The organism is Undibacterium umbellatum, assembly GCF_014284125.1.
Lineage (GTDB): Bacteria > Pseudomonadota > Gammaproteobacteria > Burkholderiales > Burkholderiaceae_D > Undibacterium > Undibacterium umbellatum.
This window is the reverse complement of sequence record NZ_JACOFX010000001.1, coordinates 514,332-629,674: the sequence shown is the minus strand read 5'-3', so window position 1 is coordinate 629,674 and position 115,343 is coordinate 514,332. Positions and strand designations below refer to the sequence as shown.

General features: G+C 49.0%; 96 protein-coding genes, 1 tRNA gene, 1 other RNA gene and 1 pseudogene (1 of these 99 only partly in view). 56 read left to right on the top strand and 43 right to left on the bottom strand.

The features are described 5' to 3' along the window. Nucleotides 1-73 precede the first annotated feature (73 nt). The 3 genes from carA (at nucleotide 74) to greA (ending at nucleotide 5,057) form a co-directional block, all read left to right on the top strand. Nucleotides 74-1,228: a glutamine-hydrolyzing carbamoyl-phosphate synthase small subunit gene (gene carA, locus H8L47_RS02915; protein ID WP_186952016.1), complete on the top strand. Its 1,155-nt coding sequence runs from the start codon at nucleotides 74-76 to the stop codon at nucleotides 1,226-1,228. Nucleotides 1,229-1,232: 4 nt separating this feature from the next. After that, entirely contained in the window at nucleotides 1,233-4,451 is a 3,219-nt protein-coding gene (gene carB / locus H8L47_RS02910) for a carbamoyl-phosphate synthase large subunit (protein ID WP_186951721.1), read from the top strand. 129 nt (nucleotides 4,452-4,580) lie between these two features. After that, a complete protein-coding gene (gene greA, locus H8L47_RS02905) occupies nucleotides 4,581-5,057 on the top strand; it encodes a transcription elongation factor GreA (protein ID WP_186951720.1) in 477 nt (158 codons plus the stop codon). 101 nt (nucleotides 5,058-5,158) lie between these two features. Here the strand turns inward: greA and H8L47_RS02900 are convergent, their stop codons facing one another. Beyond that, complete coding sequence (locus H8L47_RS02900) at nucleotides 5,159-5,635, bottom strand: YhbY family RNA-binding protein (RefSeq protein ID WP_110253841.1); 477 nt, start codon at nucleotides 5,633-5,635, stop codon at nucleotides 5,159-5,161. 32 nt (nucleotides 5,636-5,667) lie between these two features. Between H8L47_RS02900 and H8L47_RS02895 the strand changes: the two genes are divergently transcribed. The 5 genes from H8L47_RS02895 to H8L47_RS02875 all read left to right on the top strand — a co-directional run bounded on the left by H8L47_RS02895 (nucleotide 5,668) and on the right by H8L47_RS02875 (nucleotide 10,810). Further along, nucleotides 5,668-6,312: an RlmE family RNA methyltransferase gene (locus H8L47_RS02895; RefSeq protein ID WP_186951719.1), complete on the top strand. Its 645-nt coding sequence runs from the start codon at nucleotides 5,668-5,670 to the stop codon at nucleotides 6,310-6,312. Between the two features lie 123 nt (nucleotides 6,313-6,435). Further along, nucleotides 6,436-8,325, top strand: coding sequence for an ATP-dependent zinc metalloprotease FtsH (gene ftsH, locus H8L47_RS02890; protein ID WP_329605414.1), 1,890 nt, complete (start codon nucleotides 6,436-6,438; stop codon nucleotides 8,323-8,325). Between the two features lie 95 nt (nucleotides 8,326-8,420). Further along, nucleotides 8,421-9,260 (top strand): dihydropteroate synthase, encoded by an 840-nt coding sequence (gene folP / locus H8L47_RS02885; RefSeq protein ID WP_186951718.1) that lies wholly within the window; start codon nucleotides 8,421-8,423, stop codon nucleotides 9,258-9,260. A gap of 14 nt (nucleotides 9,261-9,274) precedes the next feature. Then, on the top strand, nucleotides 9,275-10,621 hold the full coding sequence (gene glmM / locus H8L47_RS02880; protein ID WP_186951717.1) for a phosphoglucosamine mutase: 1,347 nt from the start codon (nucleotides 9,275-9,277) through the stop codon (nucleotides 10,619-10,621). Nucleotides 10,622-10,733: 112 nt separating this feature from the next. After that, nucleotides 10,734-10,810, top strand: a tRNA-Arg gene (locus H8L47_RS02875). Between the two features lie 52 nt (nucleotides 10,811-10,862). Here the strand turns inward: H8L47_RS02875 and H8L47_RS02870 are convergent. Beyond that, nucleotides 10,863-11,771 carry a WYL domain-containing protein gene (locus tag H8L47_RS02870; protein WP_186951716.1) on the bottom strand — a complete coding sequence of 303 codons (909 nt, stop codon included), beginning with the start codon at nucleotides 11,769-11,771 and terminating at the stop codon, nucleotides 10,863-10,865. 134 nt (nucleotides 11,772-11,905) lie between these two features. On the opposite strand from H8L47_RS02870, the gene H8L47_RS02865 reads away from it, so the two are divergent. Next, nucleotides 11,906-12,988, top strand: a complete 1,083-nt coding sequence (locus tag H8L47_RS02865) for a metallophosphoesterase (protein WP_186951715.1) — start codon at nucleotides 11,906-11,908, stop codon at nucleotides 12,986-12,988. Between the two features lie 359 nt (nucleotides 12,989-13,347). Next, entirely contained in the window at nucleotides 13,348-14,964 is a 1,617-nt protein-coding gene (locus H8L47_RS30175; RefSeq protein WP_186951714.1) for a methyl-accepting chemotaxis protein, read from the top strand. A 42-nt stretch (nucleotides 14,965-15,006) separates the two neighbouring features. On the opposite strand, the gene H8L47_RS02855 is transcribed toward H8L47_RS30175, so the two are convergent. Genes H8L47_RS02855 through wrbA form a run of 3 tightly spaced genes read right to left on the bottom strand, consistent with a single transcriptional unit; the run spans nucleotide 15,007 to nucleotide 17,449 of the window. Further along, complete coding sequence (locus tag H8L47_RS02855) at nucleotides 15,007-16,416, bottom strand: FAD-binding oxidoreductase (protein WP_186951713.1); 1,410 nt, start codon at nucleotides 16,414-16,416, stop codon at nucleotides 15,007-15,009. Nucleotides 16,417-16,439: 23 nt separating this feature from the next. Continuing rightward, nucleotides 16,440-16,841 (bottom strand): DUF2069 domain-containing protein, encoded by a 402-nt coding sequence (locus H8L47_RS02850; protein WP_186951712.1) that lies wholly within the window; start codon nucleotides 16,839-16,841, stop codon nucleotides 16,440-16,442. Beyond that, entirely contained in the window at nucleotides 16,838-17,449 is a 612-nt protein-coding gene (wrbA, locus tag H8L47_RS02845; protein WP_186951711.1) for an NAD(P)H:quinone oxidoreductase, read from the bottom strand. The genes H8L47_RS02850 and wrbA overlap by 4 nt, the downstream gene beginning before the upstream one ends. 74 nt (nucleotides 17,450-17,523) lie before the next feature. Here wrbA and H8L47_RS02840 point away from each other — a divergent pair, with 74 nt between their 5' ends. Both H8L47_RS02840 and H8L47_RS02835 read left to right on the top strand, forming a co-directional pair. Then, nucleotides 17,524-18,777: a YihY family inner membrane protein gene (locus tag H8L47_RS02840; protein ID WP_186951710.1), complete on the top strand. Its 1,254-nt coding sequence runs from the start codon at nucleotides 17,524-17,526 to the stop codon at nucleotides 18,775-18,777. Further along, nucleotides 18,778-19,842, top strand: a complete 1,065-nt coding sequence (locus tag H8L47_RS02835; RefSeq protein ID WP_186951709.1) for a GNAT family N-acetyltransferase — start codon at nucleotides 18,778-18,780, stop codon at nucleotides 19,840-19,842. A gap of 7 nt (nucleotides 19,843-19,849) precedes the next feature. Here the strand turns inward: H8L47_RS02835 and H8L47_RS02830 are convergent, their stop codons facing one another. Together H8L47_RS02830 and H8L47_RS02825 are read right to left on the bottom strand one after the other, a co-directional pair. Continuing rightward, a complete protein-coding gene (locus H8L47_RS02830; RefSeq protein WP_186951708.1) occupies nucleotides 19,850-21,271 on the bottom strand; it encodes an undecaprenyl-phosphate glucose phosphotransferase in 1,422 nt (473 codons plus the stop codon). Between the two features lie 43 nt (nucleotides 21,272-21,314). Next, the gene (locus H8L47_RS02825; protein WP_186951707.1) at nucleotides 21,315-22,241 is read right to left on the bottom strand and encodes a glycosyltransferase; all 927 of its coding nucleotides are present in this window, start codon (nucleotides 22,239-22,241) and stop codon (nucleotides 21,315-21,317) included. 206 nt (nucleotides 22,242-22,447) lie between these two features. Here H8L47_RS02825 and H8L47_RS02820 point away from each other — a divergent pair, with 206 nt between their 5' ends. The 4 genes from H8L47_RS02820 to H8L47_RS02805 are packed head-to-tail and all read left to right on the top strand — an operon-like array spanning nucleotide 22,448 to nucleotide 26,749. Beyond that, nucleotides 22,448-23,422, top strand: a complete 975-nt coding sequence (locus tag H8L47_RS02820; RefSeq protein ID WP_186951706.1) for a polysaccharide biosynthesis/export family protein — start codon at nucleotides 22,448-22,450, stop codon at nucleotides 23,420-23,422. A 5-nt stretch (nucleotides 23,423-23,427) separates the two neighbouring features. After that, nucleotides 23,428-24,858 carry a Wzz/FepE/Etk N-terminal domain-containing protein gene (locus H8L47_RS02815; protein WP_186951705.1) on the top strand — a complete coding sequence of 477 codons (1,431 nt, stop codon included), beginning with the start codon at nucleotides 23,428-23,430 and terminating at the stop codon, nucleotides 24,856-24,858. 4 nt (nucleotides 24,859-24,862) lie between these two features. Beyond that, nucleotides 24,863-25,783, top strand: coding sequence for a polysaccharide biosynthesis tyrosine autokinase (locus H8L47_RS02810; protein ID WP_186951704.1), 921 nt, complete (start codon nucleotides 24,863-24,865; stop codon nucleotides 25,781-25,783). Between the two features lie 6 nt (nucleotides 25,784-25,789). Further along, complete coding sequence (locus tag H8L47_RS02805) at nucleotides 25,790-26,749, top strand: glycosyltransferase family 2 protein (RefSeq protein WP_186951703.1); 960 nt, start codon at nucleotides 25,790-25,792, stop codon at nucleotides 26,747-26,749. A 43-nt stretch (nucleotides 26,750-26,792) separates the two neighbouring features. Here the strand turns inward: H8L47_RS02805 and H8L47_RS02800 are convergent, their stop codons facing one another. Next, nucleotides 26,793-28,133, bottom strand: coding sequence for an O-antigen ligase family protein (locus H8L47_RS02800; protein WP_186951702.1), 1,341 nt, complete (start codon nucleotides 28,131-28,133; stop codon nucleotides 26,793-26,795). A gap of 68 nt (nucleotides 28,134-28,201) precedes the next feature. Here H8L47_RS02800 and H8L47_RS02795 point away from each other — a divergent pair, with 68 nt between their 5' ends. Together H8L47_RS02795 and aceA are read left to right on the top strand one after the other, a co-directional pair. Further along, entirely contained in the window at nucleotides 28,202-30,595 is a 2,394-nt protein-coding gene (locus tag H8L47_RS02795; protein WP_186951701.1) for a cellulase family glycosylhydrolase, read from the top strand. 365 nt (nucleotides 30,596-30,960) lie between these two features. Beyond that, nucleotides 30,961-32,259 carry an isocitrate lyase gene (gene aceA / locus H8L47_RS02790; RefSeq protein WP_186951700.1) on the top strand — a complete coding sequence of 433 codons (1,299 nt, stop codon included), beginning with the start codon at nucleotides 30,961-30,963 and terminating at the stop codon, nucleotides 32,257-32,259. Nucleotides 32,260-32,373: 114 nt separating this feature from the next. Here the strand turns inward: aceA and H8L47_RS02785 are convergent, their stop codons facing one another. Beyond that, on the bottom strand, nucleotides 32,374-33,165 hold the full coding sequence (locus H8L47_RS02785) for a WecB/TagA/CpsF family glycosyltransferase (protein WP_186951699.1): 792 nt from the start codon (nucleotides 33,163-33,165) through the stop codon (nucleotides 32,374-32,376). A gap of 112 nt (nucleotides 33,166-33,277) precedes the next feature. Between H8L47_RS02785 and H8L47_RS02780 the strand changes: the two are divergent. From H8L47_RS02780 to bamC, 18 genes and pseudogenes are all read left to right on the top strand, one after another. Beyond that, nucleotides 33,278-33,955: pseudogene (locus H8L47_RS02780) on the top strand (phosphoribosylanthranilate isomerase); the annotation flags it as partial. 61 nt (nucleotides 33,956-34,016) lie between these two features. Beyond that, on the top strand, nucleotides 34,017-35,285 hold the full coding sequence (gene trpB / locus H8L47_RS02775; RefSeq protein WP_186951697.1) for a tryptophan synthase subunit beta: 1,269 nt from the start codon (nucleotides 34,017-34,019) through the stop codon (nucleotides 35,283-35,285). Nucleotides 35,286-35,406: 121 nt separating this feature from the next. Further along, a complete protein-coding gene (gene trpA / locus H8L47_RS02770) occupies nucleotides 35,407-36,204 on the top strand; it encodes a tryptophan synthase subunit alpha (protein ID WP_186951696.1) in 798 nt (265 codons plus the stop codon). An 85-nt stretch (nucleotides 36,205-36,289) separates the two neighbouring features. Further along, nucleotides 36,290-37,165, top strand: a complete 876-nt coding sequence (accD, locus tag H8L47_RS02765; protein ID WP_186951695.1) for an acetyl-CoA carboxylase, carboxyltransferase subunit beta — start codon at nucleotides 36,290-36,292, stop codon at nucleotides 37,163-37,165. Between the two features lie 55 nt (nucleotides 37,166-37,220). Then, nucleotides 37,221-38,510: a bifunctional tetrahydrofolate synthase/dihydrofolate synthase gene (gene folC / locus H8L47_RS02760; protein ID WP_186951694.1), complete on the top strand. Its 1,290-nt coding sequence runs from the start codon at nucleotides 37,221-37,223 to the stop codon at nucleotides 38,508-38,510. Between the two features lie 61 nt (nucleotides 38,511-38,571). Further along, nucleotides 38,572-39,591, top strand: a complete 1,020-nt coding sequence (locus H8L47_RS02755; protein ID WP_186951693.1) for an SPOR domain-containing protein — start codon at nucleotides 38,572-38,574, stop codon at nucleotides 39,589-39,591. A gap of 20 nt (nucleotides 39,592-39,611) precedes the next feature. Beyond that, nucleotides 39,612-40,100 (top strand): CvpA family protein, encoded by a 489-nt coding sequence (locus tag H8L47_RS02750; RefSeq protein ID WP_186951692.1) that lies wholly within the window; start codon nucleotides 39,612-39,614, stop codon nucleotides 40,098-40,100. Nucleotides 40,101-40,122: 22 nt separating this feature from the next. Then, nucleotides 40,123-41,640, top strand: a complete 1,518-nt coding sequence (gene purF, locus H8L47_RS02745) for an amidophosphoribosyltransferase (protein WP_186951691.1) — start codon at nucleotides 40,123-40,125, stop codon at nucleotides 41,638-41,640. 243 nt (nucleotides 41,641-41,883) lie between these two features. Further along, nucleotides 41,884-42,831 (top strand): ABC transporter ATP-binding protein, encoded by a 948-nt coding sequence (locus tag H8L47_RS02740; protein WP_186951690.1) that lies wholly within the window; start codon nucleotides 41,884-41,886, stop codon nucleotides 42,829-42,831. A 53-nt stretch (nucleotides 42,832-42,884) separates the two neighbouring features. Then, a complete protein-coding gene (locus H8L47_RS02735; RefSeq protein ID WP_186951689.1) occupies nucleotides 42,885-44,195 on the top strand; it encodes an ABC transporter permease in 1,311 nt (436 codons plus the stop codon). Between the two features lie 177 nt (nucleotides 44,196-44,372). After that, nucleotides 44,373-46,688, top strand: a complete 2,316-nt coding sequence (locus tag H8L47_RS02730) for a TonB-dependent receptor plug domain-containing protein (protein WP_186951688.1) — start codon at nucleotides 44,373-44,375, stop codon at nucleotides 46,686-46,688. Between the two features lie 123 nt (nucleotides 46,689-46,811). Beyond that, on the top strand, nucleotides 46,812-47,702 hold the full coding sequence (locus H8L47_RS02725; RefSeq protein ID WP_230413549.1) for a 3',5'-nucleoside bisphosphate phosphatase: 891 nt from the start codon (nucleotides 46,812-46,814) through the stop codon (nucleotides 47,700-47,702). 74 nt (nucleotides 47,703-47,776) lie between these two features. Beyond that, a complete protein-coding gene (gene htpX, locus H8L47_RS02720) occupies nucleotides 47,777-48,652 on the top strand; it encodes a protease HtpX (RefSeq protein WP_186951687.1) in 876 nt (291 codons plus the stop codon). A 53-nt stretch (nucleotides 48,653-48,705) separates the two neighbouring features. After that, nucleotides 48,706-49,329 carry an L-threonylcarbamoyladenylate synthase gene (locus tag H8L47_RS02715; RefSeq protein ID WP_186951686.1) on the top strand — a complete coding sequence of 208 codons (624 nt, stop codon included), beginning with the start codon at nucleotides 48,706-48,708 and terminating at the stop codon, nucleotides 49,327-49,329. A gap of 75 nt (nucleotides 49,330-49,404) precedes the next feature. Then, a complete protein-coding gene (locus tag H8L47_RS02710; protein ID WP_186951685.1) occupies nucleotides 49,405-50,064 on the top strand; it encodes a site-2 protease family protein in 660 nt (219 codons plus the stop codon). 28 nt (nucleotides 50,065-50,092) lie between these two features. Further along, a complete protein-coding gene (locus H8L47_RS02705; protein ID WP_230413548.1) occupies nucleotides 50,093-50,692 on the top strand; it encodes a class I SAM-dependent methyltransferase in 600 nt (199 codons plus the stop codon). Nucleotides 50,693-50,791: 99 nt separating this feature from the next. Next, entirely contained in the window at nucleotides 50,792-51,676 is an 885-nt protein-coding gene (gene dapA / locus H8L47_RS02700; protein WP_186951684.1) for a 4-hydroxy-tetrahydrodipicolinate synthase, read from the top strand. 77 nt (nucleotides 51,677-51,753) lie between these two features. Beyond that, on the top strand, nucleotides 51,754-52,923 hold the full coding sequence (gene bamC, locus H8L47_RS02695) for an outer membrane protein assembly factor BamC (RefSeq protein ID WP_186951683.1): 1,170 nt from the start codon (nucleotides 51,754-51,756) through the stop codon (nucleotides 52,921-52,923). 83 nt (nucleotides 52,924-53,006) lie between these two features. Here bamC and H8L47_RS02690 read toward each other — a convergent pair whose 3' ends face one another. Continuing rightward, nucleotides 53,007-53,435 carry a DUF1841 family protein gene (locus tag H8L47_RS02690; RefSeq protein ID WP_186951682.1) on the bottom strand — a complete coding sequence of 143 codons (429 nt, stop codon included), beginning with the start codon at nucleotides 53,433-53,435 and terminating at the stop codon, nucleotides 53,007-53,009. A 112-nt stretch (nucleotides 53,436-53,547) separates the two neighbouring features. Between H8L47_RS02690 and H8L47_RS02685 the strand changes: the two genes are divergently transcribed. Next, the gene (locus H8L47_RS02685) at nucleotides 53,548-54,129 is read left to right on the top strand and encodes a malonic semialdehyde reductase (RefSeq protein WP_186951681.1); all 582 of its coding nucleotides are present in this window, start codon (nucleotides 53,548-53,550) and stop codon (nucleotides 54,127-54,129) included. A gap of 92 nt (nucleotides 54,130-54,221) precedes the next feature. Here H8L47_RS02685 and nth read toward each other — a convergent pair whose 3' ends face one another. The 3 genes from nth to H8L47_RS02670 all read right to left on the bottom strand — a co-directional run bounded on the left by nth (nucleotide 54,222) and on the right by H8L47_RS02670 (nucleotide 56,912). Further along, the gene (nth, locus tag H8L47_RS02680) at nucleotides 54,222-54,869 is read right to left on the bottom strand and encodes an endonuclease III (RefSeq protein ID WP_186951680.1); all 648 of its coding nucleotides are present in this window, start codon (nucleotides 54,867-54,869) and stop codon (nucleotides 54,222-54,224) included. Then, nucleotides 54,866-55,564 carry an electron transport complex subunit RsxB gene (gene rsxB, locus H8L47_RS02675; RefSeq protein WP_329605403.1) on the bottom strand — a complete coding sequence of 233 codons (699 nt, stop codon included), beginning with the start codon at nucleotides 55,562-55,564 and terminating at the stop codon, nucleotides 54,866-54,868. The genes nth and rsxB overlap by 4 nt, the downstream gene beginning before the upstream one ends. 112 nt (nucleotides 55,565-55,676) lie before the next feature. Continuing rightward, nucleotides 55,677-56,912 carry a polyhydroxyalkanoate depolymerase gene (locus H8L47_RS02670; RefSeq protein ID WP_186951678.1) on the bottom strand — a complete coding sequence of 412 codons (1,236 nt, stop codon included), beginning with the start codon at nucleotides 56,910-56,912 and terminating at the stop codon, nucleotides 55,677-55,679. Between the two features lie 494 nt (nucleotides 56,913-57,406). Here H8L47_RS02670 and H8L47_RS02665 point away from each other — a divergent pair, with 494 nt between their 5' ends. Together H8L47_RS02665 and H8L47_RS02660 are read left to right on the top strand one after the other, a co-directional pair. After that, a complete protein-coding gene (locus H8L47_RS02665) occupies nucleotides 57,407-61,699 on the top strand; it encodes a response regulator (RefSeq protein ID WP_186951677.1) in 4,293 nt (1,430 codons plus the stop codon). Nucleotides 61,700-61,770: 71 nt separating this feature from the next. Next, nucleotides 61,771-62,895, top strand: coding sequence for an HD-GYP domain-containing protein (locus H8L47_RS02660; RefSeq protein WP_186951676.1), 1,125 nt, complete (start codon nucleotides 61,771-61,773; stop codon nucleotides 62,893-62,895). A 79-nt stretch (nucleotides 62,896-62,974) separates the two neighbouring features. Here H8L47_RS02660 and H8L47_RS02655 read toward each other — a convergent pair whose 3' ends face one another. The 3 genes from H8L47_RS02655 to H8L47_RS02645 all read right to left on the bottom strand — a co-directional run bounded on the left by H8L47_RS02655 (nucleotide 62,975) and on the right by H8L47_RS02645 (nucleotide 64,851). After that, the gene (locus H8L47_RS02655) at nucleotides 62,975-64,045 is read right to left on the bottom strand and encodes an NAD(P)/FAD-dependent oxidoreductase (RefSeq protein WP_186945569.1); all 1,071 of its coding nucleotides are present in this window, start codon (nucleotides 64,043-64,045) and stop codon (nucleotides 62,975-62,977) included. A 74-nt stretch (nucleotides 64,046-64,119) separates the two neighbouring features. Beyond that, nucleotides 64,120-64,443, bottom strand: a complete 324-nt coding sequence (gene fdxA, locus H8L47_RS02650; protein ID WP_186951675.1) for a ferredoxin FdxA — start codon at nucleotides 64,441-64,443, stop codon at nucleotides 64,120-64,122. Nucleotides 64,444-64,647: 204 nt separating this feature from the next. Continuing rightward, a complete protein-coding gene (locus tag H8L47_RS02645) occupies nucleotides 64,648-64,851 on the bottom strand; it encodes a hypothetical protein (RefSeq protein ID WP_186951674.1) in 204 nt (67 codons plus the stop codon). Here H8L47_RS02645 and H8L47_RS02640 point away from each other — a divergent pair. Then, nucleotides 64,850-65,821 carry a 2-hydroxyacid dehydrogenase gene (locus H8L47_RS02640; RefSeq protein ID WP_186951673.1) on the top strand — a complete coding sequence of 324 codons (972 nt, stop codon included), beginning with the start codon at nucleotides 64,850-64,852 and terminating at the stop codon, nucleotides 65,819-65,821. The two genes, H8L47_RS02645 and H8L47_RS02640, sit on opposite strands and share 2 nt — an antisense overlap. A 9-nt stretch (nucleotides 65,822-65,830) precedes the next feature. On the opposite strand, the gene H8L47_RS02635 is transcribed toward H8L47_RS02640, so the two are convergent. Next, entirely contained in the window at nucleotides 65,831-66,085 is a 255-nt protein-coding gene (locus tag H8L47_RS02635) for an acyl-CoA-binding protein (protein WP_186951672.1), read from the bottom strand. 107 nt (nucleotides 66,086-66,192) lie between these two features. Next, nucleotides 66,193-66,894 carry a UPF0149 family protein gene (locus H8L47_RS02630; protein ID WP_186951671.1) on the bottom strand — a complete coding sequence of 234 codons (702 nt, stop codon included), beginning with the start codon at nucleotides 66,892-66,894 and terminating at the stop codon, nucleotides 66,193-66,195. Between the two features lie 111 nt (nucleotides 66,895-67,005). On the opposite strand from H8L47_RS02630, the gene H8L47_RS02625 reads away from it, so the two are divergent. The 3 genes from H8L47_RS02625 to H8L47_RS02615 all read left to right on the top strand — a co-directional run bounded on the left by H8L47_RS02625 (nucleotide 67,006) and on the right by H8L47_RS02615 (nucleotide 69,624). Next, nucleotides 67,006-68,013: a serine/threonine protein kinase gene (locus H8L47_RS02625; protein ID WP_186951670.1), complete on the top strand. Its 1,008-nt coding sequence runs from the start codon at nucleotides 67,006-67,008 to the stop codon at nucleotides 68,011-68,013. A gap of 92 nt (nucleotides 68,014-68,105) precedes the next feature. Then, complete coding sequence (gene rpiA / locus H8L47_RS02620) at nucleotides 68,106-68,777, top strand: ribose-5-phosphate isomerase RpiA (protein ID WP_186951669.1); 672 nt, start codon at nucleotides 68,106-68,108, stop codon at nucleotides 68,775-68,777. 100 nt (nucleotides 68,778-68,877) lie between these two features. After that, a complete protein-coding gene (locus H8L47_RS02615; RefSeq protein ID WP_222616375.1) occupies nucleotides 68,878-69,624 on the top strand; it encodes a carbonic anhydrase family protein in 747 nt (248 codons plus the stop codon). Nucleotides 69,625-69,689: 65 nt separating this feature from the next. On the opposite strand, the gene H8L47_RS02610 is transcribed toward H8L47_RS02615, so the two are convergent. The 3 genes from H8L47_RS02610 to H8L47_RS02600 all read right to left on the bottom strand — a co-directional run bounded on the left by H8L47_RS02610 (nucleotide 69,690) and on the right by H8L47_RS02600 (nucleotide 72,581). Further along, the gene (locus H8L47_RS02610) at nucleotides 69,690-69,962 is read right to left on the bottom strand and encodes an oxidative damage protection protein (protein WP_186951668.1); all 273 of its coding nucleotides are present in this window, start codon (nucleotides 69,960-69,962) and stop codon (nucleotides 69,690-69,692) included. Nucleotides 69,963-70,027: 65 nt separating this feature from the next. Next, nucleotides 70,028-71,338 carry an amino-acid N-acetyltransferase gene (gene argA / locus H8L47_RS02605; RefSeq protein WP_186951667.1) on the bottom strand — a complete coding sequence of 437 codons (1,311 nt, stop codon included), beginning with the start codon at nucleotides 71,336-71,338 and terminating at the stop codon, nucleotides 70,028-70,030. A gap of 91 nt (nucleotides 71,339-71,429) precedes the next feature. Next, nucleotides 71,430-72,581 carry a tetratricopeptide repeat protein gene (locus H8L47_RS02600; protein ID WP_186951666.1) on the bottom strand — a complete coding sequence of 384 codons (1,152 nt, stop codon included), beginning with the start codon at nucleotides 72,579-72,581 and terminating at the stop codon, nucleotides 71,430-71,432. Nucleotides 72,582-72,765: 184 nt separating this feature from the next. On the opposite strand from H8L47_RS02600, the gene hrpA reads away from it, so the two are divergent. Both hrpA and H8L47_RS02590 read left to right on the top strand, forming a co-directional pair. Further along, nucleotides 72,766-76,893, top strand: coding sequence for an ATP-dependent RNA helicase HrpA (gene hrpA / locus H8L47_RS02595; RefSeq protein WP_408057681.1), 4,128 nt, complete (start codon nucleotides 72,766-72,768; stop codon nucleotides 76,891-76,893). A 135-nt stretch (nucleotides 76,894-77,028) separates the two neighbouring features. Further along, nucleotides 77,029-77,925, top strand: a complete 897-nt coding sequence (locus H8L47_RS02590; protein ID WP_186951665.1) for a DMT family transporter — start codon at nucleotides 77,029-77,031, stop codon at nucleotides 77,923-77,925. Between the two features lie 22 nt (nucleotides 77,926-77,947). Here the strand turns inward: H8L47_RS02590 and H8L47_RS02585 are convergent, their stop codons facing one another. The 4 genes from H8L47_RS02585 to H8L47_RS02570 all read right to left on the bottom strand — a co-directional run bounded on the left by H8L47_RS02585 (nucleotide 77,948) and on the right by H8L47_RS02570 (nucleotide 85,416). Beyond that, nucleotides 77,948-78,547, bottom strand: a complete 600-nt coding sequence (locus H8L47_RS02585) for a hemerythrin domain-containing protein (RefSeq protein ID WP_186951664.1) — start codon at nucleotides 78,545-78,547, stop codon at nucleotides 77,948-77,950. Nucleotides 78,548-78,744: 197 nt separating this feature from the next. Beyond that, nucleotides 78,745-80,607, bottom strand: a complete 1,863-nt coding sequence (pepF, locus tag H8L47_RS02580; protein WP_186951663.1) for an oligoendopeptidase F — start codon at nucleotides 80,605-80,607, stop codon at nucleotides 78,745-78,747. 321 nt (nucleotides 80,608-80,928) lie between these two features. Beyond that, complete coding sequence (locus tag H8L47_RS02575) at nucleotides 80,929-84,498, bottom strand: ABC transporter permease/M1 family aminopeptidase (RefSeq protein WP_186951662.1); 3,570 nt, start codon at nucleotides 84,496-84,498, stop codon at nucleotides 80,929-80,931. Nucleotides 84,499-84,507: 9 nt separating this feature from the next. After that, nucleotides 84,508-85,416, bottom strand: coding sequence for an ABC transporter ATP-binding protein (locus H8L47_RS02570; RefSeq protein WP_186951661.1), 909 nt, complete (start codon nucleotides 85,414-85,416; stop codon nucleotides 84,508-84,510). Nucleotides 85,417-85,644: 228 nt separating this feature from the next. Between H8L47_RS02570 and ffs the strand changes: the two genes are divergently transcribed. Continuing rightward, nucleotides 85,645-85,743: signal recognition particle sRNA small type (ffs, locus tag H8L47_RS02565), an RNA gene on the top strand. A 70-nt stretch (nucleotides 85,744-85,813) separates the two neighbouring features. Here the strand turns inward: ffs and H8L47_RS02560 are convergent. The 7 genes from H8L47_RS02560 to H8L47_RS02530 all read right to left on the bottom strand — a co-directional run bounded on the left by H8L47_RS02560 (nucleotide 85,814) and on the right by H8L47_RS02530 (nucleotide 93,725). Beyond that, on the bottom strand, nucleotides 85,814-88,087 hold the full coding sequence (locus H8L47_RS02560; protein ID WP_186951660.1) for an ATP-binding protein: 2,274 nt from the start codon (nucleotides 88,085-88,087) through the stop codon (nucleotides 85,814-85,816). Nucleotides 88,088-88,238: 151 nt separating this feature from the next. Further along, on the bottom strand, nucleotides 88,239-88,724 hold the full coding sequence (locus tag H8L47_RS02555) for a cache domain-containing protein (protein WP_186951659.1): 486 nt from the start codon (nucleotides 88,722-88,724) through the stop codon (nucleotides 88,239-88,241). A gap of 513 nt (nucleotides 88,725-89,237) precedes the next feature. Next, complete coding sequence (locus tag H8L47_RS02550) at nucleotides 89,238-90,542, bottom strand: MFS transporter (RefSeq protein ID WP_186951658.1); 1,305 nt, start codon at nucleotides 90,540-90,542, stop codon at nucleotides 89,238-89,240. 10 nt (nucleotides 90,543-90,552) lie between these two features. Further along, nucleotides 90,553-91,596, bottom strand: coding sequence for a MerR family transcriptional regulator (locus H8L47_RS02545; protein ID WP_186951657.1), 1,044 nt, complete (start codon nucleotides 91,594-91,596; stop codon nucleotides 90,553-90,555). 99 nt (nucleotides 91,597-91,695) lie between these two features. Further along, entirely contained in the window at nucleotides 91,696-92,109 is a 414-nt protein-coding gene (locus H8L47_RS02540) for a DoxX family protein (protein WP_186951656.1), read from the bottom strand. Nucleotides 92,110-92,260: 151 nt separating this feature from the next. Next, complete coding sequence (gene hslO, locus H8L47_RS02535; RefSeq protein WP_186951655.1) at nucleotides 92,261-93,187, bottom strand: Hsp33 family molecular chaperone HslO; 927 nt, start codon at nucleotides 93,185-93,187, stop codon at nucleotides 92,261-92,263. A gap of 13 nt (nucleotides 93,188-93,200) precedes the next feature. Beyond that, nucleotides 93,201-93,725 (bottom strand): gamma carbonic anhydrase family protein, encoded by a 525-nt coding sequence (locus H8L47_RS02530; RefSeq protein WP_186951654.1) that lies wholly within the window; start codon nucleotides 93,723-93,725, stop codon nucleotides 93,201-93,203. A 97-nt stretch (nucleotides 93,726-93,822) separates the two neighbouring features. On the opposite strand from H8L47_RS02530, the gene H8L47_RS02525 reads away from it, so the two are divergent. Continuing rightward, nucleotides 93,823-94,629 (top strand): ferritin-like domain-containing protein, encoded by an 807-nt coding sequence (locus tag H8L47_RS02525; RefSeq protein ID WP_186951653.1) that lies wholly within the window; start codon nucleotides 93,823-93,825, stop codon nucleotides 94,627-94,629. Nucleotides 94,630-94,647: 18 nt separating this feature from the next. On the opposite strand, the gene H8L47_RS02520 is transcribed toward H8L47_RS02525, so the two are convergent. Further along, a complete protein-coding gene (locus tag H8L47_RS02520) occupies nucleotides 94,648-95,268 on the bottom strand; it encodes a GIN domain-containing protein (RefSeq protein ID WP_186951652.1) in 621 nt (206 codons plus the stop codon). 144 nt (nucleotides 95,269-95,412) lie between these two features. Then, nucleotides 95,413-95,946: a GNAT family N-acetyltransferase gene (locus tag H8L47_RS02515; protein ID WP_186951651.1), complete on the bottom strand. Its 534-nt coding sequence runs from the start codon at nucleotides 95,944-95,946 to the stop codon at nucleotides 95,413-95,415. Nucleotides 95,947-96,134: 188 nt separating this feature from the next. Between H8L47_RS02515 and H8L47_RS02510 the strand changes: the two genes are divergently transcribed. Further along, entirely contained in the window at nucleotides 96,135-96,677 is a 543-nt protein-coding gene (locus tag H8L47_RS02510; protein WP_186951650.1) for a flagella assembly protein FlgT middle domain-containing protein, read from the top strand. Here the strand turns inward: H8L47_RS02510 and H8L47_RS02505 are convergent. After that, nucleotides 96,649-98,412, bottom strand: a complete 1,764-nt coding sequence (locus H8L47_RS02505) for an acyl-CoA synthetase (protein ID WP_186951649.1) — start codon at nucleotides 98,410-98,412, stop codon at nucleotides 96,649-96,651. The genes H8L47_RS02510 and H8L47_RS02505 overlap by 29 nt on opposite strands. A gap of 139 nt (nucleotides 98,413-98,551) precedes the next feature. On the opposite strand from H8L47_RS02505, the gene H8L47_RS02500 reads away from it, so the two are divergent. From H8L47_RS02500 to H8L47_RS02475, 6 genes are all read left to right on the top strand, one after another. Then, nucleotides 98,552-99,445, top strand: coding sequence for an alpha/beta fold hydrolase (locus H8L47_RS02500; RefSeq protein WP_186951648.1), 894 nt, complete (start codon nucleotides 98,552-98,554; stop codon nucleotides 99,443-99,445). A gap of 97 nt (nucleotides 99,446-99,542) precedes the next feature. Next, a complete protein-coding gene (locus H8L47_RS02495; RefSeq protein ID WP_186951647.1) occupies nucleotides 99,543-100,796 on the top strand; it encodes a cystathionine gamma-synthase family protein in 1,254 nt (417 codons plus the stop codon). Nucleotides 100,797-100,915: 119 nt separating this feature from the next. Continuing rightward, nucleotides 100,916-103,414, top strand: a complete 2,499-nt coding sequence (locus H8L47_RS02490) for an ABC transporter permease (protein WP_186951646.1) — start codon at nucleotides 100,916-100,918, stop codon at nucleotides 103,412-103,414. Between the two features lie 39 nt (nucleotides 103,415-103,453). Further along, nucleotides 103,454-104,086, top strand: coding sequence for a glutathione transferase (yfcF, locus tag H8L47_RS02485; RefSeq protein WP_186951645.1), 633 nt, complete (start codon nucleotides 103,454-103,456; stop codon nucleotides 104,084-104,086). Nucleotides 104,087-104,120: 34 nt separating this feature from the next. After that, complete coding sequence (locus H8L47_RS02480) at nucleotides 104,121-104,534, top strand: group II truncated hemoglobin (protein ID WP_186951644.1); 414 nt, start codon at nucleotides 104,121-104,123, stop codon at nucleotides 104,532-104,534. A gap of 50 nt (nucleotides 104,535-104,584) precedes the next feature. After that, on the top strand, nucleotides 104,585-106,054 hold the full coding sequence (locus H8L47_RS02475) for a DNA recombination protein RmuC (RefSeq protein ID WP_186951643.1): 1,470 nt from the start codon (nucleotides 104,585-104,587) through the stop codon (nucleotides 106,052-106,054). Nucleotides 106,055-106,069: 15 nt separating this feature from the next. Here H8L47_RS02475 and soxR read toward each other — a convergent pair whose 3' ends face one another. Continuing rightward, the gene (soxR, locus tag H8L47_RS02470; RefSeq protein ID WP_186951642.1) at nucleotides 106,070-106,540 is read right to left on the bottom strand and encodes a redox-sensitive transcriptional activator SoxR; all 471 of its coding nucleotides are present in this window, start codon (nucleotides 106,538-106,540) and stop codon (nucleotides 106,070-106,072) included. A gap of 90 nt (nucleotides 106,541-106,630) precedes the next feature. On the opposite strand from soxR, the gene H8L47_RS02465 reads away from it, so the two are divergent. Beyond that, nucleotides 106,631-107,689 carry a questin oxidase family protein gene (locus tag H8L47_RS02465; RefSeq protein ID WP_186951641.1) on the top strand — a complete coding sequence of 353 codons (1,059 nt, stop codon included), beginning with the start codon at nucleotides 106,631-106,633 and terminating at the stop codon, nucleotides 107,687-107,689. On the opposite strand, the gene H8L47_RS02460 is transcribed toward H8L47_RS02465, so the two are convergent. From H8L47_RS02460 to H8L47_RS02450, 3 genes are read right to left on the bottom strand one after another with little or no spacing between them, the layout of a single operon-like run. Further along, nucleotides 107,668-109,320, bottom strand: coding sequence for a diguanylate cyclase domain-containing protein (locus tag H8L47_RS02460; protein ID WP_186951640.1), 1,653 nt, complete (start codon nucleotides 109,318-109,320; stop codon nucleotides 107,668-107,670). The two genes, H8L47_RS02465 and H8L47_RS02460, sit on opposite strands and share 22 nt — an antisense overlap. A 10-nt stretch (nucleotides 109,321-109,330) precedes the next feature. Further along, nucleotides 109,331-109,759 (bottom strand): hypothetical protein, encoded by a 429-nt coding sequence (locus tag H8L47_RS02455; RefSeq protein WP_186951639.1) that lies wholly within the window; start codon nucleotides 109,757-109,759, stop codon nucleotides 109,331-109,333. A gap of 9 nt (nucleotides 109,760-109,768) precedes the next feature. Further along, nucleotides 109,769-110,974, bottom strand: a complete 1,206-nt coding sequence (locus H8L47_RS02450; protein WP_186951638.1) for a porin — start codon at nucleotides 110,972-110,974, stop codon at nucleotides 109,769-109,771. Between H8L47_RS02450 and H8L47_RS02445 the strand changes: the two genes are divergently transcribed. Further along, nucleotides 110,973-111,263 carry a hypothetical protein gene (locus tag H8L47_RS02445; protein ID WP_186951637.1) on the top strand — a complete coding sequence of 97 codons (291 nt, stop codon included), beginning with the start codon at nucleotides 110,973-110,975 and terminating at the stop codon, nucleotides 111,261-111,263. The genes H8L47_RS02450 and H8L47_RS02445 overlap by 2 nt on opposite strands. A 168-nt stretch (nucleotides 111,264-111,431) precedes the next feature. On the opposite strand, the gene H8L47_RS29375 is transcribed toward H8L47_RS02445, so the two are convergent. From H8L47_RS29375 to moaA, 4 genes are all read right to left on the bottom strand, one after another. Further along, the gene (locus tag H8L47_RS29375) at nucleotides 111,432-112,274 is read right to left on the bottom strand and encodes a peptidylprolyl isomerase (protein WP_222616374.1); all 843 of its coding nucleotides are present in this window, start codon (nucleotides 112,272-112,274) and stop codon (nucleotides 111,432-111,434) included. A gap of 108 nt (nucleotides 112,275-112,382) precedes the next feature. Then, nucleotides 112,383-113,684 carry a molybdopterin molybdotransferase MoeA gene (gene moeA / locus H8L47_RS02435; RefSeq protein WP_186951636.1) on the bottom strand — a complete coding sequence of 434 codons (1,302 nt, stop codon included), beginning with the start codon at nucleotides 113,682-113,684 and terminating at the stop codon, nucleotides 112,383-112,385. Between the two features lies 1 nt (nucleotide 113,685). After that, entirely contained in the window at nucleotides 113,686-114,309 is a 624-nt protein-coding gene (gene mobA, locus H8L47_RS02430) for a molybdenum cofactor guanylyltransferase MobA (RefSeq protein ID WP_186951635.1), read from the bottom strand. A 43-nt stretch (nucleotides 114,310-114,352) separates the two neighbouring features. Beyond that, nucleotides 114,353-115,343: the 3' portion of a GTP 3',8-cyclase MoaA gene (moaA, locus tag H8L47_RS02425; RefSeq protein WP_186951634.1), read on the bottom strand. Its footprint extends 128 nt past the window's final position; the window shows 991 of its 1,119 coding nt (coding positions 129-1,119); its start codon lies beyond the right edge, outside the window; it ends in the stop codon at nucleotides 114,353-114,355.

Below are 115,343 nucleotides of genomic sequence, written 5' to 3'. Positions count from 1 at the left end.
TTGCGCGGCCAGGGAAACGACAGCTTGGGGCGTCGCAGCGGCGGTAACAATACAGGAGTTGCCCTTGCTGCCCATTCCGCAGTCCCTTCTTCGTTCCGGCCAGGACACCGCTATACTTGCCCTCGCCGATGGAAGCATTTTCACTGGATATTCGATTGGCGCTGCCGGTCAAACCATAGGTGAAGTTGTCTTCAATACCTCAATGACCGGTTATCAGGAAATTTTGACTGATCCCAGTTATAGTTCCCAAATCGTTACCCTGACGTATCCGCATATTGGTAATACCGGCGTCAATGCCGAAGACGTAGAGTCTGACAAAATTCATGCAGCCGGTTTGATCATTAAAGACCTGCCTTTGCTGGTATCGAATTTCCGCTCTGAACAAACCCTCTCTGATTACCTCAAATCCCAAAACATCGTCGCTATTGCTGGTATTGATACCCGCAAGCTGACACGTATCTTGCGTGAAAAAGGTGCACAAGGCGGTGCCATCCTGGTTGGTGCTGATGCTGAAAAAGCCATTGCGCTGGCCAAGTCTTTCCCTGGCCTGTCTGGCATGGATCTGGCCAAGGTTGTGTCTGTCAAGCAGGCTTATGACTGGACTGAGGCTGAGTGGGTATTGGGTCAGGGTTATGGTCAGTTGCAAAATCCTAAATTCCACGTCGTTGCTTTTGACTTTGGCGTCAAGCGCAATATCTTGCGCATGCTGGCTGAGCGTGGCTGCAAAGTTACCGTCTTGCCTGCACAATCCAGTGCTGCCGATGTACTGGCGTTGAACCCTGATGGCGTGTTTTTATCGAATGGTCCTGGCGACCCGGAACCTTGTGATTATGCGATTGCCGCAGCCAAGGAATTGATAGAGAAGGGTATCCCTACCTTTGGTATCTGCCTCGGCCATCAAATCATGGCGTTGGCATCTGGTGCTAAAACTCTCAAGATGAAATTCGGTCACCACGGTGCCAACCATCCTGTGCAGGATCTGGATACCAAACAAGTGCTGATCACATCGCAAAACCACGGTTTTGCAGTCGATGCGGCAACTTTGCCAGCCAATTGCCGCGTCACCCACGTGTCTTTGTTTGATGGCTCGCTGCAAGGTTTTGCCCGTACTGATAAACCAGCTTTCTGCTTCCAGGGTCACCCTGAAGCCTCACCAGGTCCGCATGATATTGCCTACCTGTTTGACCGCTTCACCGCGATGATGGCCAAGGCAAAGACAGGAGAATAATAGAATGCCAAAACGTAACGACATAAAAAGTATTTTGATTATCGGCGCTGGCCCCATCATCATTGGTCAGGCTTGTGAATTCGACTATTCCGGCGCACAGGCTTGCAAGGCTTTGCGTGAAGAAGGTTACCGCGTGATTCTGGTCAACAGCAATCCTGCGACCATCATGACTGATCCGGAAATGGCCGATGTAACCTACATCGAACCTATCACCTGGCAAGTCGTCGAACGCATCATCGCCAAAGAAAAACCGGATGCGATTTTGCCAACCATGGGTGGTCAGACTGCCTTGAATTGCGCACTTGATCTGCATCGCAACGGCGTGCTGATCAAATACAATTGCGAACTGATCGGTGCTTCACCAGAAGCTATCGACAAGGCTGAGGACCGTTTGAAATTCAAGAATGCCATGACCAAGATTGGCCTGGGTTCTGCACGTTCTGGCGTTGCCCATACTATGGATGAAGCCTGGGTTGTGCAAAAAGATGTTGGTTTCCCGGTCATTATCCGCCCATCGTTCACCATGGGTGGTACAGGCGGCGGTATTGCCTACAATCCGGAAGAATTCGAAACCATTTGCAAGCGCGGTCTGGAGGCATCTCCTACCAATGAATTGCTGATCGAGGAATCGCTGATAGGCTGGAAAGAATATGAGATGGAAGTCGTGCGCGACAAGGCAGACAACTGCATCATCGTTTGCTCGATCGAAAATCTGGATCCTATGGGGGTGCATACCGGTGACTCCATTACTGTTGCACCTGCACAGACATTGACCGATAAAGAATACCAGATCATGCGTAATGCCTCTTTGGCAGTGCTGCGTGAAATTGGTGTGGATACTGGTGGTTCCAACGTACAGTTTTCCATCAACCCTGCTGATGGCCGCATGATCGTCATCGAGATGAATCCGCGTGTGTCGCGTTCATCTGCGCTGGCATCGAAGGCGACTGGTTTCCCTATCGCCAAGATCGCTGCCAAGCTGGCAGTTGGTTTCACGCTGGATGAGTTGCGTAATGAAATTACTGGCGGTACCACACCTGCTTCTTTCGAGCCTTCCATCGATTACGTCGTTACCAAGATCCCGCGTTTCGCATTTGAAAAATTCCCGCAGGCAGATAACCGCCTGACGACACAGATGAAATCTGTTGGTGAAGTGATGGCGATAGGTCGCACCTTCCAGGAATCTTTCCAGAAAGCCCTGCGTGGCCTCGAAGTTGGCGTCGATGGCATGAATGAAAAAACTCAGGACCGTGAGACGCTGGAAAAAGAACTCGGTGAGCCTGGTCCTGACCGTATCTGGTATGTTGGCGATGCGTTCGCTCAAGGCTTTACGCTGGAAGAGGTGCATCAACTGACGCACATCGACCCTTGGTTCCTGGTGCAGATCAAGGACATCGTCGATATCGAATTGTGGTTGGACGAACAGTCACTCGACAGCGTCGATAAAGCCCTGATGCTGCAACTGAAGCAAAAAGGTTTCTCTGATCGTCGCCTGGCAAAGCTGTTGAAAACGACAGACACTGCCATTCGTGAAAAACGCAAGGCTTTGAACGTACGCCCAGTCTACAAGCGCGTTGATACCTGCGCCGGTGAATTCGCTACGAATACAGCCTACATGTATTCGACGTATGAAGAAGAATGCGAATCGAACCCGACCGACAAGAAAAAAATCATGGTATTGGGCGGTGGCCCTAACCGTATCGGCCAGGGTATTGAGTTCGATTATTGCTGCGTACACGCGGCCTTTGCAATGCGCGAAGATGGTTATGAAACCATCATGGTCAACTGCAATCCAGAAACCGTTTCTACCGACTACGATACATCCGACCGTCTGTATTTTGAACCACTGACGCTGGAAGATGTGCTGGAGATCGTCGACAAAGAAAAACCAGTTGGCGTCATCGTGCAATACGGTGGCCAGACGCCTTTGAAATTGGCGCTTGATCTGGAAGCCAATGGCGTACCTATCGTCGGTACCTCGCCAGATATGATCGATGCTGCAGAAGACCGCGAACGCTTCCAGAAAATGCTGCAAGACCTGGGCCTGCGTCAACCTCCAAACCGTACTGCACGCACTGAAGCTGATGCGTTGGCATTGGCGCAAGAGATTGGTTATCCGCTCGTGGTGCGCCCATCTTATGTACTTGGTGGTCGTGCAATGGAAATCGTGCATGAGCAACGTGATCTTGAGCGTTACATGCGCGAAGCCGTCAAGGTGTCGCATGATTCTCCAGTCTTGCTGGATCGCTTCCTGAATGATGCGATTGAAGTAGATGTTGATTGCCTGTCTGATGGCGAACGTACCTTCATCGGCGGCGTCATGGAGCATATTGAGCAGGCTGGTGTTCACTCCGGTGACTCTGCATGTTCCTTGCCACCATATTCCCTGTCGCAAGAAACCATTGCTGAACTCAAGCGCCAGACGGCGCTGATGGCAAAAGGTTTGAATGTTGTTGGCCTGATGAATGTGCAGTTTGCGATTCAGCAGCAAGAAGGCAAAGATGTCGTGTTCGTGCTGGAAGTGAACCCGCGTGCCTCACGTACCGTGCCTTATGTCTCCAAGGCTACTGGCTTGCAACTGGCGAAGATTGCGGCCCGCTGCATGGTTGGTCAGTCTCTCGATTCACAAGGTATAGGTGCAGAAGTCGTGCCGCCTTATTTCAGCGTCAAGGAAGCGGTATTCCCGTTCGTGAAGTTCCCCGGTGTTGATACCATTCTTGGCCCAGAGATGAAATCAACAGGTGAAGTCATGGGCGTGGGCAAAACCTTTGGTGAAGCCTTCGTGAAATCACAACTGGGCGCAGGCGTAAAATTGCCAACTTCCGGCAAGGTTTTCCTGAGTATCAAGAACAGCGACAAACCACGTGGCGTGAAAGTTGCCCGTGATCTGGTTGAAATGGGTTTCTCCATCGTTGCTACGCGTGGTACAGCAGCGGCGATTGCGGCGGAGGGTATACCGGTTTCCGTTGTCAATAAAGTGGTTGAGGGTCGTCCACACGTTGTTGATATGATCAAGAACAATGAAATTGCCATGGTCATCAATACTGTCGAAGAAAAGCGCAATGCCATTACTGACTCGCGCGCCATTCGTACCTCGGCTTTGATTGCACGTGCAACAACATTCACGACCATCGCCGGTGCAGAAGCTGCGGTTGAGGGTATGCATCATTTGAATGAATTGCATGTTTATGATTTACAAGGACTGCATAAGACCTTAAACTGATAGAAACAACAGTGCCTTTGGCTGCAAGGTCAGAGGTGCTTGAACTTCGATACAGAGTTCACAAATGGCATCGGTAATGCTGGTGTCTGATGTGGCCTCTGTATTTTTACTTTTATGAGTGTGAATGATATGAGTACAGTACCTGTCACCAAGTTCGGCGCAGAATTGCTTAAGAAAGAATTACATCTTTTAAAGACCAAAGAGCGCCCGGATGTCATCAATGCGATTGCTGAGGCGCGCGCGCAGGGCGACTTGTCTGAAAATGCCGAGTATGATGCTGCCAAAGAACGCCAGGCATTTATCGAAGGTCGTATTGCTGATCTGGAAGGTAAGCTGGGTTCTGCACAAATCATTGATCCAACTACACTGGATGCGGAAGGCCGCGTAGTATTTGGCTCTACCGTACATTTGGAAGATCTGGAAACTTCACAAAAAGTCAGTTACCAGATTGTTGGTGAAGATGAGGCAGACTTGAAATTGAGTAAGGTCTCCATCACTTCTCCTATCGCACGTGCCTTGATAGGCAAGTATGCCGGCGACGTGGTTGGTGTGCAGGCACCGGCAGGTGTGCGTGAGTATGAAGTGCTGGATGTGTTGTACGTTTGATTATTTTTACATCAGGTAAACCGATATAAAAATAGTAGAGATAATTACCCGGCCTGGTTTGGCCGGGTTGAGTACTGATCAGATATCAGAAGTATTCAGGGTCAGCTGTTGGCAAGTGATGATTTTTTTGCGCTGCTTTGACGTGGTTTTGCACGTTTGATATTGCCGCCTTGAGTCACGCGTTCGTTACCTTTGACCATGACTTTGGATACGGTAGGTTTTTTCGTGCCACTTGGGCTAGGCTTGACGATAGTGACTTCGCGCATGCCTTTACCTTTTTTAACTAACTTGGTTTCTTTCGTACCTTCCAGTTTTGGACGGTAAACCACCAAAAGTTTTCCAATATGTTGTACTGGGGCTGCGTTCAGCTCGGCACAGATGGTATCGTACATACCTATACGTGCTTCTCTATCATCGCCAAATACGCGTACCTTGATCAAGCCGTGGGCATTCAGGCCAGCATCAATTTCTTTGATCACAGCAGGAGTCAAGCCGGCTTCGCCGATTAATACGATAGGTTTCAGTGCATGGGCTTCGGAGCGGAGTTCGCTTCTTTCAGCGGGCGTAAGTTTTAACATAGTAATTCCTTTAAAAGCAGTATTTTACGCGAATGGCAAAGAATAAATTCAATCAAAATTGGGTTCACGACCATATTAATGATCCTTATGTGAAACTTGCACAAAAGGAAGGCTATCGTGCGCGCGCCGTTTACAAGCTAAAAGAAATAGATGAATCAGAAAAATTGATACGCCCAGGCCAAGTTATTGTTGATTTGGGGGCAACACCTGGTAGCTGGTCACAGTATGTAAGAAATAAACTGGCGGGTAAAGAAGGTGGCGGCATCATGGGTGAAATTTTTGCCCTCGACCTGTTACCCATGGACCCTATCGCCGACGTGCAATTCATACAAGGCGATTTTCGTGAGGATGAAGTACTGGATCAATTGGAATCCAAATTGTTAGGACGTAAAGTCGACTTGGTTTTATCAGATATGGCCCCAAATCTGTCTGGTAACTCAACCGTTGACTCTGCGCGTGTCGAATACATTATCGAATTGGCAGTCACTTTTTCCAAGGCACATCTGAAACCGGGTGGCGCTTTGCTGGTGAAGTGTTTCCATGGACCTAGCTATAACAACATTTTCACACTATTCAAAGATGAGTTCAAAACAGTGGCCAACAAGAAGCCTAAAGCCAGTAAAGACAAGTCTTCTGAGATATTTTTGCTTGGCAGAGGCCTAAAAAACCTCGAATAATTGCATTTGCCTCTTGATAATCATCAATATCGCCAACATATGCTGGCTAGCAAGCTCTACCCAATGGGGGTAGAATGAACGTTTACAGTATCAAATGGCGCATCCTGCGTTCAAGGAGTTCTCGTGAATAATATGTTTTCAAAAGCTGCTATATGGGTGGTAGTTGCCCTGGTGCTTTTTACGCTTTTTAGGCAGTTTGATGGAAAAGGCATCGGTGCGGGCGTTACGTCCATTCCGTATTCCGAGTTCCTGGATGAAGTTAAATCCAAACGCATCAAGGATGCCACCATCGATGAAGCCAATCGCTCCATCGTGGCGACCAATTCTGAGGGTAAAAAAGTCAAGGTGCAAATTACCGGGCTTGACCGGGGCCTGATCCGTGATCTGGTGGATAATAACGTCAAGTTTGATGTCAAGCAGCCAGAAGAGCAATCCTTCCTGTCGCAAGTCTTCATTTCCTGGTTCCCGATGTTGTTACTGATCGGTGTCTGGGTCTTCTTCATGCGCCAGATGCAAGGTGGCGGTAAGGGTGGGGCATTCTCCTTTGGTAAATCCAAGGCCAGGATGTTGGATGACACTAATAACAATGTCTCTTTTGCTGATGTTGCTGGTTGCGACGAGGCCAAGGAAGAAGTCAGTGAAATCGTTGATTTCCTGCGTGACCCTACCAAGTTCCAAAAACTCGGCGGCCGTATCCCTCGCGGTGTATTGATGGTTGGCCCTCCGGGTACTGGTAAAACATTGCTGGCACGTGCTATTGCTGGTGAAGCAAAAGTGCCTTTCTTCACGATCTCTGGTTCTGATTTCGTTGAAATGTTCGTCGGTGTCGGTGCTTCGCGCGTCCGTGACATGTTTGAGAATGCTAAAAAGCATTCACCTTGCATCATTTTTATTGATGAAATTGATGCAGTTGGTCGTCATCGCGGTGCGGGTATGGGCGGTGGTAATGATGAACGCGAGCAGACACTGAATCAGATGCTGGTTGAGATGGATGGTTTTGAAGCCAATTCTGGCGTTATCGTTATCGCTGCGACTAACCGTGCAGACGTACTCGATAAAGCCTTGTTGCGCCCAGGTCGTTTCGATCGTCAGGTGACCGTTAGCTTGCCGGATGTCCGTGGTCGTGAGCAAATTCTTAACGTTCATATGCGTAAGGTGCCTATTTCTGCTGACGTAAAAGCTGACATTCTCGCGCGTGGCACGCCAGGTTTCTCTGGTGCTGACCTGGCTAATCTGGTTAATGAGTCAGCACTGTTTGCGGCGCGACGCAATAAGCGCTTGGTAGAAATGATAGATTTTGAAGATGCTAAAGACAAAATCTACATGGGTCCTGAGCGTCGTTCCATGGTGATGCGTGAAGAGGAACGCAGAGCTACTGCTTACCATGAGTCTGGTCATGCTGTAGTGGCAAAATTACTGCCTACGTCCGACCCTGTACATAAAGTAACCATTATGCCGCGTGGTTCTGCTTTGGGTGTGACTCTGTCTCTGCCTGAGCATGATGCAGTGAGTTTGTACAAAGACAAAATGCTCGATAAGATTTCTATGTTGTTTGGTGGCAGGATTGCTGAAGAGATTTTCGTCGGCCAAATGTCGTCAGGTGCAGAAAGTGACTTTTCTCATGCAACCAAGCTCGCCAGAGCGATGGTTACTCGTTGGGGTATGTCTGACAGCATGGGTGTGATGGTGTACGAAGATAACCAGAACGACGGCTATTTTGGTGGTTCTTCCAAAACCATTTCTGAAGTGACGCAGCAAAAAGTGGATGCTGAAATTCGCAACATTCTGGATACGCAATATGCTTTGGCGCGTAAACTTCTGGAAGAAAACCGTGACAAGGTTGAAGTGATGACCAAGGCCTTGCTGGATTGGGAAACCATTGATGCAGACCAGGTCAATGACATCATGAACGGTATAGATCCACGTCCGCCAAAACAAGGTCAGACCTCTAGTCGTACTCCAACTGATAAGCCGTCTGGTGGCGTGTCTCCTAGCGCAACAGCACCAGCCTGAGTCGCTATACAAAAATTACACAATTAATTTTTGAATTTCTTGATTTGTTTTTAAAAAGGGTGGGGATTATTCCTCACCCTTAGTCTTTTTAAAAAATGAAATATTTCCAATGTGGCCGTTTTCGCTATCCTTTGAGTGGAGCGCAATCCAGAACCCTGGTCATGGGTGTTCTCAACATCACGCCTGATTCTTTTTCTGATGGTGGCAAATACCTGCACCTCGAAAGCGCCATCGCCCGGGCTGAACAGATGATAGAAGATGGTGTTGATATCATCGATATCGGTGGCGAATCCAGTCGCCCTGGTTCTGCTCCTTTGGCGTTGGATGAGGAACTGGGTCGCGTCATGCCCGTCATCTATGCCTTGCGTGATTGCGGCAAGCCCCTGTCCATCGATACCTACAAGCCGCAAGTCATGCGCGAAGCCTTGCTTGCCGGGGTAGATATGATCAATGATATCCAGGGGTTTTGCTCGCCAGACGCTATCGCCGCAGTACAAAATGCGGACGCTGCCCTGTGTGCCATGCATATGCAAAACACGCCGACGGACATGCAAATCAGCCCTGAATATGCTGACGTCAATCAAGAGGTAAAAGTGTTTTTACGCGAACGTCTGGCCGCTTTTGAGCAGGCAGGTATAGAAGCAGAACGTATTTGCCTTGACCCCGGGTTTGGTTTTGGCAAAACCCTGGAGCATAATGTGGCAATGTTCAGGCACTTGCCTGAGTTGCAGCAAGAGCTGGGTTTGCCCGTGCTGGTGGGTGTCTCACGCAAGTCCATGATAGGTGGTTTGACGGGCAGGGCGGCACCAGAACGCCTGGCGGGTAGCGTCGCCGCGGCCCTGGTGGCAAAGCAAATGGGCGCAAACATAATCCGTGTGCACGATGTGGCAGAAACTGTCGATGCATACAAAGTCTGGGATGCATTGTCCCGTTGATCAGCAGGAAGAATATGAGTAGAAAATATTTTGGTACAGATGGCATACGCGGCAAGGTTGGCGTTGCTCCGATCACTCCTGATTTTGTCATGCGCCTGGGATTTGCCGCAGGCAAAGTGCTGGCGCAAGCGAATGTTGTTGGCGATGCACGGCCTACCGTCTTGATAGGTAAAGACACCCGCATTTCCGGCTATTTGCTGGAAGCTTCGCTGGAGGCCGGCTTTGCCGCCGCTGGCGTTGATGTCATGTTGTCCGGTCCCGCCCCCACACCTGCAGTGGCCTACCTGACACGCGCTTTGCGTCTGTCTGCAGGCGTCGTAATCTCTGCCTCACACAACCCATTCGATGACAATGGCATCAAGTTTTTCTCGGCAAATGGCAATAAACTGCCGGATGAAGTAGAACTGGCGATAGAAGCTGAACTTGAGCGCCCGATGCAATGTGTCAGCTCTGAGAAGTTGGGTAAGGCACGCCGCTTGAGTGACGCAAATGGTCGCTACATAGAATTTTGTAAGAGCACTTTCCCAGCTGAACTGGATTTGCGTGGCCTGAAAATCGTCGTCGATTGCGCCCATGGTGCTGCTTATGATATTGCCCCCCATGTCTTCCATGAATTGGGTGCCGACGTCATCGCCATCGGCAATCAGCCAAATGGCTTAAACATCAATGACCAGGTCGGGGCCACCGCGCCGGACGCGCTGGCCCTCGCTGTGCGCGCCAATCATGCTGATCTGGGTATTGCCCTTGATGGTGATGCCGACCGCCTGCTCATGGTCGACAAGCACGGCAAGATATATAACGGTGATCAACTGCTTTACCTGATGGTGCTTGACCGCATGGCTATAGGCAAGGTCGATGGTGTGGTGGGTACGCTCATGACCAATATGGCAGTTGAGTTGGCATTCAAGAAGCTGGGCGTGGGCTTTGCACGCGCCAAAGTCGGCGACCGTTATGTGCTGGAGCAAATGTATGAGCGCGGCTGGTTGCTGGGTGGTGAAGGTTCAGGCCATCTCCTGTGCCTGGACAAGCATACGACAGGTGACGGCATAGTCTCAGCACTGCAGGTATTGTCAGCCTTGAGGCGAAATGGCAAGAGTCTGGACGCCTGCTTTGACGACTTGCAACTATTCCCGCAGACCTTATTGAATATCAAAGTGCCTGCCGGATTCGACTGGCAAAAGAATGAAAAGCTCGTCACCGAAAAACAAAAGGTGGAAGCCGAGCTGGCAGACAAGGGCAGGGTACTGATACGCGCGTCTGGCACCGAGCCACTGGTGCGAGTCATGGTAGAGGCAGAGGATGCCGAACAGGCATCGACTAGCGCCCGCCGCCTGGCAGATTGTATTCCACCTGCAATCTAAGTTAATTCGCTGTCAGACGCTTTTGATTCTTGAATCTGGCGGCGATACCATGTACTATTCAGCCTTCAGTTTTTGGGCCGCCAAACATCAGTTTTGTCGGCGCTGAACAAGACTGTCCATAGCTCAGTTGGATAGAGCACGAGCCTTCTAAGCTCGGGGTCGCACGTTCGATTCGTGCTGGACAGGCCAATAGATTCAAAGACTTAGCCCGGATAAAAATTCCGGGCTTTTTCGTTTTTGTTCAAGCTGCCTTGGCATCAGTCAGTTTTTTGTAACCCGGTGCTAATACCGCATTTTTTACGCCATCAAGCGCACTCAAGTTGGCAAGCTTTAGTCTGCAATTGCTATATTCAGCTTGATTGTCTGCTGAGCAATCAACCTGCCATTGACGCAATACATAACCCGCAACTGCCGCACGTAACCGGACTTCTACCTTCCCCTGGTTCATGCCATAGTCACGTATGATGGACTCTGGGCATGGGTGTGATGGGTGCGGTCGCAACTCAATACGGATCATGCGCTGCCATTGTTCATCAGCGGACAATCGCTCATGTTCTTGCGTGATTTGGTTTTGGCTGCCTTGCTTGATTGTGGCGATGTCGTCCATGCGTGTCAGCACCAGATCCCTGAATTCCAGCTTGCTTCTATCGTATGCGCGTACATGCCAGCGCAGGCCTGAATCGACCAGGGCCAGAGGGACGATTTCTCTTAGTGAAGGGCCGGTCTTCATGGAGTGATAAATCAGGCTGAGTGGATATTGTCCTTGTATGGCGCGGGTGACTGTTGCCAGGTCCGCAAGCTTGGGCTGGTTCAGCCGAGCTGGCACATCGTGTTGCAGCAGGGCTTCGCCTATGCTGCGCTCACCGTCGCCAAAGCCTGAGCAAAGTGCTGACAAGACTCTGTCTGCCTTGTGCTGGAACAGTGGCTGGAAGCTGTCGCGGTAATGATACATCTTGCCTTCGTAGCTGGCATTGCCTTGTGCAAGTTCTCTATATAGTACGAGGTCACGTGTGCCTGCGGCAGAGGCGATGTCAAAACGGTCCATGACATCTTTGCGCGTCACTTTACCGAGAAACCAAAGGCGGAATTCGATGAAGGCCAGACGTTCACGCTGGGCGGCTGGCAATTCAGTCAATGAATTTGTGTGCATGGAAAATAATAATTCGAGTTTGATAAAACATTGTAGCATCGAATTATTTTGATGCTATAGTTTCAAAGCGATCAAATTGATTTGATGTGATTGCTTGTAAATCACATGTCATGAGATAACAGCAAAGGATAGTAATGAGTCTGATACAGCAACTGCCGCCAGGGCCGCTCGACATCATTGGCGATGTTCATGGAGAGTATGAGGCGCTCTGCAATTTGCTACAGCATCTTGGCTATGATGCTGAGGGCAATCATCAAGATGGGCGCACTCTGGTTTTTGTCGGAGATTTCTGTGATCGCGGGCCAGATAGCCCGGCAGTATTGGCGATGGTTGAGCGACTGGTCAGGGCTGGTAAGGCGATGGCGGTATTGGGCAATCATGAGATGAATCTTCTGCGTGGTAGTGCCAAAGATGGTTCGGGCTGGTTTTTTGACGAGAGGCAGGCTTGGGATGCGCCTAAGTACGCGCCATTCCAGCGTCTGGCAGCTGAAAAAAAGGAAGAGCTTATTGCATTTTTGTTATCTTTGCCGATAGGTCTGGAGCGTGAAGATTTACGGGTAGTGCATGCGGCCTGGGTGGAGGAACATATTCAAGCCATCCGCCCTTTACCTGTCGGTAGCGTGATAGAACATGATAATCAATGGAATGAAGCAACGCATATGCGGGCTGTGGAACTAAAAGCCGCGATGCGGGAAGAGTTGGCGAAGCACCCGCCAGGACTGGAAGATCCGCATCATCAACCACCCTTCATGTCTGCCCATGCCAGTCATGATGCAATGATGCAAATGCATAATCCATTGAGGGTGTTGACTTCAGGTGTCGAGCGCGAATGGCATACTTCTTTTTATTCTGGTGGTAAGTGGCGCTTTGTCGGTCGCATGCCATGGTGGAATGAGTATGATGCTCATATTCCGGTAGTCGTGGGCCATTATTGGCGTCGCTACGATTCTTTTGATCGCTCTCAGGTCGGCAAGGGTGATGCGGACTTGTTTGAAGATACCAAGCCCTGGTCATGGCATGGCAAACATGGCAATGTGTATTGCGTAGACTTCTCTGTAGGTGGTCGTTGGGCTGCAAGAAAGAATCCACAATTCCCTGTATCCAATTACAAACTGGCTGCGCTGCGTTGGCCAGAACGTAGCTTGCAATTTGATGATGGCCATATAGTGTTGACTGACTCGTTTCTGGAGGCTAAACCTTCGCAACCAGGAAAGTAATTTCACGGCAGTCAACTGCCAAGTGCGGCTCTATTTAATTCGGCAATGTCAAGTTCATGGATAGTGTTGCCGTGTCAAGTTGACGTTGCTTTTCGTCATGCTGGTGACATTTGCGCTATGTATGTTTCAGGCTATACTCTGAACAAGCATCGCCTTTTGTTGTGCTGAGAATTTCATCCTGATTCTCAGAGGCAGGCATAGTGAAAATACCATTACTCATGGTTTTTTTGAAGCAAGGTTATTCTGAAAATTTTCGTAAAAAACAAAAATTCGGTAGGGACAGGTTGCATGTCTTTCGGTATCTTCCCTAGTCTCACTGATTTCCACTCTTCATCCTTTTCGGATGCGCAGGAAAATATATGAATCAATTGTCGCGGTTGAAGATTAGTGCTCGGCTGGCCTTGGGGTTTGGTCTGGTTATCCTGTTTGCTTGTGGTCTGCTCATTCTTGGTTTATTTAGGCTAAGTCAGTTGCAGGCTTCAACGGACTATATTTTCAATACCAAGGTCGCAAGTCTGGATGCTGCTACCGATATGCGTGAGCAGGGTCGTGCTTTGGCTCTGGTATTGCGAAAAATGACGGCACCCAGCGATATGGCCGAGGCTGAACGTGAAACCAAGAAAATGGCTAAGATTCTGGAGGGCTATGACTCTTCCGAAGTCGCAGCAAAAAAACTGATTGATGACAAAGAGGGGAAAGATACACTGCAAAATTCTGTCGATCAAAAACGGCAAGTGCTGACGATAGCCAACAAGGTCAAGGGTCTGGTTGGCGAAGGTAATTATTTTGATGCAGCTTCGGTGTTGCAAACCGAATTTAATGCGCCAAATGAAAAATGGATGCTGGCCCTGAGTGAACTGGCGCAGCAACAACACAAGGCCATGAAGGCTGCATATGATGAATCCTTGACCAATTATAAGAATGCCAGAATGGGCATGCTGCTAATCGGGATTTTGACTATCGTCATCGGCTCACTGGCAGCATGGCTGATCGCCCGCACCATTGCGGGGCCTATCAAACGCTCAGCCATTATCGCAGATCAAATTGCCAATGGGGACTTGAGCAGGTCAGTGGAAGCCAGCGGCACAGATGAAATTGGTGATTTGCTGCATTCCCTGAAAATGATGCAGGAAAACCTCTTGAATACCATATCCAAGATAAAGACGGGTACGGAAACCATCACGGTAGCATCGCAAGAGATTGCTTCTGGCAATGCTGATCTGTCCAGTCGCACGGAATCGCAGGCCAGTTCGCTGGAAGAAACCGCCAGTTCGATGGAAGAGCTGACCAGTACAGTCAGGCAAAATGCCGACAATGCACGCCAGGCTAATCAGCTGGTAGTCTCTGCGTCCGGTGTTGCTGTCAAAGGTGGTGCAGTGGTTGGTCAAGTAGTGAGTACCATGGGTTCGATCAAGGAAAGTTCTCGCAAGATTGTTGACATCATTGGCGTGATTGACGGTATCGCCTTCCAGACCAATATCCTGGCCTTGAATGCGGCAGTGGAGGCCGCCAGGGCAGGTGAGCAGGGCCGCGGCTTTGCCGTGGTGGCGGCAGAAGTGCGCAACCTGGCGCAGCGTAGTGCCAGTGCTGCGAAAGAAATCAAATCGCTCATCAGTGATTCAGTAGACAAAGTCGATCAGGGTAGTAAGCTGGTAGATGAGGCTGGCAAGACCATGGATGAAATTGTCACCAGTGTCCAGCATGTGGCCGACATCATGAGCGAGATCACCGCAGCGAGCCAGGAACAAAGTTCAGGTATAGAACAAGTGAACCTGGCGATTACGCAAATGGATGAAATGACGCAACAGAACGCAGCCCTGGTTGAACAAGCGGCGGCTGCGGCAGAAAGCATGGAAGAACAGGCTGTCGAACTGGCGCGTGCAGTGAGTGTCTTTCAACTGCCAAACCATCTGCAAGCTGCCGAAGGGGCTGGCTCGCAAGCACGTCGCTATACGCCCAGACAATTGGGGAATTAAGGTCAGACCTTGTCTCAATGTCTTGATGGGCGTTGAGACAATCTACAAAACCTTGCCAGGATTCATCAAATTCTGAGGGTCCAGCGCTACCTTGATAGCGCGCATCATGGATAATTCCAGATCAGATTTATACAGTTTGATCTCATCGCGCTTCAACATGCCCAGCCCATGCTCTGCAGAAATCGATCCTTTAAGTTGATGCGCGTGGTCGTGGACTATGCGATTGATGGAAGTTTGTTGCAGGATGAAGTCAGTATCGCTGCAGCCAACAGGTGCCGAGACGTTGTAGTGCAAATTGCCATCCCCCATGTGACCGAAGCAGACAATCTGGCAGCCTGGAAATGCTCTCTTTAATTCTGTATCTGTCACTTGGATGAAGCGGGGGATTTGCGAAACCGGGATGGCGATATCATGCTTGATGTTCTTACCTTCTTTGGCCTGTGCCTCGGAAATGTGCTCACGTAGCTTCCATAAAGACCTGGACTGGCTGATGGATGTCGCGCAGACGGCATCAGTGGCATGACCATCATTCATGGCCTGTTCCAGAACTTGCTCTATAAGTGCAATCGCATGGCTTTCTGATTCATGATCAGACATTTCCAGTAAAGCATAGTAGGGATAGCTGCGACCGAACGGATGCTGGAGTTGCGGGAAATGTTTAAGCACCAGTTGCAGGCTGAAATCAGATATCAGTTCAAACGCTGTCAGGGTAGGACCCAGTGCATATTGACTATGCTTGAGTAAGCCAAGCGCGGCATCTGGATTTTCCAGTGCCGTGAATGCAGTAATTTGCGCACGTGGCTGCGGGAATAATTTGAGCACAGCTGCCGTGATGATGCCCAGTGTGCCTTCTGCACCAATAAACAGATCGCGCAAATCATAGCCAGTATTATCCTTGCGCAAACCACGCAAGCCATCCCAGATTTCACCCTGGGCAGTGACGACTTCCAGGCCCAGGCATAACTCCCTGGTATTGCCATAGCGCAGTACAGCAGTGCCGCCAGCATTGGTTGAGAGGTTGCCACCTATGGTGCAGCTGCCTTCTGATGCCAGAGATAGTGGAAGCAATCTGTGCTGTTCAATTGCTGCAGCCTGTACTTGCGCCAGCAGGCAACCTGCTTGCACGGTGACGGTGTTGTTGGCTACATCAATAGCCAGCACACGATTCATGCGCTTCAGTGAAATGACCACAGCCTGCCCAGACTGATCTGGTACGCTTCCCAATACCAGACCAGTATTGCCACCCTGGGGCACGCAGGCGACCTGATGCAAGGCGCACAACTGCACCAGACTGGACACCTCAGCGGTGGTTTGAGGTAAAAGTACAGCAAGTGCCTTACCCCGATAGCGCTGGCGCCAATCTATCAAATAGGGGTATTGGTCTGCTTCCTTAGTGATGACAAAATCATTTCCCAAAATGCTAATACAGCTAGCAAGAAATTCTGTTTGCATGATGTCGCCTTCGCTCGCTTGACTCAATGTTCTGCTGCCTTTGCTGCCCTTGCTTTCGCCCGCGCTTTAGCTGTTTTTTTCAAAGGGCGTAGGTACAGAACGATGGCGATAAAAAATAGCAAGGACAGAGCAACTTCTGCCCAGGCCAGCGCCATGGACAAAGGTAGGCGGTCACTATATGCCCTGACTACGCCTTCGGTGAAATACAGCCAGATCAGCATGGACGACCATTGCATGGTGTAGTTGTCGCGTTTCAGTACGCCGCGCAAAGGGATCAATAAAGGCAGGGCCTTGAGTATCATCCATGACCCGCCCGGGCGCAGTGGTGCCAAAAACCATTCCCAACATATACATAGCAGTAATAAAGCGATCAGGCTGGCGGAAGCGAGCAGGTAATATTTTTTTTCTGTTGTTGCCGTGCTCATGCTGAAGCCTGTAATTTTTTGCTGACTTCAGCCAGACGTTTACCTAGTGCGACTGCCAGTTTGCGGCTATCGTCCGAAATAGCTTGCGCACCATCCTGGCCTGCCCAATGGGTAGCGCCATAAGGGCTGCCACCGGTTGTTGTTGTCATCAGTTCGGGGTGGCTGTAGGGCAGGCCCAGCATCAGCATGCCATGGTGCATGAGTGGTAGCATCATACTGAGTAAAGTCGATTCCTGGCCGCCGTGCATACTGCCAGTGGAAGTAAATACACAGGCTGGTTTGCCAGTAAGGGTGCCAGATAGCCAGTCGGCTGCTGTGCCATCCAGAAAATACTTCAGGGCTGCAGCCATATTGCCAAAACGGGTGGGGGAACCCATGGCCAGTCCTGCACATTCTTTGAGGTCAGACAATTCCACATAGGGCGCACCTTCTGACGGGACGTCAGAGGCTGTTGACTCTGTCACTGTGGAAACGGCTGGCACAGTGCGCAAGCGGGCATTGCAACCGGGTACGCTTTCGATACCTTGAGCAATAAATTCTGCCATTTTTCTGGTATTGCCATGCCGTGAGTAAAATAAAACTAAAATCGTGAGTTCTTGTGTAGTCATGCTTGTATTATAGAAGTCTTTTTTCTTGGTCTCTCGTTAAAATCGAGGCATTTATATCTCTAGCTGCAAAAACTATGCGTGGTCTGTCGTGGAAACAAATATTCAATCTCTTCAAATTTGCCCTGCAACGCTTGCAGGAAGGTCGTTTACCACAGGTTGCAGGTAGCCTGACTTTTACCACTGTACTGGCTCTGGTACCGATTCTGACCGTGGCATTTGCCATTTTTACGGCTTTCCCGCTGTTCAATACCTTCCGCACTTCGCTGGAAGCGTATTTTATTCAAAGTTTGATGCCCAAGGGGATTTCCAATACCATTTTGGGTTATCTGACGCAATTTGCTACCAAAGCCACCCGTGTTTCTGCGATTAGTGGGGTAGCCCTGATGGTGACTGCCATTGCTACCATGGCAATGATAGACAAGTCATTCAACCAGATCTGGCAGGTCAAACGCTCACGCCCTGCCTTGCAGAGACTGCTGGTGTATTGGGCTATCGTCACTTTGGGCCCCTTGCTGGTGGGTGTTTCCATTTCCAGTACTTCTTACTTGTTCACAGCCACCAGCGGTGTGGTGGGGGCTGTGCCGTTTCTTGGGACAGTATTTTATACCCTGACTTCGATTGCGTTTACAACCGGCGCATTTACCTTGCTGTATCTGGTCGTGCCAAATCGCTCAGTTGAGTGGCGCGATGCTGCCTGGGGTGGCTTGTTCGCCGCGGTGGCATTTGAAATTGCCAAGCGTATCTTTGCCAGTTTTGTCATACAATTTCCTACTTACACAATCGTGTATGGTGCCCTGGCAGCCGTGCCGCTTTTCCTGGTGTGGATTTATGTTTCCTGGCTGATCATCCTCATCGGTGCAGTGATCGCCGCTGCATTGCCTATCGTCAAATTTGAACGCTGGTGGCATGTGCCTACACCGGGCAGTGCCTTTGAAGATGCCGTCAGTATTCTGCAGGTGCTGGTCGATGCGCGACTGGCTGACACTGCCGCATCGGTCAGCGTCAATACCATCCGTACCGAGACCAGACTGGGTATAGATGAAATTGAAGGCTTGCTGGAACGTATGTCAGAAACCGGTTGGGCGGCAAGGGTGAATGTCAATACTACGGCTTCGCGCAGCCGCTTTTGGTTGCGAAAAAATGAAGCTGGAGCAGAATTGTGGATCATGCTGGTCAATCCTGCCAGTTTGCGCTTGTCGGATATTTATCGTCTGTTCGTCTTTGATGCTACCCGCCAGAGTCAATTATCCAGCCTGGTTGTCCAAAGTATAGAAAATGGTTTGCAACAAAGCCTGCAGACTTATTTTTATCCGTCGGAGCAGGCTTAAATGAAATTCCGTTTGATCAGGGCAAAAGAACTCGATGCGTCTTTGGCTGCGCGCTGGGCAGAGTTGCGCAGTCAAAACCTGATCTATGATAGTCCTTATTATGTACCGGCATTCACCTCCATCATCGCCAATGCCCGGGAAGATGCCCGTATCCTGGTATGCGAGGATGCTGGCGTTGTCGTTGGTATCTGGCCCTTTCATTCGTTGAGTCGTTTTCGTGCTGTCTCCATAGGCGATTTCCTGGCTGATTATCAGGGGCCGATATGTGAAGCGTCTCTGAATTTGCACATCAGTGAGGCCTTGAGCGCCATGCATTGTCGCTATTTCTCCTTTAACCATATGCCGCAGGAATTGGATAAATTTAGTGAATATGCCTGGGTGCAAAGCCAGTCACATATTCTGGACTTGACGGGTGGTTTTGACGCATATGCTCAGCGCCTGACGGAAAAGCGTGATGCCTCGTTATTGAAGAAGGTGGCAAGCAATGAGCGCAAACTCAGTAAGAAATATGGTGAGCTGCGTTTTGAGTTGCTAAGTAGCAGTGACGCAGATTTTGCAGCTTTGATAGCCGGGAAGAGTGATCAATTTCAGTGCACAGTTGGGGCTGAACACGATATCTTCAGGCTGAACTGGGTCAGGCAAGTAATGGATGAAATCAGGATGGTCGATACGCCTGATTTTGCAGGTATGTTATCGACACTGCATGCTGGTGACACCCTGATTGCGGCGCATTTCGGTATGCGTTCCAGTAAGGTATTCCATTACTGGTTTCCCTGGTATCACACTGACTATGCAGAGTATTCACCAGGCTTGGTATTGCTGGCGCAATGCGCCAGGTACGCAGCGCAAGCGGGTATAAGTACGATAGATTTGGGCAGGGGAGACCAGGCTTATAAATTGCGATTTGCCACAGGTGCACATCAGCTATGTGAAGGGGCTGTCAGTTCTCCTGCTGTCTTGCGCAGAGTGCCTGCGGGCCTCTATCATGGTAAACAAAAATTGAAAGCATCCAACCTGGGGCAATACTTGCTTAAATTGCGCAAGTCGCACCAAGGGATAAAATAAGTTTTGCTCAATAGGCGTTTTTATCGCCCAACACAACTTTGACTGTGCGCCAGATAATGACAATGTCCAGCCAGACAGACCAGTGTTGAATATAGTAAAGATCATATTCAACGCGCTCTTCCATTTTTTCCAAAGTCTCGGTTTCACCGCGCAAACCATTAACTTGTGCCCAACCAGTGATACCAGGTTTGATCTTGTGACGGAACATATAGCCACTCACCAGTTTGCGGTATAGCTCATTATGTTCAACTGCATGAGGACGAGGTCCGACAAGGCTCATTTCTCCCTTGAGTACATTGAATAACTGGGGCAATTCATCCAGGGAAGAGCGACGCAGGAAACGGCCAAACTTGGTGACGCGCGGATCGCCAACGGTGGCTTGTATCACACGCTCATTCGGGTTACTTTGACGCATGCTGCGAAATTTGTAGACATTGATGGGGCGGCCAGCTATCCCATACCTGACTTGTTTAAAAAGCACAGCACCTGGCGAACTCAGTTTGACACCTATTGCTATCAGCAACAAAATTGGCGATAAAAAAATCAAGCCGAAGAACGAGCCGAACAAATCCAGTAGGCGTTTGGGTAAAGCTGCCAGGCCTATGAATGGGGTTTCTGTCGATGCCAGTACTGGTCGGCCAGCCAATTCACGCAGTTGTATGCCAGGCATGCCAAAAATCAGCGATTCAGGGACAAAGTAAGTGGATGCCGTGCTGTCCTCCAAAATGGCGATGATTTCTGCCAGTTCGGGCGGCTCTTTGGTGTTTAAGCCGATGAAGACCACGTCTACATTGACGCGCCCGGTATCGGCATCAACGATCCAGTCCGCCGCGTCACTCAAGTCTCCCAGTCTCTCCAGATTGCTGGGTGGGCGTGATTCATTCCTGTTGTCAAAAAAACCCACAAAATCAATCGCAGCCAGAGGCGTATTGCGGAGTGACTCTACCAGGTCGGCACAGGCAGAATTCGACCAGATCAGTACGGCCTTGCGTCTTCTAGTCGGATTGGAGTAATACAGCAACGCCAGCTTGCGCATGATCAGTGCGGTCAGCATGAGTGTAAAAGGCGTGCTGAATAGCCAGACCAGCATGACGGCACGTGACAGACGTTCGGTCGACTTGTCGACATAAGCGCTCAGTAATACCACCATGAAAACCACAAACCAGCGTGCCGTAATGCTGGGGAAAGCTGCAAAAATATGCTTTTCTTGCAGCGTCCCAAGTAGTTGTTGGCTGGAGAAAAGGATCATGCTGGTCAGGCAGGCGATCAGCATGCGCACACCAAATATCTCCGGGTCAGCATAGTCGGAATACAGAATGATTCCCAGAAGCGTCATGTAAGTCGTTGCGCCAAATGCAATGCCCGTCAGCGCAGCCAGAAGCTGCGCTGATTGTGAAGTGTTGGAGACGCGTGATGAGGCATTGAACATGGTCGTGGGGCTTTTCGCTTATATTTTTGTGCTATTGCTGAATTCAGTTTTTTTGCCCGGAAAAGAGTTTCCTGATCTGTCCTAACTGCCAGCGATGCAAGTGTTGGCGAAATTCCATATTGTCATATCTTGGGGCGCGTTTAATCGCTGCACCCAGGTAACCTGCAATGATGAGCAAGCCACCTATGACAAAAGGCTTTTCTCGCATACGAAAAACACCTGATGCCAGCGCATACAATGGGTGGTAGCCCATGAACCAGATGCCGCGTCCCCAGCGCAGGCGTCCGCGATACACATTTTTGTCGGACGAGCCCATCAAGCGATGATGCATGAGTATGGCGTCAGGATGTAAAAAACTCCTGGTCGTCCAGCCCTTCATGCGGGCTGTATGAACATCAATACCATCCCACAAGACTTCTTCGACAAAACCACCGATTTCTTCAAATGCTGTCCTGCGATACAGTTTGAACTGACCGGCGACATGTTCATCGATGATGATTTCTTCTATCTTTTGACCTTCTTCCTCACGAAAGACCTTGCCAGACACGGCCGCCAGCTTGGGTTCAAGGGCAAATTGTTCGAACATGCACTCCAGGTATCTGGGGCCAAAAGACATATCGCCATCCAGTTTGGCGATATATTCATAATCCTGATGCGCAATTTGCGTGATACCAAATTTAAATGCTGCCACTACACCGCCACCGACTTTGCGAAAACCACGGTCCGGGCGTTGCACCAGTCTGATAAAGGGATATTTGTCTGCATATTCGCGCACAATATCCGCCGTCCCATCCTGCGAGCCATCATCAACAATGATCCATTCGACCGGCTTGACGGTTTGTGCAACCATGGAATCAAGGGTTAGTTTGATTAAGTCGGCTTCGTCACGCACCGGCGCAATGATAACCAAAGGCACCACTGTTGCGGGAGCTGCTGATGGCTGTGCGGGCTGTGTGCTCAGGCTGGACATATTTTATCTTTCTTACTTGTAGTTGAATGTTAACTGAGCTTTGAGTTGCCCACAATTCAATAAAGGTTAATTTTTGTTATTAAATGGCAATAGTATTGTTGCTAGTATGGCACTGTTGCCGGTTTTGTTGTCCTGACAAAAATTTGCATCTATTCTTACTATTGCAATATAAAATGAAGTTCTTTCTATGAAATGTCTGAAGTCAGATGACAATTTGGTCCAAATTTTCTGCTCACCTTGAAATTGCCACCTGCAAACTGCTCTGTGCAGTGGCGGTGTTTGCTTTGGCCGGTCAGTTGCACGCACAAGAAGTCACGACTATCCCTGTCAATGGCATGAAACTGGAGAGCCAACTTTTACAGTTGCCTCAGACACCAGTAACGCAACCATCAGAAAAAACATCAATTACAGCAAAGATAACTGATGATACTGTTAGCGAAGCGGCTTCCGATGTGATTGGTGAAGGCGATCAATTGCTGGTTACTGTCTTTGGCCAACCCGACCTTACTGCTGACGTCACCATAGGTGAAAGTGGTGTCATTACCTTGCCTCTGGTTGGTACTGTAGAAGTCAAGGGTAAAACTGCGACAGAAATTGCGTCTATCTTTGCAAAAAAACTGGAACAAGGGCAGTACATTAAAAACCCAAGGGTTTCCATCAAGGTCATACAGCAGCTTAGCAGGACTTTCTCTGTGCTGGGGGAGGTATTGCGGCCCGGTCGTTATCCTCTGTTGGGGCAAATCAGTATTCTGGAAGCCCTGAGTCTGGCTGGTGGTGTTTCGCAAAAGGCCGAGAAAAGCTTGCGTATCTTGCGTCGCGAAGCCGGCAAGCCCGCTTCTGAGTTGCAGGAATATGCCTCCATCAAGCTGGAGCTGGATGCCAGTAAATTGCCACCAGAACTGGCGCAAAAAATACAGCCGAATGATGTATTGTTCGTGCCACAGCAGAAGAATTTTTATGTCTATGGAGAAGTGCGCCGTCCTGGCATCTACCCCATGGAGGAAGATTTGAATGTCATGCGGGTGCTATCCATAGGCGGTGGTATTACGGATAGGGGATCAGCAAGACGCATCATCATCCATCGCAAAACCGAGAATGGTGAATTGCGCGAAATCTCCGCAGGTATTACCGACAGAGTCATGCCGGGTGATGTGGTGTTTGTCAAGGAAAGAATATTCTGACGCGTATGATAAAAACCTCTACGAGTGAATTGGTATTATCCTTTGCGCAAATTGGCGCAATGTTGCGCGCACGTCAGGTCTTGATTGCCGTGGTGATGATTGTTGCTGTTGTTGGGGCGGCGGTGACCAGTTTGATTTTGCCCAAAACTTATGTTGCGGTTGCTGATATTTTTATTGACTACCGCGTCAATGACCCTATTGGTGGCAGGCAGTTTCACCCCATGCAGGACGAAAGTTATCTGCAAACGCAATTTGATGTTATCAAGAGTGTACAAGTGGCTGAGCGTGTTATACAGGCGCTGGGCTTGCAGACAGCTCCTGAGGCCAAGCGCTTTGTGCAAAGATATGGCGAACAACGTGGTTTGCGGGCCCTGGCAGAAGCTATCGTCAGGAATACGGATGTAGCCCCACACAAGAATAGCCGTGTCATAGAAATTCAATATTCATCAGGCGACCCCAAGCATGCCAAGGATATGGCGAATGCCATAGTCAAAGCTTATATAGACTTGTCACTGGAGATGATGAATGCGCCTGCCAGGGCGCGCCGTGATCAATACAATGCGCAACTGGAATCCATGAGCAGGCAGATAGATGAATTGCAGAAAAAACTGACTGCCTATCAACAAGAGCACAAGATCGTCGATGTCGATGAAAGAGCTGACCTTGAGTCCAAACAGATGAATGCGCTGAGTGTGCGTCTGATTGACATACAATTGCAAAGGGTAGAGGCGCAAGCCAAACGGCATTCGCTGGAGAAATTGGTCAGGGAAGGAAGCCCCGAGTCAGATATCCCTGAAATTGCTGGCATAGGTCATATCTCGGGCTTGAAAGCTGCCCTGATCTCACTGGATACGCAATTGGCGAATGCCAAAATCACTTTGGGTGCCCGTCATCCCAAATACATGGCAATCAATGATGAGCGCCAGGCCTTGATGGATAAGTTAAAGAGGGAGTCTGCCACCGCATTTGACATGCTGGGGGCGGCAGAGGCGCGTTTGATTCAGCAGGAAAAAGTCATAGAGTCGGAAATAGCCAGTTATCAAAAAAAGACCTTTGAAAATAAAATTCACAGGGACGTGATCAGTTCTTATCAGCGCCAGCTCGACAGTGTGCAAAAGATCTACAATGCCGCGATTCAAAAATTTGATGAATTGCTGATGACCAGTAATGTGGCAATCTCGAACGCGTCAGTCATGCAATGGGCTGAATTACCTGAGAAGCATGCTAAACCTTTGCTGCGCAATAATCTGGTGTTTGGCTTGCTGGCAGGTTTGGTTTTTGGATTTGGTCTGGCTTTCTTGCTGGAGTTGATGAACCGGCGTGTGCGTTGTCTGGAAGATCTGGAACGTGAATTTGATGAACCCGTGATGGCAAAAATTGGATTTGATGAAAAACTGATAGGCAATGGACAAGGTGGTTTGCATGCAAGCAACTGAGCCCATGAGTCAATCCGTTTCAAGAATTGGGCGACTCGGAGAGTTGTTCCTGCAAAAAGGTTTGCTCACACCAGAGCAAATCGATCAAGTTGCACAACTGCAAAAAGAAAAAAAACTCAGGTTTGGTGATGCTGCCCTGGCACTTGGTTATCTGAGTCAGACGCAGCTTGACCAGGCATTGGGTGAGCAATTCGGTTATTCAACTAAGGACTTGTTGAACGGCAGCGCCGACAAGTCCCTGAAGTTTTTTTATTTTCCCTTCAGTAAAGAGGCTGAAGAAATTCGTCGCCTTCGCAGTGAACTGCTTTTGAAGTTCAGTGGTCAAGAAAAGATCAAGGTCACCCTGGTCAGCCCTGCGCGTCGCGATGGCAAGTCTTATATGGCGGCCAGTCTGGCGATCGCCTTGTCACAAGTAGGTAAGCGCACTTTGCTGGTCGATGCTGATCTGCGCAGTGGCAATCTGCATGAATATTTTTCTCTCGGCAAGCCGGATGGTCTCTCGTCGGTGCTGGCAGGGCGCATCAAGGCAACTGATGCCCTGATACAGTTGATGCCGAATCTGTATTTCTTGCCTGCCGGACCACAGCCGCCAAATCCGCTGGAGATTTTACGCGCCCCTCGCATGCGTGAATTGCTGGAATCATGTTCCGAGCAGTTTGATGCGTTTGTCGTGGATACGCATACGGCGACTCTCGCATCCGATGCGCAAATGGTTGCCCATCAGACCGGTAGTGTCTTGCTGGTAGCCAGACAAGACCACACCTATGTTGATGAATTGCGTCAGGCAAAAGCAGATATGCAGGCTGCCGGTGTCGAAGTGTTGGGGACGATTTTCAATCAATATGAGTCTGCAGAGGCAGCACACTTTGCGCCCTTTACCTGGGCCTTGCGCTTGTTATCCAGATTGTTCCGTCGAAAAAACTGAGTTCGTATGACTGAACTCAGCATCTGTATTTGCACTTATAAGAGACCTGATTTATTGCGACGCTTGTTGCAAGCCATTTTGACGCAGACTTTGCGTGATGTGGCGATTGAAGTTGTGGTGGTGGACAACGATAGTCTGCAGTCGGCTTCTGCTGTGCTGAATGAAATGGTGGATAGCTTCGATGGTGCTCTAAAGGTATTGGCGCTGGCAAATTCAAATATTTCACTTGCCAGGAATGCTGCGATAGCTGCTGCCAGCGGTAACTGGATAGTCATGATCGATGATGATGAAGTTCCGGTGTCTGACTGGTTGGAGCAACTTCTGAATGTCCAAAAAACTGAGCAAGCCGATGTCGTGTTTGCGCCAGTCTTGCCTGAGTATTCTGAAGCCACGCCATTGTGGATACGAGAAGGTGGTTATTTTGACCGTCGCCGCATGCCCACCGGAACAAAAATTGACCACAGGGATGCGCGCAGCGGCAATGTCCTGATTCGTCGCTCAACACTGCAAGCCATCGCCGCATCGCAAAAAGATGGCATAGGCCCTTTTGATCCTGCTTATGGCACAACAGGTGGTGAAGACACCATGCTATTTCGCCGCCTGGATAAATTGGGAGCTGTCATGGTCTGGTGTGACGAAGCGCCAGCGCATGAATTTATTCCCACTGAACGAGCTACAGCAAAATGGTTGTTGCAAAGGTCTTACCGTACAGGGCAATTATTTATTCGCACTGAACTGGCGATGCAAATAGGTGTAAGGAAAACCGCCTTTGCGCTGATGCTTAGTGCGCGTGCCTGTCTGCAATTTTTTCTCGCACTGCTGTTCGCTTTGCTGCTATTGCCATTCAAGTCCTTGCGCAGCTTTACCTGGCTCAGAGTGGCCGCATCACAGTTGGGCAAGCTCAGCTATTTCTGGGGTGGCGTCGCGCATGCTTATGGCAACCTTGAAAAACAAAAAAAATCATAGCATTTTTCAATGCAAGCTTTTCCTCATTTGTGTAAGTAAGGTTTCAGTGCAGTTTTTTTTGCTGCGATTTAATACCAGCCTGCGCTTGTAATTTTAGTCTCCTGCTGGTAGAGGTAACCGCGACCATACTGAACATGAAGAAGACATTTTGAAAAACGAAACCACGGAATAAACTGCTTTCAGTGAAGTTCGTGGTGACGACGATGATCAGGATAGTGGTCCAGAATGCTGCTTGCTGGCGGTCAAGACGGGAGAGAACAACCAGTAGTCTCACCTGTGTTGCCAGTGTGAGTATCAGTAGTAATAAACCTATCAAGCCTTGTTCATTGAGTACGTCCAGATAGCCATTGTGTGACTGCAATGGTATCCAGTGCAGGGCATCAATGACAAATTGCGATAAGCTGTCTGGCCCAAGCCAGAATGCGCCATAGCCCAGCCCAATAAGATAGTGCTTGTTGATTTCCAGCCAGACCAGCTCCCAGATATCCGTTCTGCCAGTCAAATCCGTCCCCTTGCCAAACAAGCCGGCGATGGGGGATGCGGCTTCCTGCCAGGTTGGTAGGCGAGACTCCTGCATGAAGAATATGTAAATAATGACGACAAGCACGCAAAACAAAGCCAGCGCGGTCCTTGTCAGTGCATAGGACGACGACAAATAACGTTTGCGCAATAGATGAAATACGCCTGTTGCCATCAATGAAATAATCATACTGGTCGAACTTTTACTCATGACCAGCATAAAAAAGGAAAAAAGCAAGCCCAACATCAAGGGTTTGATACCCACGTTTTCGGTGCACGCCTTGACCTGCCATAAAAGTATGCTGAGTGCTGCGATCTGGCCCAATTCATTCTTTTGAGACAAGGCACCGCGCCATGCACCACCAAGCTCATAATCCACACCTATGCTGGGAATAGCAATCGCAATGAAAAAAGATAGCACCAACATGCACATCAAGGTGTACAAAATATGACTGACCATCATTTGTAGCGGCCGCGCGGCGAGTTGTATGCTCAAGCCTATCATGATCAGGCCATACAGTTGGATGGCGCGTTTGATGGTCGTAGCTGGCAAGGGCGACCAGATGCATGAGGCCAGGCACCAGATCAATACCAGCATGAGAAAGGGGTTCATGGCTCGTAAATCTAGCAAAGCCTCCGCCAGATGGCGGTAGAGTACGAAGGTGGCCAGCAAGAACAGGCTGCCCCACTGCAATTTGGTGGTCATTGACCCTTCCATTGTCAGTGCGGATGAGCCGCTATAGTCCCAGGAAATACCATAGGGCATCAAAGAAAAAACCACGAACAGAATGATCATCAGCCTGACGATTCTGGTTTCTAGCAGGCTCAGGCTGGTATTGCCGGGCAGTACGGGCAAATTTTGCATTTCTCAATACTAATGTCATGTGTTTGTGCGATATTCTAATGGCTACCTTGTCTGTTGCGACTCAAACTATGAAGTATTTTCAATTGCAGGTCATTTTGGTTTTCCGCTTGACGTTGCTGGGTCTTGTTAGTCTCTGTCCGTTTTTCGCGGCTGCTGGTGATATTGCCTGGTATCGTTTTGAAGTCAATGAAGATGCCTTGTCGCCAGTTGTGAGTTTTGCCGGTTTGAACCATGCTTTGGATGCTCGTGACAGGATATTCGTCAAAGAGGGGCATTTCTTCAAGGTAGGGGCGGATGGCCGACCTGGTACAAAGGATGATGCCCGCGTACGCTTCTTTGGCATCAGTTTTGCCAGCGCGGCCAATTTCCCTGAAGAGAAGGATGCGCAAAAAATTGCCCGTCGTTTGCGCAAGCTGGGATTCAATGCGGTGCGCCTGCATCATCTGGATAGTATCCTCAGCGATAGCCAGGATCAGCCCCGTGGTATTTTAACGACAGCAGCGTATCCTAGCTTCAACGAAACAGCTATGCGCCGTTTACGCGTATTTATTGATGCACTCAAGGCTGAGGGCGTGTACATCAATCTGAATTTGCATGTGGGTTATCAATTTCGCCCCGCTGTAGATCAGGTCACGCCTATGATGCCGGGTGAGAGGATGCCTTTCGCCAGCCATCCACTGCATTTATTTGAGCCGCGCATGATCAGCCTGCAAGCAGAATATGTGCAGCAACTAATGCGCAGGCTTGATCTCAGGGATGAGCCGGCACTGGCTATGGTGGAAATCAATAATGAATCTTCATTGTTGGGTGCATGGCAGCGCGGGCAGCTCGATGGTTTGACTGGCGAATATGAAAGAGCCTTGCAACAGCTATGGCAAAAATGGATGTTGCGCCAACATGGTCACGCTGATAATGCCTGCAAGCTTTGGGATAGTTGTTCGTTGACGCGCAAGGGTGTTGTCAATGTCAAGTCATCAGAATCCGTCATACTTGAATATGGTGAGGGCTGGGTCGCCGGTATGCAGCGTTTTTCGCGGCGGGTTATTAATAAACTGGGGTGGGAGACTCCAGCCTCCTTACGGCAGCACTACCGTCCGCATCAACAGGGTAACGGGCGCAGGGTGCTGGATTACGTGCGTTTCTTATCTGATCTTGATCAGCAGTACTTAAATATCATCCGTAAGACCATCAGACAGGAAGCCAGTAATCTGGTGCCAGTGACGGGTACGCAGATGTACTACGGTGGTGTTGCACTTGCCGATGCGCAACAACACATGGATTATGTCGATGAGCATTTCTATGTTGATCACTATGATTTTCCGCATAAGGAATGGGATAGGAATGACTGGCGCATCCGCGATAGTTCAGTCTTGCGCGAAGGGTGGCAATCCTTGTTGCAGCGGGCTTTTGTGCGTGACGCGCGCAAGCCCTTCGTTGTCAGTGAATTCAATCAGGCTTTTCCGAATCGCCAGTCAGCAGAAATTTTGCCTGTCATGAGTGCGGTTGCCAGTGCACAGGATTGGGATGGCCTGTTTCTATATCACTATATTGATGGTGATCGCTGGCTTTCTGTTCCTGATAGTTTCGGTTTGAGTGGGCATAGCGGTCAATTGGTGCTCGCTGGCATGGCCGCAAGCATGTTCAGGCAATTTCAGGTGCGCCCCTTGCCGACCCAGATGAATATTAGCCTTACGCCTGAAGAGCGCACCATGCTGGGTGCTTTGCGCGACGGTGTCAGTGGTGGTGGTTTGCCTGCCTATTTGCAAGTGCAATATGGGCTCAATTACAAACATGCTTTTTATGCACGTGTAGCCATGTTGCATGGGATGCAGGCCAAATCACCTTGGCAAGCACATCATGCAGGTAAGCCCTGGCGTGAAGAAGACATGAGTTGGGCCGCACCTGGCGGGCAATTGCGCTATAGCGAATCGGGTCCATGGCTGGCGGCTGAAACTAGTTACACCCGCATGTTTGCTGGTCGCAGAGGAGCGAATGGTACCGTTTTGGATGTAGAGAAATTTTTGCCATCATTTGCAGAAAAGGGGCGGCAATTCGGCGTCATGATGCTGAGCAGTCGAGATGCCTTGCCGTTAAACGCGAGTCGTCATCTGCTACTTGTATTAAGTGCTGCAACGACGACAACTCAGTCAGGTGTGCAAGCCGAAAGACCAAAGCAATTAATTAATTACGATGGACAGGCTGCATGGTGGACGCTGGAGCGTGATGTGGCAAACGCAAGTAAACCCTCAGGCTCACTGGATGGCGTAGCTCCGGCTTGGATGGAGCGTGTGCCCGTCGCATTATTCCATGCCAGCAAAAGCAAAAAAATCGCGGTTTTTCCTTTGGATGGCAGTGGCATGCGCATGAAGGCTTTGCCGGCTAGTTCGGTAAAGAAAAAATCAGATGGATTTGAGCTGGTTTTTGACTTTCCATCACCTTGGTATGAAATAGTGTTGGAATAAGTCGGCAAACTTGAATAAAGCGTTGGACGATGGTGCAGAAATCAGTGATTTGCATAAGAAATTTGCAGTTCCTTGTGGTGATGTGAAACTTAATTTTCTTTGTGCAAAAAGTTGAATCGCCAAATTTTATAATGTGAAATCGATTTTTCATATTGTGAAAAATGTCTGTCTCACTGCACAAATTATTTTTCTCATTCTAAGAAATATAATTTCACATCGCAAAAAATAGATTTTAAGTATTTGAATTTAAAAGAATTAATATTTGTCATATGTCTTATATAAGACCTTGTTGCTGCGCAAAAAATACTCTATTATTTCTCTCAACGGATTCACTTTTTCATTTGATTTGCCCACAGGAGAGAAACATGACAACTCGCGCACAACAAGTAGCTGAATTGCAAAAAGACTGGGATACCAATCCACGCTGGATCGGTATCAAGCGTAATTACACGGCAGAAGAAGTCGTTCGTCTGCGTGGTTCCATGAAGGTTGAGCACACTATCGCCAAAAACGGCGCGATCAAGCTGTGGGATCTGGTCAATAACGAGCCGTTCATTAACGCCCTGGGCGCATTGACTGGCAACCAGGCCATGCAACAAGTTAAAGCTGGCTTGAAAGCCATCTACCTGTCTGGCTGGCAAGTTGCTGGCGACGCCAACGTTGCTGGCGAAATGTATCCTGATCAATCCCTGTACCCAGCCAATTCTGTACCACTGGTTGTCAAACGCATTAACAACACATTGACACGCGCTGACCAGATTCAATGGTCTGAAGGCAAAGACGACATCGACTTTTTCGCCCCTATCGTGGCTGATGCTGAAGCCGGTTTCGGTGGCGTATTGAATGCCTTTGAGTTGATGAAGGCCATGATCGAAGCGGGTGCATCAGGCGTTCACTTTGAAGATCAATTGGCTTCCGTTAAAAAATGCGGTCACATGGGTGGCAAGGTTTTGGTTCCTACTCGCGAAGCCATTGAAAAGCTGAATGCAGCACGTCTGGCTGCCGACATCATGGGTACATCCACCGTGATCTTGGCCCGTACCGATGCTGAGGCTGCTGATTTGCTGACTTCTGACGTTGACCCTAACGACCAACCTTTCTGCACTGGTGAGCGCACTGTCGAAGGTTTCTACAAAACTAAACCAGGCCTGGAGCAAGCGATTTCCCGTGGCCTGGCTTATGCAGAATATGCTGACTTGATCTGGTGCGAAACTGGCAAGCCTGACCTGGAATTTGCCAAGGCATTTGCTGACGCTATCCATGCCAAGTTCCCAGGTAAATTGCTGTCCTATAACTGCTCACCATCTTTCAACTGGAAGAAAAACCTGGACGATGCAACGATCGCCAAATTCCAGAAAGAACTCGGCGCAATGGGCTACAAATTCCAGTTCATCACACTGGCAGGTTTCCATGCATTGAACTATGGCATGTTCAACCTGGCACATGGCTATGCACGTCGCCAGATGTCTGCCTTCGTTGAATTGCAGGAAGCTGAATTCGCAGCAGCAGAAAAAGGCTTTACAGCCGTTAAGCATCAACGTGAAGTTGGTACTGGTTACTTTGATGCAGTGACACAAACTATCCAGCAAGGTAAGTCTTCCACGACAGCTTTGCATGGTTCTACAGAAGATGAGCAATTCTTCGATGCAAAGAAGGTGGCCTGAGAAGTAGCGTAAGTATTTAAAGTAATCTCCCAAGAAAAAAACCGCACAGATTGTTATCTGTGCGGTTTTTTTCATTTACTTTCACCTCGGACTTTTTGATTGTCCACGGGATTTTTAGTGCATTTGCTTTTGTATTTTTCTCTCGCGCAGCAATAGCCCGACAAACCGCCAGGCTTGTGTCGTGTAGCGTTGCCACAAACGGCGCGGTTCGCTGGCAAGGCGCCAGAACCATTCCATGCCTATCTTTTGCATCCATAAGGGCGCACGTTTTTTCTGGCCCAATGCAAATTCCATGGCTGCACCTACACATAGTATCAATGGAACATTATCGGTAGTGAATTGCGCACGATAGCGAAATGCCAGTCTTTCTTGCTTGGGCATGCCCAGGCAAATGAAAAGGATGTTTGGCTTTGTAGCCTGTATGCGCTGTATTGCGAGATCGCTTTCGGCTCCATCGGCGTTGAACTGCATGGACGGGCAAAAAATATCTACCTTGAGTCCAGGATAAGTCCTGGCGAACGATTCCAGTAACAGGCTTTCTTGCCCGGGCATGCCGCCTAAAACAAAAATCGACAAATCTTTTTCTATGCAACCCCTGCATAGCGACACAAACAGGTCCGCACCAGTCACACGTTCTGGCAAGGGTAGAGCGCACATCTTGCTAGCCCAGATGATGGGCATGCCATCGGCAAAAATATAATCTGAAGTGGCATACTGGGTCTTGAACTCAGGCTCATATTCCAGCTTGGTCATATGATCCACATTCGGCGTCACTACCACACGGCTGGCATGATCACGGTTGCTGGCAACTTCCAGCAAATGCTGATTGGCTTCTGCAAAACGCATATTGCGGATGCCTAATCCAAATAGCCGGGTGACGGGCGGTTTTGTCGCAGGTGAATTCATGGTGTGTATAACTGAAATGGTAATTGATTATCGCATAGGACATACTTGTAATTGCTTAAGGAATAGAGGGTGAGGCGGATTAAACAGGTAAAATAAAGCAAATTCAAAATCGGCGATAAATATGCAGCAACACAGAACCAGAATAAAAATTTGCGGCTTAACCCGACCAGAAGATATGCGATTCGTTGTCGCGTCTGGTGCTGATGCCCTGGGTTTTGTGTTTTATCCGCCCAGTCCGCGCTATGTTACGCCTGAAATTGCCGGGGCCTTGTTGCGTGAAATTCCACCTTTTGTGATGTCGGTAGGTTTGTTTGTTAACATCGACGAGGCAGGCTTGCAAGAGGTCATCAGTAAGGCTCCCGTCCAGTTGCTGCAATTTCACGGCGATGAAATGCCTGAGCAATGCGCCAGCCTGGCGGCAAGTGTCAATCGTCCTTTTATTCGTGCTTATCGCGTCAAAGCTGACACAAGGCCTGAAGATTTGCTAGAATGTGAGCAGTCTTATCGTAAGGCTAGTCCTTTATTCAGTGGTTTATTGCTAGATACCCATGTTGACGGGTATGGCGGTAGTGGAAAGGTTTTTGATTGGTCTCTCATTCCAAAAGAGCTCGCGCCTCGGGTCGTTTTAAGTGGTGGCTTGAGCGTACAGAACGCGACTGGCGCAGTTAGTCAGGTTCGCCCGTTTGCGGTCGACATCAGCAGTGGTGTGGAATCGGCAAAGGGTATCAAGGATGAGGCCAGCGTGCGCGCGTTTGTTGCTGCGGTGCGTCTGGCAGACAATCAGGAATAGTGATGTTGCGTGGGTTAGCTCCCTCAGTTCATCGCTTTCAAGCCAGTTTGAAGGAAAGAAAATGAAAGAACTTCAGTCTCTGGATGCTCAGTTCGAGCGCCAGTCTAACGCCAGCCAGGCAATTTATCAGTCAGCTCAATATCATTTACCAGATTCACGTGGTCATTTTGGTCAGTTCGGTGGTACCTTTGTGTCCGAGACGCTGACGCATGCGTTGTCCGAGCTTAAAGAAGCCTACGCCAAGTACCAGAATGATCCTGAGTTTTTGGCTGAGTTTCGCAACGAATTAAAGTACTTTGTCGGTCGTCCGTCGCCCGTGTATCACGCCAAGCGCTGGTCTGATCTGATGGACGGGGCACAAATCTATTTCAAACGTGAAGACCTGAATCATACCGGCGCCCACAAGATCAATAATGTCATCGGTCAGGCTTTGCTGGCCAAACGCATGGGTAAACCGCGCGTGATTGCTGAGACTGGTGCCGGTCAGCATGGCGTTGCCACAGCAACTATCTGCGCCCGTTTTGGACTCGAATGCATAGTCTATATGGGTTCTGAAGACGTCAAGCGCCAGGCGCAAAATGTATATCGCATGAAGTTGCTGGGTGCAACCGTGGTGCCGGTGGAGTCAGGTTCCAAGACTTTGAAAGACGCTCTCAATGAGGCCATGCGTGACTGGGTAGCAAATGTCGATAATACTTTTTACATCATAGGCACGGTGGCCGGGCCACATCCTTACCCTATGATGGTCAGGGATTTCCAGTCCGTCATCGGTGAGGAATGCTTATGGCAGATGCCTGAGCAGACCGGACGTCAGCCAGACTATGTGGTGGCTTGCGTAGGCGGTGGCTCTAACGCCATGGGCATTTTTTATCCATACATTGATCACCAGCAAGTCAGGCTCATCGGTGTGGAGGCAGCAGGCGAGGGGCTGGAAAGTGGCAAGCATTCAGCCTCACTGACGGCAGGGTCCCCCGGTGTATTGCATGGTAACCGTACTTATTTGCTGCAGGATGATAACGGTCAGGTCATAGAGACCCATTCTGTGTCAGCGGGTTTGGATTACCCAGGTGTCGGTCCTGAACATGCTTGGTTGAAGGACAGTGGTCGTGCGCAATATGTGACGATTACTGATGATGAGGCGCTCAAGGCTTTCCATGATTGCTGTCGCATAGAAGGCATTATCCCTGCGCTGGAATCCAGTCATGCTCTCGCTTATGCCGCCAAGCTTGCTGCGACTTTGTCTAAGGATAAGATAGTCTTGGCAAATCTGTCTGGCCGTGGTGACAAGGATATGCACACCGTGGCCGAGCGGGCAGGGCTGAAGTTCTGATTCGCCCTTGAGCAAACGTGCAGGGATATCCATGTAGAGATGCTGCCTGCATGTCTTCATTTCCAAGGATTTAGATTGATGCCATTGCGTTGTTGGTAGCGCATCAAAAAGGACAGACAAGATGTCAAGAATTCAAAATACCATGGCTGCATTGGCAGCAAGTAATAAAAAGGGTTTAATCCCTTTCATCACTGCAGGTGACCCAGCGCCTGAAATAACGGTGCCTTTGATGCATGCCCTGGTCGAGGGTGGGGCCGATATTATCGAGTTGGGTGTGCCGTTTTCTGACCCGATGGCAGACGGCCCTGTGATACAGCGCGCGTCGGAGAGGGCATTGCAATTTGGAGTTGGCTTGCGAGATGTATTACAATTCGTCCGCGAATTCCGTCAAAGTAATCAAAAGACACCAGTTGTGCTCATGGGATATGCTAATCCTATAGAGCGCATGGGCCAGGATACCTTCATCGCCAAGGCAGCTGAAGTTGGGGTGGATGGTGTGCTGGTAGTCGATTACCCGCCGGAAGAATGTGAAGAATTTGCAAGTAAAATGCAGCAACAGGGTATGGATACGATTTTCTTGCTGGCACCGACATCTACCGATGAACGCATTGCGCAAGTTGGTAAAATTGCCAGTGGTTATGTGTATTATGTGTCGCTGAAGGGTGTCACCGGTTCTGGCGCGCTTGATCTGGATGCAGTTGCCGCCATGATCCCGCGCATCAGAAAGCATGTCAAAGTGCCAGTAGGCGTGGGCTTTGGCATACGTGATGGTGCGACGGCGAAAGCCATTTCCACAGCGTCGGATGCGGTGGTGATAGGCTCGCGTATCATCCAGGAACTGGAAAATACTCCGCGTGAAAACGCAGTTGCTGCAGTGAAAAGCTTTATTTCTGGTGTCAGACAGGCTTTGGACGAGTAAAATACGCGCCTGACTGGTTCTTTTACCAGAATGAACCTGATGCCGGGTTGTTAAAAAGACAGCCTGGCGGCCATAAGGAGAAAACATGAGTTGGTTAGAAAAACTGTTGCCACCGCGTATACAACGCTCGGAATCTGCAAATCGTAAGTCGATTCCCGAAGGTTTGTGGGTCAAGTGTCCCTCTTGCGAAGCGGTGCTTTACCGTTCTGATCTGGAAGCCAATATCCATGTTTGCCCAAAATGCAGCCATCATTTGCGTATAGGTGCACGTGAGCGCCTCGATGCCTTGCTCGATGCAGGTGGTCGTTATGAAATCGGCCAGGAAGTATTGCCTATCGATACACTGAAATTCAAAGACAGCAAAAAGTACCCTGATCGCCTCAAAGATGCACTGGAAACTACTGGTGAAACTGATGCTATGGTCGTCATGGGCGGTTCCATTATGGCGGTGCCTGTTGTTGTAGCTTGCTTTGAGTTTGAATTCATGGGCGGCTCCATGGGTTCCGTTGTTGGTGAGCGTTTTGTACGTGGCGCGCAAGCGGCACTGGAGCAAAAGGTGCCTTTCATTTGCTTTACCGCCACTGGTGGTGCACGTATGCAAGAGGGCTTGCTGTCCCTCATGCAGATGGCAAAAACCACATCCATGTTGACCAAGCTGTCTGAAAAGAGGTTGCCTTTCATCTCTGTGTTGACTGACCCTACCATGGGTGGTGTGTCGGCTTCTTTCGCCTTCCTCGGCGACGTGGTGATTGCCGAACCCAAGGCATTGATTGGCTTTGCTGGTCCGCGCGTGATTGAAAACACTGTGCGTGAAAAATTGCCGGAAGGCTTCCAGCGTTCTGAATTCCTGCTACAAAAAGGCGCCATCGACATGATCGTTGACCGTCGCAAGATGCGTGAAGAAATCGCGCGTTTGCTGGCTTTGTTGCAAAACCAGCCTGCTGAAGCAGTATCATCCTGATTTATAGTGAATATCCAATAAGCCCGAAGCATTTTGTTCGGGCTTTTTTTATCTTATGACAAATTTACCTGCCACCCTGGCTGATTGGTTGGCCGTACTTGAAACCCGCCATTCCAAAGAAATTGATATGGGCCTCGATCGCGTTGCTGCGGTCAAGAACAAACTTTCCATTCACTATGATTGCCCCGTCATTATGGTGGCTGGCACGAATGGCAAAGGCTCCACCTGTGCCATGTTGGAAGCGGTGTTGATGCAAGCTGGCTATCGTGTGGGTTTGTACAGCAAGCCGCATTTCCTCGATTTCAATGAGCGTGCCCGTATTAATGGCGAAATGGTGAAGGACGATGTTTTTATCTCCACTTTCAATGCCGTTGAAGAAGCACGTAGCGATATCTCGCTTACCTACTTTGAATTTACCACCCTGGCAATCTGCAAATTGCTGGCAGACGCCAAACTTGACGTAGTGATCCTCGAAGTCGGCCTAGGTGGTCGTCTCGATGCCGTGAACGTCATAGATGCCGATGTCTCCATTGTTACCAGCATCGATATCGACCATATCGATTATCTCGGTGATACCCGGGAAAAGATAGGCTTTGAAAAAGCCGGTATCTTCCGCCCGGGTAAGGCAGCCATTTGCGGTGACCCTTTGCCACCCCAGTCCCTGATTGATCATGCGAATACCATAGGTGCTGATTTGTGGTTGTTCGGTCGTGATTTCAACTATAACGGCGACAAGCAACAGTGGAATTTTGCTGGCCGTAACCAGCGCCGCAATTCCCTTGGCTATCCCAGCTTGCGAGGTGCCAACCAGCTCCTGAATGCGTCTGCTGTATTGGCCACGCTGGAAGCATTGAAGCTGGCGTTGCCAGTAGGCGCGCAAGAAGTTCGTACCGGTTTGGTGATGGTGGATTTGCCAGGGCGTTTTCAGGTCATGCCAGGTCGCCCGACCGTGGTGCTGGATGTGGCGCATAACCCGCATGCAGCGGCTACGCTCTCGCAAAATCTCGACAATATGGGTTTCCATGCCTATACCTACGCAGTATTTGGTTCCATGCTCGATAAGGATATCGATGGCGTGATTGCGCAACTGAAAGATAAAGTAGATCACTGGTGTGTCACGGCCTTGCCTTTGCCGCGGGCGGCCCCAGTTGAGATATTGAAAGACAAGCTGATCGCCGCTGGCGCGCTGGCAGATACCGAAAAAACTGTTACTGGTTTCGATACGCCAGAGCAGGCTTATTCGGCAGCCATCAGCAAAGCGGGCGAAAATGATAGAATAGTGGTCTTTGGATCTTTCCTGACGGTTGCAGGTGTGATGCGCGCCCGCCGTTCGGCACTCCATTGATGTTTTTGCCAGAGGGTTTGTTGATGACAAGCCCTTTGGCTAACTAACCAGAAATTTGCACATGGGTTTGCTCTCGCGTTTTACACAGAAGCAAGAAACTTCCGATACTCAGGATAGTGGCGAATTCCGTTCCCGCGCCGAAGAAGAGAGTATCGAAACTCGTTCCAGGACAAAGAAGGCCGAGCCCAGAAGGCGCTCCAAGGTCAACGACCCCATACTGCCCGAGAAAAAACGTGCCAGACGCCGCCTGATAGGTGCTGTTGCTTTGGCACTGGCGGCCATCATAGGCTTGCCTATGATACTGGATTCTGACCCCAAGCCTTTGGCCGACGATATCAGTATCCGTATCCCATCCAAGGACAAGGTGGGGGATACTGATGTAGTTGTGCCAAAGGCAAAGAATCCGTTGTCACCTGAACCTCCCGAAGAAATCATAGAAGTACCGTCTTTGCCAAAAAACAAAGTTGCTGGCAATGAAAATACGGACAGGCAGATAAAAACGGCCACTGCCGCTACCAATGCAGCCACAGCTCAGCCTGCAGCGCAGGTCAAGCCTGAAATAAAAACCGAAACCAAGTCACTTGCGAAAGTGGATACCAAACCTGAGCCAAAAGTTGAGGTAAAGCCACTGCAAACTCCTCCAAAGCCGGTGGAGAAAGAAGCCGCAACTGCGAAGAGTGAAGTGAAAGGTGACGTCAAGCCAGTTAAATCTGAAGTCAAGCCTGTTGTTGCCAAACCTGGCAACGCTGACGACGAGGCTGCCCGTGCACTGGCCATACTTGAGGGTAAAGCGCCACCAGTAGCCAAGCCTGTAGTCAGCAAACCTGAAGCGGCTGAAAAGTCAGTTGAAAAATCATCTTACGCAGTACAGGCGGGTGCATTTTCTACCCAAGCCAAAGTGGATGAAGTACAAGCCAAGCTGAATGCTGCCAATATCCACTCTTATACACAAAAGATAATAACGACGAATGGTGAAGTGATAAGAGTCAGGGTAGGCCCCTTTGCTTCCAAAGAGGAGGCGGATAAAATGCGCGCCAAATTAAGCAAGCTGGGCCTGAGTGCCAGCCTGCCACCTAACTGAATGAGTAAGGAATATCTGGCGTGACCGTGTTTGATTATCTTGTGCTGCTGATTCTGGTTTGTTCTATTGTCATCAGCACACTGCGCGGCTTGATTAAAGAAATTTTGTCGCTACTTAGCTGGATAGTCGCATTTGTGATTGCCAATGCCTATAGTGATGTATTGGCGACCTGGTTGCCATCTGTCGTACCTGGACAAATGTTGCGTCTGATCGTGGCCTTCATTGCCTTGTTTATTGGTGTGCGTCTGATTATGGCGCTGATCATGTTGGCAGTGGATGCCTTGATCAAGGCCAGTGGCCTGACTCTGGCCGATCGTGGTCTGGGTGGCTTATTTGGCCTGGCACGGGGTTGTATTCTGGTGTTGGCGGGGGTTTTGCTCTGCGGTATGACCTCCATACCGCAGCAGGCATTCTGGACCGAAGCCTGGCTCAGCCCTCTCGCAGAAACTGCAGCGCGCACAGTGATACCGCTGTTGCCGACCTCTGTTTCGGAGCATGTAAAGTTTTAATTGTTTTTTTTAGGAGTCCACCATGTGTGGCATCGTAGGCGTATTCTCAAATAATCCTGTCAATCAATTGATTTATGACGCGCTACTGCTGTTGCAGCACCGCGGTCAGGATGCAGCCGGTATCGCAACAAATCATGGTAATAAGTTCGCCATGCACAAAGCGAATGGTCTGGTGCGTGACGTATTCCGTACCCGCAATATGCGTTCTTTGCCGGGTAATGTCGGTATCGGCCAGGTGCGTTATCCAACTGCGGGTTCTACCAGCGAAGAAGAAGCGCAACCTTTTTATGTCAATGCACCCTTTGGTATCGTGCTGGCACACAATGGTAACCTGACCAATGCAGTAGAGTTGAAGATTGAGCTATTCAAGAATGATCGCCGTCATCTGAATACGGATTCTGACTCTGAAGTCTTGCTCAATATCCTGGCGCATCAGATACAGGAAGTCACCAGTGGTTATTCGCTGGACCCTGAAGGTCTGTTTCGTGCGGTATCCATGCTGCACAGGCGTGTACGCGGTTCCTATGCTGTCGTGGCACAAATCTCAGGCTATGGTTTGCTGGCTTTTCGTGATCCTTTTGGTATTCGCCCCCTTTGCATCGGCGTCTCACAAACTGAAAGCGGTGCAGAATACATGATCGCCAGCGAATCTGTTGCTCTCGAAGGTCTGGGCTTCAAGTTCCTGCGTGATGTTGAACCGGGTGAAGCCTTGTTCATCGACATGGATGGCAAGCTGCACACCCAGCAATGTGCTGACAATCCTAGTTTGAATCCATGTGCATTTGAATATGTCTATCTGGCTCGTCCTGATTCCATTATCGATGGCGCTTCGGTGTATCTGACCCGTTTGAAAATGGGTGAGTATCTGGCCGAGAAAGTGCGCAATCAATTTCGTGATGGTGAAATTGATGTGGTCATGCCTATCCCAGATTCTTCCCGACCGTCGGCAATGGAACTGGCACTGAAACTGAACTTGGATTATCGAGAAGGCTTCATCAAGAATCGGTATATAGGCCGCACCTTCATGATGCCTGGCCAGGCTGTACGCCGCAAATCAGTGCGTCAAAAGTTGAACGCAATTGGTTCTGAATTCAAGGGCAAGAGCGTCTTGCTGGTCGATGATTCCATCGTCCGGGGAACTACCAGTCGTGAAATCGTGCAAATGGCGCGGGAATCCGGTGCCAAGCGCGTGATTTTTGCTTCTGCTGCCCCTCCGGTGCAATTCCCTAACGTCTACGGTATCGACATGCCTACCCGCAGTGAGCTGATCGCCTATGGCCGTAGCGAAGAAGAAGTTTGCCGCGAAATCACAGCGGACGCCCTGGTGTATCAGGATGTCGCTGCCATGAAACGTTCGATTTCTGATGTTAATCCGCGGTTGAAAAACATAGAAGCTTCATGCTTTGATGGTTTCTACATCACTGGTGATGTCACGCCAGCATATCTCGACAAACTGGAAACGGCACGCAATAGCCCACGTCCTGACACGGAGGACTTGCTGCGTTCGCAATTGAACTTGAATCTGGCCGTCACAGATTGATGGGTTACGTGAGTTAAGCTGGTTCAGGATTTGGTAACGCGGTGAAAGCCTGCACATTTGAATGTGCAGGCTTTTTTCATTGCAGGTGAGTGGGGAAATGATAAATCTAGTGTTCTTCAATGAATTTCATGCCTTAATGTAAAAACTTGTTGCTAACTGGCTCGTAGTTTTCAGACTTGTTTGCAGTAAAAGCATCGTTTGCACTACCATTGTCTGCACTGCTTCTTCAACAAAGGCATTCTCATGACAAGCGCGCTGCTGGATGTGCAACACTTGACCAAGGCTTATGCTGCTCGTAAGGTTGTTGATGATGTTTCTTTTTCTGTTGTGCGCGGGCAAACTTTGGGTTTGCTGGGGCCGAATGGTGCAGGTAAATCAACCACGGTCAGCATGATTTGTGGCTTGTTGCAGCCAGATCAGGGTAAGGTGTTGCTGGATGGGCAAACGATGGGGGCGGGTAATAATGCCGTCAAATTCAAGATTGGCCTTGTGCCGCAAGATTTGGCGCTGTATGAAGACCTGTCGGCCAGAGAAAACCTGAAATTATTCGGTGCTTTGTATGCATTGTCTGGTAGTAAGTTGCAGCAGCGTTGCGATGCCGTGCTGGATCTGGTTAATCTGCTCGATAGGGCCGGTGACAAGCCATCCACGTTTTCTGGTGGGATGAAGCGCCGCCTGAATATAGCGGCAGCACTTTTGCATGATCCTGAATTGTTGATACTCGATGAACCTACAGTAGGTGTTGATCCACAAAGTCGCAATGCGATTTTTGATAGCCTGGAAGTATTGAAATCACAAGGCCGTACGCTGATCTACACCAGTCATTACATGGAGGAGGTCGAGCGGCTGGCTGACCACATCGTGATTATCGACCACGGCAAAGTCATTGCCAATGAAACGCCAGCAGACCTGTATCGTCGCCTGCCCGCAAAAGCGGCACTAAAGCTGGATTTGCTGACCGCAATTGCAGAGACAGATGTGGCAGCCCTGAGTGTCTTGCCCGGCGTGGACAGCGTACATATGTCTGACCATGGCAAGCATCTGGATGTGGCGCTGACTGAACATGAAGTGGCCCTGAGTTTGCTCAACTGGCTTGCCAAAGCGGGTTATAAGACCAGTCATTTTGCGACTGCGAAGACCAATCTGGAAGCGGTATTTCTGACGCTGACTGGACGTAGTCTGCGCGATTAAAATCATGTTGCTTAAATCCATACTGTAACAACGCAAATTACTGAGGGATGATGATGACCGCCTTGATTGCATTGATCCGGAAAGACCTGATACTGTTTTTGGTAGACCGGCGCGCCTTGTTACTCAATTTGGTGATGCCTATCTTGTTGGGAGCCTTCTTTGGATTTGTCACTGGTGGCAAGGACACTAAAGATGCGGCAAAAATAGAGATCGCAGTAATCAGTCAGGATAATCATGTCATCAGTCAAAAAATACTAAAAGGCCTGAAAGACGAGCCTACTCTACTGGTCAAAGAACTGCCATTGGAAGAGGCCAAGGCCCTGGTATTGAAGGGTAAACTGAACATGGCAGTGCTTATACCTGAGAGATTTGGCGAGCATGCAGGCGGGGCATTATTCGGTGGCAAGGAAAAACCGGAACTTGCCATTTTCTATGATCCTTCGCAAACAGCAGTTCTGGCGATGGTTAAGGGCATGCTGACGCAGCAAGTCATGCAAAGCGTCAGTGCTGAAATGTTCAATGGTAAAAGCGGCAGCAACTTTGTTGACCAGACCTTGCAAGACCTGGAGGAAGTGGATATGAGCAATAAAGGTGCCGGAGAATTGCATGACTTTCTTGGCAGCCTGAAAAAATTCCAGCTCAGTCAGCAGGCAGGTAAGGATGTAGGTGCCGCAAGCTCGTCAGCGGTTGCAAATGCAAATGCCGGATTGAGCATGCCATTTGTTACAAAGGATCAGGTGATGACTGCGGGCGATCCCATTACCAATAAATATAATGGCTACGCACACTCTTTTGCAGGCATGAGCGTACAGTTTATTTTATTCATGGCGATTGATGCTGGCATAGGCATACTGCTGGCCAGGCGCCAGGGTTTATGGAGCCGCTTGTTGGCAGCACCGGTAGGCTTGAACACTGTGCTGATTGCCAGGGCACTGTCTTGTGCATTGATTGCCTGTTTCCTCATGTGTTTCATCTTCCTGGTCGCTGTTCTGGTGTTTAAAGTGCAAATTGCAGGGAGTTTGCCGGGGTTTATTGCTGTGGTCATTTCATTCTCGCTTATGGCCGCCAGCTTTGGTTTATTGATCGCCGCCTTTGGTAAAACGCCAGAAGCAGCGCGTGGGATTTCAGTATTCGCGACTCTGATTATGGTTATGCTGAGTGGCGCCTGGATGCCATCGTTCATGTTTCCGCAGTGGCTGCAAACCGCGACGTTGGTTGTGCCTACGCGCTGGGCGGTGGACGGTCTGGATGCCATGACCTGGCGTGGGCTGGGGCTCGATGCTGCCTTGCCTGCAGTTGGTGTGCAATTGGCTTTCACGGTTTTTTTTGGTGTTATTGCGTTATGGCGTTTTCGCAGAGGCTGATTAACCGTCATTGTTGTCGGGTATCGCAAAGTAACTGACACAGACATGTTGTTTCAATTCCATACAAATATGGAGCGGCCTTCGCTGGTATTCAGGCTTGCTTAAAAATACAATCTCGACATGAGAGCGCAGGACTTGCTTGCGCTCATGAGTGTTGTGTTTTTATGTTTGAAACCTATGTATCCAAAATTAAGATTGCGTACTCTGACACTGACAGTCGCCAGTGCTTTCTCGGTAAGTTCATTTGCGTATGCGCAAACAACTTCATCCGAGCCTGCTAAAAATTTGGAAGAAACCACGCAAGATGCCAAGGTCAAAGCAAAAGCAAAGTCTGACGACAAGAAAATAGTTGCGCCTTCAACGAATGACGGGGTTCAGAAGGTCACCATCAGCGGTGGTCGTACTGATCAGGAAGCGCGCCGTCAATCAACAGCTGCCAAGATTATTTTTGGCCGGGAAGAATTGGATAGGAATGGTGACAGCAGCATCGGCGACGTGCTTAAACGTTTGCCCGGTGTAACAGTGGGCGGGCGTCCTGGCCGTGGTGGTGACATACGCATGCGCGGTATGGGTAATGGCTATACCCAGATATTGCTGAATGGCGAAAGAGCACCCCGTGGTTTTTCCATGGATAGCCTGACACCTGACCAGGTGGAGCGCATAGAAATTATCCGTGGCTCGGTTGCTGAATATAGTACCCAGGCAATTGCCGGCACGATCAACATAGTCTTGCGAGAAGAATATAAGCAAAAAGATATCGACCTGAAATTGTCCCTGGCTTATGAAGAAGGCAGGCTGGCACCGAATGTATCGCTGACCGTGCCTGGTGAAATTGGTAGTTTGTCGTATGCCTTGAGTGGTTCTGTTTTTCAGAATCGCCAGCATGATGATGGTAGTACGTTGACTAATGAAAAAAACCAGAATGGAGGTGATACATTGATACAAGATCAATATGATCAAACCAATCGCAAAACGACCGGCATTCATTTAACACCGCGTTTCAACTACAAATTTGAAAATGGCGATACCTTGATGATGCAGCCGTTCCTGATGAATTCACGGAGTGATTCCAGTACTCAAAGCACGGTCAACGAAATTTATCGCTCTCCTAAAGCAGACCTTAATACGAATACTGTTGAGGATTTTGCAGTGGCAACCGGATCTGCTCGTTCGGAAACAACATTCTTGCGTGGTTTTGCTAACTGGCAGCATAAGTTCGAGGGTAACTCGAAACTGAATATCAGATTTGGTGGTGGTCTCGGCAAGATGGAAAGCAATTCCTTGCGCTACCAGTTTGATAAGAATGGCAAGCAGATAGATGTAATCAGCGACGTCAACAATACCCGGGACAGCAGTATCAATACCGGTGGTAAATTCACCATGCCCTATGGCGAAGGCCACACTTTGGCAGCAGGTTGGGACATGGAAATGGGCAAGCGCAGCCAGACCCGTATTTCACTGAATAATGGCAAGGCGCAGTTTGCAGAGTCTGGTGATAACCTGGATGCAAATACCCGCCGACTGGCTGTTTTTGCGCAAGATGAGTTTGATATCAACGCACAGTTTTCTGCCTACGCAGGTTTGCGCTGGGAGGGCATCAGAACCAGCAGCATCGTTGCGGGGCAGTCAATAGAAAATGCCAGCAGTGTCTGGAGCCCAGTCTTACATGGCGTCTGGCGTATTCCTGGTGCTGGCAAAGATCAGATCAGAGCCAGTCTGACGCAAAGTTATCGTGCGCCAGCATTGAATGATTTGATTGCTGTGACCAGTATTTCCAATCAGAACAGTGTTTTTCGCCCTGATCGCACTGGCAATCCATACCTGAAACCAGAACTGTCCAAGGGCATTGATATCGCCTATGAACATTACTTGACAAGGGCCGGCATCATAAGCGCCAACTTCTTTGTAAGAAATATTGATAATCTGATTCGCAGAAACACAGAGGAAGTTCAAGTTTTGGATCCGGCTGATGGCAAGTACAAGCCACGTCAGGTGTCCAAGCCTGTGAATATCGGTCATGCAACGACCAAAGGCATAGAGCTGGAAGCGAAATTTCAACTGCAGGAATTTTTCCCTGATGGCCCGGCTATTGATGTGCGCAGCAACTACAGTCATTTCTGGTCCAGTGTGGATGATATTCAGGGGCCAAACAATCGCCTTGATCAGCAGCCTACGCAAACTGCAAATTTTGGGCTGGACTATCGTCCGACAGGCACCGCGCTGACGGTAGGTGGCAATATCAACTGGACGCCTGCCTATGAGATACAAAGCAGCAATATCCAGATCAATCAGACAGGTATAAAGCGTCAGCTTGATCTGTATGGCTTGTGGAAATTCAACCCGAACTTGCAAGTGCGTTTGTCTGCCAATAATCTGCGGGCCAATGATTATGAGAGCGGCAGCATCATTAACTCTGATTCACTCAACCGTCTTGACTACAACACATCCAAAACCTACACCACCTGGACTTTGCGTGTAGAGATGAAACTGTAAGTCATGCCATAAAAACAAAGGATCGTGCAGTGCAGCACGATCCTGTCACGAAGAGTACAATACTTGCAGAAGGCGGTGTATAGGCAAGTAATTCCTGGCTAAAACAGGCAGTCCGGGGAAAAGATGAAGACCGTCAGCCTGATTTTCATCGTATTCATCATGTTATCTCCAGAACTAAATGCCGATTTGCATAGCCATTCCATCGTCTCTGATGGTGTGCTGGCACCAGCCCAACTTGCCGTACGTGCCAAAGCTAATGGTGTTGACGTATGGGCGCTGACTGATCATGATGAGGTGCGCGGCATTCCCGAGGCGCGCGAGGCGGCTCTTGATCTGGGGATGATTTATATTCCCGGTGTAGAAATTTCTATCACCTGGGCTGGCAAGACTATCCATATCGTCGGACTGAATCTCGACGAAACCAATCCTGATCTGGTAAACGGCTTGGCGCACACTCGCTCGGGTCGAGAGAGTCGGGCGCGCGATATGGCTGCCGAACTGTTAAGCAAGGCTGGTATAGCGAATAGCTATGAAGGTGCGCTTAAGTACGTTGGCAATCCAGACCTGATTTCACGTTCGCATTTTGCCCGGTACCTGGTCGAGATTGGCGCTTGCGCCACAGTGTCCGATGTTTTCCGGCATTATCTGGCAGATGGCAAGCCAGGTTTTGTGCCGCACCGCTGGGCAACGCTGTCTGAGGCAGTAGGCTGGATACGCGGCGCCGGTGGTATGGCGGTGGTGGCGCACCCGGGACGGTATGACCTGAGTCCGCTGGCATATGATGCCTTTTTCACTGAGTTTAAAAACCTTGGTGGTCTGGCAATAGAAACAGTGACGGGTAGCCACACGGTCGATCAATATGATGAGTACACCAGGATAGCGGCTCATTATGGCTTCCTGTCTTCACGTGGCTCAGACTTTCATTCTCCTCAAGATGCAGAAGTGGACATAGGTCGTTTGCCGGTTTTGCCAAAAATGGCCAAGCCAGTATGGGAGCAGTGGTCGCTACCTTGAAACGCAGCCTTGAAAATGCGGGCTTAAGCCATATCTAACAGGGTATGAATCGTGTGTTCCCAGTGGAGGTATTCATGAAACGTATAGTCCTGTTTTTGCTGACAAATCTGGCGGTTGTCGCCGTCATGTCCGTGGTCTTGTCTTTGCTGGGCGTTAACCGGTTTTTGACGGCTAACGGTTTGCAACTATCGACGCTGCTGGCCTTTTCCCTGGTAGTGGGTTTTACGGGCGCCATTTTTTCCTTGCTGATCAGCAAGCCCATGGCAAAATGGTCAACAGGTGCCAAGGTCATAGAGTCACCCTCTACATCGACAGAGTTGTGGCTGGTCAATACTGTTAAGGCTCTGTCAGAGAGAGCCGGTATCGGCATGCCCGAGGTAGCGATATATAATGGTGAGGCGAATGCCTTTGCCACGGGTGCTTTTAAAAACTCGGCCCTGGTAGCTGTTTCTACAGGTTTGCTTAACGGTATGACACGGGAAGAAGTTGAAGCCGTACTAGGGCATGAAGTTGCCCATATCGCGAATGGCGACATGGTGACTATGACGTTGATACAGGGCGTAGTGAATACTTTTGTAGTATTCCTGGCGCGTGTAGTTGGTTATGTTGTCGATAAAGCGGTATTTCGTAATGGTAATGATAGCAGGCCGGGCATTGGTTATATGATCACAGTGTTTGTTTGTGAGATTGTGTTTGGTATTGCTGCATCCATGATCGTTGCCTGGTTTTCCCGTCAACGTGAATTTCGTGCAGATGCCGGTTCTGCCAAATTGCTGGGCAACAGTCAGCCCATGATGCACGCTTTGGCAAAACTGGGTGGTTTGCAGCCAGGTGCATTGCCACAATCCATGGCGGCGTCAGGGATTAGTGATAAACCAGGTTGGAGTGCTTTGTTTTCTACCCATCCTCCGCTGGAACAACGTATTGCCGCATTGCAGAATATGCGTTAATTTTCGGTAATTAATTTTGTGGCGGTAGCAGAGCTACCGCCTTTCTTCTTTTTATGAGCCAATTTTTTCAAATTCATCCTGATAATCCGCAACTGAGATTGATCAAGCAGGCAGTGCAGATTATCGATAATGGTGGCATCGTTGCCTTGCCTACGGATTCTTGCTATGCGCTGGTTTGTCACCTGGACGATAAGGATGCCGTCACGCGCCTGCGCAAAATCCGTGGCGTCGATGAAAAGCATCATCTGACTTTGCTCTGCCGTGACCTGTCTGAGATTTCTCTATATGCCAAGGTTGATAATCGCCAGTACCGCATGTTGAAGGCAGCCACGCCTGGGCCTTATACCTTTATTCTCGAGGCGACCAAGGAGGTGCCACGCCGCCTGAGTCACCCTTCTCGCAAGACCATAGGTTTGCGCGTGCCTGAAAATTCCATTACCCATGCCTTGCTGGAAGAGTTGAAGCAGCCTTTGCTGGGTACGACCCTGATTTTGCCAGACGAGGAAGAGCCTTTGACCGACCCTGAGCAGGTCAGAGAAAGACTGGCGAAACTCGTCGATCTGGTCATCGATGGCGGTGCTTGCAGCCTGGTGCCAACCACGGTAATAGATATGACTGGCGATGCGCCGGAACTTGTGCGTCAGGGACGCGGGGACGTTGCCTTGTTTGGGCTGTAATCTGTCAGTCTGACCAATCTCGCGACTGAGAATTTTCTCGCATTCTAACGACTTAGAACTACTTAGAGCTGATACATGAATGAATTGATACAAACCGTTTTGGTTTATGCCTTGCCTGTTATTTTTGCCATTACCCTGTATGAAGCGGCGCGTGGTTATGCTGCGCGCTATTTTGGCGACACAACTGCGAAGGCGCAAGGGCGCTTGAGTTTCAATCCCGTGGTACATATCGATCCCATGGGAACGCTGGTCATTCCTGTGGTTCTTTATCTGGTGACTCAAGGGGCATTCTTGTTTGGTTATGCTAAGCCCATGCCTCTCAATTACTCCATGTTGCGCGACCCAAAAAAGAATTTGAAATGGATAGCATTGTCTGGTCCGGCAGTTAATCTGCTGATGGGATTTGCCTGGATGTTATTGTCTATTCTGCTCGTCGCATTGTCTGTCAAAGAACCATTTTTCAAGGAAATGGCGACAGCAGGTGTGTTGACCAATCTAGCCATGTTTGCGTTTCATTTATTGCCGATTCCACCTCTTGCAGGCGGACAGATCATACTGAGTTTGTTGCCCCATGCGCAAGCCTACAAGTATGCAAAGATAGAGCCGTACTGTTTCTTTATCCTCATAGGTCTGGCCCTGCTTCATGTTTTGCAATATTGGATGATTCCTGTGATGACCGTTGGCAACTTTGTTTTGCAGTTGCTGGCATCACCTTTTATTGCGTTGCTGACTTAAATATGCGGTTTGATGAAGGAGAGGAATATTGACGAAGCAGGTGAAACATCATGGGAGCTGTGCTCAGCAGAGTGATATGGCTTCCTCCTGGTTAATGCGGTTTTCTCATTTGCTGAGTGCGCAGAATGGGGTCATGTTGGACCTGGCCTGCGGTAGTGGTAGAAACAGCTTTTACTTGCGTGAACTAGGTTCGTCCGTTCTGGGGTTGGACAAAAGTGATCAGGGATTTCCTGCCTTGAATGCGGCGGGTATCGAAACACAGTTACATGATTTAGAGTCTGGTGAGGCCGGTTACGATTGGCCATTTGCTGAGCATAGTTTTGCTTCCATCATCGTTTGCAATTACCTGCACCGCCCATTATTCCCGCACTTGCTCGCCAGCCTTAAACCAGATGGCATTTTGATTTACGAAACCTTTGCTGCCGGCAATGAAAATTTTGGTAAACCCTCTAATCCGGCTTTTTTGTTACGTCACGGCGAACTTCTCGCGCAAATGCAGTCTAACTCCCAGGTGGAGATGAGCGTTATTGCTTACGAGGATGGCTATGTAGAGCAGCCCAAACCAGGCATGGTGCAGCGTATTTGTGCCAGAAAGACTGGAAAGATCACTGTTTTGGATCGGCTTTGAAGCAAATGCTCACAAGTTTAGAGGCTTATTCCAGCTATTTGCGCCCAGATTAGCAGTGTATCCGCTACAATCAGGGTTTTACTTTTTTCTTGCATTAACATGACAAAGATTCAGGGTAGTCTGGTTGCGATCGTAACCCCCATGCATGCAGATGGCAGTCTTGATTTGCCATGTTTGCGCAAATTGATAGACTGGCATATCGCCGAAGGCACAGACGGTATCGTGATCGTTGGTACGACAGGTGAGTCTCCCACTGTTTCTGTTGAGGAACACTGCGAATTAATACGCGTGGCGGTCGAACATGCCAACAAGCGCATCCCTATCATTGCTGGTTCTGGCGGCAATTCAACTGAGGAAGCAATCAACCTGACCAAGTTCGCAAAACAGGCTGGTGCCGATGCGTCTTTGCAAGTCGTGCCTTATTACAACCGTCCTACCCAGGAAGGCATGTATCAGCATTTCAAAAAGATTGCTGAATCTGTTGATATTCCTATCATTTTATACAATGTGCCCGGCCGTACAGTGGCAGACATGTCGAATGAGACTATATTGCGCCTTGCGCAAGTGCCTGGCATCATTGGTGTTAAGGATGCAACTGGTAATATTGCCCGCGGTACGGACCTGATACGCTTGGCACCTGCTTCCTTTGCCGTGTATTCAGGTGATGATGCAACTGCAGTCGCGCTCATGTTGTATGGTGGCAAAGGCAATATCTCCGTAACGGCCAATGTTGCTCCAAAAGCCATGCATGAATTATGTGCAGCTGCCATGCGCGGTGATGTCAAGGAGGCTGTTGCCATCAATAACCGCATGATTCCCTTGCATAATAAATTGTTTATTGAGCCCAATCCATTGCCAGTGAAATGGGCGATGGTGGAAATGGGTCTGATACCAAGCGGTATTCGTTTGCCTCTGGTGACTATGGCTGAGCAATATCATGAAACCGTTCGCGCAGCGATGCGTGAAGCTGGTGTACTACAATGATTTCTCCTGAACGGCTAGGTAACTCGCACGTTTGCTTCACGCAGTTTTAATTGATAATAATTCGTAGGGACTTTCACATGGCAAAAAGCTTTGTTGCTAAAAACGGCATCATAGGCGCATTGGCGCTGGCAGGTTTGACTGGCTGTAGTTCAATCGGCAATATTCTCGAACCAAACAGGATCGACTATAGAAGCGCCAGTAAGACAACGTCCGCATCCCTGGAGGTGCCACCCGATTTGACGCAAATTCGACGCGACAATCGTTTTTCTATCCCAGAAGCAAACAAAAGCAGTGCTACAGCATCCGGCTATAACCTGGAAAAAGGAAACAAAGTTGCCAGCAGTGGTAGCGGTGGCATAATCGCAGCCAAGCAAGTCCAGAATATGCGCATAGAGCGCAATGGTACAACTCGCTGGCTGGTGGTAAAAGACACGCCTGAATCGCTATGGCCACAGTTGAAGGACTTTTGGCAAGAACTGGGATTCCTGATCAATGTTGAGAATCAGGAAGCTGGTGTCATGGAAACTGATTGGGCAGAAAATCGCGCCAAGATTCCTCAGGACATTATCCGCAATACTCTGGGTAAAGTACTCGACTCACTGTATTCCACAGGCGAACGTGACAAATTCCGTACCCGTCTGGAACGTGGTGCCAATGGCGAGGTAGAAATCTACATCAGTCACCGCGGCGCTCAAGAAGTATTGGTCGGTGCACAAAAAGATGGAACGGTATGGACGCCTCGTGCAGTCGACCCTGGTTTGGAAGCAGAATTTCTGTCCCGCCTGATGGTGCGTCTGGGTACTGATGGTGAAAGAGCTAAAACTGCTGTGGCTGCGCCTAGCACACCAGGCAAGGCTCGTTCGCAATTGCTGAAAAACGATGGCAAAACCTATGTTGAAGTAGATGAGGCATTTGAACGCTCATGGCGCAGGGTAGGTCTGGCACTGGATCGCATTGGCTTTACTGTTGAAGATCGTGATCGTTCGCAAGGCTTGTACTTTGTCCGTTATGTGGATCAGGACATTGATGCCAAGACCAAAGGTGCCAGCGAAGGCTTCTTCTCGCGTTTGTTCTCGTTTGGCTCATCCACTGATGCAGTAAAAAATGCGCAGAAGTATCGTATTTTGGTCAAAAATGCTGCCAATGGTGAAATCAGCCATGTGTCGGTACATAATAGCGATGGAAAAGTGGATTCATCACCAGTCGCAGAGAAAATCCTGCAATTGTTGAATGACCAACTGAAATAAGATGTATGTATGATGAAAAAGCGAGGCCTGGCCTCGCTTTTTTGCTGTCGGCGCTTACGCAATTAAGGTAAGCATCGCCAAACTTAACTGCAGCGTATCTTCAACGATTCTATATAGGCTTGCCCATCCGGCGGCAAACCTGTCCTTTGTGAATTCCATATCATTTCACCCAGGCACTCCATGATTTCATGGTGTGCCTCATGCTCAGACTGATGCTTTCTGGCCAGTATCTGAAATGCCTGCTTCACCCCTGGAGGTTGATCCACCGAGATTTGCTCAGCTATCGATAAATGCATGGAGAGATGCAAAAACGGATTGGTTTGCCCCTGGTCTACACTGTAATTGGCTTCAAGAGCCTGCTCTATATCGGCGAGGTCATTATCATACTCAGGATGCTGTCTGATCCAGTCAGAGGCAATGATTTCCAGTGGCGTCAGTATCAGGTTTTCGCGGGTTTTCCTGAAGGTTTCACAAAAAAAACGTCGTACATCGTGCTGGCTAGGGGTGAACATGAACAGGTCCAAATTAAAAAGTGCGCCTATTGTAAAAGGTATTTTCTTTTGTCGCCCTGAAGCTTTTCATGACATGGGTTATTATCCACCGATTATTTGAAAGGAATACTCCATGTTATCCAAAGACGCTCTCGATACCTTGTTTACAAATGCACGCACGCATAATGCCTGGCTGGATAAGTCAGTCACTGATACGCAATTGCAAGAAATATATGATTTGATGAAATGGGGTTCCACTTCTGCCAATTGTTCGCCAGCGCGTATCGTATTCGTCAGGTCTGATGCTGAAAAACAAAAATTGCTGGGTTGCGTTTCCCAAGGTAATTTTGAAAAAACCAAGACTGCACCAGTGACAGCCATCATAGGCATGGACATGGAGTTTTTTGAAAAGCTGCCGCAATTATTCCCGCATGCGGATGCCCGTTCGTGGTTCGCTGGCAACCAGTCCAATATCGATGCGACCGCTTTCCGTAACTCATCCCTGCAAGGTGCCTACTTCATGCTCGCGGCACGCGCAGTGGGACTGGATTGTGGCCCTATGTCTGGTTTTGATGCAGACAAGCTCAATGCCGCTTTTTTTGCTGGCACCACGGTTAAAGTGAACTTCATTTGCAATCTGGGTTATGGCGATGCGCAACAACTTTTCCCACGCTCACCTCGCCTGAGTTTTGATGAGGCTTGCAAGATTGTCTGATCATCTTGCGTGGTAGTGTGACATTAAAGTAAAAAGAGCCTGCAATTATTCTTGCGGGCTCTTTATTTTTGAATTGGTGCCTTGTCGGTAGCTTACACCGTTTCAGGTAGTGGTGTTTTTTGCTTGAACTCACAGAGATCGGCAATCATGCAATTCCAGCACTTGGGTTTTCTGGCGATACAAGTGTAACGGCCATGCAGTATCAACCAGTGATGTGCATCTTGCTTGAATTCTGCTGGTACAAATTTCATTAGCTTCTGTTCAACAATATCAACATTCTTACCCGGCGCAATGCCAGTGCGGTTGGATACGCGGAAAATGTGTGTATCCACGGCGATAGTCGGTTCACCAAATGCCGTATTCATGACCACGTTGGCGGTCTTCCTGCCAACGCCAGGCAGGGCTTCAAGAGCTTCGCGCTGGCGCGGCACTTCGCTGTTGTGTTCAGTCATCAGGATGCGGCAAGTTTCGATGACATTCTTGGCCTTGGTCCGGAACAGGCCTATGGTTTGTATGTACGGAATCAGTCCATCTACACCCAGCGCATGGATTTTCTGGGGGGTGTTGGCTGCCGGATAAAGCAGGCGTGTCGCTTTGTTCACTGACACATCAGTGGCCTGTGCCGATAGCAGCACAGCAATCAGTAATTCAAATGGCGTTGTGTATTCCAGTTCTGTAGTTGGGTGAGGATCTTGTTGTCGCAAACGTTCAAAAATGACCTGGCGCTTTGCTGCATTCATTCTTTATCACCTTCTACTTTATCTTCGGATTGCGCTTGCAGTTTTTTAATGCGCGCTCTTTCTATGGCTGCTGCAATGATGGCTTTCTTGCGTTCTTTACTGTCAATTTCTTCTGCGCTCATTGCAGGCTCAGCTTCCAGTGCAACCAGCTTGGCCGCAGCCTTAGCAGCCAGGCGATCATCATTCTCCTGTTTTTCGCGTATCAGGCGCTGATTGCGCAAGGTATAGACTTGGCGAGACTGATCGGCCTGTTCTTGGCTCCAGGCATCCCAGCCAGTTTTGCCTGTGGTAACGGGTAGCATGCTGATGCAATCAACAGGACAAGGAGCGACGCATAGATCGCAGCCGGTACACAGTTCATTGATGATGCTATGCATTTGCTTGGGGGCACCGATAATTGCATCTACTGGGCAGGCTTGTATGCACAGGGTGCAGCCTATGCAGTAGGCTTCTTCTATTCTGGCTACGGGGCGTTCACGCTCAAGTCCGTGGCTGATATCGAGTGGAATGACAGCTTTGCCCAGTATGCTGGCAAGACGTACTACACCTTCCTGTCCACCTGGCGGGCATTGATTGTAGTTGGCGGTGCCATTGGCCATGGCTTCGGCATATGGCCGGCAAGCGGGGTAACCGCATTTGGTGCACTGAGTTTGTGGCAGGGCGTTTTCCAACAGGTCTGCGAGAGAATCTGACACGATGTTAAAAAAGTACAATAAAGAGCGTGATTATCCCCCTAAACACCAGAGGCCACAAACAAAAAAGCCACGACGCTTTTTACTGTCGTGGCTTGTGCTTGGTATGGGCAGATCAAGAATGCTGCTTGATGAATTCGCCGATTTTTGGACAAATGATATCGCGCCAGCGACGTCCAGAGAAAATGCCGTAATGTCCTGCGCCCGGTGCGACATAATCCTGTTTCATATTGGCAGGGATGCCAATGCACAAATCATGGGCCGCCTGGGTTTGGCCAGGGCCAGAGATATCATCAAGTTCACCTTCTACCGTGAACAGGGCAACGTTCTTGATATCTTGCGGCCTGACCAGCTTGCCTTCAACTTCCCAGGTGCCAGTCGGCAGTCGGAATTCCTGGAAAACTAGTTTAATGGTTTCCAGATAGTATTCAGCTGGCATATCCAGTACGGCGTTGTACTCATTGTAGAATTTGCGATGCTGCTCGGCTGATTCGTCATCACCCTGTATCAGATGCTGGTAAAAATCCCAGTGACTCTGCGCATGACGGTCAGGATTCATGGCAACAAAGCCGGTATGCTGCAAGAAGCCTGGGTAAACCTTGCGGCCATAGCCAGGATAATTTGCCGGCACACTGTAAATAACCGTGTTTTCAAACCAGGAGAATTTCTTTTCCGTCGCCAGATTGTTGACCTGAGTCGGTGATTTGCGTGGATCAATAGGGCCACCCATGAGTGTCATGGTTTTTGGCAACAAAGGATCTTTGGCAGTCGCCATCAGGGATATTGCAGCAAGCACCGGCACAGTTGGTTGACATACGGAGATCACATGCGTACCAGCACCCAGGTAATGGATAAAGTCCTGGACGTAATAAATATAATCATGCAGATGGAAAGGGCCAGCAGACAAGGGCACCATGCGTGCATCAGTCCAGTCAGTGATATACACATCATGCTTGGGCAACAAGCCGCGTACAGTATCGCGCAACAGCGTTGAGTGGTGACCAGACAGAGGAGCAACCAGTAATACTTTTGGCTGGTTCAGTTTTGTCAGTTCTTTGTCGCTCAGGACTTTTTTAAAGTGCAGCAATTTGCAGAAAGGCTTGATGACGGCGGTGCTTTGCGCGATTTCGACTTCTTGTTTGTCTATGGTGGTAGACGTAATACCGAATTCTGGTTTTTCATAGTCTTTGCCCAGGCGGAACAATAGTTCATAGCCTGCTGCTATGCGCTGCGAATAAGGCGAGTGCGCCAAGGGTGAGACCGGATTGGTGAACAGTTTTGAAGATGCTTCTGCCCATTGAGTCAGGGGATTCAGAAAGGCGCGATTGAGCTCGTGAAATTGATAAAGCATAGTGAATCTTTCAAATAAGGGGCCACGCATTCACTTGGCAAAAACAGGATCGCTGAGGCCAAATGACACAGGCCGAAGCAAGCTTAGAAAAAACACTTAATCGAACTGTTGCAATGCATCATAAACCAGTTTTTAATTTTTTTGGCTGAGCAAAAGACTTGTGTAAGTTGTTGGTGTGAATTAATGTTAAATTATTGATTTATATGCAATGATTTCTTGTGGGAATGTTGAAATTTAAGTATTTTTCAAGAATTAGCTGCTTCCCTTTCAGCGTTAAAACTGAATAGTGTTTTATTTGTTCATTTATTCGATGAAAAGACACAGTTACTGGCGATGTTTTTCCATAAGCCTGTATCTGGCATTAATATTGTCGTAAATGTCAGATCGAATGAAAAAAGAGTTTTGTACCCGTGCTGAAGACCCTGGAAGCAAAGCCATGTTCCAGGTTATTTTGATATTTCAATGCATCATTTCTTTCTGAAGAGCTGAGCAGAATGAGTAAAGATAGTTCTCTAGCAGAAATCCATTGGCGTGAGCTTTGTCTGGATGCCCTGGACCTGATGCGCGACAACTCTGCAGATGGCCGCAAGATTGCCGACAGCCTGCGCCTGCAGGAGCCTGGCAAATCCAACCCCGCCACATTGATCGCAGCGGATCTTATCGATGCCTTTGCTGATTATTTTGATGATCATATGGAGCAGGCTGCTCCCATTTTTGAGCGTGCTGCCACTTTGTTTGAATCGGTGGATGAGCATGAAGGTATGGCATTCGCCCTGTTTGGGACAGTGGCAGTCTGGCGTCGCCGCGGTCAGGTGCAGGATGCTTATGCACTGTGTCACTCCCGCATCGTGCCTGCATTGCGCATGAAGGTCAGTCGCATATCTATTGTTGTCTACAATACCCTGGGTATCTTGTCACAAGAATTGGGGTATACCGAAGAAGCGATCCGCCATTTTTACACTGCACTGAATGATGCGCGCGTCTTGCAAATACCAAACCGGGTGGCGCAGGTGACGGCCAATCTAGGGGAAATTTTTTACGTCAGCGGCAATGCTGAAGATGCTGAAGTGTTATTGCAAGAAGCAAGGGATATTGCTGTCACATCCAGTGAGCGCTGGCTGGCCCCCTTTGTGTCTACCATGCTGGCTTTATGCAAGGTATCGCTGGACAAGTATGAAGAGGCTTACCAGACCATTGCTTCTTACATAAGTGGTATCAAAAGCGGTGAAAATGCAGATAATTCCAGCCGTGCATTTTGCCTTTCAGTGGCAGCATACACGTTGGCCATGCGCGGGCAACTGGAAGAGGCAGACAAACTCAGTGAAACGGCTATGAGTTTGCTGGACAGTTTCGAAGACAAGCATTTGAAGCCATATAGCTGGTGGGTCAGCGGTCATTTGCATCGTAGCCACAAACGTTATCCTGAGGCCATACGTGACTTGCGCCGCGCGGTGGATGAAGTTGGGGGCAATGGCTATATCTATATGCCGCTGCGGGCAATCAAGGAATTGTCTGAAATTTTTACTGAACTTGGAGACTGGAAAGAAGCCTATAACGAGCAAAAACGTTATCTGGACTTGTTTGCCAAAGCACAGGGGTTGGCTACCCGCGTTCACGTGCAAACCCTGCACATCAGGAATGAATTGAAAGAAGCAGAGCTGGCCAGGCGCATGGCAGAGCGTGCTATGGTTGAGCGCCGTCAACTCGAGGACGAGCTCAAACGCATGCTGGCCGAGCGTGAAACCGTACTGGAAAATTCCATTGTCGGCATGGTTTTTCTGAATAACCAGGGCCGTGTGCAATGGGTAAATACTCCCTTGTGCCAGATATTTGGTGTTGAGCGCGAAAAAGTCCTGGGATCTTCACTGGAGCCTTTCTACGAATCGCGCGAGGCTTATCTCGAATCTGGCGCAGCGGTCAGTCAATCAGTCTTGCTGGGTGAAGCCTACGAGGCTGAACTAAAGATGCGGCGCAGCGACGGCACTGTGTTCTGGGTGCACTTTTCGGGGCGGGCTGTTGATAAAACCAATCTTACCCATGGCACGGTGTGGGTGGTCATGGATATTTCTACCCGTCGCCAGTTGGAAGAAGACTTGAGCAAGTCTGAACAACATTACCGCCAGCTTATCAATAATGTGACGGAAGGCATCTTGGTCGTGCAGGATGGCCGCATCGTGTTTGCTAATCCACGCGTACAAAGCCTGACAGGTTACAAAGCAGATGAGTTGGCGCAGATGTCTTTCATCACCGCAATTTATCCTGATGACCGGCCTTTGGTAATAGACCACCATACCAGACGCCTACGTGGTGAAGAGGTTGAGCAGTATTACCACTTCCGTATTGAAAATCATCAAGCCCGGTCCATCATTTGGGTTGAGTTGTCTGCGGTCATGATAGATTGGGAAGGCCGTCCCGCTACCCTATCTTTTGTCTCGGATATCACCCAAAGAAAACTGCTGGAAAGCCAACTCAAGGAAAGTATGGCAGAGCAAATACGCCTGCAGACTTTACAAATGCAAAATGAGTTGAAGGAAGCGGAAATGGCACGGCGTCATGCGGAAGAGTCGACGGAAGCCAAGTCCATGTTTCTCGCGAATATGAGTCATGAAATCCGTACGCCTATGAATGCCATTATAGGCATGGCACATCTGGCCTTGCGCACTGAACTTAATCCCAAGCAAAAAGATTATGTAGAGAAAATCCATAAGGCAGGTATTTCCTTGCTTGGCATCATCAACGATATTCTGGATTTTTCCAAAATAGAGGCAGGTAAACTGAGTATCGAGCAGGTAGATTTTAATCTGGATGATGTGCTCAATAATATCTCAGCAGTCACGACAGACAAGGCTGATGAAAAAGGCCTGGAATTTCTGTTCCGCGCACCGCCGGATATTCCACGTTATCTGAATGGTGACCCACTACGGTTGGGCCAGGTCTTGATCAACCTCATCAACAATGCTATTAAATTTACTGAGCGGGGAGAAATCTATGTCACCTGCCGGACGCTGGAAGTAGCTGGCGGCAAGGTTAAACTCAAATTTGAAGTGCGTGATACTGGTATAGGCATGTCTGAAGAGCAGTCAGAAAAATTATTCCGCCCCTTCAGTCAGGCGGACGAATCAACGACACGCAAATTTGGTGGTACGGGATTGGGCTTATCAATTTCCAAAGGGATGGTCGAATTGATGGGGGGGGAGATTGCCCTGAGCAGTGAGGCAGGGCGCGGCACTTCCGTGTATTTTACGGCCTGGTTTGGCATAGCCCAACCGGTAGTGCAACGCCAGGTGATACCGGGTGCAATCAATGGTATGCGCTTGTTGATTGTTGATGATAACCCTGCTGCTGCCGAGATTTTGCAGGAGATATTATCCGAGTTGCCAGTGGATATCGATGTTGTCAATAGTGGCGCTGCTGCCTTGCAGGCGGTCATGGAGTGTAACCTTACCCATCCCTACGGCGTGATCTTTACTGATTTGCGTATGCCGGAGATGGACGGGCTTGAATTGATTACTTACCTCAAGCGTGATGGGTCACTGCAACCGGCACCCTTGATGGTGCTGGTCAGTGCGCATGGACGTGAGGAAGTTAGTTACCGTGATGACATCGCCTTGCCAGATGGTTTCCTGACCAAGCCTGTGAATGCCTCTACTTTGGTAGATTGCATGGTGGAGCTTTTTTCCAGCACTAGTTACGCCATTCCTAGCAACCATGGCTTACTAGTACCCAAATATACTGATTTGCGGGTCTTGCTGGTGGAAGACAATGAAATCAATCAGCAAATCGCTCGCGAATTGATGGAGGCGGCTGGCGTAACCGTGGATATTGCCGATAACGGGAAAATAGCAGTAGAAATGATTGGTAAGGCTAGGCCGGACTACTATGGTGTGGTGTTCATGGACGTGCAAATGCCAGAAATGGATGGACATCAAGCCACTAAATTAATACGTGCAGACGCGAGTTTTGACGATCTGCCGATAGTCGCGATGACTGCCCATGCCATGGTCGAAGAGCGCGAGTCGTGCTTTGCATCTGGCATGAACGCCCATCTCGCCAAACCTATCAACCCAAAAGAGTTATATCACGCGATTTCACATTGGTGCCCGGAACATGTCTCTGGCAGCAATTTTGACAACGTGCAATTACCTTTGCAGGATATCGGCAATAGTTTGCAAATAGAGGGTGTTGATGTTGAAGAGGGGTTGAGCCGCACTTTAGGTAATCGCTCCTTTTATCTGGAATTGTTATCCCGTTTTTGCGATGATCAGCGCAATGTTGTAGAACATATTCGTGATGCGGTGGAGGCTGGTGATAATTTATTGGCCGAGCGCCTCGCGCATACCCTAAAAGGGGTAGCGGGCTTGATTGGTGCAAAAACCATACAACCATTTGCTGCAGAACTGGAGCTTAAGTTGCACGACCAGATCAGCATGGCAGAGATGGAACCAGTGCTGGTTGAAACCGCACGAGCAATGCAGATCACCATCAATGCCATTGATCAGGTATTGGCACAGGAAAAATCCACGAGTAAACCCGACACCAAGGTGCTCGACCTGGCACCGATTGACCACGAGTTGATGCAGAATTTACTTGTAAAATGCTGTAACTTGTTGCGTGATTACGATGGCGAAGCGGTCGACTTGCTGTTAGAGTCAGGAGACATGATCGCCAATGCCTTTGGTGTCGATGTGCAAAAGCAAGTCATGCGTGCGGTCAGGCAATTTGACTATGATGCAGCCTTGAATTTATTGAGCAATAGCGCAAAAAACCTCGGTTATGAAATACTTTGATTTGATGAAATCCAGTTCCGTACATGGTATCCACAAGAATGTGGGGCAGTTACTTCTTATCGGGGTGATCTATGAGTGAGGTATTCGATCAAAATGCCAAACAGGTTATTTTGATAGTAGATGATACTCCTGACAATATTTCACTCTTGTCCGGATTGCTAAAAGATCAGTATAAGATCAAGATTGCCACCAACGGCCTGAAAGCCTTGCAGATTGCCTCTAGTCTGCCCGGCCCCGATTTGATCTTGCTGGATGTGATGATGCCTGAGATGGATGGCTATGAGACTTGCCGCCGCCTGAAGGCTGATATCGCGACGTCCGACATACCGATTATTTTCCTGACAGCTAAAAGTCAGGTGCAGGATGAGGAAATGGGTTTGCGTTTAGGGGCAGTTGATTACATCAGTAAGCCCATCAGCCCCCCCATCGTGCTGGCAAGGGTGGCGACGCAACTGAATTTGGTGCGTGCCCGCCACTTATTGCAAGACCAGAACAAGCATCTGGAAAGCCTGGTGCAGGATAGAACCCGCAAGCTGGCCAAGATGCAGGATGCCATCATCATGGCTATGGCTTCGCTGGCTGAGACACGCGACAATGAGACCGGAAATCATATTCGACGCACACAAAATTATGTCGCAGCACTGGCTCGCAAGTTAAAAGGTCATGTACGTTTCAGTAATGACTTGACGGAAGAAAACATAGAATTGTTGTTCAAGTCAGCGCCACTTCATGATATCGGCAAGGTCGGGATTCCCGACAATATTTTGCTTAAACCGGATAAATTGACATCAGAAGAGTTTGAGGTCATGAAATTGCATACGGTGTACGGGCGGGAAACCATCATCTCTGTAGAAAAATACCTCGGCGAGAGTAATGAATTTCTCCGCTTCGCCCGTGAGATCACGTATTCGCATCAGGAGAAATGGGATGGCTCAGGTTATCCGGAAAACCTGGCAGGCGATGCCATACCCCTGTCTGCGCGCCTGATGGCGGTAGCTGATGTATATGATGCTCTGATTTCACGTCGGGTCTACAAACCCGCATTTTCGCATGAAGAGGCGATCGGTATCATGCGCAAGGGACACGGCACGCATTTCGATCCTGACGTCCTGGATGCCTTTCTGGAGATTACTGAAGAGTTCCGGCAGATCGCCAATCAATTCAAGGAGTCGGATTCGCATGTGCCAGTGAATTAAGGAATTGGGCGACAAAGTTTCAGGAAGAAAAAAAGCGCAAAGAAAATCTTCGCGCTTTTTTGTTTTGGTGCTTCGAAGATTAATCGAAAACCGGTGTTTCCACGCCCAGGATTTTGTGAAGCTTTGGCGAAGTCGTGGTGTATTGCATGTGGATTTTCTTGTCAGGGAAAATATAAGGTGCGGCACCAAACGCCGCCAGCGCAGCTTCGTGGAAGCCGGACAGGATGAGTTTTTTCTTGCCAGGGTAGGTGTTGATATCACCCACGGCAAAAATGCCAGGTACATTGGTTTCAAACTTCTCGGTATTGACGACCTTCAATTGCTTGCGTTCTATGTCCAGACCCCATTCGGCGATAGGGCCGAGTTTTGGTGACAGACCAAAGAAGACCAGCAAAGTATCGAGTGGCATGCGGCGGGTGACGCCATCAGCACCGGTAACCTTGATTTCGGACAGCAAATCGTCCTTGGTTTCTATGCCTGTGACCTGGCCTATGGTGAGTTGCATTTCATAGTTGTCGCAGAGTTCTTTCATCTTGGCGACAGAGGCTGGTGCGGCGCGGAAGTCTTCGCGGCGGTGCAGAACTACGACCGATTCAGCTTTGCCTACCAGGTTCAATGCCCAGTCCAGCGCAGAGTCGCCACCACCGCAGATTACCAGGTTTTTACCATGGAACTGGGTAGGGTCTTTTACGCGGTAGAACACCTGTTTGTTTTCAAAAGCTTCTATGCCTTCAACCTTCAAAGTGCGCGGCTGGAAGGAGCCAACGCCAGCAGCGATGAAAATGGTCTTGGTGATGAAGCGTGTACCTGTCGATGTTTCCAGATCGAAGCGGCCATCTTCACGGCGTTCAACCAGCGTCACTTCCTGTCCCAGATGGAAAGTTGGCTCGAATGGTTCAATTTGCTTTAACAGATTGTCTGTCAGTTCCTGGCCTGTACATACTGGCACTGCAGGGATGTCATAGATCGGTTTATCCGGGTACAGCTCGACACATTGGCCGCCAACGACTGCCAGGGAGTCAATAACGTGTGCTTTAATTTCGAGCAAGCCGAGTTCGAATACCTGGAACAGGCCAACTGGACCTGCGCCGATGATGACGGCATCTGCTTCAATGGCGGCGTTGGCCGCGGTAGTTTGTTTGTTTTCCATGCTACGTGATGATTCCTGATATTGCGGATTTGTTTGAGCCGATTAACCTATGCCCGTAATGCTTTCCCAGATACTTATTTGTCCAGATATTGCAATTTATCTTTGACGTCTTTCCAGTCGTCAGCATCTGGCAAAGGAGCAACGGTCTTGGTAATCGACGGCCATTTGCGGGTCAGGTCGGCATTGATCTTGATAAATTGCTGTTGATCGGCCGGTACATCTTCTTCAGCAAAAATGGCGTTAGCCGGGCACTCTGCAACGCACACGGCGCAATCGATGCATTCGTCTGGATCAATGATGAGGAAATTCGGGCCAGCACGGAAGCAGTCCACCGGGCACACATCCACGCAATCGGTATAGCGGCAGCGGATGCAGGATTCGGTCACAACGTGGGTCATAACAGTCCAATCTAAACTAAAAATTCGGGATTTAGGCGCAGTCTAAGCGCAAAAAATAGGCTCAGGGCTGCAAAGCCTTGTATTTTAAGGTAATTTAGCAGTTCTCACAAATCAGGCTTATATAGTTTGCGCATAAGCAAATGCAGTCGTATCAGTGGACTTTGCCTCTGCAGTTTATCATGATGCGCAATTGTAGGCCTAAGCTCAGGCTTCTGGATTGATTTGCATCATCAGCATGAATTTTCTTGCATGAACGATAGCCGGGATGAAAGTTGTTGAACTGCTATAAGTCCTCAAGAAAAGTGAGCGTGAAAACGGTATGATGCGGCAGTGAGCTAGTCTGTCATGAGGCGGGCGGGTATTTTCAGCATTTGTTTTTATATTTTTTTTTATTTTAAGGCCGGACATGAAGCCTGCAATCCTGGTAACGCGAGCCATCTTTCCTGAAGTGTTGACGAAGCTGGAACAGTATTTTGATGTTGAGTCGAATCAGGATGATATTATTTTTTCACCAACTGAGCTCGCTGGCCGGCTAAAAGGCAAAGTCGGGACTCTGGCAACAGCCAGTGCGAAAATCAATACTGAATTATTGCAGCAATTGCCAGACTTGAAAGTTGTTGCCAGTATGGCGGTTGGTTATGACAATATCGATCTGGCTGCTTGCACAGCCCATGGTGTCATGGCTAGTAATACGCCTGAAGTCTTGAATGAAACCACTGCCGATTTTGGCTGGGCCTTGCTGATGGCGACGGCCAGGCGGGTGACGGAATCTGAACATTGGCTGCGCGCCGGGCATTGGACCAAGTGGCGGTTTGACTCTTTCCTGGGTGCTGATATACATGGTGCCACCTTGGGTATTATCGGCATGGGCAGGATAGGGCAGGCCATAGCGAGGCGTTCTACAGGTTTTGATATGAAGGTCATGTATCACAATCGCTCGCGTCTGAGTACGGAACAGGAGGCATATGCGAATAACGCGCAATATGTGAGCAAGGAAGAATTACTGCAACAAGCTGATCATGTGGTGCTGGTGCTGCCATATTCAGCAGCTTCACATCACACCATAGCTGCTGCAGAGTTGGCAATGATGAAGCCGGGCGCAACACTGGTGAATCTGGCACGTGGTGGCATTGTTGATGACCAGGCTCTGATTGCGGCCTTGCGTGAAAAACGGATTGCGGCAGCGGGCCTGGATGTATTTGAGAATGAGCCCAAATTCCATCCAGATTTTTTGACCTTGAGCAATGTCGTGCTGACACCGCATATTGCCAGTGCCTCCGAGACAACTCGCCGGGCAATGGCAAACCGTGCGGCAGATAACCTGATTGCAGGTTTGACTGAGGGCAGGCCAAGGGATTGGCTCAATCCTCCGGCTTAACCCCGAATCTTAGCCTTTGAGTTCGTTGATGAGGTCAATGTATTGCTGCATCGCTGTTTCCTGGGGAGTGCCTTTCAGGCCAGCCCAGGCATCAAACTTGGCGCGGCCGACAAAGTCGGTCATGCCAGGGCGATCACCAGTGGCGTCACCTGTGCTGCCTTGTTTGAACAGGGCATAGATTTTCAGCAAAGTCATATTGTCCGGACGCTCGGACAAGTTTTTGGAATTGGCTTGTGCCTGGGTGAATTGTTCTTGCAAGCTCATTGTAGTCTCCAGCATGTTATTAAGAAGCGCAAAAATAGCATGAAGACATGCAGGCAGGGCAGTTTTGCGCTAGAGGTTTCCCTCCAGCGCTTCCGGTTTGCAGTGGATTAATGCAGGGTAGGCTCAGCGCCGCAGCAGACTTTGTATTTTTTGCCGCTGCCACAAGGGCAAGGATCATTTCTGCCTACTTTTGGGGCTTCGCGCTTGACGGTGGTGACGCCAGACTTGCGCAAGGGTGCCCAAAAACGGCGTATGGTGGGGATGGACGCTTCCAGCGTCAACGCCAGTTCATGGCATTTTTCTGGTGTATCGACGAACTTCAATTCGCTTTCTTCTATCTCTTCTGCGCCCAGCAGGTAAATAGGTTGCAGCAATGGGCCGATTTCTTCAGATTCCCAGGCGGCTTCCCATGCTTCTTCACGCAATTGCATGCCTTCCCAGAAGCCCCAGGCCCAGGTTTCGCCGTCGATCAATTCCTTGCCATTTTGTTCCATGACACAAAACAGAGGCTCGTATTCTTGCGGGGCGACTTCAAAGGTGATCTGTATTTCATTCATGAAGCGGGCTACCAGGCCAGTAACGCGCTGCATTTCCTTTTCATTCTTGAACTTGGGTTCGCCCTGGTCAGGCAAGCCCCACACCAGTGGCAGCCATTCAGCCATCGGTATCACTTCCGGGCCCAGGGCAATGGCGGTCAGGTAGCCGTGCAGGGCATCCATGGTCATGCCATCGTCGCCGACTTTTTCCGACATCAGGAATTTGTCGAGTTCATTGAATTCTTTGTCGCTTAGTGGTTCGTCGAGATGCATGGAGTGACTCTTGAAAAGGTAAATATGAAAATACCGGAAGTTTAGCGCTTTGTGTGCTGGCTGTGCAGGACTTTTATCTCTAACCCAGTGAGAGGCACGTACAATAGCGACATGACAGATTTTACTCCCCCAGATTCTTTCGCCGGGCTGACACCCGAATTAGTCCTTGATGCCGTCGATAGTAGTGGCTTGCGCAGCGATGGGCGCATGTTGGCCCTGAATAGCTATGAAAACCGCGTTTATCAGATAGGCATAGAGGATGCTTCTCCTATTATCGCCAAGTTTTATCGCCCCTTGCGCTGGTCAGATGAAGCGATACAGGAGGAACATGACTTCGTCGCTGAGTTGCAGACGCACGAAATTCCTGTCATTGCTGCCTTGCGGGCAGACAATGGAAATAGCCTGCGTCACTATCAAGGTTTCCGCTTTTCCTTGTTCAAGCGCCAGAGTGGCCGTGCACCTGAAACTGGTGACCCAGCCACGCTTGAATGGCTGGGACGTTTCATAGGACGCATACATGCCGTCGGCGCTACTACCAGTTATGCAGTTAGGCCAGCGTTGAATCCGCAAAGTTTTGGTGTATTGCCACGTGCGTGGTTGCTGGAGCATGATTTTATTCCAACGGATTTACTGGCGGCGTACGCCAGCGTTAGCCAGCAAGCCCTTGATGGTATTCAGGCTTGTTATGACAGGGCAGGCGAGGTGCCGCAACTACGCTTGCATGGTGATTGCCATCTGGGAAATGTCTTGTGGCTGGAATCTGGTCCAGAGGCTGGCCCGCACTTTGTCGATTTTGATGACAGCCGCATGGGGCCTGGCATACAGGACTTGTGGATGCTGTTATCGGGTGACCGTAGCGAAATGCAACGCCAGTTGACCGATATTCTGGTCGGCTATGAAGATTTTTTTGAGTTTGAACCTCGTCAACTGTATTTGATAGAAGCCTTGCGCACCTTGCGGCTTATCCATTATTCAGCCTGGCTGGCACAGCGTTGGAGTGACCCGGCTTTTCCGGCAGCCTTTCCATGGTTTAACAGCCAGCGTTACTGGCAAGACCGCATACTTGAACTGCGCGAGCAGGTTGCTCTGATGGATGAGGCACCGTTGTGGCGAATTTAATACTGTTTTAGTCTCGTTCTTGATCAAATTACGAATAAGTCCGGCCTTATTGTAAAATCCCGCCAATTTTTAAACTATGATGGAAATGCACCATGACTCAAGACGAACTGAAACTTGTCGTCGCCCAGGCGGCAATTGCTTATGTAGTAGAAGGTGAAATTGTTGGCGTAGGTACCGGTTCTACAGCAAACTTTTTTATTGATGAACTAGCCAAGATCAAGCACAAAGTCAAAGCAGCTGTTGCGTCTTCTGAAGTGACGGCAGCGCGTTTGCGTTCTCACGGTATTACCGTGCTGGATTTGAATGAAGTGACATCCATGCCAGTCTATATCGATGGAGCGGATGAAATCACGCCGCAAGGTGCCATGATCAAGGGTGGCGGTGCGGCATTGACGCGCGAAAAGATCGTTGCATCTGTTGCTGAAAAATTTGTCTGTATCGCTGATGGTTCCAAACTGGTGGATGTGCTGGGCAAGTTTCCTTTGCCAGTAGAAGTAATTCCCATGTCACACGCAGTCGTTGCACGCAAGCTCAATGCATTGGGCGGTGAGGCGCGTTTGCGCATGAAAGATGGAGAGCCATTATTGACTGACAATGGCAATATGATTTTGGATGTACATGGCATGCAAATTCTTGATCCGCTGACGATGGAAGCAGAGATTAACAATATCGTGGGCGTGGTGACGGTTGGCTTGTTCGCTCGACAAGGTGCAAATGTTTGCCTTCTGGGGACTGCTGAAGGTGTGAAAACCTTGCAGTTCTGAAATTAGCAAGAGACTGGTATGGTTGTTTTGCAGTAAATACATGCCATTGCAGATGAATATGAAGTCATCAATTGTTCAATTCTATGAGGAGATGAAGCAAATGAACATGAATACAAAGAAAAAAACAGCCAAGTCACTAAGTTTCCTGGCCTCGCTGACGGCAGCTTTGCTGATCTCAGCTTGTGCAACACAGTCGCCTACCACAGGAAGGCCTGTCATTGATGTTGCAATGACGCAGGCCATGCAAAGTAAGATCAGCCCAGATGCTGCCATTGCGATGCTCAAAGAGGGGAATCAGCGCTTTGTCTCCAGTAGCATGTTGAAACGCGACTTGCCTGGTCAGGTAAAAACCAGCGGAAGGGATGGTCAGTTCCCATTTGCCAGTATAGTCAGTTGCATAGATTCGCGTTCTGAGCCTGCGCTCGTATTTGATCAAGGTATAGGTGATTTGTTTACTGCCAGAGTGGCCGGTAACATCGTTAATGAAGACATCCTTGGTAGCCTTGAATATGCTGCAAAGGTAGCTGGGTCTAAAGTCATCATCATTCTTGGTCATTCACATTGCGGCGCAGTGAAAGGAGCGTGTGATAATGCTAATTTGGGCAATCTCACACAACTTGTGGCCAAGATCATGCCGGCTGTGAAAGCGACGCCTGATAATCACGGCAGCGACCGTTCTTCAAAAAATCATCATTTTGTCGATGCAGTGGCAGAAATGAACGTGAAAATGACGGTCAAGGCAGTGACAGAAAAGAGCGTGGTATTGAAAGAAATGGCCGACAAGGGTCAGATAAAGATCGTCGGAGCCATGCTGGATGTTGAAACAGGAAAAATCGATTTCTATTGATAAAGTCAGATCGAAACAAACAAAAAAGCCCGTTTAGCGGGCTTTTTTGTTTAGATGCGACTCAATTATTCTGTCGGCGGAACATAGCCAGTAGCAGCATCGGCCCCATCGCCAAAGAAATGTTTTTCCATCTGCGTTGCCAGATACTTGCGGGCGCGAGTGTCAGCCAGATTCAGGCGGTTCTCATTCACTAGCATGGTCTGGTGTTTGAGCCACGCAGCCCAGGCTTCTTTGGACACGCTTTCATAAATTCTTTTGCCCAATTCACCTGGGTAAGTTGGAACGTCTAGACCTTCGGCTTCTTTGTCTAATTTAATGCAGTGGACCATGCGGGCCATGTTGGTGCTCCTTAATGTGAATCTTGATAAGTCTTGAAAACAGCCTGAATTATACGGGCAGTGGCTTAGAGTTGCTTGATCAGAACCAAAGACTTGCGTTGCCAGTTATACATTTTTTGCCTGTCTTTCGGCAAATCGTCTACCGAAGCACTAACAAAACCGCGTTTCAGGAACCAGTGAGCAGTGCGCGTCGTTAATACAAACAGACTATGGAAGCCAGCCCGGCGCGCACGTTTTTCCAGATGCTTGAGTATGCGTTCGCCGTCGCCTTGGCTTTGCACTTCCGGATTCACAGTCAGGCAAGCCATTTCTGCCATCTTTTCAAAAGGGAAGGGGTAGAGGGCGGCACAACCAAATATCACGCCATCATGCTCAATGACAGAGAAGTAATTGATCTCCCTTTCTATCAGTTCACGTCCACGCTTGACCAGGGTGCCATCGGCTTCCAGCGGTTCTATCAGCTTGATAATGCCGCCTACGTCTTCAATCGTGGCCTCGCGCAAACTTTCCAGGTTTTCTGAAGACACCATGGTGCCCACGCCATCATGGGTGAACAATTCCAGCAGGGCTGAACCATCCATCTTGTACGGGACGATGTGAATACGCGGAACACCACCACGCGATGCCTTGATCGCGTGTTCCAGATAAAACGCAGAATCCAGTGGCAAATAGCCTGCCTTTAATTCCTGCTCGGCTTGCATGAAAGATAATTCGCGGATTTCATCATTATCCTGATCCACCATCATCGGTGTTTCAGAGATGAAAATCAGTTTATCGGCACGCAAGGCAGAAGCTGCCGATACGGCAACGTCTTCCATCGTCAAATTGAATGCTTCACCCGTTGGTGAGAAGCCCAGAGGTCCAAGCAAGACCAGATTGCCTGCATCAAGGATTCGGTGAATCGTTTCATACGCGACCTTGCGGGCAATGCCTGTCAATTGAAAGTCAACTCCGCCAACGATGCCGATCGGTTTTGCGGTGACAAAATTTCCAGAAATGATACGTATTGCAGAGTGGGCCATCGGTGTATTTGGCAAGCCCTGGCTAAATGCAGCTTCTATGTCCAGTCGCAATTCACCAGCAGCTTCTTTTGAACATTCCAGCGCTGCTGTATCGGTAATCCGTATGCCGTTGTGAAAAGCGCCTTCTACGCTACGTAATGCCAGTTGTTCGGCTACCTGGGGTCGTGAGCCATGGACGATGACAATCTTGATACCCAAGGCATGTAAAAGTGATAAATCTTGCGCCAGAACCGGCAGGGCACCTGCCATGACCAGTTCGCCGGGGAAGGCAACCACGAAGGTCTTTCCACGGAAGGCATGAATATAGGGCGCGACTGAGCGCAGCCAGTGAACGAATTGAACGGGATTTTCCATCCGCCAATTATAATCTGAGACGAGAAAACAGATGGTCAATCAACGTGGTCGATTGTACACATTGACAGATTCATTCGCAAAACCCGTGTTTTCAGTGTGTATATGTTGACTTGATACGCTCCAGCTTGCCTACATACAAATCATGGGCTTTGCGGGTTGTGCTATTGGCCTTGGCCAGGAGTAGTTCTTCAGTCGCATCAGGTATTTCACCCAGCTTCAGGTGTGCCAGCGCCAGCCATAAATGAAATTCATCATAGTTGGCGTCGCGTTTTATCTCACGCTTGAACAAGGTTTTTGCTTCTGCAAAGTCACCACGTTGCATGGCAGCCAGGCCGCGATTGAAGAAATGGAAAGGTGGATAGGGTTGTAATTCTTCGAGACGGCTGAAATAGACCTGTGCTTCCAGTGGGCGACCGGATTTGCGCAAGACTTCAGCCAGATTGCTTAAAGCCAGCGTGTTGTCGGGTTCTTTTGTCAATATCTGTTTGAATACATTTTCAGCCAATTGGAAATTGCCGTGTTGGCGATAAATAACACCCAGCGTATTGTAGGCTGTCAGGAAATCAGGGTCGGTGCGCAATGCCTCGCGGGCAAACCAGTAGGCATCATTGACATTGTGTTGCGCCAGTAATTCTGCCGCGCGATTATTCATATACATGGCGATCACAGTCGCTTCACTTATCAATACTGTTTTTTGCCCGAGAATTTCACCTGGGGGCAAGAAATCTATCACCATTCTTTGATGATATTCATCTGCATTGCGCAAGAAGCCTGGTCGCCTGCCCAGCACGATATTGACGTGGCCAGCAGCAAAGTACAGATCATTATTGCGACTCCATGATTCATTAATCAATACATTTTGATATTGCACATCCAAACCCAGTTGTTTGGCAAAGGCTGCAGTCATGAGCACTAACGATAAACAGTTGCCAGAGCGTGCTGCAAATGCCTGAGCGGCATTGCGTGTCATTTCCGCATCATATTCCAGTTTGATCTGGCGCTTGCTTGAGAGCGCTTCAAACAAAGCTCTTTGCGGCCCCCGTTTGCTTAACTGAGGCATGATTTCCTGATGTAGATAGGATTTCATTTCTTTGCTGACTGTCAGCACATTATCTTTGTCGATGGGGATGGAGCTGGGAGCAAATTCCTGATCGTGGAAGTGTAGCTCACCCAGTTTTTGCGTGGCTGGTGTCGCGCAGGCTGTAAGTAAACATGTGAAAAACAGAATAATCCAGGTTTTCATCTTGACCTCCGCAAGTATCACGATAAGTAAAATTGATGATCAGTTCAGTTTTTGTTTATTCAGTATAGATTAAGTTGCGGGGGAATTTCTTCTCAGTATTTATTGGCTTGAGCCGGGTGCAAGTGAATAAGCAAAAAACAACATTGCGCAACTCTGCCAAAAATCTGGGATAATGGAAAGTGCTATGTCTTCAAATCAAACACCTAAAAACTCCCCCCAAAAAGCAATGCCCAATGTGATAGATGGTTTATCGGGATTGCGCGAACTTCGACAACAATTGCGCGAAACAGCTGGCAAGCCAGAATCGCCTGACAACAAGCCTTTAATGGAAAATGTCGCTGAGCGAGTTCGTACGCCCGAAGTACAGAATACAAGATCGCAGCCAAATCGCAATAAGTCTGCGACAACTGCAAGCGAACCTCCAGCCGTAAGAAAAAAAGTAACTGGGCCAGCCAGGGAAGAGGCGCCATTGCCATTTCGTAATCCCTTGCCACCTATCAGCTATCCTGAAGAGTTACCAGTATCCGGCAAACGGGCAGAAATTGCCGAGGCTTTGCAAAAGCATCAGGTTATTATTGTCTGTGGTGAAACTGGTTCCGGTAAAACCACGCAATTACCAAAAATCTGCCTGGAACTGGGGCGCGGTCAAAAAGGCATGATAGGCCATACCCAGCCACGCCGTATTGCTGCGTCGTCTACCGCCAAGCGTATTGCGCAAGAATTGAATTCGCCGTTGGGCGAGCATGTTGGTTTTAAAGTCCGTTTTACCGATACTCTGAGCAAGGGCGCATCGGTCAAGCTGATGACCGACGGTATCTTGTTGGCAGAAACCCAGACCGACCCGCTGTTAAAACAATATGACACCATCATCATTGATGAGGCGCATGAGCGCAGCCTGAATATTGATTTCCTGCTCGGTTACCTGAAGCAATTGCTACCCAAGCGTCGTGACCTGAAGATCATCATCACTTCAGCCACGATCGATGCCCAGCGCTTTGCCAATCATTTTGCTGATACCAGGGGGGGCGAGCCCACGCCAGCACCTGTGATTGAAGTGTCGGGCCGATTGTATCCGGTAGAAGTGCGCTATCGCCCGATACAGGATACGGAAAAAGACAAAGAACGCGATTTGATGACGGCCATTACTGATGCCGTTGATGAATTATGCCGGGTAGGTTCTGGTGACGTGCTGGTATTTTTGCCGGGTGAGCGCGAGATTCGTGATGCTGCCGAAGCCTTGCGCAAACACCATCCACCGCATGTAGAGATTTTGCCCCTGTTTGCCCGTCTGTCGGCGCAAGAGCAGGAGAGGGTATTCAAGATCTCGAATGCACGCCGCATCATCCTTGCTACGAATGTGGCGGAGACCTCGCTGACGGTACCTGGTATACGCTACGTCGTCGATGCTGGCCTGGCGCGTGTCAAGCGCTATAGCTACAGAAATAAAGTCGAGCAATTGCAGATAGAGGCAGTGGCCCAGTCGGCTGCCAACCAGCGTGCTGGTCGTTGTGGTCGCGTTGCGGCGGGTGTTTGCATACGTTTGTACGATGAGCAGGATTATCTGCAAAGACCAAAATTTACCGAGCCAGAAATTTTGCGCTCATCCCTGGCAGCCGTCATTTTGCGTATGAAATCGCTGCGCCTGACTGATGTCGAGACTTTCCCCTTCATAGAGCCGCCACCAGGCCGGGCGATTGCTGACGGTTATCAGCTCTTGCAAGAATTGGGCGCCATGGACGAAGTCAATCAGTTGACGCCGGTTGGCAGGCAGTTGGCGAAACTGCCGCTGGACCCGCGCGTGGGTCGCATGATCCTGGCAGCGCGCGACAACCAGGCCTTGCAGGAAGTGCTGATCATTGCTGCCGCATTGTCGGTGCAAGATCCGCGTGACCGCCCGATGGAGGCGCAGGCGGCAGCGGACATGGCGCACAAGAAATTTGCCGATGAAAAGTCTGAATTCCAGTCTTACCTGAAAATCTGGAAATGGTTTGAAGATGCCATTGAGCACAAGAAAACCAATCGCCAGTTGCAAGACAATTGCCGCGCCAATTTCCTGAGCCAGATGCGCTTGCGCGAATGGCGTGAAGTGCATTCACAATTGCTGACCATCGTCAAAGAGCAGGGCTGGCGCTTGAATGAAGCCCCTGCCACATATGAGCAATTGCACTTATCTCTATTGACGGGTTTGCTGGGTAATATCGGTTACAAGTCAGATGAAGAAGCGCATTACCTAGGCGCGCGTGGCATCAAGTTTTATATCTGGCCGGGTTCCACTCTTGCAAAAAAAGCCGGACGCTGGATCATGGCAGCTGAGCTGGTGGATACCACACGCCTATATGGCCGTTGCATCGCCCAGATCAATCCTGAATGGCTGGAGAAAATTGGCGAGCATCTGCTGAAAAAATCCTATGGTGAACCACGCTGGGAAAAACGTGCCGGTCAGGTATCTGCTTTTGAACGCGCCACCCTGTACGGTCTGGTCGTGTATAGCCAGCGGCGAACCCAGTATGGATTGACGCACCCTGTAGAGGCTCGCGAGATGTTCATACGCGATGCATTGGTCGAAGGCGAGTTTGAAACTCGTGCCCCTTTCTTTGCGTATAACCAGAAACTGGTGCGTGAGATAGAAAACCTCGAGCATAAATCACGCCGTCTGGATGTGCTGGTGGATGAAGAGCTGATTGTGGCATTCTATGACCAGCACTTGCCAGTCGATGTCTATAACGCCGTCTTGTTTGAAGAGTGGCATAAGGAAGCGACCAAGGCCAATCCCAAGCTCTTGTACCTGAACAAGGACGAGCTGATGCGTCATGAGGCAGCAGGCGTCACCACGGATTTATTCCCCAAGACCATGCAGGTCTCAGGTGTGGCCTTGCAGCTCAGTTATCACTTTGAGCCTGGCAGTCCACGCGATGGTGTGACCCTGACGGTGCCTTTGTTTTCGCTTAATCAGGTGTCGGCAGACCGCTGTGAATGGCTGGTACCCGGCATGCTGAAAGAAAAAGTGCATTTGCTGATCAAGTCCTTGCCGCAAAAAATACGTCGTCACTGTGTGCCTATTCCTGAATATGCAGCAGGCTTTTGTGAGCGCAATGATTTTGGCAAAGGCAACTTCCTTGATGCAGTGATTGCAGATATACGCGAGCAAAAAGGCTTGCTGTGCAAGACCACGGACTTTAAATTCGAGACTGTGCCTGTGCATTTGACGATGAACTTTAAAGTCGTCGATGAACATGGCCGTCAACTGGAAATGGGACGTAACCTGGCCAGCCTGCGGGCGGAATTTGGTGGCCAGGCACGCGAGAGTTTCCAGCGTATTGCCAGTGCCGAGAAACTGGCTTTGCTAGATACAAATCCAGTTGCGATCAAGCAGGCTGCTGTGGCAGAAGACAAATCAGTCCGTAATGCCGGGAAACCAGCAACTGCCAACGTCCAGACTGGTGCTGCAATTCCGGCACTAAAACAGGAAAACCTGACAGCCTGGACTTTCGACAGCCTGCCCGAATTGCTGGAAGTCCAGCAGGGTAAACAGACCCTCATTGGTTATCCAGCGCTGGTGGATAAACTCACGCATTGCCATATTGAGGTCTTTGATGACCCTGATGAAGCGGCGCGTATACATCGCATAGGCATGCGGCGTCTGTTTGCCTTGCAGTTGAAAGAGCAGATCAAGTTCCTGGAAAAAAATATCCCTGGTTTGCAGCAGATGGGCATGCAATTCATGGCGCTGGGTTCGCAGGAAGAATTGCGTGACCAGATTATTCAGGTCGCCATAGAAAGTGCCTTCCTGCAAAGCCCTTTACCTGCCAATTCAGGTGAATTCAACAAGCGCAGGGATGAAGGTAAGGCCAGGTTGAATTTGCTTGCCAATGAAATTGCCCGCACAGCCGCACAGATACTGGCTGAATACCATGGATTGCCGAAGAAACTGCAAGGCATCAAGGCGCATGCGCAAGCTGCTGCCGATATGCAGGCGCAATTGCAGATGCTGGTGACCAAGCACTTTATTGCGGAAAATGATTTCACCCAATTGTCGCACTTCCCGCGTTACCTGAAAGCGATCACGGTACGCATGGACAAGCTGCGTGCCGATCCGGCGCGTGACCAGAAGTTGGTGGCTGAATGGAATAGTGTCGCCCAGGCCTGGCAACGTCACCCGCGCAAGACCGGTGTTGATGCTGATCCAAAACTGCTGGAGTTTCGCTGGTTGCTGGAAGAACTCAGGGTCTCGCTGTTTGCCCAGGAGCTGCGTACACCCATGCCGGTGTCCGTCAAGCGCTTGCAAAAAGTGTGGGAAAGTTTGCAGCGATAGCCGTCAATAGATCATTAGTAAATGAGTAGTAGCATGGCCGCAGGCAAAGCTTGTTTGCTTGTTGTATGCTGAGGGCAGGCAGACGGGTTAATACACCTGATACTGCCTGCTTTTTTTATAGGCATGCTGAAATTCATGAATCATAAACTGAACCCCGCAACGATTTTCTTGCTTGTCATACCGCCTTTGCTCTGGGCGGGCAATGCTGTCGTCGGGCGTATGATTCATGAGATGGTGCCGCCAATTACACTGAACTTCATACGTTGGGTATTGGCCTTTTTGATACTCTTGCCCATGGCTTTCCATATTTATCGCCGCGATAGCATGTTGTGGCGTAACTGGCGGCGCTATGCATTATTGGGTTTGCTAGGTGTGGGTTTGTACAATGCCTTGCAATACCTGGCCTTGCAGAGCTCTACACCGATTAACGTCACACTTGTTGCGGCCAGCATGCCGGTATGGATGATGATGGTTGGTAGCCTGTTCTTCCAGGCCAAGGTCTCTCGCTGGCAACTGGCCGGTGCAGTATTGTCTATCGTTGGTGTGTTGATTGTCTTAAGCCGTGGTGAAATAAGGCAATTGCTGTCGCTGCATCTGGTTCTTGGCGATATTTTCATGATCATTGCCACCATCACCTGGTCAGTCTATAGCTGGTTGCTGACGCGCGGTAACGATGGTGAGTTACGCAATCACTGGGCTGATTTCTTACTGGCGCAAGTCAGCTTTGGTGTATTGTGGTCCGGCTTATTTTCTGCAACTGAATGGGTTGTTGCTAAGTCGACAATACACTGGAGCCCCATGCTATTCGCGGCCCTGGCTTTTGTTGCCATCGGCCCGGCAGTGATTGCTTTTCGTTGCTGGGGCTTGGGCGTACAAAGGGTAGGGCCGAATATTGCTGCTTTTTTCAACAACCTGACGCCCCTGTTTGCCGCCCTGATGTCAGCTGCCTTTTTGAGGGAAACACCGCATGTGTTTCATGCGCTGGCATTTATGTGCATCGTCGGTGGCATTATCCTGTCTTCGCGGCGCTAGATTTTTTTATCGAGTTCTTGGTTTAAATTGGGTCGCCAACGCCTATAGGCGCAGGAGCGATGTTGACGATGAGTGAAAATAGTTGCTCATATTTGTAACGTTCGCCAGCATCATCCAGCATTTTGCGGTTTTCCAAAAATGCGGCATCAACTTCTTTCCAGTCCTGGTCATTCAGCACTTGCCTGGCTATGGGCATGATGCGCTCTTCTTCTGCGCGCATGTGGGCAAAATAAAAATGGGCGTACTGCTCCACCAGATCACGAAATCGTGCAAAAGCAGGTTTGCCACCAAATTCATAGTCCAGCAAAGCATGAAATAACCTATGCACCATCAACTCACCTTTACTGTGTTGTTCACTTAAGGCATCAAGTTCACTGTCGAGTTGATGTGTTCTTTCCTTGATTTTAGCAAACAGGTATTGATCTTCTTTGGGGTGATGGACTTTTTCAGGATATTCCATGATGTAATACAGCATTGCCCGGAATACTTTCAGATCAGGCGCGTTGCCGCCACTTTCTATTTGCCGCACGAAATAACGCATGCCTTGTATGACTGACGACAAGTGTTCGTGCTCGTCCTGTATGACGCGTAGCGACGCAGGGTAAATATTTCTGACTGACATGGCGTGTCTCCTTGCTATTCTTTCTATTACTTTACTTTGGCAGCGGCAGGCAGCTGTTGATCAGGATCAAAAAAGCAGGAATGACTGGTTGATGAAAATTTAGCCACGCAAGCTTCGCTTGCGTGGCTAAGTTGCTTTCTGATCGTGTGAAAACGCTAATTGTCGTTCAATCCTTTCAGAAAATCAGACTTCATGTATTAACGTTTTGCCTGTATCGCTTCAATCTGATCCATGATTTTATTCATGCGTACAAATACGGCCTGATAAGGGGCAGGTGAAGCCAGGTCCACACCTGCGCTCTTGACCAGTTCATAGGGGTAAGCAGAACCGCCTGCTTTCAGGATGTTCAGGTATTTATCCCTGGCACCAGCTTGTCCCTTCAGGATTTCATCGGCGAACATGGAGCCAGCAGCGATGGAAGTCGCATACTGGAATACATAGAAACGGTTGTAGAAGTGGGGAATATAAGCCCATTCTACGGCATAGGCATCATCTATTTTCATGATGTTTTCTTTGTCGCCATGATAACTTTTCAGGATGTCGCCATAGATTTTCGACAGTGCTTCGCCAGTCAGGGACTCACCTTTATCTACCTTGGCATGTACTTCACGCTCAAAGTCAGCAAACATGGCCTGGCGGAAGAAAGTGCCGCGCAGGTTTTCCAGGGCTGAACCCAGATACAACAGACGTTCATCATCGCTCTTGGCGATCTTCAGCATATGGTCAAGCAAGAAAACTTCATTGGTGGTTGATGCAATTTCCGCTGTGAAAATTGGGTAGTCGGCGCTGATGAAAGGCTGGTGCTTGTTGGCCAGATAGGAATGCATGGCATGACCCCATTCATGTCCCAAAGTTGACACCGATTCATAATCATCGTTGTAATTCAACAGCACGTAGGGGTGAACATCGTAGGCCGAGCCATTCATGTATGCGCCTGAGCGCTTGCGTGGACGTGGGTAAACATCCATCCATCGTTCTGTCGTGGCTTTGGTCATGGCTTTGACATAGTCGTCACCTAAAGGCTTGACTGACTCCAAAACCAGTTTGACACCATCCTTGATTGTGTATTTGAAATCGCCAGATACCAGGGGTGGATAGATGTCGAAATAGCGCAGGTCTTTTACCCCAAGCAGTTTGGCGCGCAATTTGAAGTAGCGGTGCAGGGTAGGCAGGTTGGCCCTGGTTTGCGATACCAGTGTGTCATAGACTTCGCGTGGCACCTTGTTGTTATCCAGTGCTTGCGTCAAAGAATCGGGATAGTTGCGTATCTTGGCGTAGGCTGAGTCGCGTTTTAATTGTTCGTAAAACATTACGCCATAACTGCGTTCAAATTCTTTCCATTTGCCCCAGAATGCGTCAAATACCAGTTGGCGATCTGCCCGGTTGGGGGCCGCACGGTATTTGGTATAGGCGGACTGATCTATGCGTACTTCTTCACCAGTCGATAATTTGACCTTGGGCCATGGCATATCTGCATTTGACAAGGTGGAATAGACAGCGCTGGCAGTATTGGTTGCCATACCAAAGGTTGCGACGATTTCTTCGCCTTTTTTATCCAGGGTATGCTGGCCGGAACGCAAGATGTCATCTAACTGATGGGTATAGATCTTCAAGCCTTTTTCTTTGGACTGGAATGCAGCTATTTTTTTTGCGCCTATACTCAAAATTTCTGGTCTGAGGAAAGACGTTGCTTCTTCCACTTTACTACCCAATATGTCGGAGCGCTGGCCCAGGTCTGCACCAGCATTGTCACCAGTATCCTGATCGCGGAACTGGAAGGCATAGCTGGACAGACGGGCATAGCGCTTCCACAAGTCAGCATTCAGGTCCAGGCACGTCTTGAAGCGGGCAATATTGTCGCTCAGGTGACCGCTACAGGTTTGAAACTGTTTTAACTGCACCTCCAGCGTCATCGCATCTTTATCCCAATCAGCCTTGGTCTGATACATGTCTTTCAAATTCCATCGATCTGCTTCTGTCTCATTGGGATGGGCAGCAAAGGCAAAGCTTGGCAGGGTCAATGCAACAGCGAACAAGTTGCGAACAAGATGTTTATGCATGGTTTATGGTCCAGTTTGGATTTTTTGGATTAATGGATGTGCAACAAATGCAGGATAGTGGCTTATTGTTTATTTAATATTAATACATTTCAATGTAGTCATATTGACCCTGCACTTGAGGCCATATTTTGGTCTGAAAGTTCACAATTGAAAAGCAAATTTGGAAATATATTTACCATTTCCAAAACTTGAAATTGTCAAAAATTTAATTAATTCGCAGCTAAACCTGGCTTATGGTTACACAATGGCGGTAAATCCAAAAATGCACATATGTGCAAAAAAGGCGAACCATGGTTCGCCTTTTTGTGCCGGTAAACTCAATTACTTGCTACTCAATTCCACCTTGATCAAATTATCATCTGGTTTGCGATCCACATACTTGATATCTGGATCTATGCCTGCTTTGGCGGGCATGCCTTTGACGATGAGTTTGAATTCCATTTCTTTCTGGTGGATGAGCTGGCGCTGACGCAGCAAGGGTTTGCCGTCTTTGTCGTCTATGCCTATGTCCATCCAGTCTTTCAGAGGGACTTCTTTTTCTACACCCAATTCATCGGCCTTGAGTTTATTGCTGGTGACTTTGAGTGTCACTTCGTGCTGACCATCAGACAAGGCTGTAGCCGTTGCTGAAATGGCGCGATTTTCATACAGGGTGATTGAGTCAAACAGATCATCAATCACATATTGCTGCTCAGCCGGCGTGACTTCACGCAAGGCCTTGGTCAGGGCAGTGCTGCTAGGGTAAGGTGCGCCCTTGTTGGCATGGCGTGCGATGACTTGGCGCAAGGCCTGATTGACTTTGTCTTCGCCGATCTGGTCTTGCAGCAAGTACATGGCCAGGCTGCCTTTGGCATAGTGGATATAGTCTTGATTTTCATTTTGTGCCAGCGGCAATTCTTTTTTCCTTTCCTGACTGCGGCCCTGTAGATAGCGATCCAACTCAAACTGCAAGAAGCGGCGCATGGTTGCATCACCATAGGTATGCTTCATGACCATCAGGGCAGAATACTGCGCCAGGGTTTCCACCAGCACTGTGCCGCCTTTGCTGTTGCCAGAGATGACCTGATGTGCCCACCATTGATGGGCGACTTCATGTGCTGTTACATAGAATGGATAATCAACTTCCTTGGGATTGTTATCATCGACACGGGCAATGAAGCCTATGCTTTCTGAGAAAGGTATGGTGTTGGGGAAAGCCTGAGCAAATCTGGCATACCTTGGAAATTCAATGATACGGACCAGTTTGTGCTGATACGGACCAAAGTTCTTGGTGTAATAATCCAGTGATTTTTGCACGCCTTTCACCATGCGGTCTACATTGTATTCATGTCCTCTGTGATAATTGATTTCTATGGGAGTGTTTTGCCATTTCGCCTGTTTGACTTCATAACGTCCTGACAGGAAGGCATAAAAATTCAAGATGGCTTGCTCTGGCACGTAGTGATAATAGTTGCGCCCTTGCTCTTGCCATTGACGCTTTAAAGTGCCAGGTGCAACTGCCATTTGATCTGCAGAGGTTGACACTACCGCATCAAAACTGATCCAGTCGGCATCATTGGCGATATAGTTGTTTTCCAATGCCTTGGGATCATCCCTTTCAGCCATTCTCTCCTTTTCAGACAAGCCATGCTCGCGTCTGGTTTTATCTTCCCTGAGTTCCAGAGCTGGCTGATAGCCTATATGTGGCATCAACATGCTATTGAAGAAGCTGCCATTGTAGTAAAGAGGGCTACCCTGGCTCATACCCAGGAAGTTGTTGGGCGCGATTTTAAGTTCAAAATTGAAATTCAATTTCTCGCCTGCCGCTAAAGGTTTTTTAAGTTTATAGCTATGAAACCCCAGCTTGCTATCGGCTATATTTTTTTCATTCGGTAGATCCCATTCCATCTTGATGATGTCTACATCGTCTTTTTGCGTGATAAAAATTTCTTGTATAGCCTGGTTGCTGCGATTGACGAGTTGGTAGCTACCTTTGATATGGCTGCTACGGGTTTCCGGGAAAATGTCTACATTCAGTTTGACATCGCTAATGCGTGGCTGTGCCTGGCTGGCATACTGTTTATAACGTTTTTCATATTGGGCATTATCAGTTTGCTGGGCAAACTGGTTTTGATAAGGATTGAGGATATTCGTAAAGTAAAAAATCGCAGCACCAGTCAACAAAAAGACACTGGTGCCAGCCAACATCAAAATCGAATTGCCGCCTGAGAAAGCCTGTTTTGCCAGGCGTAAACGCAGGCGGAAATCGGTGGTAGTGCCACGTACCCACATCATCAAAGACAGGCTGACCAGGATCAAGGCTGCACCGGTCCAGTAAGTCAGATACCAGCGTGAGATCGCCAGCATGTGGCCATAACCATTCATGTCAGAATAAGTAACAGATGGTGTCACTGCATAGTTGAACATGGGATGCTCCACACCCAGTGCAGGCAAGGCTATAGTGGCAGCGTAATACAGTATGATCAAAAAATAAGCCAGATACTTGTGATTGACGATAACTTGCAAGGAAATCGCGAGTACAGCTAACAAGGCATATTCCGGCCATTGCATCAGAAACAGCTGTTGCACATACTGGGCTAACTCATAATTGTTATAGCCTTTGATGGTCTGTAGCAGGATGCCGCACAACATCAATACGAAGAGCATGATGCCTTGCAAGGCGATCAGTGCGATCAGCTTTGCAGCGAATGGCAAATAGTTTGGAATGGGTAGTGCGTCGAGCAGTTGCGCAATGCGCGCATCCCGTTCACGCCATACCAGTTCTCCGGCATAAAAAGTAGTGATGGCAAGCATGAAGATACCAAAGCTGCCACCCAAAATCTCGAGTACCGCATAGGTCACAGGATAAGTGGGTGTGCCAAACATTTTAGTGACGGAACTGGAAATCGCAAACACGAACAAAACGCCAGCCAATAGTATGACGATGAAATAAACATTTTTTACTGACTCCCGCAAATTCAGCATGCTCTCGGCATGCAGTAACTTCAAGATTCTGTTGCCTGAGAAATTGGGTGTAACTTTTTGCAGTAGCATCGTGGCGGGTGACGTTGTAGCAGCCTCTTTCTTTTGCTTGCCTGTCGTGTTGATCGTTGCGAATTTAAAGCGCCAGTAGCACAGCCCCAGACTGGCAAGGCCAAGACCCAGCCATATCAGACGGTTGATGAGAAAAACGCCATCCAGAGCGATTTGGCGGGCATTCTTGTCGGCTATGCTCCAGTATTCAGTCATCATGCTGACGGCAGAAGAACCAAAGGGATCAAGCAGGGCAGCCATGGTCTTGTTGTCGAGATCAGCCCGCAACGAACGGGCGACCAGATAGCCGATAATCAACAGCACGCTGGACACATACACCGGCATCATGCGACGTGTAAGTGCGCCAAGGGTAAAGAAAATACCACCAAAAATTATAAAATTCGGCAATATCGCATACAGATAGGGCATGACATATGACAAAGGTTGTACTGCACCCAGCCTGACAGCTTCTATGCCCGGCAAATAACAACCCAGCCATGCACCCAGACCGAGCCCAGAAAAAATGATGATGCTGGTCAGCAGGGCAGCCAAAAAGCGACCTGCGAGATATTGGAATTTGCTGATGGGGGCGCTGTAGAAAAAATGCCAGGCGTGGTGTTCTATATCCTGGTGCGTCGCTTGTCCCATCAATGCCGCAACCGTGCTGATGCCCAAATAGCCAAGGAAGGTGATGCTTTGAAAAACGGCTACTGGCGCATTGATATAAACCTTGCCGCCAAAACCGATGGACGCGCCGGCAAATAAGCCACCTGCTGCTGCCATCCATAGCAGGGCCAGGCAAAAGAAAACCAGAAAATAGACATAAGTGGACAGGCTGCGGGATTTCTGGCGCAGCTCAAACATGAGTATCGCTAACATGACGACTCCTCAGGCTGCGCGTTGAACTGGCAATGCAGCAGGACTGGGCAGCAAACCAGCCATCGCAGCGAAATACACATCTTCCAGATTGCCTTGGGTCGCGTCAAAGCCATGATCTGGCTGTTCGTCCGCATAGACGTGGATGAGCGTACGGCCCGAAGTCAGGCGACTGGAGATGAGTTGATGCTTTTGCTGGCAGGCTGCGAGTTCAGTCTTTTCAATAAAGCGTTTCCAGATTTTGCCCTGGATCTGCGCGATCAAAGAAAGCGGCTGTCCGGTTAGTATTACCTGGCCTTTGTTGATGACAGCCATGTTGTTGCACAGGTCAGCCACATCTTCAACGATATGGGTGGAAAGGATGACGATTTTTTCTGTACCTATGTCAGCCAGCAAATTATGAAAGCGTACCCGTTCTTCCGGGTCCAGGCCAGCCGTAGGTTCATCAACGATGATCAGTTTTGGGTCGCCGAGCAAGGCCTGCGCAATGCCAAAACGCTGACGCATGCCACCAGAGAAGCCGCCCAGGTGCTTGTTTTTGACATTGTAGAGATTGGTTTGATGCAGCAAGGCCTCAACCACCTCTTTACGTTGTTTGCGGTTGTCCAGCCCCTTCAGGACCGCAAAGTGATCCAGCAAGTCATAGGCGCTGACCTTGGGGTAAAGGCCAAAGTCTTGCGGTAGATAGCCAAGCAAACGGCGTATCTGATCCTTTTGTTCATGGATATTGATATTGTCCAGCAGCGCAGTGCCTGAATCGGCATCCTGTAAAGTCGCCAGCGTGCGCATCAAGGTTGATTTGCCCGCACCATTTGGTCCAAGCAAGCCAAACATCCCCGCAGGTATGGTCAGGTTGATATCATTGAGTGCCTGTACACCGTTACTGTATAGTTTTGAGAGATGTTGTATGCGAAGTTCCATGCTTTTTCCTTGTTGTAATTAAACCATTCCTTGCGCGGTTGGCGCCGGTAGATATATCTTATGCAAATGGAATGTGCAAATGGAAAGATGCGATGGAACAGGTATGGGCAGGGACGGAAGCGAGAAATTAGGGATTGAATTAGTCTGCCTGGAACGAGATTGGCATCTTGTCAGGCTTATTAGGTCAAAGTGCTGCAAGTTTGTGTTTGATGCGATATAATGGATCTTGGCGGGCCCCTGCGCATTGCGGCATGGCCAATCTGGTCAGGTCGGGAACGAAGCAGCCACAGTCATTTCCCGTAAGTGCCGCAGATCAGGCTCGCCAACTTCTTCTTTCAAATTCCCCAGCTTAAATTCTCGTAACATGGATTGCCATGTGGCTTAGTCTTGCTCAATGCTATGCGGCGAACTTGTCGGTTTGATTGACAGGGGCGATGAGAGGTAATAGCAGGCTAATGGTGGTTCCTTCGCCTGGTTCACTTTCCAGATCGATTTTCCCTCCAAGGACATCCGTCACCAAATTGTAGACGATATGCATTCCCAGGCCAGAACCTCCTTTGCCAAGTTTCGTGGTAAAGAAGGGGTCAAAGACACGGGCGAGGTGTTCAGGTGAAATGCCTGTACCATCATCACTGAAGATAATTTCAACCTGATGCTGACCAAACAACCTGGTTTTCAGGTACATATTTCCGTGTTCGAGATTTTCAAATGCATGGGTCAGGCAGTTATTGACGGAATTTGTAATAATTTGCGCCAGAGCACCTGGATAACTTTCCATCATGATATCTGGTGTAAAGTCTATATGCAGGTGATGTGTACTCCTGCTATACATAGGTTCCAAAGTGACCAGAATTTCATTAAGTGTCGTGCTAAGGTCAAAATTGCGCCGGTGATTGCTGGACTGGTCTACTGCCACTTGTTTGAAACTGAGAATTAACTGTGCTGCCCTGTCCAGGCTACGTACTAGGATATTCGCGCCCTTGCTGGTTTCACGAGTTAGCTGTGCCAGAACAGAGCGACGTGGCTGCGTAGTGGATAATTCATTTTCCATGGTGACTGCATGGTCTTGCAAAGTTGAGGCTACCGTGACGCTGTTTCCTATGGGTGTATTCAACTCATGCGCAATACCGGCGACTAAAGAACCTAGTGCGGCCATTTTTTCTGAACGTATCAATTCACCTTGCATGGCGGTCAAACTGTCTAGTGCATTTGCCAGTTCATTATTGGTTTCTTCCAGGCTTAGTGTGCGTTGCACTACCCGTTTTTCCAGATCTGCGTTCAATTGACGGATTTCATTTTCTATAGCGCGTATCTGGCTTATATCGATGGGTGTAAAGATAACCATCTTGTTGCCACCAGATTCAAATAACCTTGAAGACAGTAAACAGGTGGCGATTTTGCCATTTTTATAGCGAAATCGCATTTCAAACTGGTCGACAAAACCCTGCTCTTTGAGTAATTTTAGATAGTTTTCCCGTAAAGAGACGTCTTCCCAAAGCTGTAGTTCTTGCGGGGTTTTTCCCATCATTTCATGGACTTGAAAACCGGTTTGCCTCAGCAGGCTGTCATTCACTTCAACCAGTTTGTCATCTGCCAAACTGATCAACGCCAGGGGAACAGGCGAAAATTTAAATAGATTGACGAATTTGCTTTCACTAACGCGTAGTGACATTTCGGATTTTCTTAAGGAGTCTTCCGAGAGATGCAGGCGATGTATATGTACCCATAAAGAAAACGTCAATATGCACAAAAGCAGTATCGTAATCCCTGAAAATACCAGACGGTCACGCGTGCGTTCGCGCCACGGCATCAGGATGGAATCGCTGTCGCGGGCAAAAACTGACACGATAGGGAAGCTGGCAATTTTCCGGTAAGTATAAAGTCGCTCTATTTGATTTTTTTCATCAAGAAACTGCGCGTCTCTGAAATTGCCTTCGACGGGTTTACTGGCCAGCTCACGAATGACTGGCGAATTTCTAATCTCTTTACCTATATATTCCTTGTCAAAAGGAAAACGCACGATCACGGTGCCATTTTCGGTAAACAGGGATACTATCGCCTTGCTATCTTTAGCGATGCGGGCATACACCGCACTAAAGTAAGAAACGCTAAGGTCGGTACTTATAATTCCTAAATGACTACCATTGTCCGCATATAAGTTGCGAGCAAGTGGGACGACCAGCTCCGTATCATAAAAGCGCTGAAAGGGCTGACCAATCACGGCATGTTTGATTTCGGGATGCTTGAGCAAATAGGGGATGTACGTTCTTTCGTCCGCATCAACCTGATATGCAGGGTAATCGATAGTACTGACGAAGGCTTTTCCAGCAACATTGACATACTGCAGTGCTTTTAATATTTTGTTAAAAGGCTGTGCTTTGGTGATGAGTTCACGGATGATGTCGTCATTTAGCTCTCGCTCCCTGCTGATGGATTGTATGGCGTTGATGACTGTGCTCAAGTTGCCATCGGCCTCGTTCAGAGTTTGGGTAGCATGTTCTTCCAGCAGGCGAACAGCGACCAATCCATTTTCATGCTCGGATCTGAAAGTAATGTTGCGGTCTTGCGAAATGGCCCACCATGTTTGCAAAATAATGGCTGCAATGGCCACACCTGCAAGTAACAGGAAAATCACACCAGCAATTTTGGGCCGTTCAGCCGGTACCGCCATGCAAATTCCTTCCTGTAAATTCTTTCAGATTCTCGATGATTGAGACAGCTTGCGAGGTGGCGAAATTATTAATTGAATATGGGTAAGCTCAAACCTGAACAAAGAGGAAGTTTTTGGACTTCCCCTTTTTAAAGATGTACCAAGCTTTATCTTAATAGTATATTCCAGTTCCCAGGCAGAAATCTTGTCCAGGAACTCTCTCTACATATCCTTTTTTCTTTTCCAAATCCTTGGTAACAGGATTGGGCCAGCGATAGGCAACCCATGCTTTGCCGTTAGCGAAACATTTTTCTGCCATCTCCTTGATCAGGTAAACACCATCCTGATCACGCATGTCCAGCATGGTCTTACCCACAATCTTTGGATTTTTACCGTGGACAGCCTGGTAACCTTTTTGATCAAGTGTATATAAATACAAGTCGCCTTTTTTATTGATATCGCTGGCAGTATTGAAGGGGCTGTCCAGTTTGTTAAATTCAGCAATGGACTTTTCAACACCATTCTTTTTGATGTATTCCTGCGCTTTTTGAATCAAAGCGACGGCTTCTGCTTCCGTACTTCTTTCTGCAGCGCTTGCGAAGTTAGGTGATGTACCGACAATTAATCCCAAAGCAAATACGAGGCTTGTCTTTTTCATGGGTGTCTCCCTGATTTGAAGCTGGTTAAAGAACTATGAAACCGGGTTTGTCAAATGCTGAACAGGAAATGCTTATAATGGGGTTGAAGTACCTTGCTAATACAGGGTACTACTGCATGCAATCACAACGATACAAATTAATTGCCCAGTGTTTATATGATAGAGCCAAACTTTGAAAAGTTAAGTTAAATGGAAATAAATTGCTATTGAAATTCACTCGATTTAACATTGAATTTATTGATTTTTTGTGAAACTGAATGGCAAAGTAATCAATGAATTGGAGGCAATTGATACTTGACTTAGGGATTGCAGAAAAGCTGGATATCTTCCTGATGCTGCATGCAGAGTGGGGTAATCCGATAATGATTTATATCCATTGTAGTTGTTGAAGGGCTTTGTTGCGCAAGGATTTGGTCTTGATGCCTCGCGCAAACATATTGCTGATACTTCTACAGGTGTTACTCAGGTCTTGACGTAGCACATACCGTCAGCCTGATTTAATTTAATTGTTTTTTATGCAGCTAAGTGCTTGTCCGTCACCTTAACGATAGGGCTGATTTGTGTTGCCATGATGACGATCAGGATCAACAGGCTGCCACTGCCCATGAATAATTGCGGAATAGTGATACCGCGCAGTAGCCAGCCAGTGAATGCCGCCGAAACTGGCCCTATGCCCATGAAGATAAACATGAACATACTCATGGCACGGCCTATCATATTCGGTGGCACCTGTTTTTGTACCCAGGTAAATACTGCCACATGTAAAAAGCCACCCAATATGCCTACGCTTAATAGTATTACGGCACCTTGCCAACTGGCGCTTATCAGGCCCATGGGTATAAACAAAATACCGACAATAAAATCGACCAGCAAGATAGTGCGTCCCAGATTACCGAAACGCAGATTGGGTTTCATGCCTGCCAGAGCCATGCCTAATAGCGTACCTGCACCGTGTGAACCTGCCAGCAAGCCCAGCGCGCTGGCGCTATTGCTGAGTTGATTTGCCATGACAGGTAAGGCGATCTGTATCGGCCCCATAATGAAGAAGGCGATCGCTGCCCAATAGATAAAGCAACTGCGCAACTGTTTCTCATTCCAGCAATAACGCAAGCCTTCTGTCAGTGATTGCAGCAGAGCTGGTTTATGTCCGGCAGGGCCAGGGGGCATAGTCATGTTGTTCATCCCGACCTTGCTCAGTGTCCAGGCAGAAAAAGCATATGTGAAGCAATCAAAGAAGAAAGCCGCTGCCAACCCTTGCGCATCGTTGATCATCCCTTGCTCATGCGTGCCAAACAGAGCAATCAGCAAGCCTGCCAGTACAGGGCCTATGAACATGGTCAACTGGCGCACACTCAACATGATGCCATTTGCAGATTGCAACTGCGCTGGTGCGACTACCCGTGGCAACATGGAAGTACCTGAAGGGATGCTGAAGGCTGTCGAGATTCCCAGGCCCAAGGCCAGGGCATACACCATCCATAATTCCAGCTTGCCGTAAAAAATCAGGGCACTCAATATACCCAGCAGCATTGTGTTGATGTACTTTGTCTGCATCATCACTATCTTGGGGGAGTAGCGGTCAACGACTGCACCACCCAGCAATATCAACAATGCGCGTGGGACGCTGATCAGGGCAAGTACGATGCCAAGTATCAAGGTGTCACCAGTCATTTTCAATACCAGCCAGGGCAGGGCAATCAAAGTGAACTGATCACCCAGCATGGAGATTGCACCGCCGCCTATCATCCACAGGAAATTACTGTCCTTGAATATGCCTTTGGGCGTATTGTCGGTTTTGTGTGTATTTACATCGTTCATTTAGTTTTCCTTATGGCTTCAGAGGATGGCTTTTTTCCAGAAAGGCCAGTCCCTGGCGGGCATAGACAATTAAAGCCGGCGTCAGTCCGCCACCTATACTTAGTTCTGGTTCATTTTCGTGGATGCTTCTGACTTTGAGCATGGTAGGCAAATGATTGCCCCATGCGTCCATGAATAAAGTGCGCCACTTGATTAAAGATGCTTGTACATCGGGATGTTCAGGTGGTAGGCTCATTGCCATTTTTTGTCTTACTTCTGCAAAAACATGTGTCCAGGTTTCGTTATTCTTAAAGAAGGATTTGCGGAAATACTGCAGCTCTTCTTCATTCAGATATTTGCTGTAAATGTCATACCTGACTTCGATTGATGCCTTGGTAATAAAGTCCATCATTTCATCATCGACACCACTTAAGGATTGCAAAGATGGCTCTTTTCTATGCATCTGGGTAAATTTGCTAAGTAGTGCGGGATCAGGCATTAATGTGCTCATGGCGCGCACCCACTCCCTGGCCAGTTGCTTGGCTCTAGGGTCACTCGGTGGTATTTTCTGATCCAGTAAAACTCGCCCTGCCTGGACAAAAGGAGGCATATGCGTGTCAACATTGCTTTGCGCCTGCACCTCTAGTTCACGCAAGCGCAAAATTTCATCACGGCTGAAATATTTGCCAATCAGGCTCATCATTTCCAGCGTAGACAACCAGTATTCAAGATTGGGTTCGTTATTGGTTTTCAGTAAGCCTGACAATTCTTGCAGCCTGTCGCGCAATTCCATGCTTTGGGCTATCTGCTGGTCCAAACCAGAAATCTGCTCGTCTATCACGCAGTGCAAGTCATTGCCAGCACCATTGATGACATCGCCAACTTCTGCCAGCGACAAATCGAGGCGGCGCAGGGCTTGAATGTGATGCAGGCGTTTGATATCTGCCCTGTCGTACAGACGATAACCCGCTTCAGAGCGCACAGATGGCTTGAGCAAGCCGATTTTGTCGTAATGATGCAGTGTGCGTATAGTCAGGCCAGTGCGGCTGGCCAGTTCGCCGATTTTCAATAACATACCTGATCTCCTTCAGTCAGGCAGACTATAAAGCCTCACCTAATGTCAGGGTCAAAGGATTTTTGAAAATATTTTTGCCAATCTGCGTATTTGTCTTTTTTATCTTTTCTCTGGCCAGTATGCCCACATTACCCCAAGCAGGCTGCTCAGCAGGATAAAGCCCCATTCCATGCCACCTTGACCAGGGCCAACGACATACCAGCCATATTGGGCGTGGACATGAATTAATCCAAAGCAAATCACGACGATATGACCTAGGCATGCAGGCACGACCAGGCGATTGGCCAGCAACGCCAGGCTGCAGGCAGTTTGTAGCAGCAAGACCAGCCATGCCAGGGAAGTGCCAAAGGGATAGCCCAGGGAAGTCAGGAATTCGCCAAATCGCGGAATGTTTTCTATATGGGTGTAACCATGCAGGGGATGCATCAAAATAATGAGAGCGACACCTATGCGTACCATATCCATGCCGCGATTGAGGTTGGCTGGATTTGTTTTATACCATTGCTGAATCATGGAAAGTCTCCTGAAAAATGGGCTCTCAACAATGGCAGAGAATAAAACTTGGCAATGACTTGTGTGATCGATTCGTCTTGCAGAGTGATGAATTCAAGACAGACCTTGGCGGAAGAGGGCTGGTGATGCTGGATCACCAGGCCAGTAGAAATTAATGCTTGATTTCAGGGGCAGGTAATGTGCCTTCTGTCAGTGTGCTGGCAACGAACAATTGCGCGCAATCCACCTTGTCGAAACCATAGTGCTTGCCACAGAAATCGCAATTGATATCCAGCGTACCAAGGTCAGCGATGGCAGATTGTATTTCGTCTTCGCCCAGCATTCTCAACATGTCGCCGACTTTTTCACGTGTGCAATTGCACTGGAATTGCGGATGCAAAGGGTCGAATACACGTATGGTTTCTTCCCAGAACAGGCGGTGCATGAGTATGTCTATCCCAGTGCTCAGCAGTTCCGGCCGCTTCAGGGTATCGCCCAGCATGACGGCATGGTTCCAGGCTTCGGTTTCATCCTCCACCTGAGCTTCCGCACCGCCGGTTTTAGGTAGTTTTTGTAATAACATGCCGCGCGCGACCTTATCATCAGCAGCCAGCCACAGCTTGGTGTCGAGTTGCTCAGAGCGCTGCATATAGTTTTCTATGACAGTTGCGATGCTGTCGCCATCCAGTGGTACGATGCCCTGGTAAGCCTGTTGACCCGGCAATTTATTATTCGGGTCCAGCGTGATCACAAATCGTCCTTTGCCATGGGAATGGATTAAGTCTGTCAGGCTGGCATCATCTGCAATGTCGGCATGCTCGCTGAGTTTGGCAGTGGCGCGCATTTTCAATTCAGCATCGCATTCAACCACCAGCAATTTGACAGGGCCATCTCCATGAATTTGCATGATCATGGTGCCATCAAACTTCAGGTTGGCTGACAGCAGCGCAGATGCGGCCATCAACTCGCCCAATATGGTTTGTACAGCTGCAGGATAAGTCTTGCGTGCCAGGGTTTGTTGCCAGGTGTGAGTCAGTTCGACCATTTCGCCACGTACACCGGCATGTTCGAACATGAATTTTTGTAAGGTATCAGTCATTATTATCGCTAAATCAGTCTATGCGTTTGAGTTGAGTTTTAAAGGCTTGCCCGCGCTTGACATAGGTATTGGCATTGCGCTGCAGGCCAGCAATATCTGCTTCGCTGAGTGTCCTGACTACTTTGGCGGGTGAGCCTATGATGAGGGAGTTATCAGGAAATTCCTTGCCTTCTGTGACAAGCGCGCCAGCGCCAACCAGGCAGTTCTTGCCGATCTTTGCGCCATTCAGTACTACAGCCTGTATGCCTATCAATGATCCATCACCAACGGTACAGCCATGCAGCATGGACTGGTGGCCAACAGTGACATTTTTGCCTATCACCATCGGGTAACCAGGATCAGTGTGTAAAATACTGCCTTCCTGGACATTGCTGTTTTCACTGATGGTAATCAATTCATTGTCGCCGCGTATGGTGACATCAAACCAGATGCTGGCATTGGCTTCTATCCTGACTTTGCCTATGATGTTGGCACTGTCTGCGATATAGGCGGACGCATCTATTTCTGGAGCTAGGTCACCAAATTGGTAAATAGGCATGATTATTCCGTAAAATGGCGCATTATTTATAACGCATTATTGGGTAGAGCCCGTATTGTAAACCCCAGCGGGTTTGCTTGCCCGACTTTGCCCATCTATGAAAGATAAAGTTATTAATGAGTTAAGAGCATGCGCATTGGCTGCAGTGCTGGAACCAGATCCTCAACGCAAATGTGAAGCTATCCATGCAATTTCCAAGGAGTCCTTACTGGATGTCGCTGCCGAATTTACAGAGCCTGAAGGAATCCCCGGGCGTTTGAGCAAGCCTGAGTTAGTGCCGCCAGCTAAGGTAGGCCGTCGCGCCATGAATACGGTTGAAGGCAGAGCAGTGCTCATTCATGCACTGGCACATATAGAACTGAATGCAGTCAATCTGGCGGCAGACATCATCTGGCGCTTTGCCGGCATGCCCGCACAGTTTTATCTCGATTGGTTGCAAGTAGTTAAAGAGGAGGCCTATCACTTCCAATTGCTGGTTGGACATTTGCGTAGCCAGGGCTTTGCTTATGGAGATTTCCCGGCGCACAACAGCATGTGGGAGATGGCGGAGAAAACCAAGGGCGATCTGTTAGCCCGCCTTGCTTTAGTGCCGCGCACACTTGAAGCGCGTGGCCTGGATGCTACGCCTGCCGTCATGGCCAAGCTGGCGCAGGCAGGTGACCAGGCAGCTACCGATATTTTGGCGATTATCCTGCGCGACGAAATTGGCCATGTCGCCATTGGCAATTTTTGGTATAAGAAGCTGTGCGCAGAACAGGGTCTGGATATTATTTCGACGTATGCCGAGATGACCCGTAAATACAACGCACCGCCAGTGCGGGGGCCTTTTGACCTGGAAGGCAGACGGGCAGCAGGTTTCGATGAGGATGAACTGCGAGCCTTGCAGGCCGCTGCAAACGCCTAGTTTGGTAGGGAGCTGTGTTTAATCACCGGCACGTACCGAACCTATGCCTTCCACAGATTTGCTGACATTGCGTGGGTGGCCGTAGTAGGTGAGGCTGCCTATGCCTTGTACAGATGCATTCAGGCTATCGCGTGCATTGACTGAAACCGAACCCACACCTTCGATGCGGGCATCCACCTGTTCGGCGATCAAGTCCTTGGTTTCTACCAGGCCCACACCTTCGGCACGCAAGGTGAATGACTTCACCTTGCCGTTTGCCACCAACAATCCGGCACCTTCATAAGACAAGGCAAAGTGCGGGCCAGAAAGATTGTTCAGTACGGTTTTGCCAGCACCTTCCATCTTGAATTTGCTCAATTCTGGAATACTGATAATGACCTGGGAATTGTCACTGATTTTGACTGAGTTTTTTTCTTTATATGAAATCACCAGTTCATCGCCGATGACCTCGGTAGTGACATTATTGATAAACCTCTCACTGCCTTTGATTTGTACAGACTGGGTTTTACCGACCTCAACTACCAGACTGAAAGCACTACGGGTCTTGATGGATTTAAATGTGGGCAAGTTACGAGTTTGCTCATCGGCGAAAGCAGTAGAACTGAGCAGCAGGGCAGATATCAACAATAAACGGCGCATGAATGTCTCCAAAGGTAAGTGTGCTGCACTCGCTCCGGTCTAAATATCTCTAAAAGCGTGTGCAGATGATTCAGTATTACCAATTTTATCTGCACCTGCGCTCGCTTTGCGATGAACTGCAAAATTCTGGGGCTGAGCCGTCATTCAGACAGGCCGCACTGTATTCAGCTTTTCATAGTGCAGCATGTCCATCCAGATGCCATTTCTGAGCACGGAGGCATGGGAATGACCAAATTCATCAAAGCCACATTTACGCATGATGGCCTGAGATGGCAGATTGTCGATAATCACTACCGCTTCTATCCGGTTGAGCTTGAATTCTTTAAATGCTTGTTCCACTACCGCATTGACTGCAGCAGTAGCATAACCATGGCCACCGTGGCGCTGGCTGAAGCGGTAGCCCAGGAACGCCTTGTGGTATTGGTCTTGCTCGACGCCGCGCAGGGTGATGCGACCTACAACTTCGTTTCCCACCCAGGCAAGGTAGTGATATTCGCGCTTGGCACTGGCCAGGTATTGCGCCTGCTCCAGGCTGGAACGTACTTCTTGCAAGGAATAGAAATCATCGCCACGGCTTGCTATCCATTCTTCAAAGTGATTACGATTTTCCTGCTCAAAGGCTAAGACGGCGCTTGCATCATCAGCTTTGACCAGCGCAATAGTCAGGGTGGAATTCATTATTCTGTTTCATCAAGTCAGGTTGGGAATCTGCTGATTGTAATGGATGCTTAAAGTTGTTGCTAATGCTGTCGTAATCAAAGCTAATCATTCCTGAAAAGAACAAAATGACAGGCTTTAGCTCAATGGTAAACCGGATCGCGTTAATTTTACTCGGCGCATGCTTTTCTGCGCACTCCACTGCACAAATGACTGATCCCGGTTTGCCGCCCAATAAGGCATTGGTATTGACAGGCTTTGCTGTCAACAAACCTGTGCAAGTACTTGATATTGATGATGCGGCCCAGGGTTTTCCCAAGGCTATTGCCCGCAGGTTGATTCGGGAGCGGCAAGTTCAGGTTCGCACCTCCCCTGATCTATTGTCGTTTGACTGGCAGCAGGATGCCCCGCCAGCGAAGCTCTTGCAGCAACTTGGGCAAACGTTTGGCAGTCGCTACATTGTCTCCGGCGAGATCCGCAATGCAGGTACTAAAATAGATAGCAATCTGTTCGGTCTGACGCAAAAAAGAACACGTGCCATAGAACTGGATGTGCGTATCTATGACGCACGCTCTGGTCAACTGCTGGTGCAGCAAGAATTTTCCACGACGGTTTCTGGCAACGTGAGCATAGGGCGCGAGCATGTTTTTGATGGCGCAGCTTTTAACAGCACGCTTTACGGCAAGACCATTAGCGATATGCTTGACCAGGTTGCCAACCTGGTCAATGCGACGGTGTTGGCGCAACACTGACGCTGTCTGAATTTTGCGTTGCGCGTTCTTGTTCTCGCAGTCTTAATATACGGCGCTGTACTTTTCCAGTAGTGGTCATGGGCAGGGCATCAATGAACTCTATCTCTTTGGGATATTCATACGGTGCCAGTTTTCCACGCACATGGTTCTGTAATTCTTTGACCAGAGCATCATCACCCTGATAGCCCTGGCTCAGTACCACATAGGCTTTGACCAGGTTGCCGCGCTCTTTGTCAGGTTTGGGCACCACAGCCACATTTGCTACTGCCGCATGTTTGACCAGGCAATTTTCGATTTCTGAGGGGCCAATGCGGTAACCAGCAGCTTTGAACATGTCGTCTGCCCGGCCCTGGTACCAAAGATAGCCATCATCATCACGAGTGGCCAGATCACCAGTTCTGCACCAGTCGCCTGTGAATTTATTGCGAGTGGCTTCGTCGTTTTTCCAGTAACCCAGAAAGAACACGGGATCTAGGTGACCATAGGCATCATAACGACTCATGGCAACTTCGCCAATATCGCCATTTTCTACCTCATTACCATCATCATCGATGATAGCAACTTTGTGCCCTGGATACGGTCTCCCCATGCTGCCAGGTTTGGCTGGCCACAGTTGGTGGCTGTTGCCGACGATGTAGTTCATTTCAGTCTGGCCAAACATCTCATTTGGAATGATGTGCAGTGCTTGTTCGCACCAGTTGAAGACTGCATCACCAACGGCTTCGCCCGCAGTCATGATCGCGCGCAGTGAAAGCTTGTATTTTTCCCTCGGTTGCGCTTCCGCCTTCATCATCATTTTCAAGGCAGTTGGGAAAAGGAAGGTATTGGTGATCTTGTATTTTTCCAGCAGATAGTAGGCAGTGTCCGCAGAAAAGCGCCCTTGGTAGCCGACGATGGGTTTGCCAAAATACAGGGTAGGCAATAGGGCATCCATCAAGCCGCCGGTCCAGGCCCAATCCGCTGGCGACCAAAATACATCTTCGTCTTGCGGGAACCAGTTTTGCGAAGCCACAAAGCCTGTCAGGTTACCGATAATTGCTGAGTGTGGTATTAGCGCACCTTTGGGTGCACCGGTAGTGCCGCTGGTGTATATCAGGACGGCCGGATCACTGGAGCGGGTATCGGCAATGTGGGAAGTGACAGGCATGTTGGGTACATGTGTTTCCCAGTCTATGCAGGGCGGCATGTCGTTGCTGGCAGTGCAATCCAGACTAATGACAGTTTTCAGGTCGGGACAGCGGTCGCGAATTTCTTCAAATGCCTTTATTCCACTGTCGTCCAGGATGATGGCGATGGACTGACTATGTTGCAGCCTATATTCGAGTGCATCAGGCCCGAACAAAAAAGACAAGGGCATGACGATGGCGCCAATTTGTAGGCAAGCCATGATGGCGATTGCCGTTTCTGGTCTTTGTGGCAAGATGCAAGCTACTACGTCACCACGTTGTATGCCTTCCTGCAAGAATAGATTGGCGAGTTGATTGGCTTGTTCATGCAACTGCTGATAAGTCAGGCGGCGGCTGTTACCTTCGCTGTCTTCATACAGTATGGCCGCCTTCTTTGCATGTTTGTGATTTGCCGCCCAGCGGTGACAGCAAGCTTCTGCGATATTGAAATTGCTGGGCACATCCCATCTGAATTCATGGTAAAGCTGCTCATAATGGTCAACTTGATCAGTTCGGTCAGCTTTTGTATTGTTTTTAGTCTTGTCTTTGAGTTTGTTCAACTGCTTCATCCTGTCTCCGTTATAATAATCGAACGGTCGTGCTATTGTGTTGTTGTATTGCTAGGCCGCATTGCTCTCATGCTACTTGATAATCCGCTGTGCAGGCTGGCGTTTGCCTGTATTTACAGATGAAAAATATTAAATTTTTATGAATTCTCTATTCAAGCCTTCACGCACATCCTTTCTTGATATCCGTGGCCTGCAATACCATGTGCGCAGTTGGGGGCGGGAAGATGCACCCAAGATCATCATGCTGCATGGCTGGATGGACGTGTCCGCTTCTTTTCAGTTTGTCGTTGATTGTCTGAAACAAGATTGGCAAGTGCTCGCGCCTGACTGGCGCGGCTTTGGATTGACAGAGTCACCCAAGGTAGATACTTACTGGTTCCCGGATTATCTGGGTGACCTCGATGCATTGCTAAGGCATATATCGCCGAATGAACCCGTGAACCTGCTTGGCCACAGCATGGGCGCGAACGTTGCTGGCCTGTATGCAGGCGTGCGCCCTGAGCGTGTGCGCAAGTTTATTAATCTGGAAGGCTTTGGCATGCCAGTCACCCATCCCAAGCAGGCGCCAGGGCGCTACAGGAAATGGCTGGATGAGCTGGAAAGTCAGGCCAGCTTGCGCACTTACGCCTCGCAGACAGAAGTAGCCGCCCGTTTGCAAAAAACCAATCCACGCTTGTCGGATGAAAGAGCAGCATTTCTTTCTGCTCATTGGGCTAGGGAAACCAGCCCCGGTTGCTGGGAGATTTTGGGTGATCCGGCTCACAAGCAAACTAGTCCGCTGCTGTACAGAGTGGAAGAGGTCATGGCCTGTTGGCAAAAAATCACTGCGCCAGTGTTGTGGATGGAGGCAGATGACACCAATGTCTGGCACTGGATGGGGCCAAAAGAAGAGGCGCGTGTGGAAATAGACAGGCGGCTCGCGTACATTCCGCAATTGAAAAAGGAAATGATCATGGATGCCGGGCATATGCTGCATCATGATCAGCCTGAGAAATTGGCCGAGTTGATTGAGACTTTCTTGCTCAAGGAGTGATTCAGCTAGTCTTGCTGCCCCTGTGCCAAAATGAAAAAGCGAGTTCTGGGTTAAACTCCCAGAACTCGCTTTTATTTTATATTCATATCCCGGCACTATGAGCACGACACCTAAACCACCCCAATACGGTTTTACTACCACTATCCTGCATAGCGACAGACAAAAAGACATAGAGCATGGCTCTATCCATAAGCCTATCCATACATCGGTCATGTATGGATATCGTGACGCACGTGATCTGGCTGCCGTGTTCCAGAATAAACAATCTGGCTACCGCTATGGTCGCCAGGGCAATCCCACCGTGTCGGCGTTGGAAGAGAAAATCAGCAAGATGGAAGGTGGACTGGGCACGATTGCCTTCGCAACCGGCATGGCTGCCATCGGCGCAGTGTTCCAGGCATTATTGCGTCAGGGCGATCATGTGGTGTCATCGTCATTCTTGTTTGGCAATACCAACAGTCTGTGGCAAACCGTTGCTGGGCAGGGTGTCAATGTGTCCCTGGTAGATGCTACTGATGTTGCCCATGTTGCTGCTGCACTGACGCCAGCGACCCGCATGGTATTTGTAGAGACCATCGCCAACCCACGTACACAAATCGCTGATTTGAAAAAAATAGGTGAGCTATGCCTTGAAAAAGGCATCCTGTTTGTGGTTGATAACACCATGACTTCGCCTTATCTGTTTCAGCCCAAAGCTGTGTATGCAGGCTTGGTTGTCAATTCCCTCACTAAATCCATCGCAGGACATGGCAATGTACTGGGTGGTGCCTTGACGGATACTGGTTTGTTTGACTGGAGCCTGTTTCCAAATATTGCAGCCAATTTCCGCAAACAGCCTTCACACATGCAAGGCTTGGCACAAATCAGGGCAAAAGCCTTGCGCGATTTCGGCGCTTCCATTTCACCAGAGGCTGCACATCAGGTCGCGGTAGGGGCAGAAACGATAGCACTGCGTCAGGAAAGGGAATGCACGAATGCAATGGCGCTGGCAAAAATGCTCGCAGCCGATCCGCGCGTGGCAGTGGTGCATTACCCCGGCTTGCCAGATCATCCGCAGCATGACCTGGCGACGGATTTGTTTTCGGCATATGGGGCCCTGTTCAGCTTTGAGCTAAAGCCAGAGATTGATTGTTTCGATTACCTGAACCGCTTGAAGCTCGCAATCAATGCAACGCATCTTGGTGACACCCGTACCCTTGTGATTCCGGTTGCGCACACCATTTTCTTTGAGATGGGGGCAGAACGCCGGGCCGAGATGGGGATAGCGGATTCCCTGATACGCGTTTCGGTCGGCATAGAAGATACTCAGGATTTGCTGGATGATTTTGCGAATGCGCTGGCATCTGAGTAAAAAACCACGGCAATCTTTGAACTAAAAACTGTTTTGCAGCACTACTGTATGTTGGCGCCAAGTGGCGCTGTGTTTTGCATGTGTTTCGATTATTTTATTTCTGTATTGACAAGGCAACTATGTTTAAACTCTCTCTCAGTATGACGATGCGTGACTGGCGTGCTGGTGAGCTGCGCTTTTTACTGATTGCCTTGATGATTGCCGTGGCCTCCCTGGCCTCGGTAGGTTTTTTTACGGACAGGATGCGCAGCGGCCTCAACCGTGATGCGCATCAATTGCTGGGTGCTGACTTGCTGGTCGCTGCTGACCAGCCTATCAAGCCAGAATGGCGACAAGAAGCAGAAAAGCGCGGCTTAAAGACAGCGGAAACTGTAGTCTTTCCCTCCATGGCATTGGCAGGTGAGGGTGATGAAGCTGTATCCCGCCTGGTATCTTTAAAGGCAGTGAGTGCAGATTACCCCTTGCGTGGCAAGTTGAAGTTGAACAAGGGTGAAGTAGAAGTTCCTACCGATGTCGTCCCGCAGACTGGCACAGTGTGGGTAGATCCTGCCTTGCTGTCGGCCTTGAATTTGAATGTTGGCCAAAAAATCAAACTGGGCGAACTGCAATTGACAGTAACCCAGACCATAGGCACGGAGCCAGACCGTGGTGCCGGTTTCATGAATTTTGCGCCGCGTGCCATGATATCGCTGACGGATATACCCGCCAGCAAGCTGATACAAAATGGTTCACGCGTAACTTACCGCTTACTCATGGCTGGTGATGCCAAGCTTATCGCTACCTATCAAAAAGAGTTGCAGGGAAAAATAGAGGGCGAGAAGTTGAAAGGCGTACGCCTCGAATCGTTGGCTGCAGGGCGGCCAGAAATGCGTGCCACGCTGGACAGGGCAGATCAATTCCTGTCGCTGGTGAGTCTGTTGTCAGCCATGCTGGCTGCAGTTGCGATTGCCATGGCGGCACGGCGTTTCATGTTGCGCCATCTGGATGCCTGCGCCATGTTGCGTTGCCTCGGGCTGACGCAAAACCAGGTCATGTCTATGTATCTGATTGAATTCCTGATTCTGGGGTTGCTGGGTAGTATCGCTGGTGTGCTGCTGGGTTACGCAGGCCATTATGTTTTACTGGAATGGTTGGGTAAGCTGGTCGCTAAGGACTTGCCTGACGCGAATTTCTTGCCTGCTTTGCAGGGCATCGCCACAGGCTTGTTGTTACTGGTTGGATTTGCCTTGCCACCTATTTTGCAATTGCGTAATGTGCCGCATAACCGCGTCATACGACGTGAGCAAGAAGCACCCAAGGCAATGACGTTGGTAACTTATGCCTGCGGTCTTGGGATGTTCGTGGCTTTGTTGCTTTGGCAAACGGCTGATATCAAGTTGGGCTTGATGACTGCGGCTGGCTTTCTGGCTGGCTTGCTGGTATTCGCGTTGGTTGCATGGCTGGGTATGTTTGCACTCAAACGCATGCGTACATTATTTGCACATTCTGCCTGGCGTTTTGCCATTACTGCCTTGCAAAGGCGACCTGGCGCGACTGTGATACAAGTCGTCTCACTGGCACTGGGCTTGATGGCCTTATTGTTATTGACTGTGGTACGCGGCGACCTGATCACGGCGTGGAAAAAAGCGACGCCAGCAGATGCACCGAATCAGTTTGTCATCAATATACAGCCAGATCAAAAAGAAAATATTACTAAACAGTTGGATGCATTTGGCAAGCCCCAGATTTATCCAATGATACGTGGGCGCTTGATTGCATTGAATGACAAGCAGATCACTGGCGACACCTATATAGAAGACCAGGCCAAGCGCATGGTAGACAGGGAATTCAATTTGTCGACCATGGCCGATATGCCTGCACTGAACAAGATCACTGCGGGTCGTTGGTATGACGATGGCAAGGCAACAGAAGCCGAGGCTTCTGTGGAGGAGGGGATAGCAAAGACCTTGAAATTAAAGCTGGGCGACAAGATGACTTTCGATATCGCCGGGCAGCAAGTGACTGCTACCATCACCAGTCTGCGCAAGCTGGACTGGGGTTCTATGCGGGTGAATTTCTTTGTCATCATCAACCCAAAGGCGATGGTGGATATGCCGCAGACATGGATTACGGCTTTCCGTTTGCCTGAAAAAGATAAAACCTTCGTCAATCACCTGATGCGTGATTTTCCTAATCTGACGGTGGTGGATGTCGGCGCCATGATCAAGCAAATGCAGGACGTGCTGGATCAGGTGATTACGGCAGTAGAATTCTTGTTCATGTTCACGCTTGCTTCGGGCGTGCTGGTGCTGTATGCAGCGCTGGCGGGTTCGCAAGACGTGCGCATGCGTGAAGCTGCACTCTTGCGCGCCCTCGGTGCAACCCGCAAGCAATTATCACAGGCGCAGTGGATAGAGTTTTTGCTGATAGGCGGCTTGTCCGGCGTATTGGCGGCATCAGGTGCGTCTGCCATCGGCTGGGCATTGGCACGTTTCAGTTTCAATTTTGATTGGACTTTCTCGCCACTGGTCTGGCTGGCAGGCTTGATTGTCGGTGCAACTTGCGCCGTGATAGGTGGCTGGCTGGGCTTGCGCAATGTGTTGAACCAACCACCTTTGCAAAGCCTGCGTGAGACTTGATAGCAGGGCGGCTACTGAATTAATTTAAAAGGATTTATTTTGCAAAAACAAGACATCAAACTCTATGTAGATTCACAATTCACCAGCCCCTATGCGATGTCTGTTTTCGTCACGCTGCAGGAGAAAGGTCTTGACTTTGATTTGCTGACGGTAGATCTGGAAGCAAATGCCCAGCATGCACATGATTATGCCGCTACGTCCCTGACACAGCGCGTGCCTACACTGGTGCACAATGGTTTTGCTTTGTCCGAATCATCGGCGATTACCGAGTATCTGGACGAAGTATTTCCTAAGCAAGCAGTTTATCCCAAGGAAATTCACGCACGTGCCAGGGCACGGCAAGTGCAAGCCTGGATACGCAGCGCCCTGATGCCGATACGGGTAGAGCGCAATACCCAGGTCATTTTCTATGGCAAGAAGCTGGAACCCTTGTCTGACGCGGCTAAGGCAGCAGCAGGGCAATTGTTTCTGGTCGGTGAGTCACTGGTGCCAGATGATGCTGAAAATCTCTTTGGTGACTGGTCTGTCGCCGATCTCGATCTTGCCCTGATGATTAATCGCCTGGCACTGCATGGTGACCATGTGCCTGAAAAATTATCCCGATTCGCGGCACAACAATGGCAAAGACCTGCAGTGCAATTGTGGGTGAATCAGGCAAGGCCGGCACTCTGAGTGGTTTTAAGAGTGGTTTTAAATAAGTGATGACATGAATACTGAAGTTGAAAATAATGAAGAAGCCCAGGTCAATTTGTATGAATTGCTGGGTGGCGCAGACAAACTGCGTGAGATGGTTGATCGTTTTTATGACTTGATGGAGCTGGAGCCAGAATTTGCTGGCATACGCGCATTGCATCCCACTCCCATGGATGGGTCACGCGACAAGCTGTACTGGTTCTTGTCAGGCTGGATGGGTGGCCCTGATCTGTATATCGAACAGTTTGGTCACCCGCGCCTGCGTGCTCGTCATCTGCCATATGCCATTTCCAGCAGCGAACGCGATCAATGGCTGCGCTGCATGGCCTGGGCCATGCAGGATATCGGTGTCAGCGAAGATTTGCAGCAGCATTTGATGCAATCGTTTTATCAGACGGCTGACTGGATGCGTAACCGTCCTGGCTGAATTTCCAAGTTTCGGAATTTGAAATCCCTTTTTCACCTGAATATTTTTCTATGAGTCTGTTTGAGGTACTGATACTTTTGCTGGCTGCGCTGGCCGTGGTCTTTAATATTGTGCTTCTGCTGCGCAAGACGGGTAATCAAGACGTGGCCGGCATCCTCGCCATACAGGAACAACTCCGCCAGACCCAACAGCAGTCACAAATGACGCAGGAGCGTAGTGAACGTGGTTTGAGAGAGCAGGTGCAATTGACAGCGCAAACTGGACGCCAGGAACTGGCTGGCAGCTTTGGGCAGTTGCAGCAAAACCTGGCCGCCCAGTTGACGAGCGTGGCGACCCTGCAAAACAACCAGATCGATGCTTTTTCCCAGCAACTGGTGAAGCTCAATGAAACCAATGCCCAGCAACTGGAACAGTTCAGGCAGGCTTTCATTCTGCAAGGGCAGGTCGCGCGTGATGAGCAGGGCCAAAGCCTGAAGCGTTTTGGCGACAGCCTGAATCAAACTCTGCTTGCACTGACAGAATCAAATGCCCAGCGCATGAATGAAATACGCGCAACGCTGGAACAAAAAATACAGCAATTGCAGGCAGACAATGCTGGCAAGCTCGAAGAAATGCGCAAGACCGTCGATGAAAAGCTGCATGCCACGCTGGAACAGCGTCTGGGTGAATCATTCAAGCTGGTTTCTGATCGCCTCGAAAAAGTGCATCAGGGCCTGGGTGAAATGCAGCAACTCGCCATTGGTGTCGGTGATCTCAAGCGGGTGCTGACGAATGTGAAAACCCGTGGCACCTGGGGTGAAGTGCAACTGGAAATGGTACTGGAGCAAATGCTGACGCCAGACCAGTATGCCAAGAATGTAGAAACCGTACCAGGCTCAGGTGAGCGTGTGGAATTTGCCATCAAGCTACCGGGCAAGGAAGTAAACAGGGCGCCGGTATGGATGCCCATCGATGCGAAATTCCCCAAAGAACAATATGAGCGTCTGATCGATGCCGCAGAACGTGCCGATGCGGAAGGGGTAGCGCAGGCAGGCAAAGAGCTGGAAAGAGCGATACGCCTGGAAGCCAAAACCATTTCCGAGAAATACCTGTCGCCACCGCTGACGACGGATTTCGCCATCCTGTTTTTGCCGACAGAGGGTCTGTATGCAGAAGTCATGCGCCGGCCTGGCCTGGCGGATGAATTGCAACGCACTTGCCGCGTCTCCATTTCCGGTCCATCTACCTTGTCTGCATTGTTGAACAGCCTGCAAATGGGTTTCCGCAGTCTGGTATTGGAACAACGTTCATCCGAAGTCTGGCAGGTGCTGGGCGCAGTCAAGACAGAGTTTGGCAAATTTGCAGATGTGCTGACTGCGACCAAAGTCGCACTGGAAAAGGCAGCGAAAAATATCGATCAGGCTGAGGTCAGGACGAGGCAGATGACCAGAAAATTGAAGAGTGTAGAAGCACTGCCGGCAGACACAGCGCAAAACTTGCTGGGAACCGGCAGTGATGCAATTGACGCAGACACAGAATAACGTAAATCAAACAAATTAGACCAGGTCCGAAGATTTATCCCCCATCAAATAACGTGGTCCGGTGCCTTTGGTATTAGCTATATCCTGTGGATTATATAAAGCACAGGATTTGAGTGAAAGGCAGCCACAACCTATGCATGAGCTTAACTGGTCACGCAAAGCTGTCAAAGACCTTATGCGTTCCTCTATGAATGGCTGCCATGATTTTGACAGTTTCTCCCAATCCTGTTTTGTTGGCGTTCTTTGATCGGGCAGGGCGGTCAGTGTAGTTTCTATTTCTTCCAGACTTAAACCAGCAGTTTGTGCTGCCCTTATAAAGGCCACACGACGCAATACTTCCCGTTGGAACTGGCGTCGCTGCGCAGGGCCGCGTACGCTGCTGATCAAGCCCCTGCTTTCATAAAAGCGCAAAGCACTGGCAGCGATTCCTGAACGTTTGGCAAGTTCACCTATGCTGATCAAATTTGCAGTGTTGATAGTTGCCATGATCCAATTTTTTCTCTGAAAAAACGCTTGACTTCAAGTTAACTTGAACTTGCATACTACAGCAAGTTCAATCAAGTATGGAGAATGCGAATGAGGACTTCGATAACATCAATGGGTGGCAATGCAATTCTGAGGGATTTGCTGGACAAAAACAGCGAGTTTGCCTTGAATGCCAAAGGTACGACTAATCACTGCCCTATGGCATTGTGCGCTCTCGCTGGTATGGGGGCGAGCGCTGAACGCCTGCAAGAATTTTTTGTACATTGGCAGGTGTCTTATGCATTGCCGCGATTGCCAGTAAATGAAATTATCGAGTATGAAAATTTCCGTGTTTATTTGGGAAAACGAGACAGTTTTGCTGACTTACAAACGTGTTTTGCCACGCGTATCGCTGAGTGCGGCAAAAACGAAGTCATCAATGAAGTTTTGGCGTTGGTCCCATTTGCTCCGGCAACCACAGCTTTTCATGCGCTAATACGACTTTCCTATGGCTTGCAGGCGGAGCACAATGGTGAAATCGCTGCCGGGCTTGCTTCACTGGTAGTTGCTAATTTTGACATTAACATCAATATGTCAGGGAGGCCGCCTGCAAACTCGGTCGCAGCAGGGTTTCAGCATTTGTCTTATGGCATGGAAGGTAAGCTCTATCCGGGCAGGATGATCACTGAAAAAATGCAAGCCGTTGTCAATGATGAACAGTTTTTGCGTCATTTGCCAGCCGCGCCGGTATCAGAGCATCTTCTGGATGAACTTGCTCGTTGGGCAATGACGGCCTACGGTCAAACCAGAGATTTCACCATCTTGCATATTGTTACTGCTGTCAATGCACTGCGACAGATACTGCCATATCTCGAAAGTGAAACCATCGCCAGGAGCTTGCAGGATCTATGGATAGCCTTGTGCGCAGCCTATGTATCTGTTGGCGCACCAGCCTTGAAAGACATTGCTGCTTATGAAAGCGAGATGCTTCTGCTATATCCTGAAGCTGATCCTTGGCCCACCCTATTTACCAAGGCAATCAATATCGATGATGATCATGTCATTAAATTGACTTACACCTGCAGTCAGGAAGCCAGTTTGTCGTCCAGCATCCTGTATCAAGCAGTAGTCATGGACATGCTGGCAGATCACGCAGTCCCGGCATCCTGATGATTTTGATAAGCATCGAGATGGACTACGCGATAGGCATTCCTGCCACTGCGTTTGACTTCATACATGGCTGCATCTGCCTGTCTTAATAAATTGTCGGCAATGAATTCTGTCGGGCCAGTGTAGCTGATTCCTATGCTGGCCCCAATTTGTACAAATAGCTTGTCGTTTATGCTGATTGGCTCGCTGACCAGGGTGATTATTTTTTGTGCTATCTCTTCTGCTTTTTCCAGACTCGTCAAGTCTTTGAGCAAGATGATGAATTCATCGCCACCCAGCCTCGCGACAAAATCGGATTTTCTGACAGTATTGCTGACAAGCTGAGAAAAATGGACCAATACCTGATCGCCCACTATGTGACCATGACTGTCATTGACTTGCTTGAATTTATCCAGGTCTATCATCAATAAGAAGAATCCCGAAGCATTTCCATTTCCATGCTCTTTGGAAAGGCGGCTGATTTCTTTTTCAAAGCCCAGGCGGTTATTGATGCCGGTCAAATGATCGGTGACTGCGAGCTGGTTGGCGCTTTCTTCCTGTGATTTGCGTTCAGTTATATCATTGACCAAGCCCTGCAAGATACCATCTTCGGCAGGGCTAATCACAAGATTGACCCATTTCTTGTGTGTTGAAGCTGCCAGTTGTATATAAAAGTCGTCAGACATGACTTTAGCTTCATTGATGGCCATATCTATCATCAAATGCAGGCGCAGTTCTTGCCCTTCTAGCAAGGACGTCAAGGCATTCGCTATCTTGGTACTGCCACTACTTGCATCCAGGCTGAACATGCGCAGAAATGCGGGATTATAGGAAAGCAATTCGCCAGCAAAATTGAGCTGAAATATCCCGGTCTCTGCGTTTTCAAAAATGGTTTGAAATTTCTTTTCGCCGATTGCATGTTTGATACGTAAAGTCCGTTCTTCGTTCAAGGTCTCCAATAAACTGGCGACCAGCGTGTTGACGTCACGCACCAATTGACCTATTTCATCTTTTTCATTGCCATCGGGCAGACACAGCTTGTCACCAGATTCAGGGGCAAGAGTATGCAATCGGTCTGAGATATTCTTGATCGGTTTGGTAATCATATTCAACACCACATACACCACAGCAGATGCCATCGCTAAGGCTTGTAGTAACAGCAAATACATAATGAAACGTGCTTTGGATGTGCTTTGCTCACGGATGAAATCCAGGTTCGGGTCAAGGTGAATTTCGCAGACTTTCTCTTTGGAATTGAAGGGGGAATAGACTTCATGGACCAATTGGCTTGAGGCATCAATGCTTGGCAACATGGTGAGTGCAGAAGGTTCTGATTTTTGTGTGCTTTGCTTGTCTGCTTCGGCAAGAACTTTACCGTCCGAGATAATCTGCACCCGGCTGATGTCGCCATTCTTTATTAATCCACGCGCGAGTTCTGCAGCCAGATTCTGGTCTAGTACGAAGCAGGCGATGCTTGCGGTGTTTTCCACTGTGCTCAGTGAGGCTTGCGTGCGCTGGCGCGCCTGTTCTTGTTCGGACTTTGCCGAGAAATGATAGCTGAGCAAGGCAAAGAAAATACCGACAAGCAGAGCAATGCCAAGCACAATAAATGCGCTGCGATAGACAATACTGGTACGTAGCAGTCTTAACATGCAAAATCACTTACTGTGTAGGGTCATAAATCAGTTTTACCCGTTTATCCAGTTTCTTTCTCTCTATATAGCCAATGGCGGCCTTGTTACTACCTACTATATCCAATACTTCATCTGTTGTCTCCACTTGTAAGGGTGGGGAACCTTGTCCAGAAAACATCAATCTGGCCCAGTATGAATTAATTTCCGGTAAATTCTTATTCACTAGCATGGCATAAAATTTGGCTTTTTCAGCATTGACTGCCGCCAGGTCAAGCGGCATGGCGTTCATCCCCGTGGTCAGTTTGCGATTTCTTCCCATATACAGGTTGATCACTTCATCTTTGCTCAATTTTTCTATGCCGCTTTGTGGATTGGCTATCACAACCAGATCAGCCTGCGCTGCCTGGCAACAACTCCAGAAGCTGACATATAAGAGAAGATGATATATGGCTCTCATCAGTTTCTCCTAAAATATAAAATTGTAGGCAACACTGATCAAATTGGCCCTGCCATTCCATCCGGCCTGATTATTGCGTACGAGTAGATAGTCTTTGATACTTATATTGTCATATTGTAATTTTATATTTGATTTCTCTGTCAGGTCGTAACGCAGGCCCAGAGATATAGTGGTCTGGTGATTGAACTGATTTTCAATGGCTTGCTCAAAGCCCGCTGCCAGCATGTCAATATCAGGACTGATACCTGTTGGCAGAGGGGTGTAGATTTTGCGGTCTGCAGGGCGGGATGCGGAATACGTGAAGTAGGGAGTCCATTGATCTATCCGGTAACCCACGGTCAGATAGGCGGCCCGATTAGTCGGGAATAGCAGGGATTCAGAGCTGAGTTGATTGAGCATCAATTGAGCCTGCAATGGTCCCTGGTCGTAAGCGATGCCAGCAGACAGGTATTTGAATTTTTTTCCTTCGAGTGAAAGATCACTGGCCAGACCTGCCGCGATGGGGATCAGGCCATTCAGATAGGGAGAGCGCAAGCTGTCTAGCAGCGGTTGCAGCGAAGGAAAGTCGTTTTTGAATCTCAACTGGGTATAGCCTAGTCTAAATATCCAGTTTTGCGTTTGGTATTCGATATGCCCACCCACCAGGCGAGAACGGTTCAAGGATAAAAATTCATCCGTATTGCCGGTAAAAGTCTTTTCGCGTGCCACTCCAGCGAATACTTTGGCGCGAAAAACACCATCACCTAATGGTTTGGAAATAATCATGTCTGCGCCATCAAAATACGAGATGATCAGGCTGCCAAAGAAGTCTATTGGTGGCCGTACCCATTGATAGGAATAGCCCACATTACGCGAATCAGCCAGCAGGTAGACATCAAACCCCAGGCGACCTGCACGTAGCTGCAGGTTGTCGCTGGGTAGGTAGCGACCATAGGCCCAGGTGATTTCAGGTTGAAAATTATTCGCTGACCTGCGACTGACAATTTGCAGGGCAGTATCGATATTGTCGTTGATATTCTTGTTTATCTGGATGCCAAAATTGGAGTCCATACCAAAATCAGTTTGCCTGGTAAAACCAACGCCATCGTTTTGCGTCAGATCGCGAACTATATCAACCTTACGATTATCACTGCGGACCAGACCAAGCGTACCAAAGCCGCTGATAGTTAACGGTTTGTCATCTGCGGCCAGGCACGGCGCTGCCAGGCTCAACATGCTGATGCTTAAAAGTAGCCGTGAAAACCTGCTTGACATAGAACCTCACTACAAAGGTAAAGTGCTACACAATCAAAGGCAAGCTATTGTTGAGCAATGTCTGATAACAGGTTTCACAGACGCTGCAGGTAACCAAACTGTTATTTTTTTCTGGCGATTTTTGCTTGGCAAGCAGCAAATCTTATATGCTGTTATGCAGGGCTTCTGGCAATGTGTTTTTGTAGGCGCTATCCAAGTCCATCAGCTCAGTCTTGGTTGTTGCGGATGCCGTCGTTTAGGGAGCTGCTGAGCGTCTCAGCACCCAATATTGTGCCTGAAGTCATTGTTGTCAGCCGAGTCAAGACTCATATTGTTTGCCATGGTTTTTTCATCTTCACCCCATCCCAAAAATAAAACAGGAGCGCGAAGCTCCTGTTTTTAACAACTTTCATGAGCGCTGCAAGAGCAGCATATCATGTTATTGTGTTTGTACCATTGAATTAATAAATACGGGTGTTACAGGTACATCAGTCATACCTGCGGCTGTTGTAGTTGGGACGACATTGATTTTGTCCATGATGTCGAGGCCAGTAACGATTTTGCCAAATACAGCATAGCCAGTACCTGCAGTCAGCCCGTCAAAACCTGCGTTGTCAGCGGCATTCAGATAGAACTGTGCAGTAGCCGAATTGGCCTCGCTGGTGCGGGCCATGGCAATGGTGCCACGCAGATTGCTCAGGCCATTTGGTGTTTCCAATCTGATTGGCGACTGTGTTGCGGGTTGCTGCAAATCTACAGTAAAGCCACCGCCCTGAACAATGGCGTTCTTAATGACGCGGTGGAAAATTTTATTTACATAAAATCCACTTTCCACATAGTTGAGGAAATTGTCAACAGTAATGGGTGCTCTTGCCGGATTGAGTTCCAATACGATATTTCCAAGGCTGGTCGTCATCGTTACTTGTGGTTGCGCTTTAAGTGTTAGATCCACAATTCCCGAATAAAGGGTAGTGCCGTTTGCTGCGGTGATCGTATAAGTAGTCGAGCCAACACCTATAAGTTTGCAGGACAATACTCTTTGTGTGGCCGTACCGCCCGCCAGTTCGGTGATGCTCAGACAAGCTGGAATGCTGGCGTTATAACCTTTATCCAGATTTTGGCCGGTAATCGTAAAATTGGTAACTTTGCGATAGACCACTTGGTCAGTAGTAACTTTTGTCACTGAAGGTGTTACTGCTGGCGTATCCGATTTTGATCCGCCGCAGCCACTCAGCAATACGAGAGATGCACAGGCACCCAATAGCCATGTTGTCGCTTTCAAACTGTTCTCCAAAAGTAAATAAATGCCGGTATTTTACTTTGCTTATTCCTTTTTTTATCAACAAGTCAGAAGCTGTTACGATTTCTATACAATTGCAGCCGTATTTTGTTAAATCAGGCCATCAAACAGCAAAATATTGACTTTGTCACCTGCGGCTATGGAGGCTTGATCATGATTCAGAACTATCATGCAATTTGCTTCTGACATAGAACGCAAAATACCAGATCCTTGAGAGCCTGTAATGCTGACACAAAGTTCTCCGTTTTCATCAAGAGCAAATATGCCGCGTTGATATTCTGTACGTCCAGGACGTTTGCGTATGGTGGTGTTCGACTTGGCGCTGAGAAGTGGCAAGGTCGTGATACTGCCGCCCATCAGTTGCAGCAAAGCCTGTCGGGCAAAAAAGTAAAAAGAAACCATGACGGCTACCGGGTTACCTGGCAAGCCGAATAAATAGGCACTTTTTTCGGCAGACTTGATTTTGCCAAATGCCATTGGCCGTCCAGGACGCATAGCGATACTCCAGAAAGCTACGTCGCCGAGCCGTTTCATCATTTGCTGGGTATGGTCAGCATCGCCAACCGAAACGCCACCGGAGGTGATTATTGCATCGGCATTTTCGCAAGCACTGCGCATGGCGGCTTCCAGCGCATCTGGATTGTCCTGAACCACACCCATATCCAGCACATCGCAACCCAGGCGTGTCAGCATTCCATACAGGGTGTAACGATTGCTATCATAGACACAGCCTGCTTCCAGTGCTTCACCCAAAGAGCGTAATTCGTCGCCAGTAGAAAAAATGGCGACTCGCAAGCGTCGTTGTACGCTGACTTCCGGAATGCCAAGGGAGGCTAACAAACCCAGATCGGCCGGTGTCAATATTTTGCCTTTTTGCAGGGCGACTCTGCCTTTCGCCAGGTCTTCGCCTTTCAGGCGGCGATTATCTCCTGCACGCAAAATACCTGCACTTAATTTGACTTGAGTATCGCTGACTTTGCTTGTGAATTCCTGTGGCACGACCGTGTCACATCCTTCTGGGAGGACTGCACCCGTCATGATGCGTACACATTGATTGTGCTTGACTACGCCCATAAACGCTACACCAGCCAGGGCAGTGCCTATAGTGTCCAGATACAGCTCTTGATCGCCGGACAAATCTTCGCTGCGCAAGGCATATCCATCCATGGCAGAATTGTCGTGGGCAGGTACGTCGATGGGGGAGGTGATGTCGACGGCCAGTACGCGCCCCAAAGCTTGGCGCAAGGTAAGTTTTTCCATGCCGCAAACAGGCTGGATATATTTGCGCATGATGTCTTGCGCTTGTTGTACCGAGACATCTTCTGGATCGTAGTTAGTCATGCATCCTGTGATGTCATGCAAGTTCCTGGCAGGTGCCGGGGGGGTATTCATATCAGTTTTCCAGTTCCCTTAATTCTTCCAGTGTATTGATATTGCGGAATGCCGTATTGTCTTCAAACAAGACTTCGCAAATCTGCAGACTGGTATGCCACGCTTGCATTTTGCGTCCACCATTTTCCAGATAAGTTGTCAGTCCGCCTAATACACTGGTTTTCATCAACGCAAATACAGGGTGACTTTGTTTTTGCAGCATGCCATTCCGGCTTTCCAGTGTTACCGCCACGGCCAATTCAGCCTTGCTGTCTAGCAGCGCAGACGATAATCTGTCTGCCAAGTCGGTCGGCAAATATGGCGAATCGCAGGATGTGCACATCAGGTAGGGTGTAATGCAATGCAGCAGACCGGTTTGTATGCCTGCCAGTGGGCCAGCAAAGCCTTCCATGTGATCTTGCCAGACAGGAAAACCAAACTCCTGATAGATGTCGATGTTTTGGTTTGCACTGATCAAGACAGTTGCTGTTTGTTGTGCCAGTCTTTGCAGTACATGCAAAGCCATGGCTTTTCCGTGAAGGCATTGCAAACCTTTATCTACCTTTCCCATGCGTATGCCACGGCCGCCCGCCAGTACCAGGCCAGTGATCAGTTTTTTGTCTAAGGGAGGGCTAGAAGTAGGCACTGAAATCGATTTGCTGAAATCTAAAGTACGGATAATACTGTTATCAGCCGCCTATGTAAGACATTTCTATTTTTTTTTGCTCTCGGCCAGGCGTATTTTGGCTGCGCAATTCAGAATAGCGATCTGTACGCTGCTGCCAGATTTGAGATATCACATTCGCGATGGCCAGGTCTGAATGCTGTTCTTTATCGCGTAACAAGGCACGTAAATCATGCCCGTGACTGGCGAACAGGCAGGTATAGAGCTTGCCCTCAGTAGATAGCCTGGCCCTGCTGCAGTCATGGCAGAATGTCTGGGTGACGCTGGAGATAAAGCCAAGTTCGCCGCTGCCATCGGCATGGCGCCAGCGCGCTGCGGTTTCACCTGTGTAGTTGGCATCCAGGGCAACCAGCGGCATGCCAGCATCTTGTATGCGCTGCACCACTTGGGAAGAGGGGATGACCTCATCGAGCTTCCAGCCATTCGAGGCACCGACATCCATGTATTCTATAAATCTGAGTATATGTGGCTTGCCCTTGAAGTAACGGGTCATGGGAATGATTTCATGATCATTCAGACCTGCTTTGACGACCATGTTCACCTTCACTGGCCCCAGGCCGGCTGCTTCAGCGGCAGCGATGCCTTCCAGTACTTCATTGACAGAAAAATCGACATCATTCATGCGTTTGAAAATGGCGTCGTCCAAGGCATCCAGTGACACGGTGACGCGGGTCAGACCCGCATCCTTCAGGCTTTGCGCCTTGCGCGCCAGCAGTGAGCCATTCGTCGTAAGTGTCAGGTCCAATGGCTTGCCATCAATAGTCCTGAGCTTGGCCAGCATTTCTATCAGGCGTTCCAGATGCTTGCGGAGCAGTGGTTCGCCACCTGTCAGACGTATTTTTCTGACGCCATGTGCCACAAATATGCTGGCGATCCGGGTGATTTCTTCAAAGCTCAGCAGTGACTTATGCGGCAGGTATTGATAGTCTTTGTCAAAGACCTCTTTGGGCATGCAGTATACACAGCGGAAGTTGCAGCGATCTGTTACTGAGATG

Coding starts and splice junctions, on each gene's coding strand:
- carB (WP_186951721.1), top strand. CDS start 1,233: ATGCCAAAACGTAACGACATAAAAAGTATTTTGATTATCGGCGCTGGC.
- greA (WP_186951720.1), top strand. CDS start 4,581: ATGAGTACAGTACCTGTCACCAAGTTCGGCGCAGAATTGCTTAAGAAA.
- H8L47_RS02900 (WP_110253841.1), bottom strand. CDS start 5,635: ATGTTAAAACTTACGCCCGCTGAAAGAAGCGAACTCCGCTCCGAAGCC.
- H8L47_RS02895 (WP_186951719.1), top strand. CDS start 5,668: ATGGCAAAGAATAAATTCAATCAAAATTGGGTTCACGACCATATTAAT.
- folP (WP_186951718.1), top strand. CDS start 8,421: ATGAAATATTTCCAATGTGGCCGTTTTCGCTATCCTTTGAGTGGAGCG.
- glmM (WP_186951717.1), top strand. CDS start 9,275: ATGAGTAGAAAATATTTTGGTACAGATGGCATACGCGGCAAGGTTGGC.
- H8L47_RS02870 (WP_186951716.1), bottom strand. CDS start 11,771: ATGCACACAAATTCATTGACTGAATTGCCAGCCGCCCAGCGTGAACGT.
- H8L47_RS02865 (WP_186951715.1), top strand. CDS start 11,906: ATGAGTCTGATACAGCAACTGCCGCCAGGGCCGCTCGACATCATTGGC.
- H8L47_RS30175 (WP_186951714.1), top strand. CDS start 13,348: ATGAATCAATTGTCGCGGTTGAAGATTAGTGCTCGGCTGGCCTTGGGG.
- H8L47_RS02855 (WP_186951713.1), bottom strand. CDS start 16,416: ATGCAAACAGAATTTCTTGCTAGCTGTATTAGCATTTTGGGAAATGAT.
- H8L47_RS02850 (WP_186951712.1), bottom strand. CDS start 16,841: ATGAGCACGGCAACAACAGAAAAAAAATATTACCTGCTCGCTTCCGCC.
- wrbA (WP_186951711.1), bottom strand. CDS start 17,449: ATGACTACACAAGAACTCACGATTTTAGTTTTATTTTACTCACGGCAT.
- H8L47_RS02840 (WP_186951710.1), top strand. CDS start 17,524: ATGCGTGGTCTGTCGTGGAAACAAATATTCAATCTCTTCAAATTTGCC.
- H8L47_RS02835 (WP_186951709.1), top strand. CDS start 18,778: ATGAAATTCCGTTTGATCAGGGCAAAAGAACTCGATGCGTCTTTGGCT.
- H8L47_RS02830 (WP_186951708.1), bottom strand. CDS start 21,271: ATGTTCAATGCCTCATCACGCGTCTCCAACACTTCACAATCAGCGCAG.
- H8L47_RS02825 (WP_186951707.1), bottom strand. CDS start 22,241: ATGTCCAGCCTGAGCACACAGCCCGCACAGCCATCAGCAGCTCCCGCA.
- H8L47_RS02820 (WP_186951706.1), top strand. CDS start 22,448: ATGACAATTTGGTCCAAATTTTCTGCTCACCTTGAAATTGCCACCTGC.
- H8L47_RS02815 (WP_186951705.1), top strand. CDS start 23,428: ATGATAAAAACCTCTACGAGTGAATTGGTATTATCCTTTGCGCAAATT.
- H8L47_RS02810 (WP_186951704.1), top strand. CDS start 24,863: ATGAGTCAATCCGTTTCAAGAATTGGGCGACTCGGAGAGTTGTTCCTG.
- H8L47_RS02805 (WP_186951703.1), top strand. CDS start 25,790: ATGACTGAACTCAGCATCTGTATTTGCACTTATAAGAGACCTGATTTA.
- H8L47_RS02800 (WP_186951702.1), bottom strand. CDS start 28,133: ATGCAAAATTTGCCCGTACTGCCCGGCAATACCAGCCTGAGCCTGCTA.
- H8L47_RS02795 (WP_186951701.1), top strand. CDS start 28,202: ATGAAGTATTTTCAATTGCAGGTCATTTTGGTTTTCCGCTTGACGTTG.
- aceA (WP_186951700.1), top strand. CDS start 30,961: ATGACAACTCGCGCACAACAAGTAGCTGAATTGCAAAAAGACTGGGAT.
- H8L47_RS02785 (WP_186951699.1), bottom strand. CDS start 33,165: ATGAATTCACCTGCGACAAAACCGCCCGTCACCCGGCTATTTGGATTA.
- trpB (WP_186951697.1), top strand. CDS start 34,017: ATGAAAGAACTTCAGTCTCTGGATGCTCAGTTCGAGCGCCAGTCTAAC.
- trpA (WP_186951696.1), top strand. CDS start 35,407: ATGTCAAGAATTCAAAATACCATGGCTGCATTGGCAGCAAGTAATAAA.
- accD (WP_186951695.1), top strand. CDS start 36,290: ATGAGTTGGTTAGAAAAACTGTTGCCACCGCGTATACAACGCTCGGAA.
- folC (WP_186951694.1), top strand. CDS start 37,221: ATGACAAATTTACCTGCCACCCTGGCTGATTGGTTGGCCGTACTTGAA.
- H8L47_RS02755 (WP_186951693.1), top strand. CDS start 38,572: ATGGGTTTGCTCTCGCGTTTTACACAGAAGCAAGAAACTTCCGATACT.
- purF (WP_186951691.1), top strand. CDS start 40,123: ATGTGTGGCATCGTAGGCGTATTCTCAAATAATCCTGTCAATCAATTG.
- H8L47_RS02740 (WP_186951690.1), top strand. CDS start 41,884: ATGACAAGCGCGCTGCTGGATGTGCAACACTTGACCAAGGCTTATGCT.
- H8L47_RS02735 (WP_186951689.1), top strand. CDS start 42,885: ATGACCGCCTTGATTGCATTGATCCGGAAAGACCTGATACTGTTTTTG.
- H8L47_RS02730 (WP_186951688.1), top strand. CDS start 44,373: ATGTATCCAAAATTAAGATTGCGTACTCTGACACTGACAGTCGCCAGT.
- H8L47_RS02725 (WP_230413549.1), top strand. CDS start 46,812: ATGAAGACCGTCAGCCTGATTTTCATCGTATTCATCATGTTATCTCCA.
- htpX (WP_186951687.1), top strand. CDS start 47,777: ATGAAACGTATAGTCCTGTTTTTGCTGACAAATCTGGCGGTTGTCGCC.
- H8L47_RS02715 (WP_186951686.1), top strand. CDS start 48,706: ATGAGCCAATTTTTTCAAATTCATCCTGATAATCCGCAACTGAGATTG.
- H8L47_RS02710 (WP_186951685.1), top strand. CDS start 49,405: ATGAATGAATTGATACAAACCGTTTTGGTTTATGCCTTGCCTGTTATT.
- dapA (WP_186951684.1), top strand. CDS start 50,792: ATGACAAAGATTCAGGGTAGTCTGGTTGCGATCGTAACCCCCATGCAT.
- bamC (WP_186951683.1), top strand. CDS start 51,754: ATGGCAAAAAGCTTTGTTGCTAAAAACGGCATCATAGGCGCATTGGCG.
- H8L47_RS02690 (WP_186951682.1), bottom strand. CDS start 53,435: ATGTTCACCCCTAGCCAGCACGATGTACGACGTTTTTTTTGTGAAACC.
- H8L47_RS02685 (WP_186951681.1), top strand. CDS start 53,548: ATGTTATCCAAAGACGCTCTCGATACCTTGTTTACAAATGCACGCACG.
- nth (WP_186951680.1), bottom strand. CDS start 54,869: ATGAATGCAGCAAAGCGCCAGGTCATTTTTGAACGTTTGCGACAACAA.
- H8L47_RS02670 (WP_186951678.1), bottom strand. CDS start 56,912: ATGCTTTATCAATTTCACGAGCTCAATCGCGCCTTTCTGAATCCCCTG.
- H8L47_RS02665 (WP_186951677.1), top strand. CDS start 57,407: ATGAGTAAAGATAGTTCTCTAGCAGAAATCCATTGGCGTGAGCTTTGT.
- H8L47_RS02660 (WP_186951676.1), top strand. CDS start 61,771: ATGAGTGAGGTATTCGATCAAAATGCCAAACAGGTTATTTTGATAGTA.
- H8L47_RS02655 (WP_186945569.1), bottom strand. CDS start 64,045: ATGGAAAACAAACAAACTACCGCGGCCAACGCCGCCATTGAAGCAGAT.
- fdxA (WP_186951675.1), bottom strand. CDS start 64,443: ATGACCCACGTTGTGACCGAATCCTGCATCCGCTGCCGCTATACCGAT.
- H8L47_RS02640 (WP_186951673.1), top strand. CDS start 64,850: ATGAAGCCTGCAATCCTGGTAACGCGAGCCATCTTTCCTGAAGTGTTG.
- H8L47_RS02645 (WP_186951674.1), bottom strand. CDS start 64,851: ATGTCCGGCCTTAAAATAAAAAAAAATATAAAAACAAATGCTGAAAAT.
- H8L47_RS02635 (WP_186951672.1), bottom strand. CDS start 66,085: ATGAGCTTGCAAGAACAATTCACCCAGGCACAAGCCAATTCCAAAAAC.
- H8L47_RS02630 (WP_186951671.1), bottom strand. CDS start 66,894: ATGCATCTCGACGAACCACTAAGCGACAAAGAATTCAATGAACTCGAC.
- H8L47_RS02625 (WP_186951670.1), top strand. CDS start 67,006: ATGACAGATTTTACTCCCCCAGATTCTTTCGCCGGGCTGACACCCGAA.
- rpiA (WP_186951669.1), top strand. CDS start 68,106: ATGACTCAAGACGAACTGAAACTTGTCGTCGCCCAGGCGGCAATTGCT.
- H8L47_RS02615 (WP_222616375.1), top strand. CDS start 68,878: ATGAACATGAATACAAAGAAAAAAACAGCCAAGTCACTAAGTTTCCTG.
- H8L47_RS02610 (WP_186951668.1), bottom strand. CDS start 69,962: ATGGCCCGCATGGTCCACTGCATTAAATTAGACAAAGAAGCCGAAGGT.
- argA (WP_186951667.1), bottom strand. CDS start 71,338: ATGGAAAATCCCGTTCAATTCGTTCACTGGCTGCGCTCAGTCGCGCCC.
- H8L47_RS02600 (WP_186951666.1), bottom strand. CDS start 72,581: ATGAAAACCTGGATTATTCTGTTTTTCACATGTTTACTTACAGCCTGC.
- hrpA (WP_408057681.1), top strand. CDS start 72,766: ATGTCTTCAAATCAAACACCTAAAAACTCCCCCCAAAAAGCAATGCCC.
- H8L47_RS02590 (WP_186951665.1), top strand. CDS start 77,029: ATGAATCATAAACTGAACCCCGCAACGATTTTCTTGCTTGTCATACCG.
- H8L47_RS02585 (WP_186951664.1), bottom strand. CDS start 78,547: ATGTCAGTCAGAAATATTTACCCTGCGTCGCTACGCGTCATACAGGAC.
- pepF (WP_186951663.1), bottom strand. CDS start 80,607: ATGCATAAACATCTTGTTCGCAACTTGTTCGCTGTTGCATTGACCCTG.
- H8L47_RS02575 (WP_186951662.1), bottom strand. CDS start 84,498: ATGTTAGCGATACTCATGTTTGAGCTGCGCCAGAAATCCCGCAGCCTG.
- H8L47_RS02570 (WP_186951661.1), bottom strand. CDS start 85,416: ATGGAACTTCGCATACAACATCTCTCAAAACTATACAGTAACGGTGTA.
- H8L47_RS02560 (WP_186951660.1), bottom strand. CDS start 88,087: ATGGCGGTACCGGCTGAACGGCCCAAAATTGCTGGTGTGATTTTCCTG.
- H8L47_RS02555 (WP_186951659.1), bottom strand. CDS start 88,724: ATGAAAAAGACAAGCCTCGTATTTGCTTTGGGATTAATTGTCGGTACA.
- H8L47_RS02550 (WP_186951658.1), bottom strand. CDS start 90,542: ATGAACGATGTAAATACACACAAAACCGACAATACGCCCAAAGGCATA.
- H8L47_RS02545 (WP_186951657.1), bottom strand. CDS start 91,596: ATGTTATTGAAAATCGGCGAACTGGCCAGCCGCACTGGCCTGACTATA.
- H8L47_RS02540 (WP_186951656.1), bottom strand. CDS start 92,109: ATGATTCAGCAATGGTATAAAACAAATCCAGCCAACCTCAATCGCGGC.
- hslO (WP_186951655.1), bottom strand. CDS start 93,187: ATGACTGATACCTTACAAAAATTCATGTTCGAACATGCCGGTGTACGT.
- H8L47_RS02530 (WP_186951654.1), bottom strand. CDS start 93,725: ATGCCTATTTACCAATTTGGTGACCTAGCTCCAGAAATAGATGCGTCC.
- H8L47_RS02525 (WP_186951653.1), top strand. CDS start 93,823: ATGAAAGATAAAGTTATTAATGAGTTAAGAGCATGCGCATTGGCTGCA.
- H8L47_RS02520 (WP_186951652.1), bottom strand. CDS start 95,268: ATGCGCCGTTTATTGTTGATATCTGCCCTGCTGCTCAGTTCTACTGCT.
- H8L47_RS02515 (WP_186951651.1), bottom strand. CDS start 95,946: ATGAATTCCACCCTGACTATTGCGCTGGTCAAAGCTGATGATGCAAGC.
- H8L47_RS02510 (WP_186951650.1), top strand. CDS start 96,135: ATGACTGATCCCGGTTTGCCGCCCAATAAGGCATTGGTATTGACAGGC.
- H8L47_RS02505 (WP_186951649.1), bottom strand. CDS start 98,412: ATGAAGCAGTTGAACAAACTCAAAGACAAGACTAAAAACAATACAAAA.
- H8L47_RS02500 (WP_186951648.1), top strand. CDS start 98,552: ATGAATTCTCTATTCAAGCCTTCACGCACATCCTTTCTTGATATCCGT.
- H8L47_RS02495 (WP_186951647.1), top strand. CDS start 99,543: ATGAGCACGACACCTAAACCACCCCAATACGGTTTTACTACCACTATC.
- H8L47_RS02490 (WP_186951646.1), top strand. CDS start 100,916: ATGTTTAAACTCTCTCTCAGTATGACGATGCGTGACTGGCGTGCTGGT.
- H8L47_RS02480 (WP_186951644.1), top strand. CDS start 104,121: ATGAATACTGAAGTTGAAAATAATGAAGAAGCCCAGGTCAATTTGTAT.
- H8L47_RS02475 (WP_186951643.1), top strand. CDS start 104,585: ATGAGTCTGTTTGAGGTACTGATACTTTTGCTGGCTGCGCTGGCCGTG.
- soxR (WP_186951642.1), bottom strand. CDS start 106,540: ATGGCAACTATCAACACTGCAAATTTGATCAGCATAGGTGAACTTGCC.
- H8L47_RS02465 (WP_186951641.1), top strand. CDS start 106,631: ATGAGGACTTCGATAACATCAATGGGTGGCAATGCAATTCTGAGGGAT.
- H8L47_RS02460 (WP_186951640.1), bottom strand. CDS start 109,320: ATGTTAAGACTGCTACGTACCAGTATTGTCTATCGCAGCGCATTTATT.
- H8L47_RS02455 (WP_186951639.1), bottom strand. CDS start 109,759: ATGAGAGCCATATATCATCTTCTCTTATATGTCAGCTTCTGGAGTTGT.
- H8L47_RS02445 (WP_186951637.1), top strand. CDS start 110,973: ATGCTGATGCTTAAAAGTAGCCGTGAAAACCTGCTTGACATAGAACCT.
- H8L47_RS02450 (WP_186951638.1), bottom strand. CDS start 110,974: ATGTTGAGCCTGGCAGCGCCGTGCCTGGCCGCAGATGACAAACCGTTA.
- moeA (WP_186951636.1), bottom strand. CDS start 113,684: ATGAATACCCCCCCGGCACCTGCCAGGAACTTGCATGACATCACAGGA.